General features: G+C 53.9%; 107 protein-coding genes, 2 tRNA genes and 1 pseudogene (2 of these 110 only partly in view). 65 read left to right on the top strand and 45 right to left on the bottom strand.

The window, feature by feature from the left end:
- The 5 genes from potE to rutR form a co-directional block, all read left to right on the top strand.
- A protein-coding gene (gene potE / locus G163CM_RS08545) for a putrescine-ornithine antiporter (RefSeq protein WP_231827709.1) crosses the window boundary here: on the top strand, positions 1–330 show its 3' portion. The gene continues 996 nt to the left of window position 1, outside the view; only the last 330 of its 1,326 coding nucleotides appear in the window; its start codon lies beyond the left edge, outside the window; the stop codon is at positions 328–330.
- A gap of 4 nt (positions 331–334) precedes the next feature.
- Entirely contained in the window at positions 335–2,479 is a 2,145-nt protein-coding gene (gene cadA / locus G163CM_RS08540) for a lysine decarboxylase (RefSeq protein WP_231827708.1), read from the top strand.
- 293 nt (positions 2,480–2,772) lie between these two features.
- The gene (locus G163CM_RS08535; protein WP_015964929.1) at positions 2,773–2,949 is read left to right on the top strand and encodes a con-10 family general stress protein; all 177 of its coding nucleotides are present in this window, start codon (positions 2,773–2,775) and stop codon (positions 2,947–2,949) included.
- Positions 2,950–3,107: 158 nt separating this feature from the next.
- Complete coding sequence (locus G163CM_RS08530; protein WP_231827707.1) at positions 3,108–4,031, top strand: DMT family transporter; 924 nt, start codon at positions 3,108–3,110, stop codon at positions 4,029–4,031.
- Between the two features lie 65 nt (positions 4,032–4,096).
- A complete protein-coding gene (gene rutR, locus G163CM_RS08525) occupies positions 4,097–4,735 on the top strand; it encodes an HTH-type transcriptional regulator RutR (RefSeq protein ID WP_015964927.1) in 639 nt (212 codons plus the stop codon).
- Here rutR and G163CM_RS08520 read toward each other — a convergent pair.
- Positions 4,732–5,133 (bottom strand): lysozyme inhibitor LprI family protein, encoded by a 402-nt coding sequence (locus G163CM_RS08520; protein WP_231827706.1) that lies wholly within the window; start codon positions 5,131–5,133, stop codon positions 4,732–4,734. The genes rutR and G163CM_RS08520 overlap by 4 nt on opposite strands.
- 209 nt (positions 5,134–5,342) lie before the next feature.
- Between G163CM_RS08520 and G163CM_RS08515 the strand changes: the two genes are divergently transcribed.
- Positions 5,343–6,683 (top strand): MATE family efflux transporter, encoded by a 1,341-nt coding sequence (locus tag G163CM_RS08515; RefSeq protein ID WP_231827705.1) that lies wholly within the window; start codon positions 5,343–5,345, stop codon positions 6,681–6,683.
- 151 nt (positions 6,684–6,834) lie between these two features.
- Positions 6,835–6,926: pseudogene (locus G163CM_RS08510) on the top strand (C40 family peptidase); the annotation flags it as partial.
- A gap of 89 nt (positions 6,927–7,015) precedes the next feature.
- Here the strand turns inward: G163CM_RS08510 and putA are convergent.
- On the bottom strand, positions 7,016–10,978 hold the full coding sequence (gene putA / locus G163CM_RS08505; protein WP_231827704.1) for a trifunctional transcriptional regulator/proline dehydrogenase/L-glutamate gamma-semialdehyde dehydrogenase: 3,963 nt from the start codon (positions 10,976–10,978) through the stop codon (positions 7,016–7,018).
- Positions 10,979–11,396: 418 nt separating this feature from the next.
- Between putA and putP the strand changes: the two genes are divergently transcribed.
- From putP to phoH, 5 genes are all read left to right on the top strand, one after another.
- Positions 11,397–12,905, top strand: coding sequence for a sodium/proline symporter PutP (gene putP / locus G163CM_RS08500; protein WP_231827703.1), 1,509 nt, complete (start codon positions 11,397–11,399; stop codon positions 12,903–12,905).
- Positions 12,906–13,162: 257 nt separating this feature from the next.
- A complete protein-coding gene (efeU, locus tag G163CM_RS08495) occupies positions 13,163–13,996 on the top strand; it encodes an iron uptake transporter permease EfeU (protein WP_231827702.1) in 834 nt (277 codons plus the stop codon).
- A gap of 35 nt (positions 13,997–14,031) precedes the next feature.
- The gene (gene efeO, locus G163CM_RS08490; RefSeq protein ID WP_231827701.1) at positions 14,032–15,147 is read left to right on the top strand and encodes an iron uptake system protein EfeO; all 1,116 of its coding nucleotides are present in this window, start codon (positions 14,032–14,034) and stop codon (positions 15,145–15,147) included.
- A gap of 5 nt (positions 15,148–15,152) precedes the next feature.
- Positions 15,153–16,412 (top strand): iron uptake transporter deferrochelatase/peroxidase subunit, encoded by a 1,260-nt coding sequence (gene efeB / locus G163CM_RS08485; RefSeq protein WP_231827700.1) that lies wholly within the window; start codon positions 15,153–15,155, stop codon positions 16,410–16,412.
- Positions 16,413–17,042: 630 nt separating this feature from the next.
- A complete protein-coding gene (gene phoH, locus G163CM_RS08480) occupies positions 17,043–17,831 on the top strand; it encodes a phosphate starvation-inducible protein PhoH (protein WP_231827699.1) in 789 nt (262 codons plus the stop codon).
- 69 nt (positions 17,832–17,900) lie between these two features.
- Here phoH and G163CM_RS08475 read toward each other — a convergent pair whose 3' ends face one another.
- The 4 genes from G163CM_RS08475 to G163CM_RS08460 form a co-directional block, all read right to left on the bottom strand.
- The gene (locus tag G163CM_RS08475; protein ID WP_231827698.1) at positions 17,901–18,560 is read right to left on the bottom strand and encodes a hypothetical protein; all 660 of its coding nucleotides are present in this window, start codon (positions 18,558–18,560) and stop codon (positions 17,901–17,903) included.
- A 378-nt stretch (positions 18,561–18,938) separates the two neighbouring features.
- Positions 18,939–19,026 (bottom strand) — tRNA-Ser (locus tag G163CM_RS08470).
- Between the two features lie 148 nt (positions 19,027–19,174).
- Complete coding sequence (locus G163CM_RS08465; protein ID WP_231827697.1) at positions 19,175–19,852, bottom strand: isochorismatase family protein; 678 nt, start codon at positions 19,850–19,852, stop codon at positions 19,175–19,177.
- A gap of 18 nt (positions 19,853–19,870) precedes the next feature.
- A complete protein-coding gene (locus G163CM_RS08460) occupies positions 19,871–20,731 on the bottom strand; it encodes a pirin family protein (RefSeq protein WP_231827696.1) in 861 nt (286 codons plus the stop codon).
- A gap of 114 nt (positions 20,732–20,845) precedes the next feature.
- Between G163CM_RS08460 and G163CM_RS08455 the strand changes: the two genes are divergently transcribed.
- Positions 20,846–21,748, top strand: a complete 903-nt coding sequence (locus G163CM_RS08455) for a LysR family transcriptional regulator (RefSeq protein ID WP_015964912.1) — start codon at positions 20,846–20,848, stop codon at positions 21,746–21,748.
- Between the two features lie 323 nt (positions 21,749–22,071).
- On the opposite strand, the gene G163CM_RS08450 is transcribed toward G163CM_RS08455, so the two are convergent.
- A tRNA-Ser gene (locus G163CM_RS08450) sits at positions 22,072–22,159 on the bottom strand.
- A 267-nt stretch (positions 22,160–22,426) separates the two neighbouring features.
- Between G163CM_RS08450 and ghrA the strand changes: the two genes are divergently transcribed.
- From ghrA to G163CM_RS08430, 4 genes are all read left to right on the top strand, one after another.
- Complete coding sequence (gene ghrA, locus G163CM_RS08445) at positions 22,427–23,365, top strand: glyoxylate/hydroxypyruvate reductase GhrA (protein WP_231827695.1); 939 nt, start codon at positions 22,427–22,429, stop codon at positions 23,363–23,365.
- Positions 23,366–23,458: 93 nt separating this feature from the next.
- Complete coding sequence (locus G163CM_RS08440) at positions 23,459–24,196, top strand: phosphatase (protein ID WP_015964910.1); 738 nt, start codon at positions 23,459–23,461, stop codon at positions 24,194–24,196.
- A 20-nt stretch (positions 24,197–24,216) separates the two neighbouring features.
- Positions 24,217–24,771, top strand: coding sequence for a TorD/DmsD family molecular chaperone (locus tag G163CM_RS08435; protein WP_231827694.1), 555 nt, complete (start codon positions 24,217–24,219; stop codon positions 24,769–24,771).
- 96 nt (positions 24,772–24,867) lie between these two features.
- Positions 24,868–25,347 (top strand): DUF1097 domain-containing protein, encoded by a 480-nt coding sequence (locus tag G163CM_RS08430; protein WP_041686477.1) that lies wholly within the window; start codon positions 24,868–24,870, stop codon positions 25,345–25,347.
- A gap of 36 nt (positions 25,348–25,383) precedes the next feature.
- Here the strand turns inward: G163CM_RS08430 and G163CM_RS08425 are convergent, their stop codons facing one another.
- The gene (locus G163CM_RS08425; protein WP_231827693.1) at positions 25,384–25,788 is read right to left on the bottom strand and encodes a curli assembly protein CsgF; all 405 of its coding nucleotides are present in this window, start codon (positions 25,786–25,788) and stop codon (positions 25,384–25,386) included.
- Positions 25,789–26,172: 384 nt separating this feature from the next.
- On the opposite strand from G163CM_RS08425, the gene G163CM_RS08420 reads away from it, so the two are divergent.
- Positions 26,173–26,670, top strand: a complete 498-nt coding sequence (locus tag G163CM_RS08420) for a hypothetical protein (protein ID WP_231827692.1) — start codon at positions 26,173–26,175, stop codon at positions 26,668–26,670.
- Between the two features lie 41 nt (positions 26,671–26,711).
- Positions 26,712–27,977, top strand: a complete 1,266-nt coding sequence (locus G163CM_RS08415) for a hypothetical protein (protein WP_015964905.1) — start codon at positions 26,712–26,714, stop codon at positions 27,975–27,977.
- 106 nt (positions 27,978–28,083) lie between these two features.
- On the opposite strand, the gene G163CM_RS08410 is transcribed toward G163CM_RS08415, so the two are convergent.
- From G163CM_RS08410 to csgD, 3 genes are all read right to left on the bottom strand, one after another.
- Positions 28,084–29,037, bottom strand: a complete 954-nt coding sequence (locus G163CM_RS08410) for a CsgG/HfaB family protein (protein ID WP_231827691.1) — start codon at positions 29,035–29,037, stop codon at positions 28,084–28,086.
- Between the two features lie 164 nt (positions 29,038–29,201).
- Positions 29,202–29,582 carry a CsgE family curli-type amyloid fiber assembly protein gene (locus tag G163CM_RS08405; protein WP_231827690.1) on the bottom strand — a complete coding sequence of 127 codons (381 nt, stop codon included), beginning with the start codon at positions 29,580–29,582 and terminating at the stop codon, positions 29,202–29,204.
- A 5-nt stretch (positions 29,583–29,587) separates the two neighbouring features.
- Positions 29,588–30,238, bottom strand: a complete 651-nt coding sequence (csgD, locus tag G163CM_RS08400; RefSeq protein ID WP_231827689.1) for a biofilm master transcriptional regulator CsgD — start codon at positions 30,236–30,238, stop codon at positions 29,588–29,590.
- 513 nt (positions 30,239–30,751) lie between these two features.
- Here csgD and csgC point away from each other — a divergent pair.
- From csgC to ymdB, 3 genes are all read left to right on the top strand, one after another.
- Positions 30,752–31,084, top strand: a complete 333-nt coding sequence (csgC, locus tag G163CM_RS08395) for a curli assembly chaperone CsgC (RefSeq protein WP_231827688.1) — start codon at positions 30,752–30,754, stop codon at positions 31,082–31,084.
- A 197-nt stretch (positions 31,085–31,281) separates the two neighbouring features.
- A complete protein-coding gene (locus G163CM_RS08390) occupies positions 31,282–31,656 on the top strand; it encodes a fimbrial protein (RefSeq protein ID WP_231827687.1) in 375 nt (124 codons plus the stop codon).
- A gap of 95 nt (positions 31,657–31,751) precedes the next feature.
- The gene (ymdB, locus tag G163CM_RS08385; protein WP_015964899.1) at positions 31,752–32,294 is read left to right on the top strand and encodes an O-acetyl-ADP-ribose deacetylase; all 543 of its coding nucleotides are present in this window, start codon (positions 31,752–31,754) and stop codon (positions 32,292–32,294) included.
- A gap of 45 nt (positions 32,295–32,339) precedes the next feature.
- On the opposite strand, the gene mdoC is transcribed toward ymdB, so the two are convergent.
- Complete coding sequence (mdoC, locus tag G163CM_RS08380) at positions 32,340–33,491, bottom strand: glucans biosynthesis protein MdoC (RefSeq protein WP_231827686.1); 1,152 nt, start codon at positions 33,489–33,491, stop codon at positions 32,340–32,342.
- A 252-nt stretch (positions 33,492–33,743) separates the two neighbouring features.
- On the opposite strand from mdoC, the gene mdoG reads away from it, so the two are divergent.
- From mdoG to G163CM_RS08365, 3 genes are all read left to right on the top strand, one after another.
- Complete coding sequence (gene mdoG / locus G163CM_RS08375) at positions 33,744–35,297, top strand: glucans biosynthesis protein MdoG (protein ID WP_231827685.1); 1,554 nt, start codon at positions 33,744–33,746, stop codon at positions 35,295–35,297.
- On the top strand, positions 35,290–37,818 hold the full coding sequence (mdoH, locus tag G163CM_RS08370) for a glucans biosynthesis glucosyltransferase MdoH (RefSeq protein ID WP_231827684.1): 2,529 nt from the start codon (positions 35,290–35,292) through the stop codon (positions 37,816–37,818). Before mdoG ends, mdoH begins: the two co-directional genes overlap by 8 nt.
- 65 nt (positions 37,819–37,883) lie before the next feature.
- The gene (locus G163CM_RS08365; RefSeq protein ID WP_015964895.1) at positions 37,884–38,111 is read left to right on the top strand and encodes a YceK/YidQ family lipoprotein; all 228 of its coding nucleotides are present in this window, start codon (positions 37,884–37,886) and stop codon (positions 38,109–38,111) included.
- Here G163CM_RS08365 and G163CM_RS08360 read toward each other — a convergent pair whose 3' ends face one another.
- From G163CM_RS08360 to G163CM_RS08350, 3 genes are all read right to left on the bottom strand, one after another.
- Positions 38,112–38,486: a MysB family protein gene (locus G163CM_RS08360; RefSeq protein ID WP_231827683.1), complete on the bottom strand. Its 375-nt coding sequence runs from the start codon at positions 38,484–38,486 to the stop codon at positions 38,112–38,114.
- 121 nt (positions 38,487–38,607) lie between these two features.
- Positions 38,608–39,834, bottom strand: coding sequence for a multidrug efflux MFS transporter MdtG (gene mdtG, locus G163CM_RS08355; protein ID WP_231827682.1), 1,227 nt, complete (start codon positions 39,832–39,834; stop codon positions 38,608–38,610).
- Between the two features lie 117 nt (positions 39,835–39,951).
- Positions 39,952–40,872, bottom strand: coding sequence for a Kdo(2)-lipid IV(A) acyltransferase (locus G163CM_RS08350; protein WP_231827681.1), 921 nt, complete (start codon positions 40,870–40,872; stop codon positions 39,952–39,954).
- Positions 40,873–41,094: 222 nt separating this feature from the next.
- Between G163CM_RS08350 and trhO the strand changes: the two genes are divergently transcribed.
- A complete protein-coding gene (trhO, locus tag G163CM_RS08345; RefSeq protein ID WP_015964891.1) occupies positions 41,095–42,144 on the top strand; it encodes an oxygen-dependent tRNA uridine(34) hydroxylase TrhO in 1,050 nt (349 codons plus the stop codon).
- On the opposite strand, the gene G163CM_RS08340 is transcribed toward trhO, so the two are convergent.
- From G163CM_RS08340 to mdtH, 7 genes are all read right to left on the bottom strand, one after another.
- Positions 42,145–42,258 carry a DUF2770 family protein gene (locus G163CM_RS08340; RefSeq protein WP_015964890.1) on the bottom strand — a complete coding sequence of 38 codons (114 nt, stop codon included), beginning with the start codon at positions 42,256–42,258 and terminating at the stop codon, positions 42,145–42,147.
- A 104-nt stretch (positions 42,259–42,362) separates the two neighbouring features.
- Positions 42,363–43,481 (bottom strand): N-methyl-L-tryptophan oxidase, encoded by a 1,119-nt coding sequence (gene solA / locus G163CM_RS08335; protein WP_231827680.1) that lies wholly within the window; start codon positions 43,479–43,481, stop codon positions 42,363–42,365.
- Between the two features lie 146 nt (positions 43,482–43,627).
- A complete protein-coding gene (gene bssS / locus G163CM_RS08330; RefSeq protein WP_015964888.1) occupies positions 43,628–43,882 on the bottom strand; it encodes a biofilm formation regulator BssS in 255 nt (84 codons plus the stop codon).
- A gap of 274 nt (positions 43,883–44,156) precedes the next feature.
- Positions 44,157–44,402, bottom strand: a complete 246-nt coding sequence (dinI, locus tag G163CM_RS08325; RefSeq protein WP_231827679.1) for a DNA damage-inducible protein I — start codon at positions 44,400–44,402, stop codon at positions 44,157–44,159.
- 71 nt (positions 44,403–44,473) lie between these two features.
- A complete protein-coding gene (pyrC, locus tag G163CM_RS08320; RefSeq protein ID WP_149464673.1) occupies positions 44,474–45,520 on the bottom strand; it encodes a dihydroorotase in 1,047 nt (348 codons plus the stop codon).
- Between the two features lie 146 nt (positions 45,521–45,666).
- Positions 45,667–46,227, bottom strand: a complete 561-nt coding sequence (locus G163CM_RS08315; protein WP_149464674.1) for a lipoprotein — start codon at positions 46,225–46,227, stop codon at positions 45,667–45,669.
- Positions 46,228–46,398: 171 nt separating this feature from the next.
- Complete coding sequence (gene mdtH, locus G163CM_RS08310) at positions 46,399–47,607, bottom strand: multidrug efflux MFS transporter MdtH (protein ID WP_231827678.1); 1,209 nt, start codon at positions 47,605–47,607, stop codon at positions 46,399–46,401.
- Positions 47,608–47,838: 231 nt separating this feature from the next.
- Here mdtH and rimJ point away from each other — a divergent pair, with 231 nt between their 5' ends.
- From rimJ to murJ, 4 genes are all read left to right on the top strand, one after another.
- A complete protein-coding gene (rimJ, locus tag G163CM_RS08305) occupies positions 47,839–48,423 on the top strand; it encodes a ribosomal protein S5-alanine N-acetyltransferase (protein ID WP_108475757.1) in 585 nt (194 codons plus the stop codon).
- 9 nt (positions 48,424–48,432) lie between these two features.
- Positions 48,433–49,080, top strand: coding sequence for a YceH family protein (locus tag G163CM_RS08300; RefSeq protein WP_231827677.1), 648 nt, complete (start codon positions 48,433–48,435; stop codon positions 49,078–49,080).
- 2 nt (positions 49,081–49,082) lie between these two features.
- On the top strand, positions 49,083–50,006 hold the full coding sequence (locus G163CM_RS08295; RefSeq protein WP_231827676.1) for a Gfo/Idh/MocA family protein: 924 nt from the start codon (positions 49,083–49,085) through the stop codon (positions 50,004–50,006).
- Positions 50,007–50,148: 142 nt separating this feature from the next.
- Positions 50,149–51,684 (top strand): murein biosynthesis integral membrane protein MurJ, encoded by a 1,536-nt coding sequence (gene murJ, locus G163CM_RS08290; protein WP_231827675.1) that lies wholly within the window; start codon positions 50,149–50,151, stop codon positions 51,682–51,684.
- A 48-nt stretch (positions 51,685–51,732) separates the two neighbouring features.
- Here the strand turns inward: murJ and flgN are convergent, their stop codons facing one another.
- The 3 genes from flgN to flgA form a co-directional block, all read right to left on the bottom strand.
- Entirely contained in the window at positions 51,733–52,158 is a 426-nt protein-coding gene (gene flgN, locus G163CM_RS08285) for a flagella biosynthesis chaperone FlgN (RefSeq protein WP_015964879.1), read from the bottom strand.
- 4 nt (positions 52,159–52,162) lie between these two features.
- A complete protein-coding gene (gene flgM / locus G163CM_RS08280) occupies positions 52,163–52,456 on the bottom strand; it encodes a flagellar biosynthesis anti-sigma factor FlgM (RefSeq protein WP_015964878.1) in 294 nt (97 codons plus the stop codon).
- 93 nt (positions 52,457–52,549) lie between these two features.
- On the bottom strand, positions 52,550–53,209 hold the full coding sequence (gene flgA / locus G163CM_RS08275; protein WP_231827674.1) for a flagellar basal body P-ring formation chaperone FlgA: 660 nt from the start codon (positions 53,207–53,209) through the stop codon (positions 52,550–52,552).
- Between the two features lie 157 nt (positions 53,210–53,366).
- On the opposite strand from flgA, the gene flgB reads away from it, so the two are divergent.
- The 11 genes from flgB to flgL all read left to right on the top strand — a co-directional run bounded on the left by flgB (position 53,367) and on the right by flgL (position 63,255).
- On the top strand, positions 53,367–53,783 hold the full coding sequence (gene flgB / locus G163CM_RS08270) for a flagellar basal body rod protein FlgB (protein WP_015964876.1): 417 nt from the start codon (positions 53,367–53,369) through the stop codon (positions 53,781–53,783).
- Between the two features lie 3 nt (positions 53,784–53,786).
- Positions 53,787–54,191, top strand: coding sequence for a flagellar basal body rod protein FlgC (gene flgC / locus G163CM_RS08265; protein ID WP_015964875.1), 405 nt, complete (start codon positions 53,787–53,789; stop codon positions 54,189–54,191).
- Positions 54,192–54,202: 11 nt separating this feature from the next.
- Complete coding sequence (gene flgD / locus G163CM_RS08260; RefSeq protein ID WP_015964874.1) at positions 54,203–54,892, top strand: flagellar hook assembly protein FlgD; 690 nt, start codon at positions 54,203–54,205, stop codon at positions 54,890–54,892.
- A 14-nt stretch (positions 54,893–54,906) separates the two neighbouring features.
- Positions 54,907–56,160 (top strand): flagellar hook protein FlgE, encoded by a 1,254-nt coding sequence (flgE, locus tag G163CM_RS08255; protein ID WP_231827673.1) that lies wholly within the window; start codon positions 54,907–54,909, stop codon positions 56,158–56,160.
- 18 nt (positions 56,161–56,178) lie between these two features.
- Entirely contained in the window at positions 56,179–56,934 is a 756-nt protein-coding gene (locus G163CM_RS08250) for a flagellar basal body rod protein FlgF (protein WP_015964872.1), read from the top strand.
- Positions 56,935–56,942: 8 nt separating this feature from the next.
- Entirely contained in the window at positions 56,943–57,725 is a 783-nt protein-coding gene (gene flgG, locus G163CM_RS08245; protein ID WP_015964871.1) for a flagellar basal-body rod protein FlgG, read from the top strand.
- A 110-nt stretch (positions 57,726–57,835) separates the two neighbouring features.
- Positions 57,836–58,534: a flagellar basal body L-ring protein FlgH gene (flgH, locus tag G163CM_RS08240; protein WP_108475785.1), complete on the top strand. Its 699-nt coding sequence runs from the start codon at positions 57,836–57,838 to the stop codon at positions 58,532–58,534.
- Between the two features lie 11 nt (positions 58,535–58,545).
- On the top strand, positions 58,546–59,643 hold the full coding sequence (locus G163CM_RS08235) for a flagellar basal body P-ring protein FlgI (protein ID WP_015964869.1): 1,098 nt from the start codon (positions 58,546–58,548) through the stop codon (positions 59,641–59,643).
- On the top strand, positions 59,643–60,590 hold the full coding sequence (gene flgJ, locus G163CM_RS08230; protein WP_231827672.1) for a flagellar assembly peptidoglycan hydrolase FlgJ: 948 nt from the start codon (positions 59,643–59,645) through the stop codon (positions 60,588–60,590). Before G163CM_RS08235 ends, flgJ begins: the two co-directional genes overlap by 1 nt.
- Before the next feature lie 73 nt (positions 60,591–60,663).
- Positions 60,664–62,304, top strand: a complete 1,641-nt coding sequence (gene flgK, locus G163CM_RS08225) for a flagellar hook-associated protein FlgK (RefSeq protein ID WP_231827671.1) — start codon at positions 60,664–60,666, stop codon at positions 62,302–62,304.
- A gap of 15 nt (positions 62,305–62,319) precedes the next feature.
- Positions 62,320–63,255 (top strand): flagellar hook-associated protein FlgL, encoded by a 936-nt coding sequence (gene flgL / locus G163CM_RS08220; RefSeq protein ID WP_231827670.1) that lies wholly within the window; start codon positions 62,320–62,322, stop codon positions 63,253–63,255.
- A 39-nt stretch (positions 63,256–63,294) separates the two neighbouring features.
- On the opposite strand, the gene G163CM_RS08215 is transcribed toward flgL, so the two are convergent.
- Positions 63,295–64,500, bottom strand: coding sequence for an MFS transporter (locus G163CM_RS08215; RefSeq protein ID WP_231827669.1), 1,206 nt, complete (start codon positions 64,498–64,500; stop codon positions 63,295–63,297).
- Positions 64,501–64,609: 109 nt separating this feature from the next.
- Here G163CM_RS08215 and G163CM_RS08210 point away from each other — a divergent pair, with 109 nt between their 5' ends.
- A complete protein-coding gene (locus G163CM_RS08210) occupies positions 64,610–65,539 on the top strand; it encodes a LysR family transcriptional regulator (RefSeq protein WP_231827668.1) in 930 nt (309 codons plus the stop codon).
- 42 nt (positions 65,540–65,581) lie between these two features.
- Here the strand turns inward: G163CM_RS08210 and rne are convergent, their stop codons facing one another.
- Positions 65,582–68,818 (bottom strand): ribonuclease E, encoded by a 3,237-nt coding sequence (rne, locus tag G163CM_RS08205; RefSeq protein WP_231827667.1) that lies wholly within the window; start codon positions 68,816–68,818, stop codon positions 65,582–65,584.
- 718 nt (positions 68,819–69,536) lie between these two features.
- On the opposite strand from rne, the gene rluC reads away from it, so the two are divergent.
- Entirely contained in the window at positions 69,537–70,496 is a 960-nt protein-coding gene (gene rluC, locus G163CM_RS08200) for a 23S rRNA pseudouridine(955/2504/2580) synthase RluC (RefSeq protein ID WP_231827666.1), read from the top strand.
- 45 nt (positions 70,497–70,541) lie between these two features.
- Here rluC and G163CM_RS08195 read toward each other — a convergent pair whose 3' ends face one another.
- A complete protein-coding gene (locus tag G163CM_RS08195) occupies positions 70,542–71,126 on the bottom strand; it encodes a Maf family protein (protein WP_231827665.1) in 585 nt (194 codons plus the stop codon).
- 142 nt (positions 71,127–71,268) lie between these two features.
- Between G163CM_RS08195 and yceD the strand changes: the two genes are divergently transcribed.
- The 14 genes from yceD to ptsG all read left to right on the top strand — a co-directional run bounded on the left by yceD (position 71,269) and on the right by ptsG (position 83,827).
- On the top strand, positions 71,269–71,790 hold the full coding sequence (gene yceD / locus G163CM_RS08190) for a 23S rRNA accumulation protein YceD (RefSeq protein ID WP_015964860.1): 522 nt from the start codon (positions 71,269–71,271) through the stop codon (positions 71,788–71,790).
- Between the two features lie 16 nt (positions 71,791–71,806).
- On the top strand, positions 71,807–71,980 hold the full coding sequence (gene rpmF, locus G163CM_RS08185) for a 50S ribosomal protein L32 (protein ID WP_002440227.1): 174 nt from the start codon (positions 71,807–71,809) through the stop codon (positions 71,978–71,980).
- 79 nt (positions 71,981–72,059) lie between these two features.
- The gene (gene plsX / locus G163CM_RS08180) at positions 72,060–73,118 is read left to right on the top strand and encodes a phosphate acyltransferase PlsX (RefSeq protein ID WP_071843520.1); all 1,059 of its coding nucleotides are present in this window, start codon (positions 72,060–72,062) and stop codon (positions 73,116–73,118) included.
- A 60-nt stretch (positions 73,119–73,178) separates the two neighbouring features.
- On the top strand, positions 73,179–74,132 hold the full coding sequence (locus tag G163CM_RS08175; RefSeq protein ID WP_015964858.1) for a beta-ketoacyl-ACP synthase III: 954 nt from the start codon (positions 73,179–73,181) through the stop codon (positions 74,130–74,132).
- Between the two features lie 16 nt (positions 74,133–74,148).
- Positions 74,149–75,078 carry an ACP S-malonyltransferase gene (fabD, locus tag G163CM_RS08170; protein ID WP_231827664.1) on the top strand — a complete coding sequence of 310 codons (930 nt, stop codon included), beginning with the start codon at positions 74,149–74,151 and terminating at the stop codon, positions 75,076–75,078.
- 11 nt (positions 75,079–75,089) lie between these two features.
- Positions 75,090–75,824, top strand: a complete 735-nt coding sequence (fabG, locus tag G163CM_RS08165) for a 3-oxoacyl-ACP reductase FabG (RefSeq protein ID WP_015964856.1) — start codon at positions 75,090–75,092, stop codon at positions 75,822–75,824.
- Between the two features lie 209 nt (positions 75,825–76,033).
- Complete coding sequence (gene acpP, locus G163CM_RS08160) at positions 76,034–76,270, top strand: acyl carrier protein (RefSeq protein WP_003857954.1); 237 nt, start codon at positions 76,034–76,036, stop codon at positions 76,268–76,270.
- A gap of 88 nt (positions 76,271–76,358) precedes the next feature.
- Positions 76,359–77,600 (top strand): beta-ketoacyl-ACP synthase II, encoded by a 1,242-nt coding sequence (gene fabF / locus G163CM_RS08155; protein ID WP_015964855.1) that lies wholly within the window; start codon positions 76,359–76,361, stop codon positions 77,598–77,600.
- Positions 77,601–77,741: 141 nt separating this feature from the next.
- On the top strand, positions 77,742–78,551 hold the full coding sequence (gene pabC / locus G163CM_RS08150; protein ID WP_231827663.1) for an aminodeoxychorismate lyase: 810 nt from the start codon (positions 77,742–77,744) through the stop codon (positions 78,549–78,551).
- A 1-nt stretch (position 78,552) separates the two neighbouring features.
- Positions 78,553–79,575 carry a cell division protein YceG gene (gene yceG, locus G163CM_RS08145; RefSeq protein ID WP_015964853.1) on the top strand — a complete coding sequence of 341 codons (1,023 nt, stop codon included), beginning with the start codon at positions 78,553–78,555 and terminating at the stop codon, positions 79,573–79,575.
- Complete coding sequence (gene tmk, locus G163CM_RS08140; protein WP_015964852.1) at positions 79,565–80,206, top strand: dTMP kinase; 642 nt, start codon at positions 79,565–79,567, stop codon at positions 80,204–80,206. Before yceG ends, tmk begins: the two co-directional genes overlap by 11 nt.
- Complete coding sequence (holB, locus tag G163CM_RS08135) at positions 80,203–81,207, top strand: DNA polymerase III subunit delta' (protein ID WP_231827662.1); 1,005 nt, start codon at positions 80,203–80,205, stop codon at positions 81,205–81,207. The genes tmk and holB overlap by 4 nt, the downstream gene beginning before the upstream one ends.
- Before the next feature lie 10 nt (positions 81,208–81,217).
- Positions 81,218–82,012 carry a metal-dependent hydrolase gene (locus tag G163CM_RS08130; protein WP_231827661.1) on the top strand — a complete coding sequence of 265 codons (795 nt, stop codon included), beginning with the start codon at positions 81,218–81,220 and terminating at the stop codon, positions 82,010–82,012.
- Positions 82,013–82,393: 381 nt separating this feature from the next.
- Positions 82,394–83,827, top strand: a complete 1,434-nt coding sequence (gene ptsG, locus G163CM_RS08125; protein ID WP_015964849.1) for a PTS glucose transporter subunit IIBC — start codon at positions 82,394–82,396, stop codon at positions 83,825–83,827.
- A 129-nt stretch (positions 83,828–83,956) separates the two neighbouring features.
- Here the strand turns inward: ptsG and mfd are convergent, their stop codons facing one another.
- Positions 83,957–87,403: a transcription-repair coupling factor gene (gene mfd, locus G163CM_RS08120; protein ID WP_231827660.1), complete on the bottom strand. Its 3,447-nt coding sequence runs from the start codon at positions 87,401–87,403 to the stop codon at positions 83,957–83,959.
- A 143-nt stretch (positions 87,404–87,546) separates the two neighbouring features.
- Positions 87,547–88,614, bottom strand: coding sequence for an acyltransferase family protein (locus tag G163CM_RS08115; protein ID WP_231827659.1), 1,068 nt, complete (start codon positions 88,612–88,614; stop codon positions 87,547–87,549).
- Between the two features lie 298 nt (positions 88,615–88,912).
- Here G163CM_RS08115 and lolC point away from each other — a divergent pair, with 298 nt between their 5' ends.
- The 5 genes from lolC to cobB are packed head-to-tail and all read left to right on the top strand — an operon-like array spanning position 88,913 to position 93,858.
- Positions 88,913–90,112 carry a lipoprotein-releasing ABC transporter permease subunit LolC gene (gene lolC / locus G163CM_RS08110; RefSeq protein WP_231827658.1) on the top strand — a complete coding sequence of 400 codons (1,200 nt, stop codon included), beginning with the start codon at positions 88,913–88,915 and terminating at the stop codon, positions 90,110–90,112.
- A complete protein-coding gene (lolD, locus tag G163CM_RS08105; RefSeq protein WP_231827657.1) occupies positions 90,105–90,806 on the top strand; it encodes a lipoprotein-releasing ABC transporter ATP-binding protein LolD in 702 nt (233 codons plus the stop codon). The genes lolC and lolD overlap by 8 nt, the downstream gene beginning before the upstream one ends.
- Entirely contained in the window at positions 90,806–92,050 is a 1,245-nt protein-coding gene (gene lolE, locus G163CM_RS08100) for a lipoprotein-releasing ABC transporter permease subunit LolE (protein ID WP_231827656.1), read from the top strand. The genes lolD and lolE overlap by 1 nt, the downstream gene beginning before the upstream one ends.
- Before the next feature lie 60 nt (positions 92,051–92,110).
- Complete coding sequence (nagK, locus tag G163CM_RS08095; RefSeq protein ID WP_231828347.1) at positions 92,111–93,022, top strand: N-acetylglucosamine kinase; 912 nt, start codon at positions 92,111–92,113, stop codon at positions 93,020–93,022.
- A 14-nt stretch (positions 93,023–93,036) separates the two neighbouring features.
- Complete coding sequence (cobB, locus tag G163CM_RS08090) at positions 93,037–93,858, top strand: Sir2 family NAD+-dependent deacetylase (RefSeq protein WP_015964841.1); 822 nt, start codon at positions 93,037–93,039, stop codon at positions 93,856–93,858.
- 38 nt (positions 93,859–93,896) lie between these two features.
- Here the strand turns inward: cobB and bglX are convergent, their stop codons facing one another.
- Both bglX and G163CM_RS08080 read right to left on the bottom strand, forming a co-directional pair.
- Positions 93,897–96,116 carry a beta-glucosidase BglX gene (gene bglX, locus G163CM_RS08085; RefSeq protein ID WP_231827655.1) on the bottom strand — a complete coding sequence of 740 codons (2,220 nt, stop codon included), beginning with the start codon at positions 96,114–96,116 and terminating at the stop codon, positions 93,897–93,899.
- Positions 96,116–97,384 carry a PTS sugar transporter subunit IIC gene (locus tag G163CM_RS08080; RefSeq protein ID WP_231827654.1) on the bottom strand — a complete coding sequence of 423 codons (1,269 nt, stop codon included), beginning with the start codon at positions 97,382–97,384 and terminating at the stop codon, positions 96,116–96,118. Before G163CM_RS08080 ends, bglX begins: the two co-directional genes overlap by 1 nt.
- A gap of 214 nt (positions 97,385–97,598) precedes the next feature.
- On the opposite strand from G163CM_RS08080, the gene G163CM_RS08075 reads away from it, so the two are divergent.
- Both G163CM_RS08075 and G163CM_RS08070 read left to right on the top strand, forming a co-directional pair.
- The gene (locus tag G163CM_RS08075; RefSeq protein ID WP_231827653.1) at positions 97,599–98,309 is read left to right on the top strand and encodes a GntR family transcriptional regulator; all 711 of its coding nucleotides are present in this window, start codon (positions 97,599–97,601) and stop codon (positions 98,307–98,309) included.
- A gap of 81 nt (positions 98,310–98,390) precedes the next feature.
- Positions 98,391–99,392: a DUF4034 domain-containing protein gene (locus tag G163CM_RS08070; protein ID WP_231827652.1), complete on the top strand. Its 1,002-nt coding sequence runs from the start codon at positions 98,391–98,393 to the stop codon at positions 99,390–99,392.
- A gap of 59 nt (positions 99,393–99,451) precedes the next feature.
- Here G163CM_RS08070 and potD read toward each other — a convergent pair whose 3' ends face one another.
- The 4 genes from potD to potA all read right to left on the bottom strand — a co-directional run bounded on the left by potD (position 99,452) and on the right by potA (position 103,331).
- Positions 99,452–100,498, bottom strand: coding sequence for a spermidine/putrescine ABC transporter substrate-binding protein PotD (gene potD / locus G163CM_RS08065; RefSeq protein ID WP_015964837.1), 1,047 nt, complete (start codon positions 100,496–100,498; stop codon positions 99,452–99,454).
- A gap of 67 nt (positions 100,499–100,565) precedes the next feature.
- A complete protein-coding gene (gene potC, locus G163CM_RS08060) occupies positions 100,566–101,357 on the bottom strand; it encodes a spermidine/putrescine ABC transporter permease PotC (RefSeq protein WP_231827651.1) in 792 nt (263 codons plus the stop codon).
- Entirely contained in the window at positions 101,354–102,211 is an 858-nt protein-coding gene (gene potB, locus G163CM_RS08055) for a spermidine/putrescine ABC transporter permease PotB (RefSeq protein WP_015964835.1), read from the bottom strand. The genes potC and potB overlap by 4 nt, the downstream gene beginning before the upstream one ends.
- Positions 102,195–103,331 carry a spermidine/putrescine ABC transporter ATP-binding protein PotA gene (gene potA, locus G163CM_RS08050; protein ID WP_015964834.1) on the bottom strand — a complete coding sequence of 379 codons (1,137 nt, stop codon included), beginning with the start codon at positions 103,329–103,331 and terminating at the stop codon, positions 102,195–102,197. The genes potB and potA overlap by 17 nt, the downstream gene beginning before the upstream one ends.
- Before the next feature lie 263 nt (positions 103,332–103,594).
- On the opposite strand from potA, the gene pepT reads away from it, so the two are divergent.
- A complete protein-coding gene (gene pepT / locus G163CM_RS08045; protein ID WP_231827650.1) occupies positions 103,595–104,821 on the top strand; it encodes a peptidase T in 1,227 nt (408 codons plus the stop codon).
- 109 nt (positions 104,822–104,930) lie between these two features.
- Here pepT and G163CM_RS08040 read toward each other — a convergent pair whose 3' ends face one another.
- The 9 genes from G163CM_RS08040 to rluE all read right to left on the bottom strand — a co-directional run.
- Entirely contained in the window at positions 104,931–106,052 is a 1,122-nt protein-coding gene (locus tag G163CM_RS08040; RefSeq protein WP_231827649.1) for a ribosomal protein uL16 3-hydroxylase, read from the bottom strand.
- Positions 106,053–106,127: 75 nt separating this feature from the next.
- Complete coding sequence (gene phoQ, locus G163CM_RS08035) at positions 106,128–107,591, bottom strand: two-component system sensor histidine kinase PhoQ (RefSeq protein ID WP_231827648.1); 1,464 nt, start codon at positions 107,589–107,591, stop codon at positions 106,128–106,130.
- Positions 107,588–108,262, bottom strand: a complete 675-nt coding sequence (phoP, locus tag G163CM_RS08030; RefSeq protein WP_015964830.1) for a two-component system response regulator PhoP — start codon at positions 108,260–108,262, stop codon at positions 107,588–107,590. The genes phoQ and phoP overlap by 4 nt, the downstream gene beginning before the upstream one ends.
- 102 nt (positions 108,263–108,364) lie before the next feature.
- Entirely contained in the window at positions 108,365–109,897 is a 1,533-nt protein-coding gene (locus G163CM_RS08025; RefSeq protein ID WP_231827647.1) for an EAL domain-containing protein, read from the bottom strand.
- A 140-nt stretch (positions 109,898–110,037) separates the two neighbouring features.
- On the bottom strand, positions 110,038–111,408 hold the full coding sequence (gene purB, locus G163CM_RS08020) for an adenylosuccinate lyase (RefSeq protein WP_231827646.1): 1,371 nt from the start codon (positions 111,406–111,408) through the stop codon (positions 110,038–110,040).
- A gap of 3 nt (positions 111,409–111,411) precedes the next feature.
- Positions 111,412–112,053, bottom strand: a complete 642-nt coding sequence (hflD, locus tag G163CM_RS08015; protein ID WP_231827645.1) for a high frequency lysogenization protein HflD — start codon at positions 112,051–112,053, stop codon at positions 111,412–111,414.
- An 81-nt stretch (positions 112,054–112,134) separates the two neighbouring features.
- A complete protein-coding gene (mnmA, locus tag G163CM_RS08010; protein WP_231827644.1) occupies positions 112,135–113,241 on the bottom strand; it encodes a tRNA 2-thiouridine(34) synthase MnmA in 1,107 nt (368 codons plus the stop codon).
- 53 nt (positions 113,242–113,294) lie between these two features.
- Positions 113,295–113,756, bottom strand: coding sequence for an NUDIX hydrolase (locus G163CM_RS08005; RefSeq protein ID WP_231827643.1), 462 nt, complete (start codon positions 113,754–113,756; stop codon positions 113,295–113,297).
- A 14-nt stretch (positions 113,757–113,770) separates the two neighbouring features.
- Positions 113,771–114,411, bottom strand: partial view of a 23S rRNA pseudouridine(2457) synthase RluE gene (gene rluE / locus G163CM_RS08000; RefSeq protein ID WP_015964824.1) — the 3' portion only. Its footprint extends 7 nt past the window's final position; the window shows 641 of its 648 coding nt (coding positions 8–648); its start codon lies off the right edge, out of view; it ends in the stop codon at positions 113,771–113,773.

The following is a 114,411-nucleotide window of genomic DNA, read 5'->3' as shown; positions in this document are numbered from 1 at the left end:
ACACTATTAGCATTAATGACGATTAGCCCCTCGTTGAACAAACAATTTAATAGCTTAGTGAATCTGGCGGTCGTCACAAATTTAGTGCCTTACGTCCTCTCAATGGCAGCACTGATTCCGATGCAAAAGTTGGCAGGTATTCGCGGTGGGCAGGTGAAAACGAATGCCACCATTGCACTGCTTGGCACCATTTATAGCTTTTACGCGCTCTATGCTTCTGGTGAAGAGGCAATGATGTTAGGTGCGTTAGTCACATTCTCTGGCTGGACATTCTGGGGAATGTTTATACAGAAAAAGGATGAAAGTTCAAAGACGGCTTATCAGGGATAAGAAAATGAAAATAATCGCAATTATGAACCACTTTGGCGTACTGGCTAAAGAAGCACCTATTGAAGAATTGCATAAAAAGTTATTGGCAGAAAACTATCGTATTATTTATCCAGAAGATGTTGATGACCTCATGGAGCTGGTTGACAATAATGCAAAAGTTTGTGGCGTTGTTTTTGACTGGGATACATGGTCTGTTCTCTTACCGAAAAATATTTCAGGGCTAAATGAGCAACTGCCGATGTATGCATTTTCGAGTCAGCGTACGCAGCTCGAAATCGATGTGGATGATCTAGGCCTTAATCTTCATTTCTTCGAGTATGCCTTTGATGCAGTTGATGAAATTGCGGCACGTATTCAGCGCGGAACTGACGCCTATTTTGACGCGATTCTCCCGCCTTTTACTAAAGCGCTCTTTCGCTATGTTGACGAAGGGAAATATACGTTTTGCACGCCAGGTCATATGGGCGGCACGGCTTTCCAGCAGAGCCCGGTAGGTAGCCTGTTTTACGACTTCTTTGGTGCAAATACCATGAAGTCAGATATCTCGGTCTCCGTCTCTGAACTCGGTTCACTGCTTGACCACTCAGGCCCACACCGCGAGGCAGAGAATTATATCGCCGATGCCTTTAACGCAGACCGCAGCTACATGGTGACAAACGGCACATCAACGGCCAATAAAATTGTGGGGATGTACGCCGCACCTGCGGGCAGCACAATTTTAGTCGACCGTAATTGCCACAAGTCGCTGACTCATTTGATGATTATGAGCGATGTCACACCAATCTATTTCCGTCCAACGCGAAATGCATGGGGGATCTTAGGTGGAATTCCTCGCAGTGAGTTTGCGCGAGAAACGATCGAAGCGCGTGTAAAACAGACCCCTGGCGCCAGCTGGCCGGTGCATGCAGTAATCACAAACTCCACCTATGACGGTCTGCTCTATAACACCGACTACATCAAACAGACGCTGGATGTAAAATCCATTCACTTTGATTCAGCCTGGGTGCCTTATACCAACTTTAGCCCAATCTACAAAGGTCTCTGCGGAATGAGCGGTACGCGCGTGCCGGGGAAAGTGATATATGAAACGCAGTCTACACATAAATTACTGGCCGCTTTTTCACAGGCATCAATGATTCACATTAAAGGGGAATTTGAAGAAGAGACCTTTAACGAAGCCTTTATGATGCATACGTCCACGTCGCCTCATTATGGCATCGTTGCGTCTATTGAAACGTCTGCGGCAATGATGAAAGGGAATACGGGTAAACGTCTGATGGAGAATTCTATCCTGCGGGCCGTTCGCTTCCGTAAAGAGATTAAAAAGATAAAAGCGTCCTCAGAGAGCTGGTTCTTCGACGTCTGGCAGCCAGAAGGGGAGTCATTAGCGCCTTGCTGCTGGAATCTTACGCCCGGTGCCGAGTGGCATGGATTTAAAAATATCGATGAAGGGCATATGTTCCTTGATCCCATTAAAGTCACTCTGCTAACGCCGGGAATGGATAAACAGGGCAAAATGGAGGAGCAGGGGATTCCGGCATCCATCGTGGCGAAGTATCTCGATCAACATGGCATTATTGTGGAGAAAACGGGCCCCTATAATCTCTTATTTCTCTTCAGTATCGGAATTAATAAAACTAAGGCTCTGAGTCTGCTGCGGGCGTTGAATGATTTCAAACGTGACTACGATCGTAACGCGTTCGTCAAAGAGATGCTGCCATCCGTCTATGAGCAGCAGCCCACTTTCTATGCGGGTATGCGAATTCAGGAACTTGCAAACGGCATTCATAAATTGATTCGTCAGCATAAGCTGCCGGAACTGATGTTCCGCGCTTTTGAAACCTTACCGACGATGGTGATGAACCCGCACGCGGCTTTCCAGAAAGAGCTTCACGGTGAAATTGAGGAGGTCTATGTCGACGAGATGATTGGCCGAGTCAGTGCGAACATGATCCTGCCATATCCTCCAGGTGTGCCATTAGTGATGCCAGGAGAGATGCTGACCGAGGAGAATCGTCCGACACTCGAGTTTATTCAGATGCTCTGCGAAATTGGTGCCTGGTATCCGGGCTTTGAAACAGATATCCACGGCGCTTATCGACAACCAGATGGGCGCTATACGGTTAAAGTGATCAAGAACGTGCAGTAAGCTCCTCTGACAACCTGCTCCTCATCTTCGGGGGGCAGGCAGTAGCATCATGACACACTTTCAGTTATGCATTTTTCTTCTGCGATAAGAGTAAATTATGACCCGTACTTATCGCACCGGTATTGTGCAGCCCAAAACCCATTACAAAATGTTACGTTCTTCCTCAAAAAGCCACGCAGTCCGCTAAGCTTAGTGTCACGCAGCACAAAAAATGGTCAGCGCCATTGCTGCGGGGGAATGACTCCCTGATTTCACGTAATGCAATATGATGTCTAATCAACTGGAGGTCAGAAATGGCAAATCATCGTGGTGGTTCAGGTAACTTTGCTGAAGACCGGGACAGAGCATCAGAAGCAGGTCGTAAGGGTGGCCAGCACAGCGGCGGTAATTTCAAAAATGACCCGCAGCGCGCCTCCGAAGCAGGTAAAAAGGGAGGGAAAAACAGCCATGGTAGCAACCGCAACAGCTAACCTCTTATAGGGCTGAGTTAATCCGTAGCGAGTGTTTCTACACTCTGTAACCCCTCCGCCGCCGATGGATTCGGCGGCTTTTTATTTTCACTTCACCGGGTTGAACTGTGACCTTGCTCACTTCACACTGTAAGGCTGTTTGATTTCCGGGCGGCATCATGTCTTTTTTCTCACGCTACGCATTTTCTGTTAAGCCTCAGGAAGCCATCCTGATCCTCATCACCATGTTCTGGGGCGGCACCTTTCTCGCTGTACAGTACGCCGTCACCCTTAGCGGGCCGTTTTTCTTCGTAGGCGTTCGCTTTGCGATGGCAGCGGTCGCCGTTGGGCTGCTTTGCGCACGCTCATTGCGTGGCCTGACCAAACTGGAACTAAAAGCGGGCGTAGTGATTGGCATCGCCATTGCGCTGGGCTACAGCCTGCAAACCTGGGGGTTGCAGTCGATTCCCAGCAGTAAATCCGCTTTTATTACCGCCATGTATGTCCCGCTGGTGCCGTTGTTGCAGTGGCTCTGTTTGGGAAGAATGCCGGGGCTGATGTCCTGCGTGGGCATCGTGCTGGCTTTTATCGGCCTGATTTTTCTTGCCGGGCCAAATGGCGATTTGCTGGCTCTCGGGCAGGGCGAGCTGATTACGCTTGCCAGCGCGGTGGCGATTGCCGCAGAAATTATTCTTATCAGCGCCTGGGCGGGGAAGGTTGATGTGCGGCGAGTGACCGTTGTGCAACTGGCGACGGCGTCGATTGTGGCGTTCGCCATGATGGCACCTGCCGGTGAAAGTGTGCCGCCTGTATCGTCTGGCTTGCTGATCGTGGCGCTGGGGTTGGGGATTTTCAGCGCCATTATTCAGGTGACCATGAACTGGGCGCAGCGCAGCGTGTCGCCGACGCGCGCGACGGTTATTTATACCGGCGAACCCGTATGGGCGGGGATTTTTGGCCGATTGGCGGGGGAGCGTTTGCCCGCGCTGGCGCTACTCGGTGCAGCCTTTATTGTGGTAGGTGTACTGGTCAGTGAACTGAAGTTTAAGCGTAAAAAAAAGTCACAACTGACTACGGAAGCATCACTTAATCACGAGCCGTAAGTATCACGCCTGTGTATGCCTCCCGCTTTTGCTATGCTGTGGAGGCTAATAACAGGAGAGGGCGTATGGCTCAGGACGCAACAAAGAAAAGCGGAAAACGCTCGCAGGCAGTCAGTGCAAAAAAACAGGCCATTCTCTCGGCTGCGCTCAATACTTTTTCCCAGTACGGCATTCATGGCACGCGCCTTGAGCAGGTAGCGGAGCTTGCCGGCGTGTCAAAAACCAATCTGCTTTACTACTATCCGTCGAAAGAGGCGCTTTATGTCGCCGTGATGCGGCAAATTCTGGCTATCTGGCTGGCACCGTTGAAAGCATTTCGCGAAGATCTCGCCCCGCTGGTGGCGATTAGAGAGTACATCAGGCTGAAACTGGAGGTCTCGCGCGACTATCCGCAGGCTTCGCGACTGTTCTGCCTTGAGATGCTGCAAGGTGCGCCGTTGCTGATGAACGAACTGACCGGCGATCTTAAAGCGCTGGTCGAGGCGAAATCCGCGATTATCGCCGCGTGGGTCAATGCGGGAAAACTCGCGCCGGTTGACCCGCATCACCTCATTTTTATGATTTGGGCGACAACCCAGCACTATGCGGATTTCGCCACCCAGGTGGAGGCGGTTACGGGCGCGACATTACAGGATGAAGCCTTCTTTCAGCGCACGGTCGACAATGTGCAGCAGATGATTATCGAAGGCATTCGCGTACGTTAATTAACATTCGCTGGCGGCAGCGGGCAGCTCAGGTCACCCTCTTCGCATTGTAAAAGGGAAGAGAGAAAGGCTTCGCGCTCGGCGGTTTTATCCGTCAGACACTGATTGCGCACCATTGGCTGAACGCTACCACCTTCGCTGCTTGAGCTGAGCAGTTCGCAATCGGCATCACGGGAAGCAATCCATGCAGTCTGCGCTTTTTTCAGCTGCTCACGCTGCGGTTCCTGCGCCCGTTTTTGTGCCGCCTGGTACGTCTCGTTTAATTTCTTATCTGCCGCCTGATACTGGGCCGCAGTACATTGATTCAGGTCGCCCTGGGTACTGGCGTTATTGCATTCATCCGCCAGCGCCAGGCCGCTTACCATCAGGGCGATCATCGCAAGCCAGGTACGTTTCATCTGTTCACTCCCTTAAAAAAGATGTCGTTGAATATAGTATGAATCGTGGTCCATGTGAAAGAGGCGTTAATGCTTTGCATCCACAATTGTCTCCTCCAACCAGCGTTCGCTTTTCTGATTTTTGACCCTGCCGTAGACCGCGCCAATAAAGATGGTTAATCATCATCTACTGCTATTTAAATAATGTTCAATAACAGGGATGGCGGACGATGTCTGGTGGGGAAAATACCTTTCGGCTGGGGCTTTATACATTGGCCTGGCCGATATTTATCGAGCAGTTACTGCGATTGCTGATGAACTACGTCAGCGTGTTTATGCTGGGGCATTACTCGGATGAAGCGGTTGCCGCCACCGGTGTCGCCAGTCAGATTTTGGCTATCTCGGTTATCTTTTATGGTTTTTTAACCGTCGGCGTGCAAATTGTCGTCGCGCAGCTTATCGGCGCGAAAAAATTTCACCGCGTGGAGTACGTTATCACCAACGGGCTGGTGGTGGCGTTTATCATCGGTGTGGTGATGAGTTTTATCTTCATCTTTTTGGGGGAAGGGTTCCTGCGTGCATTGGGGCTGAGTGAACGCCTGGTCAGCGTTGGTGCGCCCTTTATCCAAATCATTGGCGGCAGCTCGGTGATTATTGCGCTTTACTCCTCGATGTTGCCTATTTTACGTACCCACGGTTACGTGCGTCAGGCGATGGTCGTGCCCATCACCGTGAGCGTGGTTAACGTGATCCTCAACTATATGTTCCTCTACGGGCCGCTTCATTTTCTGGACATGGGCGTGACCGGGGTTGGCATTGCCAGCAGCTTTGCCAATATGGTTGGGATGGCGCTGAGCGTCTGGCTGCTGAATAAATACATTGGCTATCGTTTCCGCTGGCAGAAACTGAAACAGTGCTCGCGTAAGATGCTGGGTTCTATTCTGCAATACGGTCTGCCTTCCGCCGGAGAAAACTTGTCCTATGCGGGGTCGCAGTTGGTGGTGACCGCCATTATCGCGCTGTTGGGCACCGAAGCGCTGACCACCAAAATTTACGCCTCCAGCATTAGCCAGTTTGTGGCACTGTTTGCCATGTCGATAGGCCAGGCCTCGCAAATCATTATTGGCCGGGCGATTGGCGCACGCGAACTGGATACCGCGTATCGTCAGGGGATGCGCAGTTGGCGAATTGGCTTGCTGATTGCCTTGCTGGTGAGTGCGTTGTTAGCCACGTTTGCCAGGCCAATTATGGCGCTGTTTACGCCCAGCGAAACGATTATTGAAATGGCCCGGGTGCTGTTTATGTACTCTATTTTGCTGGAGCTGGGGCGTGCCACCAATATCATTGTGATCAGCTCGTTAAACTCGACAGGGGATGTGCGTTTCCCGTTTATCTGCGGGATTATTGTGATGTGGATTGTTAGCCTGCCGTTCTCGTATGTGCTCGGCATTTCTGCCGGCCTGGGGCTGGTGGGGGTATGGCTGGCGTACATTATTGATGAGGGCGTGAGGGCCGCGTTGATGTATCGACGCTGGCAGAGCCGAATCTGGACGACGAAATCGCTGTTTTAATCATCGGCGAACCGGGGTTAATAATGTATTAATAAGCCATTATTAACCCCGTTTTCTCCGCCGGGCCGGTAAAATCAGCGCCTGTTTTTTACCCGGTTTATGCTTGTTATGGCTACGCCAGCACAACCGTGAAAGGATAAAACAGCACCCTATCCACAGCCGCGAGAAAGCCGATCATATGGGGTGTATCTGGGCGATGGGCAATTTATCGACTCGCCACGTACCGGCGAAACTATTCGGATAAGGCATTCACGCCGCATCCGGCAGTTAGGCGCTGATGCCTGATTCGACGCTTTGCGTCTTATCAGGCATGCAAAGCTGTACCCTGTGGTTTAACCAATCGTCATCAGACTCGCATTCCCACCCGCAGCCGCAGTGTTCACACTCAGCGAACGTTCATGATACAGACGTTCCAGCAGCAGATTCGTTTCGCCGCGCGCGAAGCCCTGCACTGAAACAATCGCGCCGTCGCGGGCCGCAACCTGTTCACACAGTTTACGCAGCTGATCGGAATCACCGTGGTAAATCACCGCATCGAAGAACTGGCTCATGAGGACATCCGCTTTGGCGAAGCGAATACGCTCGCTCACCTCTTTCGGCAGCTTTTTCGCCAGTTCGCGCTGGAGCGGAGCGTCCGGCCACAGCACTTCGCTACCGACAGCCATGACGGCCGCCAGTTGGGTCAGCGCATCCTGTTCGTCATCGGCGACGCAGAGCACGCGTTCGCGCGGCATCAGCGTCCAGGTGTTGCGTTCACCGGTCGGGCCCGGCAGTACGCGCTGGGTTCCGGCCTGCGCCAGTTCGCCATACTGCTGGCACAGCGCGCTCAGCGAGGCATTACCGTTGCCCCAGTTCTTCAGTGTGGTAAGCGGTTTTTCCAGCAGCGCTTTCAGCTGTGCGTCTACCGGGTATTCCGCGTCCTGACGTGCAAGCGTTGTGCCCAACGCCGTTTCCGGGCGACTGGTCAGCAGGCGATAGAGATAGAGCGGGCCGCCCGCTTTCGGGCCGGTGCCGGATAATCCTTCACCGCCGAATGGCTGCACGCCCACCACTGCGCCAACCATGTTGCGGTTGACGTACAGGTTGCCGACTTTCGCGCTGCCCGTAACCTGAGCGATGGTTTCGTCGATACGCGTATGCACGCCCAGCGTCAAACCGTAGCCAGAGGCGTTAATTTGCTCAATCAGTTTGTCCAGATTATTGCGGTTGTAGCGCACTACGTGCAGAACCGGGCCGAACACTTCTTTCTTCAGTTCATCGAAGCTTTCCAGCTCGATAAGCGTCGGGGCAACAAAGGTACCGGACTGCCATTCGCGCGCGTCGTCGCTGTTTTCGCGCGCCGCCTGGAACACGGTGCGGCCTTTGGCGCGCATCGCCTGAATGTGGCGTTCGATATTAGTTTTGGCTTCGTCATCAATCACCGGACCGATGTCGGTGGTCAGACGGCCTGGGTTGCCCATCCGGCATTCAGCCATCGCACCGCGCAGCATAGTGAGGGTATGATCGGCAATATCGTCCTGCAGGCAGAGTACGCGCAGGGCGGAACAGCGCTGGCCTGCGCTATCAAAGGCAGAGGCCACGACATCCACCACAACCTGCTCGGTGAGCGCGGAAGAGTCGACGATCATCGCGTTCATCCCGCCCGTTTCGGCGATAAGCGGCGTCGGGCGACCTTGTGCATCAAGACGTGATGCAATGTTGCGTTGCAGCAGGGTAGCGACTTCCGTCGAGCCTGTGAACATCACGCCGCGTACGCGGTTGTCGGAGGTGAGCTGCGCGCCCACGGTTTCGCCTCGGCCCGGCAGCAGTTGCACCACGCCTGGCGGTACGCCTGCTTCCAGCAGAATGGCAATCCCCTGTGCGGCAATCAGCGGCGTTTGCTCGGCGGGTTTCGCCAGCACGCTGTTACCTGCGGCGAGGGCGGCGGCAATTTGCCCGGTAAAGATCGCCAGCGGGAAGTTCCACGGGCTGATACACACCACCGGGCCCAGCGGGCGGTGAGTTTCGTTGTCAAAATCATGACGTACCTGACCGGCGTAGTAGTGCAGGAAATCGACCGCTTCACGCACTTCGGCAATTGCGTTGCTGAAGGTTTTCCCGGCTTCGCGCACCAGAATGCCCATCAACTGCTGCATCTGGCCTTCCATCAGCACGGCGGCGCGTTCCAGAATGGCGGCACGTTCCTGCGGCGGCGTGGCAAACCAGATTGGCGCATTGTTCACCGCGCTGGTCAGCGCCTGTTCAACTTCGTTTTCGCTGGCTTCACGTACATAGCCAACGATATCTTTCGGCTCTGCCGGGTTAGGCAGCGGCGTCATTTCGCCTTCAGCAACCGGATGCTCCAGCATCGGCAGGGCACGCCATTTTTGCAGCGCGCTGTTGAGCAGCGAGGAAGAGAGCGAGGCCAGACGATGTTCGTTAGCGAGATCGAGACCTGCAGAGTTGGCGCGGTCTTTCCCGTACAGATCGCGCGGCAGGGCGATTTTCGGATGCGGCAGACCAGCAGCCCCTTCCTGAATGGCCATTTTTTCAACGGCTTCAACTGGATCGGCCACCAGTTCATCAAGCGGCAGGGTGGTATCCGCGATACGGTTTACGAAGGAGGTGTTGGCGCCGTTTTCCAGCAGACGGCGCACCAGATACGCCAGCAGCGTTTCATGGGTGCCGACCGGGGCGTAAATACGGCACGGACGGTTTAACTTACCCTCGGCGACTTTACCCACTACTTGCTCATACAGCGGTTCACCCATGCCGTGCAGGCACTGGAACTCATACTGACCCGGATAGTAGTTCTGCCCGGCCAGTTGATAAATGGCTGCCAGGGTGTGGGCGTTATGGGTGGCGAACTGCGGATAAATCAGGTTCGGCACGCCAAGCAGTTTCTTCGCGCAGGCGAGGTAAGAGACGTCGGTGTACACCTTGCGCGTATAGACCGGATACCCTTCCAGACCGTCCATTTGCGCGCGTTTGATTTCGCTGTCCCAGTACGCGCCTTTCACCAGACGAATCATCAGGCGGCGACGGCTGCGGGTCGCGAGGTCAATCAGATAATCAATGACGAACGGACAGCGTTTCTGGTACGCCTGAATAACAAAGCCAATGCCGTTCCAGCCCGCCAGTTCCGGCTCGAAGCACAGTTTTTCCAGCAGGTCGAGGGAGATCTCCAGACGGTCCGCTTCTTCGGCATCGATGTTAATGCCGATATCGTACTGGCGCGCCAGCAGCGTCAGCGATTTCAGACGCGGATAGAGTTCGTCCATCACGCGGTCGTACTGCGCACGGCTGTAGCGCGGATGCAGGGCAGAAAGCTTAATCGAGATGCCGGGGCCTTCATAAATGCCGCGCCCGTTAGAGGCTTTACCAATGGCATGAATCGCCTGTTGATACGAGACCATATAGGCCTGTGCATCGGCGGCGGTCAGGGCCGCTTCACCCAGCATATCGTAAGAGTAGCGGAAACCTTTCTCTTCCAGTTTACGCGCATTGGCCAGCGCTTCGGCGATGGTTTCCCCGGTGACAAACTGTTCACCCATCAGGCGCATCGCCATATCCACGCCTTTGCGGATCAGCGGTTCACCGCTTTTGCCGATAATGCGGTTGAGCGAGCGAGAGAGGCTGGCTTCATTGTGCGTAGAGACCAGTTTGCCGGTAAACAGCAGGCCCCAGGTCGCGGCGTTAACGAACAGCGACGGGCTACGGCCAATGTGCGACTGCCAGTTGCCGTTGCTGATTTTGTCGCGGATCAGCGCATCACGCGTCGCTTTATCCGGAATACGCAGCAGCGCTTCGGCCAGGCACATCAGTGCCACACCTTCCTGCGAGGAGAGTGAGAACTCCTGCAACAGGCTCTGCACCATGCCTGCACGTCCGCTGGCGGTTTTCTGGTTACGCAGTTTCTCTGCCAGTTTCCAGGCTAGTTGATGAGCCTGAGCGGCGATGTTCTCCGGTAAGCGTGCCTGCTCCAGCAGCATGGGCACCGCGTCGGTTTCGCTACGGCGGTATGCGGCAGTGATGGCAGCACGGCTCACGGACTGCGGCAGGATCTGCTCGGCGAATTCGAGGAAAGGCTGATGTGGCTCTTCCTGGGCGGTGACGATTTCATCGCTCTCATTGGCCGCCCCGGCGAGCAGTGCCGGTAATTCCGGCAGGACTTCATCGTTTTCCAGCTTTTCCAGGTAATTAAAGATTGCCTGCTTAATTAACCAGTGTGGGGTGCGATCAATTCGCGTGGCCGCACTTTTAATTCGCTCGCGCGTGGCTTCATCCAGCTTAACACCCATGGTGGTGGTGCCCATGCCATCTACTCCTGTTGTTTTGTCGTCATATTTTAGGCGTAGCAAGAATATCTACTATGTTGCAACTTTGTGCAACCGTGTTAAATGTGACATCAATTGCAACCTGAGAAATGAATTTATTGTTAAAAGAAAAACTGATGGTATGGAATGTAACCGATGTATCTGAAAGCTTGATTTTGAGGGCTAGTTAACAGTTCTAAATGGTGCAACCCTAAAAAGCGTGAGGGAGTGCAACCTATAGGAAAATGGTATTACGACAGGGATGCATTCGATGTGAATGCAGTGTTAAATCATTTGTGAAAAATCTTCGCTTCCGTCAGGATACGGTCGCCTGAATAACACAACAGGCCTTTACCTCGTTCCGGTAAGGGAATAACGACAAGTCGGATGTTGTCGACGAATAAATCTGGAGAGTTTAATGAATATAAGCACACCGATGCTGGTGACTTTTTTTGTCTATATCTTTGGCATGATATTAATTGGGTTTTTCGCCTGGCGATCGACGAAAAACTTTGATGATTATATCCTCGGGGGACGAAGTCTTGGGCCATTTGTGACGGCGCTTTCTGCGGGCGCGTCGGATATGAGCGGTTGGCTGCTGATGGGCCTGCCGGGGGCAATTTTTATCGCCGGTATCTCGGAAAGCTGGATTGCTATCGGCCTGACAGTGGGCGCGTGGATCAACTGGAAGCTGGTTGCCGGTCGTCTGCGTGTACACACCGAAGCCAACAACAATGCGCTGACGCTGCCGGATTACTTCACCGGGCGCTTCGAAGATAAGAGCCGCGTGCTGCGTATTATCTCTGCGCTGGTAATTCTGCTGTTCTTCACCATCTATTGTGCATCCGGCATTGTGGCCGGGGCGCGTCTGTTCGAAAGCACCTTTGGCATGAGTTATGAAACGGCGCTGTGGGCCGGTGCCGCCGCGACCATCATTTATACCTTTATCGGCGGCTTCCTTGCGGTGAGCTGGACCGACACCGTGCAGGCCAGCCTGATGATTTTCGCGCTGATCCTGACGCCGGTGATGGTTATCCTCGCCGTGGGCGGCCTGGATGATTCGATGGAAGTTATCAAGCAAAAGAGCATTGAGAATATCGATATGCTCAAAGGGCTGAACTTCGTCGCCATCATTTCTCTGATGGGCTGGGGGCTGGGTTACTTCGGTCAGCCGCACATCCTGGCACGCTTTATGGCGGCCGATTCCCACCACAGCATCGTGCATGCGCGTCGTATCAGTATGACCTGGATGATCCTGTGCCTGGCGGGTGCGGTTGCGGTCGGTTTCTTCGGCATCGCTTACTTCCAGAATAACCCGGCGGTTGCGGGCCCGGTAAGTCAGAACGCCGAACGCGTGTTTATTGAACTGGCGCAAATCCTGTTTAACCCGTGGATTGCCGGTATTCTGCTTTCGGCGATTCTTGCGGCGGTGATGTCGACCCTGAGCTGCCAGCTGCTGGTGTGCTCCAGCGCGATTACGGAAGACCTGTATAAAGCGTTTCTGCGTAAAAACGCCAGCCAGAAAGAGCTGGTGTGGGTAGGGCGTGTCATGGTGCTGGTGGTCGCACTGGTGGCGATTGCGATGGCGGCAAACCCGGAAAACCGAGTACTTGGTCTGGTGAGCTACGCCTGGGCAGGCTTTGGTGCGGCGTTTGGCCCGGTAGTGCTATTCTCGGTCATGTGGTCACGCATGACGCGTAATGGCGCGCTGGCGGGGATGATTATCGGTGCGGTCACCGTGATCGTCTGGAAACACTTCGAGCTGCTGGGCCTGTACGAAATCATTCCGGGCTTTATTTTCGGTAGCCTGGGGATTGTTATCTTCAGCCTGCTGGACAAAGCGCCGTCAGAGGCCATGCGTAAACGCTTTGAAGAAGCGGACGCACATTACCATTCCGCGCCGCCGTCGCGTTTACAGGCGGAGTAAACTTTACCGTTGATTGCCGGATGGCGACTAACGCCTTATCCGGCCTACAAATTCTCCTGTAGGCCGGATAAACGAAGTGCCATCCGGCGTTTCTTACACACAAACGTCTTTTTCTCCTCTCTTTGTCTCTTTTACATTTGCTTATCATTTCCGACATATTTCACTTGAATTTCGTCTTTGCGTAATGATAATCGCTATCACTCACATTTACTTTTCTTTGCATGTGTTGACTGCGATTCACATTTAAGGACGTTCGCATGTTTGTGCCTTTTCTGATTATGCTGCGCGAAGGATTAGAAGCCGCGCTGATTGTTAGCCTTATCGCCAGCTATTTAAAACGCACACAGCGTGGCGGCCTGATTGGCGTGATGTGGATTGGCGTATTCCTGGCTGCGGCGCTTTGCCTCGGGCTGGGCATCTTCATCAACGAAACCACCGGCGAATTCCCGCAAAAAGAACAGGAGCTGTTTGAAGGTATCGTGGCGGTCATCGCCGTGGTCATCCTGACCTGGATGGTGTTCTGGATGCGCAAAGTCTCACGCAACGTAAAACAGCAACTGGAGCAGGCGGTGGATAACGCGCTGGCGCGGGGCAATCATCACGGCTGGGCGCTGGTGATGATGGTCTTTTTCGCCGTGGCGCGTGAAGGGCTGGAGTCAGTGTTCTTTCTGCTGGCGGCGTTCCAGCAGGATCTCGGTATCTGGCCACCGCTGGGCGCGGTGCTGGGGCTGGCGACCGCCGTCGTGCTGGGCTTCTTGCTCTACTGGGGCGGCATTCGTCTGAACCTTGGCGCGTTCTTCAAATGGACCAGCCTGTTTATTTTGCTGGTCGCCGCAGGGCTTGCCGCCGGAGCGATTCGCGCCTTCCACGAAGCCGGGCTGTGGAACCACTTCCAGGATGTCGCGTTTGATTTCAGCGGCACGCTCACCACCCACTCACTGTTTGGCACGTTGATGGAAGGCATTTTTGGCTACCAGGAAGCACCAAGCGTCAGTGAAGTGGCGGTCTGGTTACTCTATTTACTGCCTGCGCTGGCACTCTTTTTCTGGCCTGCGCGTGCGCCAAACGCAGCATCACGTATCGCCCCGTAAGGCAAATGGCTTTTACTCATTGAAAGGGATGGACCATGAACACTATTTTTCGCCGTAGCGTGCTCGCCGCGCTGTGCTCTTTCGCATTCTCTGCGCAGGCTGCTGACATACCGAAGGTCAATGTCACGGTAAACGACAAACAGTGTGAGCCGATGACGCTCACCGTCAATGCCGGTAAAACACAGTTTATCATTCAGAACCATAGCCAGAAGGCGCTGGAGTGGGAGATCCTCAAGGGCGTGATGGTGGTGGAAGAGCGTGAAAATATCGCGCCGGGTTTTACGCAAAAGATGACCGCCAACCTGCAACCGGGTGAATATGAGATGACCTGCGGTCTGCTGACCAACCCGAAAGGCAAGCTGATTGTTAAAGGTGAAGCCACCAAGGATGCGGCGAAAGCAGATGCGGTTTTGAGCCTGGGCGAGGCGATTACCGCCTATAAAACCTATGTGACTGCGCAGACGGCAGAACTGGTAAAAGCCACTAAAGCCTTTACCGATGCGGTGAAAGCGGGGGATATCGAAAAAGCGAAATCCCTGTATGCACCTACGCGTCAGTACTACGAGCGTATTGAGCCTATCGCGGAGCTGTTCTCTGACCTCGACGGCAGTATTGACGCCCGTGAAGATGATTATGAGCAGAAAGCCGCTGACCCGAAATTCACCGGCTTCCACCGTCTTGAGAAGGCACTCTTTGGAGATAACAGCACCAAAGGAATGGAGAAATATGCCGATCAGCTCTACAGCGATGTGGTTGACCTGCAAAAACGCATCGAAGAATTGGCCTTCCCGCCGTCAAAAGTGGTCGGCGGTGCAGCCGGGCTGATTGAAGAAGTGGCGGCCAGCAAAATCAGTGGAGAGGAAGATCGCTACAGCCATACCGACCTGTGGGATTTCCAGGCCAACATCGATGGCGCGCAGAAGATAGTCGACCTGCTGCGTCCGCAACTGCAAAAAGAGAACAGTGCGCTGCTGGCGAAGGTGGATGCCAACTTTAAGAAAGTCGATGCGATCCTCGCCAAATATCGTACCAAAGACGGTTTTGAGACCTACGACAAACTGACCGATGCGGATCGCAACGCGTTGAAGGGGCCAATCACCACTCTGGCGGAAGATTTAGCGCAGCTGCGCGGGATCCTGGGTCTGGATTAAGCATCATGGCAGAGCAACATAAAACCGGCGTGGAAGTACCTTCACGCCGTCGCTGGCTGAAGGGCGTAGGCGCGCTGGCGCTGGCGGCGGGTTGCCCGGTGGCGCACGGTGCGAAAGCCGCTGCGCCAGCGCTGACCGGGCGCGATGAGAAACAGCCTTTTTACGGGGTGCATCAGGCGGGTGTGCTGACACCGCAGCAGGCATCGATGATGCTGGTGGCGTTTGATGTGCTGGCGTCCGATCGCGCTGACCTGCAACGGTTGATGCGTCTGCTGACCACGCGAATAGCCTTCCTTACCAGGGGAGGCCCGGCGCCGGAGACGCCAAATCCACGTTTGCCGCCGATGGATTCCGGGATTCTTGGGGCGTGGATCGCCCCGGATAACCTGACCATGACGGTATCGGTCGGGCAGTCGCTGTTTGATGAGCGTTTCGGGCTGACAGCGCATGCACCGAAAAAGCTGCAAAAAATGACGCGCTTTCCGAATGATTCATTAGATGCGGCGTTATGCCATGGTGATCTGCTGCTGCAAATTTGCGCCAACACGCAGGACACGGTGATCCACGCTTTGCGTGACATCATCAAGCACACGCCGGATCTGCTGAGCGTGCGCTGGAAGCGGGAAGGGTTTATCTCTGACCACGCCGCGCGCAGTAAAGGTAAAGAGACGCCGGTGAATCTGCTGGGGTTCAAAGATGGCACGGCGAACCCGGACAGCGGCGATAACGTGCTGATGGACAACGTGGTGTGGGTGACGAAAGATCAACAGGAACCCGCGTGGGCGGTGGGCGGCTCGTATCAGGCGGTGCGCATTATTCAGTTCCACGTCGAGTTCTGGGACCGTACGCCGCTCAAAGAACAGCAGACCATTTTTGGCCGTGACAAGCACAGCGGGGCGCCGCTCGGTATGCAGCATGAGCATGATGTACCCGATTATAGTCGCGACCCGGACGGTGAGGTGATTGCGCTGGACAGCCATATCAGATTGGCCAACCCGCGTACCGCTGAAACACAATCCAGCCTGATGATGCGCCGGGGGTACAGTTATTCCCTTGGCGTGACCCATTCGGGGCAGCTGGATATGGGGCTGTTATTTGTCTGCTATCAGCACGATCTGGAAAAAGGATTTCTTACGGTACAGAAACGGCTGAATGGGGAAGCGCTTGAGGAGTACGTTAAACCCATCGGCGGCGGTTACTTCTTCGTGCTGCCGGGTGTGCCGTCATCGGCATCCTATCTTGGGCAAACGCTGCTTGAAGCCTGAATCATGCCAAACTTGCCTGATGGCGCTGCGCTTATCAGGCCTACAAAATGCCTGCAAAAATTTGTAGGCCGGGCAAGGCGTTTACGCCGCATCCGGCATTAACAAGTGCACGTTGTCAATAATCTGAAAAACACCTACCTCTTTGGGTGGGTGTTTTTATCCACTCTTTTTTCTTATTTCTATCCCATTGATATAATTCTGTAATATAAATGTAAGAGACTGTCTGTGAACAGATGGGGTCTAATTTGTTACTTTTAGGTAAAATTTAAATTGCATTCTTAATTATTTTTGATGTATTTAATAAGTAGTAGCGGTAGTTCCCGGTTGTGATGCAGTTCACTATGGAGATCGCGAATGGTAGCGTCCTTTATCGGACAAGGTAAAAACAGTCACCGCACCACTGTGCGCGGAGGTTCAGCTTCCGGCAGCGATTTCGTCACCTCAAAAATCTCTCACTCTGAAAACAACACTCTCTTACCCGATGTGGAACGCGATGCGCGTAGTCGTGCTTTCACGTCAGTTCGACAGGCAAGCAATGGCTTACAAGGAAGCCAAACCTCAGACGTTCGTGCGCATAATCGTGCTGCCAACGGCACGTGTGATGTAAACCTACAACTCAAGGTGCTATCCATGGGAAGACAAAAAGCAGTGACTAAAGCTCGTCGTGAAGCGAAACGTGTGCTGAGACGGGATTCACGTAGTCATAAACAGCGTGAAGAAGAATCGGTCACCTCGCTTGTGCAGATGAGTGGCGTGGAATCTATCGGTATGGCGCGGGATAGCCGCGATAACTCGCCGATTAAGGCCCGCAATGACGCTCAGGCGCATTATTTGAATGCGATTGAAAGCAAACAGCTGATCTTCGCTACCGGTGAAGCAGGCTGCGGTAAAACCTGGATAAGTGCAGCAAAAGCGGCTGAAGCCCTCATTCATAAGGATGTGGAGAGGATAATCGTTACCCGCCCGGTATTGCAGGCTGATGAAGACCTCGGCTTCTTGCCTGGCGATATCTCTGAGAAGTTCGCGCCTTACTTCCGGCCCGTCTATGACGTGCTGGTGAAACGGTTAGGGGCGTCCTTTATGCAGTACTGCCTGCGACCGGAAATCGGCAAGGTGGAAATCGCGCCGTTCGCCTATATGCGCGGACGTACATTTGAAAATGCGGTGGTCATTCTCGACGAGGCCCAGAACGTCACCGCTGCGCAAATGAAGATGTTTTTGACGCGCCTCGGGGAAAACGTGACGGTTATCGTTAACGGTGATATCACCCAGTGTGACCTGCCGCGCGGCGTCTTGTCCGGGCTCAGCGACGCGCTGGAACGCTTTGAAGAAGATGAGATGGTAGGGGTAGTGCGTTTTACCAAAGAGGATTGCGTGCGTTCGGCGCTGTGCCAGCGAACGCTGAAAGCGTATTACTGATGAAGTGAGGTTTGTGGCAAAGCCCGGGTGACCGGGCTTTGGCATTTGTATGCATCTATAATTATGCAACTATAGTGTTGGATCGTGTTTACTATTTTTAGTCATGTTGCTAATAAGCCAGGATTTTTCGACACCCAGAGTAATACTGGCAATATAGCTATTGATCAAAGTTTTAGTTTGTATGTTAAATTCGTAAAATTCTTGAAATGGACAGATAATATTTGATTCCATAACCTTAATTACAGTTATATATTCAGGAACGAAGTTTAAATAGCGACCAGTCAACGTCTTGATCAGCACTTTTTTACCAATTACAGGATCTTTTTTATCGAGATTTATACCAATTTCAAGAGTGTCTTCTGCAGGGATGTGTAGAGCATACCATTGATATTTATGGTGATCTTCAATCAGTTTGTTGATTAAATCGGTAGGTGAAGAATACTTCATTAACTTAACGACTGATTTAAAATACTTTTCAATCAGGTACAGATTGATAAAACCAAAGCAGACAAATAAAACGATGTTAAGTGCCATTGCTGCAAGTATTGTAAGTATTAGCCACACGCCTCCTGGAGTAGGGAAGGAGAGAGATAGTAGGTATCCACATATTATTAAGGAGACGGTAAATGTCAGACTTTTCCATTTATACTTATCTTTGATAAATGTAATAACGAAATATAATAAAAACCCACCCCATATAAAATAAAAAAACAATAATGAATTTTCCATATGTATTTACCAAGGTTCCTTTTTGTCCTGGAAGCTTTTGCTGTGAATTAGTTTAAGTTTTTTGTGTTGAGGAAGCAAAGGATGAGTTCACAGATGATTGCGCCAGTTGTCGAACCCCGGTCCGGGCTTCTCACCCCGCCTGGCTGTGCAACAGGCGAAAAAAAAGCTCATACTTTCGTATGATCTCTTTCTCGAATATGGCGGTGAGGCGGGGATTGACTCGCTGCGCTCGCCCTGCGGGCAGCCCGTTCACTGCGTTCGCGGTCTGTCCAACTGGCTGCGCCAGTTGTCGAACCCCGGTCCGGGCTTCTCACCCCGCCTGGCTGTACAACATGCGAAAAAAAAGCTCATACTTTCGTATGAGCTCTTTCTCGAATATGGCGGTGAGGCGGGGATTCGAACCCCGGATACGTTGCCGTATACACACTTTCCAGGCGTGCTCCTTCAGCCACTCGGACACCTCACCATATTGTTTTGCTGCCGAACTGCTTGGGTGGCAACGGGGCGCTACTATAGGGAGTTGCCCTAAAACGGTCAAGCATAATTTCTTAATTATCTCTCGTTCGGTTAAGCATTGAACATATTCCCCGTCCGGATGCGAACGGGGAGGTAAATCAACGCTGTGAATCGAGCAATTCGTTGTTTTTCACGACGTCCTGCGCTTTACCATAGCTTTCAATCAATAACTGATAGGCAGGGAAGATGTGGGTATAAACGTCTGCCCACTCGGCTGCGTCCTGGCGATTCCATGTACCTTGCAATTCTGCCGCAACAGCGGCAGTGTCCATTGGTACGACACCAGCCTGAACTACCCGCGCCAGGGTAACTTCTTGTGCCATTTTACTGTAGGTGCCAGAGGCGTCGATCACCGCGAACACTTTATAACCCTCTGCGACAGCCGCAATGGCCGGGAAAGCCATGCATACACTGGTGATCGTCCCGGCGATAATTAATGTATTACGCCCCGTCGCTTTGACCGCCGCGACAAACTCCGGGTTATCCCAGGCGTTAATCTCCCCCCGACGCGCGACATACTGTGCATGCGGAGCGTTCTGGTGAATCTCCGGGATTAAAGGGCCGTTTGGCCCTTGTGGTACCGATGCTGTAGTGATAACCGGCAGTTTTGCCAGCGTTGCCATTTTTGCCAGCGCAGCCGCACGGGCGCGCAGTTCTGGCATAGGCATATCGGCTACGGTCTGGAACAGGCCGCTTTGATGATCAATTAGTAGCATCACGGCATCATTAACATCAATCACCGGGCGAGCACCGTTAAAATTAGCGGGAATAGACATGTTATTTACCTCGTGTTGTTAAATCTGGCCGAAGCGGCCTGAATTAAAATCGCGAATCGCTTCGGCGATTTGCGCCTTGTTATTCATCACAAATGGCCCGTATCCAATAATCGGTTCGTTCAGGGGTTCACCCGCCAGCAGGAGTACGCTGGAATCCGTTTGCGGCAGAAGGTTGAATGCTTCACCTTGCTGGCTGAATACCACCAACTGACCTTCGCGGGCTCGTTCTCCACCGTTTATGGCGACTTCTCCTTTCAGCACCACCAGTGCGGTGCTCCAGCCATTGGGCTGCGTAAATTCAACGTCGCGCCCTTGTTTCAACTGCATATCCCAGACATTCAGCGGCGAGAAAGTGTGCGCCGGACCGTTGACGTCCTGAAAACGGCCTGCGATGACGCGCAGGTTGCCACTTCCATCGGGTAAGGCGATGTGCGGAATATCCTCTGCACGGATGCTTTGGTAGCCTGGCGTCGCCATCTTGTCTTTTGCCGGCAGGTTGACCCATAGCTGAATCATCTTGAGTTCACCGCCGGATTGGCTAAAGGCTTGAGAATGGAACTCTTCGTGCAAAATTCCCGCGCCTGCCGTCATCCACTGGACATCACCCGGGCCAATCACGCCACCTTTACCTGTTGAATCGCGATGTTCCACTTCGCCGTCGTACACCAGCGTGACGGTTTCAAATCCACGGTGCGGATGTTCGCCGACACCGCGCTTCTCGCTTCCCGCCGGAAAAGTGAAGGGACCGGCATAGTCGAGGAGCAGGAAAGGGCTCAACTGCTCACCGTGGCTCTGGTACGAAAACAGTGAACGCACCGGGAAGCCATTGCCCACCCAATGCGGGGCGGGGGCGGTATACACGCCTGTAATCTTTTTCATCGTTATCTCCTGCATCTCTGTTTCTGATGTTATTAAGCTTACTTTCGCCGTTAATATCCCGGTAGATGGCAAAATGGCGCTACACTGTTCTGAAAATAGAACGATGAGGTGGGTATGCAGGATCTCAATGATTTCGCATGGTTTGTGCAGGTGGTGGATCACGGAGGATTTGCAGCGGCCGGTAGGGCGCTCAGTCAGCCGAAGTCGAAACTGAGTCGGCGTATTGCGCAACTGGAGGCGCGGCTTGGGGTGAGGTTAATCCATCGCACCACCCGGCACTTTACGGTGACAGACGTTGGGCAGACGTTCTATCAGCACTGCAAAGCGATGCTGGTAGAGGCGGAGGCGGCGCAGGACGCGGTGGCGACGTTACAATCAGAACCGCGCGGTACGGTGAGGATCGTATGCCCTGTTACATTACTGCATGTGCACGTGGGTCCGATGCTGGCGCGATTTATGGTGCGTTATCCGGGCGTCAATGTGCAGCTCGAGGCGACCAACAGACGTGTAGATGTGGTGGCGGAGGGGGTCGATGTCGCGATACGCGTACGTCCCCGGCCCTTTGAAGATAGCGATCTGGTGATGCGCGTGCTGGCGGATCGTGGCCATCGACTGGTGGCGAGCCCCGAGTTGGTTGCGCGTATGGGCAAGCCGCTGGCACCCGCTTCGTTGAGCAGTTGGCCTGGTTTAAGCCCTGGCGCGGGTAAACAGCATCGCTGGGAATTGAGTGGACCGGAGGGCGCGCGTGCTGAAGTCTGGTTTACACCGCGCATGATAACAAGCGACATGCTGGCGCTGCGTGAAGCCGCGATAGCGGGGGTAGGCATTGTGCAATTACCTCTATTGATGGTGAGGGAGCAGCTGGCGTCAGGGGAGCTTGTGTCAGTACTTGATGAGTGGCAACCGCGTCGCGAGGTGATCCATGCGGTGTTTGCATCCAGGCGTGGATTACTGCCTTCGGTGAGAGCATTGGTCGATTATCTGGCTGAGGAGTACCAGAAGATGGAAGAGGAATAAAAGGGGAATGGCTCGCTGCGTTCGCGGTCTGTCCAACTGGCTGCGCCAGTTGTCGAACCCCGGTCCGGGCTTCTCACCCCGCCTGGCTGTACAACATGCGAAAAAAAAAGCCCGTACTTTCGTATGAGCTCTTCTTAAAATATGGCGGTGAGGCGGGGATTGACTCGCTGCGCTCGCCCTGCGGGCAGCCCGTTCACTGCGTTCGCGGTCTGTCCAACTGGCTGCGCCAGTTGTCGAACCCCGGTCCGGGCTTCTCACCCCGCCTGGCTGTGCAACATGCGAAAAAAAAAGCCCGTACTTTCGTACGAGCTCTTTCTCGAATATGGCGGTGAGGCGGGGATTCGAACCCCGGATACGTTGCCGTATACACACTTTCCAGGCGTGCTCCTTCAGCCACTCGGACACCTCACCATATTGTTTGTTCCGTTGCTGCTGGAACGGGCGCTAATTTAGGGAAATCCGCTGCTTGCGTCAATAAACTTTTTTAAAAAAAGGATCGTTTAGACAAACTTCAAGCAACTTGCTTTTAAATCAGTCATAAATCGCCTTTTTTGCCACCACAATGCTTTTTACGGGACTGATAAGATAATTTTGCTATGCTGAGGATCCGCTAAAAAAATCAATCAATACCGCGCCGAAGAGATAAAAATACGATGGCGCTTTATGTCAGGAGTAGTTATGGAGATCATCTTTTACCATCCGACCTTTGATACCCCGTACTGGATTGCCCAACTGAGCAAGCAACTGCCGGGCGCGAACGTTCGCGAGTGGAAAAAGGGCGACAATGAGCATGCCGACTATGCGCTGGTCTGGCATCCACCGGTAGAAATGTTGCAGGGCCGCGATTTAAAAGCCGTGTTTGCGCTGGGGGCTGGCGTAGATTCCATTCTCAGTAAGTTAAAAGCGAACCCGGAAATGCTGCCGGAGTCGATTCCGCTGTTTCGCCTCGAAGACACCGGCATGGGCCTGCAAATGCAGGAATATGCCGTAAGTCAGGTGCTGCATTGGTTCCGCCGCTTTGATGATTATCAGGCACAGCAGCAGAAATCTGAGTGGCAGCCGCTGGCCGACTATCATCGCGAAGATTTCACTATTGGTATCATGGGCGCAGGTGTGCTGGGCGGTAAAGTGGCTGAAAGCCTGCTGGCGTGGGGCTTCCCGGTACGCTGCTGGAGCCGTAGCCGCAAAACGTTGCCCGGTGTGCAAAGTTTTGCCGGAACCGAAGAACTGGGCGATTTCCTGCGTGAAACGCGCGTTTTAATCAACCTGCTGCCGAATACGGCGGAAACCGTTGGCATTATTAATCTCGATCTGCTGAATCAGTTGCAGGATAACAGTTATCTGCTGAATCTGGCGCGCGGCGTGCACGTCGTGGAGGATGACCTGTTGCAGGCGCTCAACGACAATAAGCTGAAGGGCGCGATGCTCGATGTCTTTAGCCGTGAGCCGCTGCCGCAGGAAAGCCCGTTGTGGCAGCATCCGCGCGTGGTGATGACCCCGCACATCGCCGCGGTCACCCGCCCGCAGGAGGCCATTGCGTATATTGCCCGTACGATTACGGGGCTGGAGCGTGGCGACCACGTGAGTGGTCAGGTCGACCGTCAGCGTGGTTACTAATCGCCTCCACAAACCCGGCTTCTGCCGGGTTTTCGCTAATAAAAGGCCTGGTTTCCTGCTATTCTTGGCGCTAACACGATAGAGGAGAATGTGATGTATCCTGTTGACCTGCATATGCACACTGTTGCCAGCACGCATGCTTATAGCACGCTGCATGACTATATTGCCGAAGCGAAACGTAAAGGCATCAAACTCTTTGCTATCACCGATCACGGCCCGGATATGGCCGACGCACCGCACGCCTGGCACTTTATTAATATGCGTATCTGGCCGCGTATCGTTGATGGCGTGGGGATCCTGCGCGGTATCGAAGCAAACATCAAAAATACTCAGGGTGAAATCGACTGTACCGGGCCGATGCTGACCTCGCTTGATTTCATTATTGCGGGCTTCCACGAGCCGGTTTTCCCGCCGCAGGATCAAGCCACGCACACGCAAGCGATGATTGCCACGATGGCCAGCGGTAACGTGCATATGATTAGCCACCCGGGGAACCCGAAATTCCCGGTTGATATCCAGGCCGTAGCCGAGGCAGCAGCTAAATATCAGGTGGCGCTGGAGATCAATAACTCATCGTTCCTGACCTCGCGTGTGGGTAGCGAAGGTAACTGTCGTGCTATCGCCGCAGCGGTTCGCGATGCCGGCGGCTGGCTGGCACTGGGCTCAGACTCCCACACGGCATTTACCCTGGGCGAATTTAGCGAGTGCCGGAAGATCCTCGATGCCGTCAATTTCCCCGAAGATCGTATTCTTAATGTTACCCCACGTCGTTTCCTGAATTTCCTGGAGTCACGCGGCAAAGCTCCGGTTCCTGAATTTGCCGAATTTTAATGAATGAGATGGATTAATTAATGAACGAGTTTTCAATTCTCTGCCGGGCGCTGGGCTCGCTGTACTACCGTCAGCCGCAGGACCCGCTGCTGGTACCGCTGTTCACCCTGATCCGCGAAGGGAAGCTGGCGGCGAACTGGCCGCTTGAGCAGGATGAACTGCTGACCCGTCTGCAAAAGAGCTGTGATATTCAGCAAATTGCCGCAGATTACAACGCCCTGTTTGTGGGCGAAGAGTGCCGCGTTTCGCCATACCGTAGCGCGTGGGTTGACGGTGCGTCAGAAACCGACGTGCGCGCGTTTCTTACGTCGCGCGGCATGCCTCTTGGCGAAAACCCTGCCGACCATATTGGTACTTTATTGCTGGCTGCTTCCTGGCTGGAAGATAATGCCGCAGAGGATGAAAACGAGGCGCTTGAGACGCTGTTTGAAGAGTATCTCCTGCCATGGGTTGGCACTTTCCTTGGCAAAGTAGAAGCCCATGCCGCGACCACATTCTGGCGTACCCTGGCGCTCCTGACCCGCGAAGCGATTAGCGCCATGTGGGACGAGCTGCAGGAAGAGGAAGAAGAGTGATATAAATCACGTTTATGATGCAATGAATGTAATTGCATTGCGTAAAACGTGTTCACGATCTCACTAACTCGGCGGGCATCTGCTAAAATGCCCGCCATGAACATACTTCTCTCTATAGCAATCACCACAGGCATTCTCTCCGGCGTTTGGGGCTGGGTAGCGGTGTCGTTGGGATTATTAAGCTGGGCCGGTTTTCTCGGCTGTACCGCCTATTTTGCCTGCCCACAAGGTGGGCTGAAGGGCCTGCTTATCTCCGCATGCACCACGATGAGCGGCGTGCTGTGGGCGCAGGTGATTATTTACGGCAGCGCAATGGCGCCGCACCTGGAGATCGTCGGCTACCTGATGACGGGCGTGGTGGCGTTTCTGATGTGTATTCAGGCAAAACAGCTGCTGTTGTCGTTTGTTCCCGGTACCTTTATCGGAGCCTGCGCAACGTTTGCCGGGCAGGGCGACTGGCGCCTGGTCGTCCCTTCACTGGCCGTTGGGCTGGTTTTTGGTTTCGCGATGAAAAACAGTGGGCTATGGCTGGCGAATCGGCGAACTTCTGCCTCAACACAACGCGCAGCAGAATAATAAAAACCGGCGACCTTGTGGTCGCCGGTTTCGTTTTTAGTTGCTCATGCCGCTGATTTCAATTTGCGAGGTTTGATTGGTTTTCCTGTCGGTAATATTCATCACCAGCTGACCATCCGTGTTCGTCACGTTGACGATAAAATCTTCCGTCACCAGCTTACCGGGTTTCCCCTGACTGACGTTACCCATCAAACTCCCCAGTAACTGAGACTGGATTGATGACGTGAAGGCGCTGAGTGCAGAGGTTTGATCATACGAATCATCGGAGTTCGGCGCGGAGTAGCCGTTTTGCGCCTGTGCTTCAGAAAGCAGCGTGGAGCCATTTAATGGGTTACCACCAAAATTTGGGTTAACCGGGGTATAGACAAGCTGCCCCGCGATACAGACGTTCGCCAGCATAATGCCTGCCAGACCCAACAGCACTTTATGACGTTTTAACATGGTGTGCCCTCAATCAAATACTGCGATATTGTTTTTTGAGAACGCGTGGTATCACGACGCTTTTATCATAGTTCCCCATACAAAGATTTCCACGGTATCTAATGTAAACGCTCTGAATAAACAAAGCACAAAATAATATTAGTGAGGGAAATCAATCTGATTCTTTATTTGCGGCATAATACCTTGTCAGAAAAATAGTACTTTTTTCTGACGGTAACGGACAAATCCTGTTTTTGTATGAGTACGAAATATCCGCAGGGGAATAATCTTATTACCATATGTGAAATTTTGTATATGCCTGGCAACGTGCCGGGATGCAGTAATATATTCGTTTTTTTACAAGGGGGTAATCAATAGTTTAATTACATCGACCGGAGGTATTCTATGAGAGGCTATGTCCTCGCAGCATTACTGACATTCACTCCTATGGGTGTTTATGCACATTCTATTTCAAATGAACATCCTGATTTGTCCTCCCTGTCTGCTGAAGATTACGCGTTACCAGATAAATTGAACTTACCTCGCAATGCGACCAACGCATGGATCAAACAGAATGGTGATGGGCTCCGGGCTGATATCGATCAATATCATACAGGTAGAAATACTAACGCAATTATTCAACAACAAGGTGGAGGGCATACGGCTGATATTACACAACTTTATGGCAATAATGATCTTGCTATTATTAGTCAGGCGGGTTGGGGTAATGATGCTGAAATAATACAAAAAGGTTCTGGGAACGCAGCGGCTATTTCTCAGGACGGTTATTCAAATTATGCGAAAATTGTTCAGGTTGGAAATAACCTGGCAGGTATTAAGGTAAGTCAAACTGGAGTAGGTAAAACTATCACCGTAAAAGTCACCCATGGCTATACGCGGTAGTTTATTTAACCCGTTACGTTAACTACATAATAGGTACTACTATGAATCTCTGGAAATTGACAGCAATCGCATCATTAGTTATTTCTGGAAGTGCCTTCGCGCAATATACCGGACCTGCGGTAACCGACGGTGGTAATTCCGAACTCACCACAACCGCTGGGCTTGCGAACGATGCAGTCGCTGCTCACGGCAGCGAAGTACCCAGCTTTGGGCCGAATGCGGGTAACAACAGTGAACACGTCGCCATCTACCAGGGCGGCTCAAGCGGCAGTGGTCATGGTGGCCACGGCGGTCATGGCGGTTGGGATGATAAAGGCGGCTCGGGTTATGGCAGCGGCAATAATCTGGCCAACGTCGAGCAGGATGGGGCGAAAGGCTCTTCAACGCTGATTTATCAGGAAGGGGGGAATAACTCTCTGAGCACCCTGCAAACCGCAAAAGACAGCCTGTTGTATATTCGCCAAAGCGGGGGTAAAAACAACACCATCGGTACCGGGCTACTCGATTCGAAAGGCGGCTCTTCCGGTAATACCTTCACCCAAAGTGGTTCCGATAACCAAATGGTGATTAACCAGGATCAGAGTGATAACCACATCTACAGTCCAGGCCAATCGGGTACGCATAACAAAGCGGTGATTTACCAGAAAGGTAAAAATGACCTGACCGCGAACCTTTCCGGTAACTATAACGAAGCCTATATTAGCCAGAATGGGCAAGGCAACGGCGCAACCGTGAATCAGTCAGGTAGCTTCAACGACCTGACACTGAAACAGAAAGGCAACTACAACACCGCAGACCTGACGCAAACCGGCGGCGGCTTCTACGACGGTAAAAACGATCGTAAAGGCGGCAGTGGTCACAGTAGCGGAGGCAACGTGCTGGATGTGACTCAGCTTGGCTTCAAAAACGATGCTACGGTTAACCAGAATGGTAGCAGCAACACCATTACGCTTGAACAGAACAGCAGTAATGGTATCGCGACTATCGATCAAAGCGGCGGGACCAGTCGTAACACTGTCACTGCGACCACCAACGTCAATAATGGCCTGGTGGATGTCGATCAGACCAGCGGCACCAAAGACAGCGATGTTGTCATTAATCAGAGTGGCGGCAGCAGCTGGGATAAATCGTTCGATGATGATAAACACGGTGGCGGCTACGGCACCCTGGTGGCAGCCGCTAAAGTTCTGCAAACCAGCGCCAATGGCAGCAGTGTGAACATCAATCAAACCGTCGCAGGCATTTCAACCACGGCATATGTGAAACAGACCGGGTCTGGCAACACAGCAATTGTGAATCAACACTAAGTGATACTTTGCCTGATGAGCCGCCACGTTTGTGGCGGCTTTTCTGTGCGCGGAATAAAGGAACCAAAACCGGCTGCGCAGAGCAGACAGCCGGCAAGATACGCTATCAGGAGCTGCTTTCGCTCGCGGCTTTCGGCAGCGGTGCCTGCGGTGGGAGGAGATTTGGTTGCGCTGGCACGTTCGGGCGAACCGTTTGTGGTGGCGGCGATTGCGTGAGTTCATCGGGCATCAGCAAGCCTTCCACGGCCTCTTTGCGATAGCGCGTCAGGACTTCGGAGTTGATGTCTGCGGCATTACTCAGCGCCCACAGTTTCTTGTTGATTCCATCGTTAATCAGGTGGATGACGCCTTCTTCAATGGCCGACATCAGGCAGGTCATCACCGGCTCGTTGGTGGTAAAGCCCGCTTCGCCTTCTAACAGACGCTGGTAATCAATAAAGCGGAAGACGCCTGCCTGAATTTCATAAGAGAGAATCGTTTTGCTGGTATTTACCGAGGAGAGCACTTCGCCAGTATGGACATTCACAATACGCAGGTTAACGGCCACCTGATCTAATTGATACTGGGTGCTGCCGCCAATACCAAAATAGCGCGCGCCGAAGCCACCGGTTTTCACGTTACTGGCATAGCCAATAATCGACCCTTCAACAATTACGTTCGCTGAATAGAGCGAGGGAAGCGGGCTGGCGTTATTATCACCGACGGTACCATTTTGCTGGGCGGCACGAATAATTTTTCGTTCATTAAGCAGGTTATTCAACCCCTGACGCTCCAGAGGAACAAACCAGCGAGAGTCTTTCAGAGAGGAAACCAACATTGCCGTGGCGCTTTGTGGTACCGATGTTGAAAAGTTACTGGCCGGATAAGGCTGGAACTGGCCCGTCTCATCCTGGATATTATAGACAGCAACATATATTTTTCCGCGCGGCTGAGGGAGCGAAACCAGATCTTTATAGGTCGCATCACGCGGAAGTAATGTAGGTTTGGCGGCTTCTTGTGGTGGTGTTGTAATGCACCCAGACAAGAGTCCAGCTACAACTGCCAGAGTAACGATACGCATCTTGTTCTTGCCTCTCTGAATGGTGACATTTAAATACCCCTCTGTGAAATATTTACGCAAGAAGTCGTGAGCACAATTAATAATAATTAATTGCGCTACGACTATTTTCCGGGTTGTAAATTACAACAGCACAAAAGGACTATTTTTCTATAATATATTTCAAATTAGTATTCGTCGGAGGAAAGGTCTCCAGTTTGCAATAACGCTTGATTTATAATCCTTTTTTGTATTTCTTCCTGTACTGATGCGACGGCTTGCATAATCACCGCATCATAATTTCGCATGACAGGTGAAACTATTGTCTGGAAGACAATATCTTGATTATAGCGAATGGTCATAATACTGCCCCAGCGTGCGCTGGGGCGTTCAATAATAATCAGGTTAATTTTATTATCTGTCCAGTGCTCGCTAAAATCTCGGCAGAACTTTTGTCCCACCGAGGTAACAGCACGAGTGACAATCAACCCTGGTACTTCAAGTTCTGCCGCCGCGGCTGGCGCAAGATGTAAAAGCAGAACTGTCGCCAATACAGGAACGGTTTTCATCGTAGTCACCGTAGGTATTTGTTCGCCCAAAACACCGCCTGAGTTCGGTTCTTCACCGAGAGCTTTTTAAAGAGATTGTAGATATGCGTTTTGACTGTGTTCTCGCTGATGAACAGCAGATGAGCAATTTCGATGTTGGAGGCGCCTTGTCGAAGTTTGCTCAGGATCTGTTTTTCGCGATGTGTCAGGTCAACGGTTTCATTCCACTGCGGATGGGACAAATTTAGCTGCTGTGTAAGATAGTCATTAATCGACTTCGGAAAGAATTTCTCACCCCGGCATACGGTTCTGATACCTTCTATTAAATTTTCTTCGCCGGTTTCTGTATGGAATATACCGCTAATCATCGGCCATTCGACAATGTCACGGTGATGATAATGTGGCGGAATATTAAAAAGCAGTGTTTTAAACTTTTTCTGGCAGTTTTGCAGATCCTGGCACCACTGCCGCGAAGTCTGTTCTTCAAGGGACATCATGTCGAATAAAAGCAGATCGCCATCTTCAATCGTCGAACTGTCGATGACATCACAATGTTTAAGTGTCACTTCATTATAGAACCGCTTCTTAAGTGCCTGTAACAAAAGCGTTGATTGCAATGACGGTTTTGTTATCAGAAACAAAAATCTGGGCTCAGACGGATTCTTATTCGTTCTCATGGTTCACTCCAGAGAGATATATGCCATTTTTATATAGTTGAAATATAAGGTTAAACAGCAGCAACACGCACGCTCAGGCGACCGCAGGAAACGCGGCAATGCCAATGGACTACGAAATATGAATTAACCTAAAATTTAGGTAGGCAAAATTAATTAAACAAGTTTTTATAATGTAACAAAATGTAAATTTGAGTTATGTTTTTTTCTTAAAGATGTTTCGTATGATGAATGTCAAAAATTGAAAGCAGTATTAATATGTATCTTGATGATATCTAATGTTTTTAATAAAAATAATAAAAAAGCATTAGTTACATTACCCGCGTGAGTGAGATAGATTTCGATTAATTTTATTAACCTTTTTCATTGTATTATGAATAATATATTCGCGAGTTTTCGCCTTTGGCAATAATAGCTTAAGACAATTCTTATTGAACTCATGGTGATAGAGGATATGGGCCGCGTCGCCGTGACTCGTCCAGGTCGATAAAACAGTGCAGAGAGGTTAATCCTAAGATGACCGGTCTCATTCTTGCTGCAATGGTTATTGGAACGCTGAGCTTTGACGCGAAAAGAGAGGGCGATCAGGTCACCGTGATCCCCATGGTGACGCTGCCCCTAGAGTGCCAGTGTGAAGTCAGTATGGAAACCGAACGGCAGGGCGCATCGGGGTCGAGCCGAAGCCGACAAAAAAGTGTGCTGGTAATACAGGCGCGCAGACCCCAGGCGCTGGCAACGCTAATTTTGACACCTTCGCCGGGCGACAATGTGGTGGTGACGGTTCATGTGTCTGATGGCCGCAATATCGATCTCACAGAAACCTGGACCCTTGACCCACAAAAAACCTGAATGCCTCTCTGTCTAAAGTATCTTCCCCCACTGCCGATAGCTTCTCTGTTGGTAATCGCGGTTTGAATTGCCAATAGCGGGTCATTTAACTCTCTGAAAATAAATGACGTATTGAACAACACAACATTTAATTTCATTCGCTGATTGCTGATTCCTCCAAAACATCTCATGTGCTGCTAGCCTGAAAAGATGCACAGATGACCCATCGTAATCAACAATCAGGGATGAGGCTTTGTGAAGAGGCTTACATGAAAGCATTTTTCGGTAATGCGTTGTTGATACTCTGTTTAACTCCCGCCGTCAGTTTTGATGCGCTGGCGGGGTCCGAGCGATTAGGCCAGGGAGGCGTTATTCACTTTCGCGGGCAAATTGTTGAAGGGGGATGCTCGGTGGACCCCTCGATGCGCAATGTTAAAGTTTCTTGTTACCGCGACGGTAATCATCATCAAAATACGATTCCCGTCACGTCGCTTTCGCACGGAGAAACACAACATCTGAAGGATGCTACGCTGGATATGCAGTGGCTGAATAAACAGAAAACGCTTGCTGTGATAAGCGTGCAGTATCAATAATGGCAACCCCGCAGAGGGTTTCTATTATTTGTCAGTAAGCTCACCACCTCTATTATCGAAACGGATAACAGGTTTGTGGTCGGCAGGAGGTCAGCATGACAGCACGTATTCAGGTGTTGCAGGGAGATATCACCCAACTTGACGTGGATGTGATCGTCAATGCGGCAAACCCATCTCTGATGGGTGGTGGCGGCGTTGATGGTGCCATTCACCGTGCCGCAGGCCCGGCGTTAGAAGAAGCCTGTGCGGTCGTGCGTCAGCAACAAGGGACGTGCCCGCCGGGTCATGCTGTGATTACCCACGCGGGTAATCTGAAGGCGAAGGCGGTTATCCATACTGTCGGGCCGGTATGGAAAGGCGGCGATGCGCACGAAGCCTCGCTGCTGGAGCAGGCCTATCGTAACAGCTTGCAGCTGGCGCTGGATAACGGCTATCAGAGCGTTGCGTTTCCGGCGATTTCGACCGGTGTTTACGGCTACCCGAAACCCGCCGCCGCAGAAATCGCTTTCCATACGGTTGAGCGTTTTCTGACGTTTCACCGCACGCCGGAGAAAGTCTGGTTTGTCTGTTATGACGAAGAGAACGCCCGGCTGTATAAACGTTTATTAAGCCAGCAGGGCGACGACGTCGACGCATAAAAAAACGCCTGATACCGCAACGTATCAGGCGTTTTTGTTTGGGCGTTAGCCGCGTGAAGGCTGCGCTTTTTCAACCTTCTGCTGCGGTTTACCTGAGAACAGGAAACGCAGTAACGGAATACGCAGGTGGATCTCGTACAGCACCAGCGCACAGCCAATCACAAAGACCAGCCCGGTAATAAAGCCCACGATATTGGAGCTAATATTCGGCGTGATCCACGCGCCATAAAACAGCGTCAGCGGATGGTGCACCAGATAGATAAACAGCGAGGCGTTCACGAAGTAAGTGACGCGCGCAGACTGGAAATTCAGCAGGCGGTGGCCCAGCGAGAACACCACATTAACCATCCACAGACCCAGCACCATAGTGATCACCGACTCGGTTTCATACATCCACGCATCGCCGGAACCATATTGTTGATTCAGACGATAGGCGATGAAACCGGCAATGGCAGCCATCACGCACGGCCAGGAGGTGGTGGTAAACAGCGCTTTCACGCGTGGGTGAATAAATGCCAGCGCGCCCAGCACGAAGAAGGGGATATAGAACAGCGTCTGCATCACCACAAAGTTAAACAGGCCATCACTGAGAATTGGCGGGTAAACGATAAACAGCGTGCGTCGGATTGCGGCGTACATCACGCCCAACAGCAGGAACCAGACCGTCAGTTTTCCCATGGTCAGGTTATCTAAACACCCTGGCGTCTGACGGCGTTTAATGACCTTGAATGCCCAGATGCCAAGTGTGGTCAACACCACAAGAACCAATAAAAACCACAGATGCGACACCAGTTCCCATACCAGCGTATTATATTTGTCATAGAGCGACAGCGTGTGCCAGCTTTCCGTCTTGCCTTTGACGTGTTGCAGCATGAGAAACTGCGGCAGCGTCAGCAGCGGGATCGCGGTCAACATGGGGATCCCGACGCGCTCTACGCGCACTTTCCACCATTTCTTCAGCGGATAACGCAAAAATAGCATGTAGGAGAAGTAGCCGGAGATAACAAAAAACACCTGCATGCGGAAGGCATGAATAAAATCATTAAATAGCGTGAGCCACCATGAGGGTTCAACGCTGTTAACATGCCAGGTGTGGCTGGAGTAAATCAGAGAAATGTGAAAAGGGATACCCAGAAGCATCAGCCATGCGCGGATGGAATCAAGGAAATACTCGCGCTGTGCAGGTACATTATTCATAGAGTTAGCTAAATTCTCAGACTATTCGTCTTATCGCACGCGGCGATAACGTTTACATTCGACGCAACCCTACACCAAGTCCGGGTACCTGTCTCCAGGATAAGCACGCAAAGTGCAAAAAGCAGTTAACGGTTGCTTATTCCCTGAGCCGCTATGCTGAACAATATGGGGATTATGTTGTCGGATTGCTTGAGTTTCCAGTAAAATGGATCGGATCGATTTAAGCACACAAAGGGGGAAGTGCTTAGCTATATGAACAATAAACCACAGATGATGAAAATGCGCTGGATTGGCGCTGCCGTAATGTTGTCCCTGTGTACTTCATCTGCATGGGCGTTTAGCATTGATGACGTTGCAAAGCAGGCGAAATCACTGGCCGGGAAGAGCTATGAAGCGCCGAAGAGCAACCTGCCTTCCGTATTCCGCGAGATGAAATACGCGGACTACCAACAGATTCAGTTCAACCATGATAAGGCCTACTGGAGCAACGTTAAGACCCCATTTAAGCTCGAGTTCTACCACCAGGGTATGTACTTCGACACGCCGGTTACCATTAACGAAGTTACCGCTACGTCCGTACGCAAAATTAAATACAACCCGGACTACTTTAACTTCGGTGATGTACAACACGATAAAGACACCGTAAAAGACCTGGGCTTTGCCGGTTTTAAAGTGCTTTATCCTATTAACAGCAAAGGCAAAAACGACGAAATCGTCAGCATGCTGGGTGCCAGCTACTTCCGTGTCCTGGGCCAGGGGCAGGTGTATGGCTTATCCGCACGTGGTCTTGCTATCGACACCGCTTTACCGTCCGGTGAAGAATTCCCGCGTTTCCGTGAATACTGGATCGAGCGTCCGAAAGCCACCGACAAACGCCTGACCATCTACGCACTGCTGGATTCTCCGCGCGCCACCGGGGCTTACCGTTTTGCCATCATGCCGGGTCGCGACACGGTTGTGGATGTACAAACCAAAATCTATCTGCGTGACAAAGTCGGTAAACTGGGTGTCGCGCCGCTGACCAGTATGTTCCTGTTCGGGCCGAACCAGCCATCGCAGGTCACTAACTATCGCCCGGAACTGCATGACTCTAACGGTCTGTCTATTCACGCGGGCAACGGTGAGTGGATCTGGCGTCCGCTGAATAACCCGAAACATCTGGCCGTCAGCAGCTATGCGACTGAAAATCCACAGGGCTTTGGCCTGCTGCAACGTGGACGTCAGTTCTCCCGCTTTGAAGATCTCGACGATCGTTATGACCTGCGCCCAAGCGCCTGGATCACCCCGAAAGGTGACTGGGGCAAAGGCACCGTTGAACTGGTTGAAATTCCGACCAACGATGAAACCAACGATAACATCGTCGCTTACTGGACGCCGGACCAACTCCCGGAAGCCGGTAAAGAGATGAACTACAAATACAGCATCACCTTCAGCCGTGACGAAGACAAACTGCATGCGCCGGATAGCGCGTATGTCGTGCAGACGCGTCGTTCTACCGGTGATGTGAAACAGTCCAACCTGATTCGTCAACCCGACGGTACGCTGGCCTTCGTGGTTGATTTCACCGGCGCGGACATGAAAAAACTGCCGCAGGATACGCCTGTTACTTCACAAGCCAGCATTGGCGACAACGGTGAAATCGTTGAAAACAGCGTACGTTATAACCCGGTCACTAAAGGCTGGCGCTTGACGTTGCGCGTTAAAGTGAAAGATCCGAAGAAAACCACTGAAATGCGCGCGGCGTTGGTCAACGCTGACCAAACGCTGAGTGAAACCTGGAGCTATCAGCTGCCTGCCAATGAATAAGACAACGAAGTACATTGACGCGCTGTCGCTCACGGAGGCTGAAAAATCGGCGCTGCCCGATTCCAGCCTGCGTGCCGTGCACGAAGCGCTGGATACCGAGCATCAAACGTTTGAACGCGATGACGATACCCCACTCGCATCCGTGAAAGCGCGTCTTGAGCAAAACTGGCCAGACTCTCTGGCCGGTGACCAGCTCATCAAAGATGACGAAGGCCGCACCCAGCTTCAGGCAATGCCGAAAGCGAAGCGTTCTTCCATGTTCCCGGACCCATGGCGTACCAACCCAATTGGTCGCTTCTGGGATCGCCTGCGCGGTCGTGATGTTACCCCGCGCTATGTCTCTCGTCTGACGAAAGAAGAGCAGGAGCACGAGCAAAAATGGCGTACGACGGGTTCTATCCGCCGTTACATTTTGCTTATCCTGACGCTGGCGCAGACGGTGGTGGCGACCTGGTACATGAAAACCATCCTGCCGTATCAGGGCTGGGCATTTATTAACCCGATTGATATGGTTGGCCAGGACCTGTGGGTCTCCTTTATGCAGCTGCTGCCGTATCTGCTGCAAAGTGGCATCCTGGTGTTGTTTGCCGTGCTGTTCTGTTGGGTCTCTGCCGGTTTCTGGACCGCGCTGATGGGCTTCCTGCAACTGCTGATTGGCCGGGATAAATACAGTATTTCCGCGTCCACGGTGGGCGATGAAGCGCTGAACCCGGAACATCGCACCGCGCTTATCATGCCTATCTGTAACGAGGACGTCGATCGCGTCTTCGCGGGCCTGCGCGCGACCTGGGAATCCGTGAAAGCCACCGGTCAGCAGAAACACTTCGATGTGTACATTCTGAGCGACAGCTACAACCCGGATATCTGCGTTGCTGAACAGAAAGCGTGGATGGAGCTGATTGCCGAAGTGCAGGGCGAAGGGCAGATCTTCTACCGTCGTCGTCGTCGTCGTGTGAAGCGTAAAAGCGGTAACATCGATGACTTCTGCCGCCGCTGGGGTAGCGAATACAGCTACATGGTGGTGCTGGATGCCGACTCGGTGATGTCGGGTGAGTGCCTGACCAACCTCGTGCGCCTGATGGAAGCGAACCCGAACGCCGGGATCATCCAGTCTTCACCGCGCGCGTCCGGTATGGACACGCTGTATGCCCGTTGTCAGCAGTTCGCCACACGCGTCTATGGCCCGCTGTTTACCGCCGGTCTTCACTTCTGGCAGTTGGGGGAATCCCACTACTGGGGGCATAACGCTATCATCCGCGTGAAACCGTTTATCGAGCACTGTGCGTTAGCGCCGCTGCCGGGTGACGGTAACTTTGCCGGGTCGATTCTGTCGCACGACTTTGTGGAAGCCGCGCTGATGCGTCGTGCAGGGTGGGGCGTGTGGATTGCCTATGACCTGCCGGGCTCCTATGAAGAACTGCCGCCGAACCTGCTCGATGAGCTGAAGCGTGACCGTCGCTGGTGTCAGGGTAACCTGATGAACTTCCGCCTGTTCCTGGTGAAAGGGATGCACCCGGTTCACCGTGCGGTGTTCCTGACCGGCGTAATGTCTTACCTTTCTGCGCCGCTGTGGTTCCTGTTCCTGGCGTTGTCAACGGCGCTTCAGGTGGTGCACGCGCTCACCGAGCCGCAGTACTTCCTGCAACCCCGCCAGCTGTTCCCGGTGTGGCCGCAGTGGCGTCCTGAACTGGCGATTGCGCTGTTTGCGTCAACCATGGTGCTGCTGTTCCTGCCGAAACTGCTCAGTATTATTCTGGTGTGGTGTAAGGGGCCGAAAGAGTACGGCGGCTTTATCCGCGTGACGATTTCTCTGCTGCTGGAAGTGCTGTTCTCCGTGCTGCTGGCACCGGTGCGTATGCTGTTCCACACCGTGTTCGTGGTCAGCGCGTTCCTTGGCTGGGAAGTGGTCTGGAACTCGCCGCAGCGTGATGATGACTCTACCCCGTGGGGCGAAGCGTTTATGCGTCACGGCTCTCAGCTGCTGCTGGGGCTGGTGTGGGCGGTTGGTATGGCATGGCTGGATCTGCGTTTCCTGTTCTGGCTGGCGCCGATCGTCTTCTCGCTGATCCTTTCGCCGTTCGTCTCGGTGATTTCGAGCCGTTCAACGATCGGCCTGCGCACCAAGCGCTGGAAACTGTTCCTGATCCCGGAAGAGTACAACACGCCGAAAGTGCTGGCGGATACGGATGCTTACCTGCAACTGAATCGCAATCGCACGCTGGAAGATGGCTTTATGCACGCGGTGTTTAACCCGTCATATAACGCGCTGGCGACCGCCATGGCAACCGCACGTCACCGTGCCAGCCATGTACTGGAGATTGCGCGCGACCGCCACGTTGAGCAGGCGCTGAACGAAACGCCGGACAAACTTAACCGCGACCGTCGTTTAGTGTTGCTGAGTGACCCGGTTACCATGGCGCGTATGCACTATCGCGTATGGGCTGCGCCTGAGAAATACACATCCTGGGTGGATGAGTATTCGAAACTGGCGATTAACCCGCTGGCGATGAAAGCAAAATAAGCCGTAAAAATACGAAAATACCGGCGTTACAGCCGGTATTTTTTTGTCTGACGTTGAGGTGTTGCATGAAATTCGTACTGGTTATCGCCATGACGCTGTTACTGAGCGGATGCGGCAGCGTTATCAGCCGCACCATTCCCGGCCAGGGACACGGAAACCAATACTATCCAGGCGTGCAGTGGGACCTGCGTGATTCCGCGTGGCGTTGGCTGACGATAATTGACCTGCCATTTTCGCTGATCTTCGATACGCTCCTGTTGCCTATCGACGCCAGCCACGGCCCTTACGAATAATCAGCGCTCATCCCACTCATCTGCCGCAGCCTGGCCCTCCTCGGTATCCAGCGAGGGTTCGAGCTGAAATTCGCCCTCATCCCATTCATGCAGCGTATTCTCTTCCAGCCACTCCTGGCGTAGCTCAATTTCGTCATAATCGCCGTCAAAGACGCTCTGGGCCGCTTCCCCACTCAGCACCGGCAGGCACTCGCCTTCTTCGCTGTCGTCGGCAAAGAATTCTGCCTGCCACATGATGTCGCCATCCTGCAAAACGTACTTCTGGATATTCAACTGCTGAACATCCGCATCGCTCTCTTCAATGGAGGGGTTATCGGCGAGGAACTCTTCTCGCGCCGCGTCAATAGCTTCTTCAAGCGTGGCATACATAGTCATCTTATTCTCCCTGCGATTTGACGTGGACTCAGGAGTTGCCCGTTGAGACGGGCAACATTCCGGGTATATTCAGGGAAAGAATAGCTTAAGATTGGAACGGGCAAGAAAAAATGGCTGAAAATCACCTGACTGTCTTAGCCGGGGTGCGACGACGCAGGCTAAAGCCGGTATAGATCGCATTGCACAACACCACCGCGGCGGTAATGCAGAAGACCGCGCGAAAACCGTAGCTCGCCGACACCGCCGAGCCAATCAGTGGTCCGGTCACGTTGCCAATATCGCGAAACGACTGGTTATAGCTGAACACCCGCCCGGCAATCTGGTTGCTGGCGTTATACACCAGCAGCGTTTGCACCGCGGGCAGCAGGGCGCCATCGGCGGCGCCGAGCAGAAAACGCAGGATGCCAAGCTGCAACGGGTTTTGTACAAAAGACATGGGGATCAACAGCAGCACGGAGAGGATCAGCGCGGTGATAAGAATCTTTTCCGGGCCAATTCTGTCGCCCAGTTTGCCAAGCCTTGGCGCGCTCAGCAGCGCGGCGACGCCGGGTACGGAGGCAATCATCCCGCTGATAAACGCAATGTTGCTGACGTTGCCTGCGAGATCGCGCACGTAAAGCGTCAGGATCGGCGCAATAGAGCCGGTGGCGACCTGAATAATCAGGGTGGTGACAAACAGGCTGAGCACCAGTTTGGGGTTCTTCAGCGAGCTTATTACCTCACGGGCGTGAAGCATCTCTTTTTTATTTACCGGGGTGAACTGTTCGCGAATCAGCAGCAAGGTCAATACAAAGCACAGGAACAGCACCGTGGCGGTAATGAAAAAGACGGGTCGTAAACCGTAGCTATCCGCCAGCAAACCGCCTGCCAGCGGCCCGAGGAGCGCACCGCTGACGCCACCCGTTGAGAGTGTCCCCAACGCCCAGCCGCTTTTATTTCGTGGTACCTGGGTGGCAATCAGCGCATTGGCATTGGGCACAAAACCGCCCAGCACACCCAGCAGCGCGCGCAGCACTAAAAATTGCCAGATATTCTGCGCCAGACCCATCAGCAGCATGACGATAGCCATTCCCAGCGCCGAGCGCAGCAGCATGATTTTTCGGCCTTTTCGATCGGCCAGACCGCCCCAGAAGGGCGAAGCAATGGCGGAAAACAGGAACGTAATACTGAAGACAATCCCTGACCACAGATTAAGTTCACTGTGGCCGGTCACGCCAAGTTGCTCGACGTACAGAGGAAGAAAAGGCATCACCAGGCTGAATGCCGCGCCGGTCAGAAAGCAGCCAAGCCAGGCGATGGTTAGATTACGTTTCCAGTTTATGGGAGCATCAACATCAGAAGCAGGCATAAAATTCCAAAAGTGAGCAGGGGGAACAGATAATTCAATAAGCCTGCTAATTATGCGCTCGTGTGATTGTTACTGCAATGCCAGGCATCAGCGCAGCCGTGAAGGCTGCGCTAACGTTCAGTAGCGGGAAGGCATCCCTTTCGGGCGCGTCTTGAAGCGGCGGTGTAGCCACATATACTGCTCCGGGGCCATCATGATGCACTTCTCGACGATCTTGTTCATCCAGGCGGCCGTGGTTTCTGCATCATCCAGCGGCGGGGAGAGTTCCGGCTCAAGGATAATCAACTCGTAGCCTTTGCCGTCGGGTTTGCGGCGCGGCACAAAGGGCACAATACTGGCTTTCGACATGCGTGCCAGCATCCAGGTGCCTGACGTGGTAGCGGCTTGCTCAACGGCAAACAACGGCGCAAAGACGCTGGCGCGCGGGCCGTAGTCGTGGTCTGGTGCATACCAGACGATTTCGCCGTTTTTCAGTGCACGGATCATGCCTTTCAAATCTTTCCGGTCAATCATCGATTTATTGGAGCGCATCCGCCCCCAGGTTTGCAGTAAATCGATAACCGGGTTGTCATTCGGGCGATAGACGCCGATGCCCGGGTTGAAGAAACCGAACATTCGAGCACCCATTTCGAGCGTGAGAAAGTGAATACCGATCAGCAAAATACCGCGTTTCTGTTCCTGCATGGCGGAGATATGCTCCAGACCGCTGGCATCCGTCCAGCGATCGATACGGCGATCGGGCCAGAACCACGCCATCCCGGTTTCCATCAGGCCCATACCGACCGATTCGAAATTCTTCACCACATGTTGATGACGCTCGGCTTCACTCATTTGCGGGAAACATAATTCGAGATTGCGATAAGCAATTTGGGATCGCCGTTTCATAAAACGCAGCGCCACGCGACCAATGGCATTGCCGAGACGATAAATGATGGGGTAGGGTAACTGTACGATCAGCCACAGCAGGCCAATTCCCAGCCAGGTTAGCCAGTAACGTGGATGCAGCAACGCCGCGGTAAATTTGGGTAACTGGGTCATGTCTTTCCTGTTTTATCGAGCCACTTCCGCTATTGTCGCACTATTTTCCCGCCAGCCAAACCTGACCAGAGTACGAGTGTCGATAATTCGTGCAAATGTTTCATTCTGTGTTTTGATGGAGAAACAAATGTAGCGCAAAATGTGTGGATGTAAATTGTCGATGATTGCTATATCATCCGCCCGATCTATACATTTCATTCCCTTTTGCAGGATTAGAGCACCATGCCAGTGTTACATAACCGCATATCGAATGAGACATTGAAGGCGCAGATGCTCGCTGAAACCGAGCCGCGTACGACAATCTCATTCTATAAGTATTTCACCATCGTTAACCCGAAAGCGACCCGTGATGCCCTTTACCTCGCACTTTCCGAACTGAAAGTGTTTGGTCGCATCTATCTGGCCCATGAAGGGATCAACGCGCAGATTAGCGTTCCTGCAAGCAATGTCGATGCACTGCGTGAGCTTTTGTACGGTTTTGACCCTGCGCTGGACGGGCTGCGCTTTAACATCGCGCTGGATGACGACGGCAAATCGTTCTGGGTGCTACGCATGAAAGTCCGCGACCGCATTGTGGCGGACGGCATTGATGATCCCTCGTTTGATGCGAACGATGTCGGCGCTTACTTAAAAGCGGCGGAAGTGAACGCAATGCTGGACGACCCGGATGCGGTGTTCATCGATATGCGCAACCACTATGAGTATGAAGTCGGCCATTTCGAACGCGCCATGGAGATCCCGGCAGATACGTTCCGCGATCAGCTACCGAAAGCCGTCGAGATGATGCAGGAACATAAAGACAAGAAGATTGTGATGTACTGCACCGGGGGAATTCGCTGCGAAAAAGCGAGCGCCTGGATGAAACACAACGGGTTTAAGCAGGTGTGGCATATTGAGGGCGGCATTATTGAATATGCCCGCCGCGCGCGTGAGCAGGGACTACCGGTGCGCTTTATCGGCAAGAACTTTGTTTTTGACGAGCGGATGGGGGAGCGTATTTCCGATGAGGTGATTGCCCACTGTCACCAGTGCGGGACGGCTTGCGATAGTCACACCAATTGTCTGAACGACGGCTGCCATCTGCTCTTCATTCAGTGCCCGACCTGCGCAGAGAAATATGACGGCTGCTGTAGCGAAGCCTGCCAGGAAGAGCACAAACTGCCGGAAGAAGAGCAGCGTAAACGCCGCGCCGGACGTGAAAATGGCAACAAGATTTTCAATAAATCACGCGGGCGGCTGAATACTAAACTGGGTATTCCTGATCCTCAGTGATCAGGCGAAGAAAATCCAGATTAGATCGATCAGGGCCAGCAGCAGACAGAGCGCGACGTAAATCATAAAGTGTTCGCGCAGGTTGTTGACCAGGTAGTGATATAGACGCTGCATTGTTGTTCTCTTTAAAGGCACATCATCGTATGTGCCTGTGTTTTTGTCAGGTGCTTTCGTGTGTAGGCCTGATAAGCGCAGCGCCATCAGGCAAACCGCACCAATTAATCGTCAAAACGGGAAAGCGAGAAGGGCGCCAGGTTAAAGGTTTCTGGCTGTGACTGCGCGAATCGTGTGGCAATTTCACCCAGCACGGTCGCGAACTTGAACCCATGGCCGCTCAACCCGCCAATCAGCAAGGTATTTGGCTGACCGGGCAGCGTATCGATAATAAAATCTTCATCCGGCGTGTTGTCATAGGTACAGGCTGCGCCGTGCAAACAGCCGCCAATACCGGGCAGAATATTACGCAGGAAGCTGAACGCCTCAGAGCCATCGGTGGCGACGGTACCGAACGGTTTGCGTCCTTGCGGCGTATTGATAAGCTGACCGCCGTTATGCTTGCCGATTTTAAGTTCATTCTCAACTGCCGGGAAACCGTAGAACTGGTCGCCGTTAGGCAATTCACCCGTAAACGCCGGGAAGTTATTTTTGCGGCTGTAACGCCCGTCGGCCTGGAACCAGGCAAACACTTTCCGAACCGGTTGTATTGGCAATTGCGGGTAGAGTTGCTTAACCCAGGTACCGGCGCTGAGCAGCAGTTTTTTCCCTTCAAAGCGGCCTTCTGACGTTTCTATCGCGACTCCGTTAGCGTGATGTTCAATCCCGGTGACGGGGCAATTGAAGAGCTGCGCGCAACCCGCTTCCTTTGCCAGCGCGATCACTGTTTTTACCGCCAGCTCGCTTTTCAGCACGCCAGACGCTGGCTCAAAGATGGCCTGATAGTCTTCGGGCACCTGAATTTCAGGCCAGCGGGCCATCACGCCTGCGGCATCCAGTCGCTCTACATCAAGGCCGAATTTTTCCGCACTCTCCGCGACGGTGGCAAGAAAGGTTGAATCTGCCGGGCCAAGATTCACCACGCCGCTACGTTCAAACAGCGCTTCACCGCTGGTAGCGGCCAGCGCGTCCCACAATTGCTGCGCGCGCAGCACCAGAGGAACATATTTTTCGCCTTCACCATACGCGTGGCGAATCAGACGCGTGTCGCCGTGGTGGCTGCCTTCGGTATGCGGCGGCATGTGGGCATCGGTCATCAGGACATTTAGTCCCGCTTTACGGGCGTAGTATCCGGCTGCCGCCCCGACGGAGCCACTGCCGACAATGATTAAGTCATATTGCATAGCGCTTCCTGGAATTGTTTTTTGATAAGCCGCATCAGCATGCAGGATGGTGTGTATAGCAGGGTAATTAACAAGGAGGATGGATACAAGCCTGAAAATAAAGAAGGCACCCGAAGGTGCCTGTTTGATAATTATTCGTATCAGCACTAATGCCTGCGATACTCATTCGCCTGGTAATCGCCGGATTCAATTTTGGCGATGCCCGCCTCTAATATAGAAATAAATTGACGAGCGACATCGGTAGTCAACCAAAGCGTTTGACCTATTTCAGCTTCTTTCTTGCTCGATTCATTGGGGTCTTGGTAGTGCAGGCGCAGCATCAGCGCATCGTAGCTATCAACGGTGCTGATGTCCCATCCGACGAGGGGATGGGTCTGGATGACTTCATTATTCTTTTCCATCATAACCCCTTATATCTTTGTTAAAAGGCAACAACTCTCGAGGTTCAATGCAGGTTTTTTTCGAAGCTTTTTCAGTATACCAACAACTTACTTAATATTCGAGATTTTAAATAAAATGCAACACAAATTCCTAAAGTACGCGTTTTGTTGCGCAATAAATCACCATTATGGCTGGGATTTTATTAATGGAATCAGAATAAGGTCAAAAAGAAGCGGGGCGGCGAGAAATAAAAAAGCCGGGGCGACCCGGCAAAGAACACAATGAGGGAGCAAATTAATCGGTTATAAACCAGTCATCCGCGCTTTCCCAGGTCTCCTGGAGAATGTCGCTGATCCGGTCTTTGTCTTCTTTAATGCCACCGATAACCGAAAGGTTATTTGCCGATGCGTAGCGCACCGAAACGGTGCCGCCGCTATCCGGAAACTGATTGTTAATTCGTCGGGAGAGTTCACCCGCCAGAGCGTCAAGCGCGCCAGCGGGGAGGGTTGTGGTTTTAGCAATAGTCACTTCAATGCGCATGGTTGCCCCCTGTATGTGTACTGTATGTTTATACAGTTAAAGCGAAAAACTTACAACAGGGAGCGTGCGATTTATTTTTTTACCGTCCAGCGTACGGTTTCGCCGGCGAGGAAGGGGATCAGGGTATCGTCAGAAAGAGCAATGCTCTCAACCACCTGGCTCTCTTCACGTACCAGCTCAACGGTCGATTCATTCACCGGCAGGCCGTAAAAACGTGGGCCATTTAGCGAGGTGAAGGCTTCGAAGTGCTGTAGCGCGTTCATCTCTTCAAAGACGGTGGCATAGCTACCCAGCGCGGTGGGCGCATTAAAGCAGCCTGCACAGCCGCAGCTGGCTTCTTTGCGATGACGCGCATGCGGCGCGGAGTCAGTCCCGAGGAATGCGCGCTCGAAGCCGCTGGCAACCAGTTCGCGCAGCGCCTGCTGGTGGATATTACGTTTGAGGATCGGCAGGCAGTAAAGATGCGGGCGCACGCCGCCAACCAGCATGTGGTTGCGGTTGAACATCAGATGTTGCGGGGTGATGGTCGCCGCCAGCAGTTCATTACCCTCACGCACATAATCTGCGGCATCTTTGGTGGTGATGTGTTCAAACACCACTTTCAGCCCTGGCAGACGTTGGCGCAACGGCTCCATAACCGTCTCGATAAAGCGTGCTTCGCGGTCAAAAATATCGATGTCGGCGTGAGTGACTTCACCGTGAACCAGCAGCGGCATTCCGAGTTTTTCCATCCGCTCCAGCACCGGCATGATGGCATCAATACTGGTGACGCCGTGGCTGGAGTTGGTCGTTGCGTTTGCCGGATAAAGCTTAGCTGCCGTAAATACGCCTTCCTGAAAACCGCGCTCCACTTCATTCGGATCGAGAGAGTCGGTGAGGTAACAGGTCATCAGCGGAGTAAAATCGTGGCCAGCCGGAACGGCGTCCAGAATGCGCTGGCGGTAACTGATAGCCGCTTCCACGGTGGTGATAGGCGGTACCAGATTTGGCATGATGATCGCACGACCATAGAGCTCGCTGGTATAAGGCACGACGGTTTTCAGCATCTCACCATCACGCAGATGGATATGCCAGTCGTCTGGGCGGCGAATTTTCAGAACTTGCGGTAATGCGGTCATGGGTGTGCTCCGGCCTGGTGGGAAATCAGTCATTAGGGCTGTTTTTTGCCGGGCACTAAGGATAAACGTAAACGTTTTCCTTTGCACTCCTTTCTGCAAAAAAAGACGCCCGACGAAAATATCCGCCGGGCGTCTTTTTTACGATGTTAATCAGTAAACGGGATGATAATTTGTCCTGGTTTTACCTCAATGCCTTTCGCATATTTTTTAGCCAGCGCTTCGCCTTTGCTGGCATCTTCTTTCAGCACGTAAGCCGGTTGCTGATTAAAGTAATTGCGCAGTGACTGGTTCAGATAAGGCACCAAAGTTTGCACCACCGATTGCATTTTCTCCGGCGTCACTTTGGCATCGACGACTTCCATCTCTTGCAGGAAAATCGCACCTTTCTCTTTGTTGAAGACCGGTAACGCTTTCAGTTTCAGGTCAATGGTCGCTTTCTGACTGCCAAACAGCGAGTTTAAATCCAGTTTAGCGTCACCGGTGAGGGTGACTTTATTCGGCTCTTCACGGCCAATGGCGCTGGTGAGATTATTCAGCACGATGTGCGCGTCGGCCACGCCGGGCAGGCCAATATCTTTCGAGAAATTATTGTGCTTTTGCAGTGCCTGATTAATTTCCTGTTCACTCACTGTGTATTGCGTCAGTTGATTACAACCCGCCACCAGGCCGCCAACGATCAGTGCGGCAATGACAAAAAATTTCTTCATGAAGTTCCTCAATATGATGCTGTGCTGTAATCCTGTCCACAGGCAGCTTGCGCTTTCAGTCGTGATTATGACAGCGGAAAATACTGAAAGTGCCATCTCTTCTTTCTTAGGATGAGATTTTACTGATGGCCTGCGTGATTTGCAGGCCAGCAATGATGCGCAATAAAAGAGTTAATGACGGGGTTCAAGCATACCGGAGGCGGCGCGTTTTGGACTGAACTGCCACCATAAGGCGACAAACGTGATGATGCCGATAAGCCCCAGCATCGCCCACGGCAGTTCCGGCTGATTTAGCGCTTTCCCGCTGTCAAATAGCCAGCCGCCACCGGTGTAGCCGAGTGCGCCGCCAAAGGCCAGACCCAGACGGCTGAAGCCCATATAGCTGCCGCGTGCGCGGGCATTTGCCAGATGTGCGCTCAGCGTTTCACGCGCCGGCTCCGCAATAATCGAACCGATGTAGAACGTACAAATCAGCGTGAATAACTGCTGTAGCGAGGTTGCCAGACCAATCGGCAACATGGAAACCGTCATGATCAGCAGACCTGCCATCAGGCGCTGCTCAAGGCGAAAACGTTTTTCGCTCCATCGTGCGATAGGGTAGAGCAGGGTCAGTGAAAGCGCCGCTTCGATGGCGTACATCCATTTGACGGCAGAAGGTGAGCCCGCAATATCGTTCACCATGATTGGCAGCATCAGCATCACCTGTACCGCCAGCATGTAGTACCCGGTGAGGGTTAACACGTAGGTGACAAAACGCTTGTCACGCAGCACCTGCGCAAGCCCTTCGCGTACTGGCGTTCTCACGGTAGAAAGTTTCCACGCCGGAAGATAGCAGGCGTTAAAGATAGCGCACAGAATGAACAGTACCGCACCCGCGCTGCACACCAGACGGAAGTCATATTGCAGCAGCCAACTGCCCATCAGCGCGCCGATGACCGCTCCGGCGCTGTCCTGCATCATCAATAATGAGAAAAAACGGCCACGATGCGCCGGACGCACCAGCTTCACCACCAGTGCGGAACGCGGCGGATCGAACAGCGTACCGCCGAGCCCGGAAAGCAAACAAGAGAGCCACAGCACCCACGGCTCGTGCGCGACCGCCATAATGGCAAAACCGCACGCGCGCATCAGCATGCCGGTCACAATCATCGGTTTGGCGCCAAAGCGGTCCGCAATCGCGCCGCCAAAAATACCCAGACCTTGTTGAATGAGCTGGCGCAGACCGAGCGCAATCCCGACCATTAATGCCGCCCAGCCCATCTGATCGACAAAACGAATGGAGATCAGCGGAAAGACGACAAAAAAGCCCAGCACAACCAGCATGTTATCGACTAAGAGGAAATATTTACCCAGGCTCCTTGCCTGCGATACGCGGGACATTTCCCCTCCAGGGGAATAAAAAGAGATGAACATCTCCATTCTGCCGGGTCGCTTCACCTTTTCCCATATTGCCAGCGACAATATTTTTTTATCAAAATGCTGCTTTGATTGAGCTTGTTTATCGAAATCGCGATCGGGGTTTAAAAAAAGGTATGTTGCTGTTTTCACAGACCCCCTGAGGACAGGTATAGTGAGTTAACCCGGGTTATTATTCAGGTACAGGAGTAAGAGATGTTTGGCTATCGCAGTAACGTACCGAAAGTGCGTTTGACAACCGATCGTCTGGTTGTGCGTCTGGTCCATGACCGTGATGCATGGCGTCTTGCCGATTATTACGCAGAAAACAGGCAGTTTTTGAAACCCTGGGAGCCCATCCGTGACGATAGCCACTGTTATCCTTCCGGCTGGCAGGCTCGCTTGTCGATGATTAATGAATTTCACAAGCAGGGAAGCGCTTACTATTTTGCACTGCTCGACCCCGAGGAGAAAGAAATCATTGGCGTCGCCAATTTCTCTAACGTGGTGCGCGGCTCGTTCCACGCCTGCTATCTCGGCTACTCGATTGGGCAAAAATGGCAGGGGCAGGGGCTGATGTTTGAAGCCCTGACCAGCGCTATCCGCTATATGCAACGTACCCAACATATTCACCGCATAATGGCTAACTATATGCCGCACAATCAGCGCAGCGGCGATTTACTGGCGCGGCTGGGTTTTGAAAAAGAGGGTTATGCCAAAAACTATTTGCTGATTGACGGCGAATGGCGTGACCACGTATTGACCGCACTCACGACACAAGAATGGACAGCCGGTCGCTAAGGAGAAGAGATGAAATATGAGTTAAGCCCGCTTGAAGCGCGCGTGATTGGCTGCCTGCTGGAAAAACAGGTGACGACGCCTGAACAGTATCCGCTGTCGATTAACGGCGTAGTGACGGCCTGTAACCAGAAAACCAACCGCGAACCGGTAATGACGCTCAGCGATTCTGATGTACAGGATCTGCTGGATACGCTGGTTAAACGTCACTATCTGCGTACGGTCAGCGGTTTTGGTAACCGCGTGACCAAGTACGAACAACGTTTCTGTAATTCTGAATTTGGCGATTTGAAACTTTCCAGCGCCGAAGTGGCAATTATCACCACGCTGCTCCTGCGCGGCGCGCAAACGCCGGGCGAGTTGCGTGGCCGCGCCCAGCGCATGCATGAATTCAGCGATATGGCGGAAGTGGAAGCCACGCTTGAGCGATTGGCTACGCGCGATGATGGCCCGTTTGTAATGCGCCTGCCGCGCGAGCCGGGCAAACGCGAGAGCCGCTATATGCACCTTTTCAGCGGTGAAATGGAAGTGCTGGCCCAGGTCGCCGATGATGTCGCCCCGGCGGATGACGATCTCCGCGCGCGCGTCGATGCACTGGAAGGCGAAGTGGCAGAGCTGAAACAGCGTCTGGATTCCCTGCTGGCGCATCTCGGAGAATAACGATGGCGAAATTACGCGTAGGCGTGGTGGGGCTGGGCGGGATCGCGCAGAAGGCGTGGCTTCCGGTACTCAGCGCCGCCACCGACTGGACGCTACAGGCGGCGTGGTCACCAGGTAAAGAGAAAGCGCTGAAAGTGTGCGAAACTTACCGCATGCCGTATGCGGATTCGTTAGCCTCGCTGGCGGCGCAGTGCGATGCGGTGTTTGTCCACAGCGCAACGGCGTCTCACTATTCGGTGGTCAGCGAACTGCTGAACGCGGGCGTGCACGTCTGCGTCGATAAACCGCTGGCGGAGAAACTGAGCGATGCTGAGCGTCTGGTCGAGCTGGCCGCACGCAAGAAGTTAACGCTGATGGTGGGTTTTAATCGCCGTTTCGCACCGCTCTATCGTGAGCTGAAAAGCAATCTCGCCAATGCGGCGTCGCTGCGAATGGATAAACACCGTACCGACAGCGTCGGACCGCATGACCTGCACTTCACGCTGCTGGATGATTATCTCCATGTGGTCGACACCGCGCTGTGGTTGGTGGGCGGTAATGCGCCCTTAAGCAGCGGCACGCTACAAACCACAGACGACGGTGAGATGCTCTACGCTGAGCATCACTTCAGCCATCCAACGCTTAGCGTCACAACTAGCATGCATCGCCGCGCCGGTAGCCAGCGCGAATGGGTGCAGGCGGTGACGGACGGCGCGCTGTATGACATCACCGATATGCGTGAATGGCGAGAAGAGCGGGGCGCAGGCGTGCTCACCCGTCCCGTGCCCGGCTGGCAGACCACGCTTGAGCAGCGCGGATTCGTCGGCTGTGCACGCCACTTTATTGAATGTGTGCAAAATCAGACGGTTCCGGAAACTGCTGGCGACCAGGCGCTGATGGCGCAACGCATCGTCGAAGCGCTGTGGCGCGAGGCCGTTGATGAATAACCTGCTGTAACATCTGGCAGTAGCAATTCATCCCGAACCCGGTAGACTAACGCCTCTTCAGGCTCCTGCCTGTAAACCGCAGCCCGGCAATCGCGCCGGGCTGTTGCAGGCATTTTGCTTCCGGTTGTGGAATAACACGTTAATGAATCTATTAAAATCGCTGGCGGCTGTCAGCTCGATGACCATGTTTTCGCGCGTGCTGGGTTTTGCGCGTGATGCCATTGTGGCAAGGGTGTTTGGCGCAGGAATGGCGACCGATGCCTTCTTTGTGGCGTTCAAGCTGCCTAACCTGCTGCGTCGAATTTTTGCTGAAGGCGCATTTTCTCAGGCTTTTGTGCCGATTCTCGCGGAATACAAAAGCAAGCAGGGCGAAGACGCGACCCGCGTATTTGTCTCGTATGTTTCCGGTTTATTGACGCTGGCGTTAGCGCTGGTGACGGTCATTGGCATGCTGGCGGCGCCGTGGGTTATCACGATTACCGCACCGGGCTTTGCCGATACGGCGGATAAATTTAACCTCACCTCACAGCTGCTGCGCATTACCTTCCCCTATATTTTGCTGATTTCACTCGCCTCGCTGGCGGGGGCCATTCTTAACACCTGGAACCGCTTCTCGGTGCCTGCGTTTGCGCCGACGCTGCTTAACGTCAGCATGATTGGCTTTGCGCTGTTTGCAGCGCCGTATTTCAATCCACCGGTGCTGGCGCTGGCGTGGGCGGTGACCGTTGGCGGCGTGCTCCAGCTGGCTTATCAGCTGCCGCATCTGAAAAAAATTGGCATGCTGGTGCTGCCGCGCATCAATTTAAAAGATGCGGGCGCGATGCGCGTGGTGAAGCAAATGGGGCCGGCTATCTTGGGCGTCTCCGTCAGCCAGATTTCATTGATTATCAACACCATTTTCGCCTCTTTCCTGGTTTCCGGTTCCGTTTCGTGGATGTACTACGCTGACCGTCTGATGGAGTTCCCGTCCGGCGTGCTGGGCGTGGCGCTGGGGACGATTCTTCTGCCGTCGCTGTCGAAAAGCTTTGCCAGCGGTAATCATGATGAATATTGCCGTCTGATGGACTGGGGGCTGCGTCTGTGCTTCCTGCTGGCGCTGCCGAGCGCCGTGGCGCTGGGTATTCTGGCGAAACCGCTGACCGTTTCCCTGTTCCAGTACGGTAAATTCACTGCGTTTGATGCGGCGATGACGCAGCGTGCGCTGGTGGCCTATTCCGTCGGTCTGATGGGGCTTATCGTGGTGAAAGTCCTTGCGCCAGGATTCTACTCGCGTCAGGACATCAAAACGCCGGTGAAAATCGCGATTGTGACGCTGATTATGACCCAGCTGATGAACCTCGCGTTTATTGGCCCGCTGAAACACGCGGGTCTGTCGCTGTCGATTGGTCTGGCGGCCTGTCTGAACGCCAGCCTGCTCTACTGGCAGTTGCGTAAGCAGAAAATATTTACCCCACAGCCGGGCTGGAGCAAATTCCTCGTGCGTCTGATTGTTGCGGTGCTGGTAATGGCTGCGGCGCTGCTGGGGATGATGCACGTCATGCCAGAGTGGTCGCAGGGGACTATGCCGATGCGCCTGTTACGCCTGATGGCCGTGGTTGTCGTCGGGATTGTTGCCTACTTCGCCACGCTTGCGGTGTTGGGTTTCAAAGTAAAAGAGTTCGCACGCCGGACGGCGTAATAAGATGCGGCGGCGGGAGCGTGATATTTCCCGCCGTCCTGATTGCGGTTAGACGGTAAATTTCTTGCCGCTGCGCGGTTGTCCCGCCGTTTGCCCATCCTTGCCATACAATCCCGTCTCCTGATAAGGCTTCAGCACCTCCAGCGCCTGCTGGTTTCGGGCGATTTGGCCTTCCAGCAACCAGCCGTTGTGCTGATTGAGAAAACGCAGTTGCTGCGTTTTCTGCGTAATGTTCAGCCAGCGCGATGCCACATCGTCGTCATTGGCGCAACGCTGCGCTTCCTGCTCTACGCGACGCTGTTGTTCCAGATAATCAAGCGCCGCCAGCAGCGAGCTTTTATCTTCGGTTATGCGCTGCAGCAGACTTCCGTTTACGCTTCCGGCTGAAAGCTGCTGTTGCTCGGCATCCATTACCTCTTTAAGCGAGTTCAGGATAGCGGTCATTTGATCCAAAATATCGGGCAGACGACTCATGCGGTTAGTTACTCTGTAGATAATTCTGCGTTTCCTGAATCAACGCATCAGCAATTTTACCGGTATCCATTTTCAGCTCACCGTTGCGAATAGCGGTTTTCAACGCTTCCACGCGATCCATGTTGATATCACGCGTATCCGATTGCGTTAAGGTTGTTTGTGCGTCACTTAGTTTGACGCTGGTGCTGTTAATCTCAGCGTTTTTTTCCACACGCGCTTTCGGCGTCTGGGTCTCGTTTGGTTCGCGAGCCTGTACCGCGTTAACAGGATTCAGAGGCGATGTACGTTCAATGCTCATGTGCTTTCCTCATGGAGGCTTATGATGGCGCGGGGATTGCCATTTTCATTTGTTAATACTTTATCGGCAATCGCCGTACTTTCTTTATGAAGATTATAAGTTAATCAGAACATTCCCATCCGTATTCACTTCGCCGCTGACCACCTGGCCTGAGGACATTCTCACGCGTGCATTTTGCGCCACGGCGGCGTTATTCAGCGCCTGACCTTCACTGTTGACGCTAAAACCGTCGCCTTTCGCGATGACCTGGACGCGTTGCCCGGCTTTTACCCGCCAGGCGGCGCGAATCATGGTCAGCTGTAACGCTTGCCCGGCGGCAACATCGCGCAGGCTGACCGCGTCCTGCGCCTGATTGATGTCCAGCATCGTGCGTGGCGGCAACTGATCCAGACGACCACGTTTCAGGGCGACCGATTGCGCATTCAGCACGGAGCCACGCACAATCGGCCCGGCAGCGACCACATAATTGCCCGTGGCCTGAACCGTCACCTGCAAATAGTGTTTCTCATTACCGCAGCGCGCCACCACGTTCAGGTTCCCCCACAGCCGGGCATTGCCAGGCGTACTGAGCACCGGTTGCTCACAGGTGGGCAACATCGCGAGCGGGCTACGCAGTTGCACCACCACCTCATCACTTAACCCTTCCAGCCTTTGGCTGAAAAACGTCGACAGCTGGCTTTGCAGATCCTGCGCCAGGGTGAACGGGCTGGCGAGCAGTAAACACGCGGCCAGCGAGGTAGTGAGCTTCGGCATCGAACACTCCGTCAGAGAGGGTAGTGTGAGTATTTTACGCATCCACAGCCGACATCAACGGAATAAATAGCGACGCATATTGCGTTTATTCCGGCGATAACGCGCGCATAAGGCGAATTAAGCTGTCGGCTGGAATTTTGTCATCTGCGGAGGAGCCATGCTCGATAAACTCGACGCCGCGCTGCGTTTTCAACAGGAAGCCCTGAATCTGCGCGCTGAGCGCCAGGAGATTCTGGCCGCCAATATCGCCAACGCTGATACCCCGGGGTATCAGGCGCGCGATATCGATTTTGCCAGTGAACTGAAAAAAGTGATGGAGCGAGGACGGGCGGGCACCAACGGCGTGGCGCTGTCGCTCACATCCGTTCGTCACATACCCGCACAAAACCTCTCATCTGCTGCCACCGATTTGCTCTACCGCATTCCCGATCAGCCCGCGCTGGACGGGAACACCGTCGATATGGATCGCGAGCGCACGCAGTTCGCCGACAACAGTTTGCAGTACCAGACCGGGCTTACGGTACTGGGCGGGCAAATCAAGGGGATGATGAGCGTCCTCCAGCAGGGGAATTAATGCATGGCTTTACTGAATATTTTTGATGTGGCGGGCTCCGCACTCACCGCGCAGTCCAAGCGGCTGAACGTGGCTGCCAGTAACCTGGCAAACGCCGACAGCGTGACCGGCCCGGACGGCCAACCGTATCGCGCAAAGCAGGTGGTTTTCCAGGTGGATGCGCAGCCGGGTGCGGCAACGGGCGGGGTGAAAGTGGCCGATGTGATTGAAAGCCAGGAGCCCGACAAGCTGGTCTACCAGCCGGGTAACCCGCTGGCGGATGCGAAAGGCTATGTGCGCATGCCAAACGTTGATGTGGTCGGTGAGATGGTCAACACCCTGTCGGCTTCGCGCAGCTATCAGGCCAACGTCGAGGTGATGAACACCGTGAAAAGCATGATGCTCAAAACCCTCACGCTGGGTCAATAACGGAGAGAACAATGTCCATTGCAGTGAACGTCAATAGCACCAGCGCAACCAGCGCAACCAGTAACAGCGGGTCGCTGACCAGCAGCAGCGCGGATGATTTACAGAACAGTTTCCTGACGCTGCTGGTGGCGCAGCTGAAAAATCAGGATCCCACCAACCCGATGGATAACAGCCAGCTCACCAGCCAGCTGGCACAAATCAGCACCGTAAGCGGTATTGAGAAACTCAATACGTCGCTGGGCTCCATTTCCGGGCAAATCGACAGCAGCAAATCATTGCAGGCGTCATCGCTGATTGGTCACGGCGTGATGATCCCCGGTACTACCGTGCTGGCGGGCAAAAACAGCGATGGCGACGGCACGGACACCACGCCGTTTGGCGTTGAGCTTGAGCAGGCGGCCGACAAAGTGACCGCCACGATAACCGACAGTAACGGCAATGTCGTCAAAACGCTGGATATCGGCGCGCTGAGCGCAGGCGTGCACACCTTTACCTGGGACGGTACCGGCACGGACGGTGCGGCGGTAGCGGATGGCGCGTACAACGTCAGCATTACCGCCAGCAGCGGCACCACGCAACTGGTGGCGCAGCCGCTGAAATTTGCGCTGGTGCAGGGCGTGACGCTGAGCGGCAACGGCAACCAGTTAGATCTCGGCACTTACGGCACCACCACGCTCGACGAAGTTCGTCAGATTATTTAATTCAGGAGTGAATCATGGGCTTTTCCCAAGCAGTCAGCGGCATGAATGCCGCGTCCAGTAATCTCGATGTTATCGGCAACAACATTGCTAACTCCGCAACCTACGGCTTTAAATCAGGCACCGCCTCGTTTGCCGATATGTTTGCCGGTTCAAAAGTGGGGCTGGGGGTGAAAGTCGCCGGGATCACTCAGGACTTTACTGACGGGACGACGACCAGCACCGGACGCGCGCTGGACGTCGCCATCAGCCAGAACGGTTTTTTCCGCCTCACCGACAGTAACGGTTCCGTTTTCTATAGCCGTAACGGCCAGTTTTCCCTCGATGCAAACCGTACGCTGGTGAACTCTCAGGGCTTGCAGGTGACCGGTTATCCGGCGTCCGGTACGCCGCCGACTATTCAGCAGGGGGCGAATCCCACGGCAATTACCATCCCGAACTCGCTGATGTCGGCAAAAGAGACTACCACCGCGGCGATGCAGGTTAACCTCAACTCGACGGATGCCAAACCGAGCGTCGCCACGTTCGATCCGGCTAATGCCGACAGCTACAACAAGAAAGGTACGGTTACCGTCTACGACAGTCAGGGTAACGCCCATGACATGAATATCTATTACGTAAAAACCGATGACAATAAGTGGGATGTCTACACCCAGGACACCAGCGTCAGCGGCGCGGCAGCGAAGAAAGCGGCGCAGATGTCCTTCAGCAGCAATGGCACGCTGAGCGAGATCCGTAATTACGACGACACGGGGGCCCTCGCAACCGATGCCAACGCAAACCCTGAGATTCAGGTCGCTATTGATGCACTTAACGGCTCCGCCGCCGGTTCTTTCTCCCTGAGCTTCCTCAATTCCATGCAGCAGAATACCGGCGCCAACAACATCGTCGCTACCTCGCAGAACGGCTATGCGCCGGGCGACCTGGTGAGCTATCAGATCAACGAAGATGGCACCGTGGTCGGGAACTACTCCAACGAACAGAGCCAGCTGCTCGGTCAAATCGTACTGGCGAACTTCGCCAACAACGAAGGTCTGCAATCGGAAGGCGATAACGTCTGGTCTGCCACGCAATCCTCCGGCGTGGCGCTGCTGGGCACCGCGGGCAGCGGCAACTTCGGTAGCCTGACCAACGGCGCGCTGGAAGCCTCTAACGTCGATCTCAGCAAAGAGCTGGTCAACATGATTGTCGCCCAGCGCAACTATCAGTCCAACGCCCAGACCATTAAAACTCAGGATCAGATCCTGAACACGCTGGTTAACCTGCGTTAATCCCGATAAGGCAGCTTTATGGATCACGCAATATACACGGCGATGGGCGCAGCGAGCCAGACGATGGAGCAGCAGGCGGTGACCGCCAGCAACCTCGCCAACAGTTCGACGCCGGGCTTTCGCGCCCAGCTCAACGCCATGCGCGCGGTGCCGGTAGAGGGGCTGTCGGTGCCGACGCGTACGCTGGTAACGGCCTCCACGCCGGGCGCGGATATGACGCCAGGCCAGCTCGATTACACCTCACGTCCGCTGGACGTGGCGCTGCAACAGGATGGCTGGCTGGCAGTGCAAACCGCCGATGGCGGGGAAGGGTATACCCGCAACGGCAATATTCAGGTAGGGCCAACCGGGCAACTGACCATTCAGGGTAATCCGGTGATGGGCGATGGTGGCCCGCTCACCGTGCCGGAAGGCGCGGAAATCACCATCGCGGCGGACGGAACCATTTCAGCGCTCAACCCTGGTGACCCGCCGAATACGGTGGCGCAGGTGGGACGGCTGAAAATGGTGAAAGCAGATAACACGGAAATCGTGCGCGGCGATGATGGCGTATTTCGCCTGACCGCAGAAGCGCAAGCTACCCGTGGCCCAATGTTGCAGGCCGATCAGTCTATCCGTTTGCAGTCCGGCGTGCTGGAAGGCAGTAACGTCAAACCCGTGGCGGCGATGGCCGATATGATAGCCAGCGCCCGCCGATTCGAAATGCAGATGAAGGTTATCAGCAGCGTGGATGAAAACACGCAGAAAGCTAACCAGTTGCTGTCAATGAGCTAAGGAAAATCATGATCAGTTCATTATGGATCGCCAAAACCGGCCTCGACGCGCAGCAAACCAATATGGACGTTATCGCCAACAACCTGGCGAACGTCAGTACGAATGGTTTTAAGCGTCAGCGTGCGGTGTTTGAAGATCTTCTTTATCAAACGGTACGTCAGCCGGGAGCGCAATCTTCAGAGCAAACCACGCTGCCGTCCGGTTTGCAGATTGGTACCGGTGTGCGCCCGGTTGCCACCGAACGTCTGCACAGCCAGGGCAATTTGTCGCAAACCGATAACAGCAAAGACGTGGCGATTAAAGGCCAGGGCTTCTTTCAGGTACTGCTGCCGGATGGTACTTCCGCGTATACCCGCGATGGTTCGTTCCAGGTTGATCAGAATGGTCAACTGGTGACGGCAGGCGGTTTCCAGGTGCAGCCGGCGATCACCATTCCGGCGAATACGCTGAGTATCACCATTGGCCGCGATGGCATCGTCAGCGCGACCCAGCAGGGGCAGACCAACCCGGTGCAGGTGGGGCAGCTTAATCTGACCACCTTTATGAACGACAGCGGGCTGGAGAGCATTGGCGAAAACCTCTACGTCGAGACTCAGGCATCCGGTGCGCCGAATGATTCCACGCCGGGCTTGAACGGCGCGGGGCTGCTCTATCAGGGGTATGTCGAGACCTCTAACGTTAACGTGGCGGAAGAACTGGTCAATATGATTCAGGTACAGCGCGCCTACGAAATTAACAGTAAGGCGGTATCGACCACCGACCAGATGTTACAGAAACTGACGCAACTGTAAGGGTTGTGCCGGATTTGTCGGATGCGCTGCGCTTATCCGACCTACGAACGGATGAAATTTGTAGGCCGGATAAGCGCAGCGCATCCGGCGCAAACCAAAAGATGAAAACCATGCAAAAAACCGCAGCGTTTCGTTATCCGCTTTTAACGGCACTGGCGCTCTCTATGACCGGTTGCGCCTTCATCCCCAGCAAGCCGCTGGTGGAAGGCGCAACCTCGGCGCAGCCGATCCCCGGCCCGGTACCGGTAGCGAACGGCTCAATATTTCAGACGGCGCAGCCGATTAACTACGGCTACCAGCCGCTGTTTGAAGACCGTCGGCCGCGCAATATTGGCGATACGCTCACCATCGTATTGCAGGAAAACGTCAGCGCCAGCAAGAGTTCTTCTGCCAACGCCAGCCGCGACGGCAAAACCAACTTTGGCTTTGACGTCGTGCCGCGCTATCTGCAAGGGCTATTCGGCAACGCGCGTGCGGATGTTGACGCCTCCGGCGGTAACACCTTTAACGGTAAAGGCGGCGCCAATGCCAGCAACACCTTTAGCGGTACATTAACCGTCACGGTCGATCAGGTTCTGGCGAACGGCAACCTCCACGTGGTGGGGGAAAAACAGATTGCCATTAATCAGGGCACTGAATTTATCCGCTTCTCAGGTGTGGTTAACCCGCGCACCATCAGCGGCAGTAATACCGTGCCGTCCACTCAGGTGGCGGATGCGCGTATCGAATATGTGGGCAACGGCTATATCAACGAAGCGCAGAATATGGGCTGGTTGCAGCGTTTCTTCCTGAATTTATCGCCGATGTAATGAGGTGGAACATGTTTAAAACCCTGATTGGCTTGGCGCTGATTCTGGTAAGTACCCTGGCACAGGCCGATCGCATTCGCGATCTCACCAGCGTACAGGGCGTCAGGGAAAACTCCCTGATTGGCTATGGTCTGGTGGTTGGGCTGGACGGCACGGGTGACCAGACTACCCAGACACCGTTCACCACCCAGAGCCTGAACAACATGTTGTCGCAACTGGGGATCACCGTTCCGGCGGGCACCAACATGCAGCTGAAAAACGTGGCAGCGGTAATGGTCACCGCCCAGTTCCCGGCGTTTGCACGTCAGGGGCAAACTATCGATGTGGTGGTTTCGTCGATGGGTAACGCTAAAAGCCTGCGCGGCGGTACGCTGTTGATGACGCCGCTGAAGGGGGTTGATAGCCAGGTGTATGCCCTGGCGCAGGGGAATATTCTGGTGGGCGGCGCGGGCGCGTCGGCGGGCGGCAGCAGCGTGCAGGTTAACCAGCTTAACGGCGGGCGCATTACCGGCGGGGCCACCATTGAACGCGAACTGCCAACGCAGTTTGGTGCGGGGAATACCATTAACCTGCAGCTGAATCAGGACGATTTCACCATGGCGCAGCAGATTGCCGACACCATTAATCGTCGCAGTGGTTTTGGTAACGCCACCGCGCTGGATGCGCGTACGGTGCAGGTTCGCGCGCCGCAGGGCGGCAGCGGTCAGGTGCGTTTGCTGGCGGATATCCAGAATCTGGAAGTGGGCGGCGTACCGCAGGATGCGAAGGTGATTATTAACTCGCGTACCGGGTCGGTGGTGATGAACCGCGAAGTGACGCTGGATACCTGTGCGGTGGCGCAGGGCAACCTCTCCGTTACCGTGAATCGTCAGGCACAGGTTAGCCAGCCGGATACACCGTTTGGCGGCGGCCAGACGGTGGTGACACCGCAAACGCAGATCGATCTGCGCCAGAGCGGCGGCTCGCTGCAAAGCGTGCGGGAAAGTGCCAACCTCAACAATGTCGTGCGTGCGCTGAATGCGCTGGGCGCGACGCCGATGGAGCTGATGTCGATTCTGCAATCGATGCAAAGTGCCGGATGCCTGCGTGCGAAAGTGGAGATCGTCTGATGCTGGGCGACAGCAAATTAACCGCCAGCGCGGCGTGGGATGCGCAATCGCTTAACGAACTCAAGGCGAAAGCCGGACAGGATCCGCAGGCTAACCTGCGGCCTGTCGCCCGTCAGGTGGAGGGCATGTTCGTGCAGATGATGCTGAAGAGTATGCGCGAGGCGCTGCCGAAGGATGGGCTCTTTAGCAGCGACCAAACCCGGCTTTACACCAGCATGTACGATCAGCAAATTGCCCAGCAGATGACCGCCGGAAAAGGACTGGGGCTGGCGGAAGAGATGGTGAAGCAGATGCAAACGCAGAAGGAACCGTCCGCCACGGTGGGCCAGGTTCCGATGAAATTTGACCTGCCAACCGTCACCAGCTTCCAGAACGATGCGCTGACGCAGATGGTGCGCAAAGCGCTGCCGAAAACGCCCGGCGGCAGCGATGCGCCGCTCTCCGGCGACAGCAAAGATTTCCTTGCGAAACTGGCGCTTCCGGCGCAGGTGGCGAGTGAGCAGAGCGGTATTCCGCACCATCTGATTCTGGCGCAGGCCGCGCTGGAGTCGGGCTGGGGCCAGCGGCAAATTCGCCGTGAAAACGGCGAGCCAAGCTATAACCTTTTTGGCGTGAAAGCCTCTGGCAACTGGAAAGGGCCAGTGACGGAAATCACCACCACCGAATATGAAAACGGTGAAGCAAAGAAGGTGAAAGCGAAATTCCGCGTCTACGGTTCGTATCTGGAAGCGCTATCGGATTACGTCGGCTTACTGACACGCAACCCGCGCTATGCCGCGGTTACCAACGCATCGACCGCCGAGCAGGGGGCGCAGGCGTTACAGAATGCCGGATACGCCACTGACCCGCAGTATGCGCGCAAGCTAACCAATATGATTCAACAGCTTAAATCCTTAAGCGACAAAGTCAGCAGCGCGTACCGAAATGATATTGAAAATCTCTTCTGATACACCTCAAGTTTGCCAGGCGGCGACCGATAACGATTAAAGGCCACGCGTCTGAACGTATAAAAGGAAGAACATGTCCAGTTTAATCAATAGCGCCATGAGTGGATTGAGTGCGGCACAGTCGGCACTGAATACCACCAGTAATAATATTGCCAGCTACAACGTCTCGGGCTATACCCGCCAGACCACGGTGCTCGCTTCGGCGAACAGTACGTTAGGTGCGGGAGGCTGGGTCGGCAATGGCGTCTACGTTTCTGGCGTTCAGCGCGAATATAATGCATTCATCACCAACCAACTGCGAACGGCGCAGAGCCAGAGCAGCGGGCTGACCACGCGTTATGAGCAGATGTCGAAAATCGACGATATGCTTTCCGGCACCACAAACTCTCTCTCCACCACGCTTCAGGATTTCTTCTCCAGTATGCAAACGCTGGTGAGCAACGCTGAAGATCCCGCCGCGCGTCAGACCGTTTTGGGTAAAGCGGATGGTCTGGTCAATCAGTTTAAAGTCGCCGATCAGTATCTCCGCGACCAGGATAAGCAGGTGAATCTCTCTATCGCTACCACCGTTGATCAAATCAACAACTACGCGAACCAGATTGCCAGCCTGAACGATAAAATCTCGCGCCTGACCGGCGTGGGTGCAGGTGCTTCACCTAACGACCTACTCGATCAGCGCGATCAGTTAGTCAGCGAGTTAAACAAGCTGGTGGGCGTGGAAGTGAACGTGCAGGATAGCGGAACATTCAACGTCACCATGGCGAACGGTTATACGCTGGTGCAGGGCAGTAGTGCCCGCCAGCTGGCCGCCGTGCCGAGCAGCAGCGACCCAACGCGCACCACCGTGGCGTATGTTGATAACGTCGCGGGGAATATTGAAATCCCGGAAAAACTGCTTAACACCGGCTCGCTTGGCGGTTTGTTGACCTTCCGCTCGCAGGATCTCGACCAGACTCGCAATAGCCTTAACCAAATGGCGCTGGCCTTTGCGGATGCGTTTAACGTCCAGCATAAAGAGGGTGTCGATGCGAACGGAAAAGACGGGAAGGACTTCTTCACGATTGGCGACCCGTCCGTTGTGGCGAACAGCAAAAATAGCGGTAAGGCGTCGCTGGCGGCGGAAGTGACGGATGCCTCCAGCGTACAGGCCACGGATTATCGCGTGAGTTATAAAAACGGTGAATGGCAGGTGACGCGTCTTTCCGATAACACCACGGTGAAAGCGGAACAGAAGGATGGCGCATTAAACTTTGACGGGCTCTCCGTCACGGTGAGCGGTACGCCAGCAGAGAATGACAGCTTTACCGTGAAGCCGGTGAGCGATGCAATTGTGAATATGAGCGTGGCGATAAGTGATGAATCTGAGCTCGCACTGGGTATTGATGACGCGGAAAATGGCGAGAGCGATAACCGTAACGGCCAGGCGCTGCTGGATTTGCAAAACGCGAAGCTGGTGGGAAATTCGAAAACCTTTAACGACGCGTATGCGGCGCTGGTCAGCGATATCGGGAATAAAACCTCGACGCTTGAAACCAGCAGCACCACGCAAAGCAACGTCGTCACCCAGCTCAGCAAACAGCAGCAATCCATTTCCGGCGTGAACCTGGATGAAGAGTACGGCAACCTGCAACTCTTCCAGCAGTACTATCTGGCGAATGCCCAGGTGCTGCAAACGGCAAGCACCCTGTTTGATGCCCTGATTAATATTCGCTAAGGAGAGGAATAACGTATGCGTGTCAGCACCCTGATGATGTATCAGCAGAATATGCGCGGGATAACGAATTCCCAGTCTGAATGGCTGAAATACGGTGAACAAATGTCGACCGGCAAGCGGGTGAACCGCGCATCCGACGACCCGGTGGCGGCATCGCAGGCGGTGGTGCTGTCGCAAGCGCAGGCGCAAAACAGCCAGTTTGCCACCGCGCGCACGTTTGCCACTCAGCGCGTGTCGATGGAAGAAAATACGCTGGCGCAGGTGACCACGGCGATTCAATCGGCGCAAGAGAAAATCGTGTATGCGGGGAACGGCACATTAAGCGATGATGACCGGGCCTCACTGGCAACCGACCTGCAAGGGATCCGCGATCAGCTTCTCAATCTGGCGAACAGCCAGGACGGCAACGGTCGCTATATTTTTGCCGGTTATAAAACCGATACGGCACCGTTTACCGATGACGGTACGTATGTCGGCGGCTCGGAAAATGTCGCGCAGCAGGTCGATGCTTCACGCTCAATGGTGATTGGTCATACGGGCGACAAGATTTTTGATAGCCTGACCAGCAATGCTAAACCGGGAACGGATAGCAATCTTTTTGAGATGCTGGACAGCGCAATTGCCGCGCTGAATAAACCGGTGAGTGATGATGAAGATGCGCAGGCGCTGGCCAGCGCCGCTATCGACAAAACCAACCGAGGGCTAAGCAACTCGCTCAACAATGTACTGAGCGTACGTGCTGAACTGGGCACTCAGCTTAATGAACTGGATAAACTTGACGCGCTGGGCGATGACCGCGCGTTAAGCCAGACGCAGCAGATGAGCAATCTGGTGGATGTGGACTGGAATGAGACAATCTCTAACTACGTGATGCAGCAAACGGCGCTACAGGCATCGTATAAAGCGTTTAGCGATATGCAGGGGATGTCGCTGTTTCAGTTGAATAAATAAGATTATGGGCCGGATGCGTACATCATCCGGCCCTATGAATTAACATTCTGCCTGTAAAGTGGTGCGACGCAGCCGACGAGTTTCCACCCAACGAACCACCCACGCGCATCCCCCGGCAACCGTCGCCAGCCCGACAACGCCTTCCCAACCCGCCAGCGCATACAGCTGACTACCCAGAACTGACCCCAGCGCCATGCCAATAAATACCACCGTAAATAACAGTGCGTTCAGGCGACCGCGCGCCTGAGGTTCCAGGCTATAAACCAGGTTCTGGTGCGCAACCAGGCTTGATTGCAGGCCCAGGTCGAAGCCAATGGCGGAGAGGGCGATTAACGTCAGTTGGGCCATCGGTGGCAAAACAGGCAGAATAAACATCAGTGCAAAGGAAACCGTGACCAGTGCCGCACCTAACTGTGTGACTTTCTCGGCGCCTACTTTATCTGCCAGCCCACCGGCGAGGGGAGCGGCCAGGGCGCCAGCCGCACCGGCAATCCCGAAACCACCGGCGACGGCGCTGCCCATATGATGATGTTCCAGCAGCATGACCGCGAGCGTGGACCAGAACGCGCTGAAGGCAATGGAAAGCAAGCCCTGCGCCAGCGCTGCGCGGCGTAACGTCGGATAACGTTGCCACAGATGCACCAGTGAAACCATTAATGCCGGATAGCTCAGGCTGGAGTGCGCGGTAAAACGTGGCAGCACGCGCCACATCAGCACGCCAATCAGCGCGATACTCACTGCTGCGGCCTGATACACCACGCGCCAGCCAAAGAGTTCGCCAATCACACCGCTCACGGTACGCGACAGCAAAATTCCCAGTAATAACCCCGTCATCACGGTACCGACCATTTTTCCCTGCTTCCCGGCTGGGGCGAGGATGGCGGCGGCAGGCACGATATCCTGTGCCATCGTCGCCGCCATGCCGATCAGCAGGCTGACAACCAGCAGCGGATGGAAATGCTGCGTCATGCTGCACAGCAGCAAAAGGACGGCGAGCATTACGCTTTTTAACAGGATTAGCGTACGGCGATCGTAACGGTCGCCGAGCGGCAGCAGGAATAAAATTCCCAGTGCGTAGCCCGCCTGGGTGAGGGTAGGGATAAGCCCCATTCCTTCAACATTCAGATGCAAGGTGTCGCCCATCAGCGGCAGCAGCGGCTGGGCGTAGTAGATGGCGGCGACGCTAAACCCTGCGCCGAGCGCAAGGATAAAGATAAGCCAGCCCGGATTAACATGTGTTTTCATCAGATATTCCTCAGATTCGGTATGGCGCTATTTTTCCCTGAAGCGCGCTGGCGCGGTAGCCAGCGTGGTGGTAAAACAGTTATACGTTTGACGTATAGGCAAGTGGTCAATGAAGAAGCAGGAACGTATAGATAGAGTTGAGCTGATGCGGACCTTTATTCGCATTGTCGAATCGGGTTCGCTATCGGCTGCCGCCCGTCAGCTGGAGACTACGCAGGCCACCATCAGCCGTCGTTTACAGTCGCTGGAATCGCTGCTGGGGGCGAAATTGATTCTTCGCTCCACCCATGCGATGAAACTGACTGACGATGGTGAGCGCTGTTACCAGCATGCGCGTCAGGTCGTGGATGCCTGGCTGGCGCTGGAAGATGAATTACAGCTCACGGACGATCAGCCCGTCGGTACGCTACGGGTGCGCGCGCCGCATGCGTTCGGCCAGGAGCAGCTGCTGATGCCGCTGATTGATTTTCTGGCCGAACATCCGCAATTGTCGGTCGAGTGGATGCTCAACGATAAAAACGTCGACTTTATGAGTGACAATATTGATTGCGCGATCCGCGTTGGGGCGGAAGTCGACCCGGCCACCGTCTCCGTACTGCTGGCGGAGGTGCCGCGCTGTACGGTGGCCTCTCCTGAACTGTTAGCAAAATTCCCGACAATCACCCATCCGCAGATGATGTCCACATTGCCGTGGATTGCGATCAGTACCTTCTATCAGCATGATGTCACGCTACGTCGACAGGAGGAGAGCGTGACGTTTTCACTGGTGCCGCGTCTGAGTACCGACAGCCTCTACGTCGCTAAAAATGCTGCGCTGGCGGGGCTGGGGATCGCCATTGTATCAAGCTGGACGGTAGAGGAGGACCTGGCGCAGGGGCGGCTGGTTGAACTGTTACCTGACTGGCAGGCGGCAGCGCTACCTGTTCATCTGGTCTATCCGTGGGCCCGTTACTACCCGACGCGCTTGCGTAAATTTCTTGATTTGATGCGCGACGTGATGCCGAAAATTGCCGGGATGCAGCTACCGGGAAAAGCATAAAAAAACCGGCCACGGAGGCCGGTTTGATTTTTAGCGTGTCAGTTACTCAACAGGCTGTGGGCGTGTCGGCCCTGAAGAGGCCTGATGGGTTGCGCTATGGCCACCCGCAGCGCCTTTACCGTCGAAGCCGAACGCCGGGCGAACCCAGTCGCTGTGGCGCGGTGCTTCAGGCACATAAGCCGGAGCCGGTGCGCGAGTCATCGGTGCGCTGGCATGATGGGCCGCAGAAGGTGCAGTTTCGACAACAGGCTTAGCCACTACGTCTGGCTTGGCGACGGCAACCGGTGCTTCTTCGACCACTGGCGCTTCTACCGGCGCAGCGGTTTCAGCAACCACTTCTGCAACCGGTGCTTCCGGCTCAACTGCGGCAGGCTGCACTTCTTCAACCACTTCCTGTGCAACCACAACGTCTTCTTCGGCGATGATTTGCGGCTGTTCAGCCACCGGCGCTTCAATCACTTCCGGATGGCTGGTTTCAACCACCGGCTCAACGATTTCAGCAACTGGCTGCGGCTGGGCCACAGGTTCAACGGTTTCTACCGGGGCAACAGGTGCTTCGGCAACGATGGTTTCAGCAACCGTTTCAGCAACCACCGGTTCAGCGGCGGCGACTGGCGCAACAACCTGCTCAACGGTTTCCTGAACCACGACGTCCTGCTCGCGCTGTTCTTCAACAACCTGATCCTGCGGACGGGTTACCGGGTAACGGATCCACACTTTACCTGACGCCAGTTCCGGCGATGCGCACGCTACGGTCAGCGGCATCGGAGTCTGGGTCGGATAACGCTCGTCACGATAGCGACGACGACGCTGACCGCTCACGCGCAGATGACGCGGGGAACGGCGTGAACGACGCGGCATACCCGCGGCATCACGTGCTTCGCCGTTGTCATCGTGCTCGGCCTGAACCGGTGCGCTTTCAACGACAGCAGGCAGATCGACTTTCGCCAGCTCGGTACGCGGTGCGGCAGTTTCCTGCGGGATATCGTCTTCGAAGGTTTCGCGTGCCGCCGTTTCTTCCGCTGTTTCAATGCGGATTTTCTGCGTCAGCTGACGTTGCTTACGACGCGGCATGGTCTGAACGCGTTCATCCTGCGCATTGTCGTCGGCAACGATATCTTCACGAACCTGCGGTTTCGCTTCCTGCTGTGCCTGACGTTTTTCGTCGTTATTACGACGACGGTTACGTTCACGGCGCGGCTGCTGCTCATCGCGGGATTTCGCTTTATCGCCATCTTCAACGATGTTCTGCTGACGGTTGTCGCGCGTTTCCGTATTTTGCTGCGGTTTTTCGCGACGGTTGCGACGGTTGTCTTCACGACCTTCGCGGTTTTCACGCGGCTCGCGGGCTTCGCGTCCTTCGTTATCGCCACGGTTGTTGTCGCGACGGTCGTTGCGCTCGCCACGATCGCCTCGGTCGTTGCGGTCATTACGATCGCGACGGTTGTTTTGACGCGGCTTGCGGCGCTCCTGCTGGCGAGCAGGTTTCTCTTCTTTCTTCTCCGGCTGCGGCTCAACAACGGGCTCTTCGCTACCGCCAAACAGGTTTTTCAGTGCGCTGAAGAAGCGAGACAGCAGGCCCGGAGCGGCAGGGGCAGCGACAGTGGCCGTTTTGACAGCGGTCGGTGCGGAAACAGCCGGTTTTTCAGCCGTTGGCGCAGGTGGTACTTCCGGCATCACGAAGGTGGCGAGAGCAGGTTGCTCAGGCAGTTTGCGCTCAGCAGGCTCATCTTCAGACGGCAGCGCCATCTCTTCTTCGTGCAGTTTCGGCAGCAGATAGCTCAGGGTTGAGGTCTCTTCACCTTTACGCACGCGCAGGACATGATAGTGCGGCGTTTCCATCTGATCGTTCGGCACGATGATGCAGCGAACATCGCCACCCTGACGGGTTTCAATGGCGCTCACAGCGGCACGTTTTTCGTTCAACAGATAAGACGCAATCGGCACAGGGACGATGGCGTGAACCTCTTTGGTGTTCTCTTTCAGCGCTTCTTCTTCAATCAGACGCAGAATAGAGAGAGCCATGGATTCATTGTCACGCACGGTACCGGTACCGGAGCAGCGCGGGCAGACGTGATGGCTGGATTCACCCAGTGAAGGGCTCAGACGCTGACGCGACATTTCCAGCAGACCAAAGCGAGAGATGTGGCTGATTTGGATACGCGCACGGTCCTGACGCACCGCTTCACGCAGACGGTTTTCTACCGCGCGCTGGTGGCGTACCGGCGTCATATCAATGAAGTCGATAACAATCAGACCGCCCAGGTCGCGCAGGCGCAGCTGGCGGGCAATTTCATCGGCGGCTTCAAGGTTGGTATTGAACGCGGTTTCTTCGATATCGCCGCCGCGGGTGGCGCGCGCAGAGTTGATGTCGATAGCGGTCAGCGCTTCGGTGCTATCAATAACGATAGAACCACCGGACGGCAGACGAACTTCACGCTGGAATGCGGATTCGATCTGCGATTCAATTTGGTAATGACTGAACAGCGGGATTTCGCCGGTGTACAGTTTAATTTTGCTGCTGAAATCCGGACGGCCCAGCGCGGAGATATGCTGGCGAGCCAGCTCCAGCACTTTCGGGTTATCGATCAGGATTTCGCCGATGTCCTGGCGCAGGTAGTCGCGGAAGGCACGCACGATAACGTTGCTTTCCTGGTGAATCAGGAACGGCGCAGGGCGGCTTTCAGCGGCTTTTTTGATGGCTTCCCAGTGTTTCAGGCGGAAGCTTAAATCCCACTGCAATGCTTCGGCAGATTTGCCAACGCCTGCGGTGCGAACGATAAGCCCCATGCCATCCGGCAGCTCAAGGCTTGCCAGCGCTTCTTTCAGTTCGGTGCGATCGTCGCCTTCGATACGGCGAGAGATACCGCCCGCACGCGGGTTGTTCGGCATCAGCACCAGATAACTGCCCGCCAGGCTGATAAAGGTGGTCAGCGCAGCGCCTTTATTGCCGCGTTCTTCTTTATCAATCTGAACAATCACTTCCTGACCTTCACGCAGCACGTCTTTGATGTTCGGACGGCCATGTGCGCTGTAGTTAGCAGGGAAGTATTCGCGGGCAATTTCTTTGAGGGGGAGGAAACCGTGACGTTCAGCGCCGTAATCGACAAACGCTGCTTCAAGACTCGGTTCAATGCGGGTAATTTTGCCTTTGTAGATGTTCGCTTTTTTCTGTTCATGACCTGGGCTTTCGATATCCAGATCATACAGACGCTGCCCATCAACGAGGGCGACACGCAACTCTTCCTGCTGAGTTGCGTTGATTAACATTCTTTTCATCGTAACTTACTCATTATTCTTACATTGACGACTAAGCTGCGAGCAGAGTGATACCTTTCCGGGGTAAACCGATGGCCTCGTGACTGTTCACGTCGCCAACCTCACGGTTGTCGCTCGCTTAAGAGGCGCAGAGTGTCGGTAGCCTGTATTTCAAACGGAAACACAGCGCAATTATCAGGGGAACAGCCTGGGATAACTCTCCAGAGAAGATTCCATTTATACTCATCGTCATTCGCTCAACAGACGCGTGGCTTCGCCTGCTTACCCCAGTTGCTTTGACTTAGGTAAGCTTCCGTGGACGCCCGGCTTGCCGTCATTCTGTTGGGTGAAATCCAGTAAAGTATCTACCGGTAAGGACTGCAACCCGCAGCCCGCTAACTGTCTGAAAGATCAATACGTCTTACGCCATTGCTGCGTGGATGATCGGACAGACAAAACTGGTCATTCCGTTTAATTCCTTGCACTAACAAGATGAACACGGAAAACGTCTTCATTATTCCTTGCTAACCTTGTTATAGCAAGTTGACTTTCACCTTTTATCACCCGGTTAATCACAGTTTTTTCACTTGCTCGTTGAGATTGCTCTAATAACAATCAATGCGATCGGTGAAGAAGACCATGAGTCAGGGCAATGACAAATATCTACACGAACTATGAAGAGTATAAGCACAGAAAAATGAGTGGCGCTATCGAGCGGGGATATTTAGAATCGCCCACCATGAAAACTGAGACTCCGACCGTAAAAATGGTTGCCATTAGTGCTGACGAAGCCGGGCAACGAATTGATAACTTTTTGCGCACCCAACTGAAGGGCGTGCCAAAGAGTATGATTTACCGCATCCTGCGCAAGGGCGAAGTGCGGGTGAACAAAAAACGCATCAAACCCGAATACAAACTGGAAGCGGGCGATGAAGTGCGTATCCCGCCGGTGCGCGTCGCGGAACGCGAAGAAGACGCCGTGTCACCGCATCTGCAAAAAGTGGCCGCGCTGAGCGACGTTATCCTTTATGAAGATGAACACATTCTGGTGCTGAATAAGCCATCCGGTACGGCGGTGCACGGCGGCAGCGGTTTGAGCTTCGGCGTGATTGAAGGCCTGCGCGCGCTGCGCCCGGAAGCGCGCTTCCTGGAACTGGTGCACCGTCTTGACCGCGATACCTCCGGCGTGCTGCTGGTGGCAAAAAAACGTTCTGCGCTGCGTTCGCTGCATGAACAGCTGCGTGAAAAAGGGATGCAGAAAGATTATCTGGCGCTGGTGCGCGGTCAGTGGCAATCGCACGTGAAAGCGGTGCAGGCGCCATTGCTGAAAAATATTCTGCAAAGCGGCGAGCGTATTGTGCGCGTCAGCCAGGAAGGGAAACCGTCGGAAACGCGTTTTAAAGTGGAAGAGCGCTATGCGTTCGCCACGCTGGTGCGCTGTAGCCCGGTGACGGGGCGTACACACCAGATTCGTGTGCATACCCTTCATGCAGGTCATCCGATTGCCTTTGACGATCGCTACGGCGACCGCGAATTCGATCAGCAGCTCACCGAAGCGGGTACCGGGCTGAAACGTCTGTTCCTGCATGCGGCGGCGTTAAAATTCACTCATCCAGGCACGGGCGAAGTGATGCGCGTAGAGGCGCCAATGGATAACGCGCTGAAGCGTTGTTTGCAGGTGCTGCGGAATATCAAATAAAAGAAGGGCAGCGTCAGGCTGCCCTTCCTGTCTATGATGGTCGGCCTACATACTTAACGGATTAAACCCTTCCCGGCGCAGCATCTGACACAGCGCAATCAGCGGCAGCCCGACCAGCGTGTTCGGGTCGCGCCCTTCGAGGCGTTCAAACAGCGCGATACCTAATCCCTCGCTCTTAAAGCTGCCAGCGCAATTTAGCGGGCTCTCTTTCTGCACGTAATGGTTTATTTCTTGCTCAGTCAGGTGACGAAAATGGACGTCAAAAGGTTCGCATTCAGTTTGTAACTGGCCATTAACAGAATTATAAAGCGCCAGGCCTGTGTAAAAGGTCACAATATTGCCACTGGCTTTCTTTAATTGTTTACGCGCGTTTTCTTCCGTGTGCGGTTTGCCGGTTATTTCGCCATCCAGCACGCAAACCTGGTCAGAACCAATAATCAGGTGATGTGGAAAACGCTCAGCCAGGGCCTGCGCTTTCGCCTGCGCCAGACGTAGCACCAGATGGCGCGGCGTTTCGGCGGGCAGCGGCAGTTCATCGACTTCCGGCGAAGCACAGGTGAAAGGGATGCCAAGTTTCTCTAACAGCAAACGACGGTATGGCGAGGTTGAGGCTAAAATAAGTTCAGGCATATTTTTTTAGGTAAACTCTGGCGAATTAGATTGCGACATTTTAAACTACACGCCGCAATGTGTGCGAATTATTGGCAAAAGGCAACCTGAGGCTGCCTTTTTCTTTGACTCTATGACGTTACAAAGTTAATATGCGCGCCCTATGCAAAAGGTAAAATTACCCCTGACTCTCGACCCGGTTCGTACGGCTCAAAAACGCCTTGATTACCAGGGTATTTATACCCCCGATCAAGCGGAGCGCGTCGCCGCGTCCGTAGTCAGTGTAGACAGTGATGTAGAATGCGAGATGTCCTTCGCTATCGATAACCAACGCCTCGCGGTTCTGACCGGTGATGCGAAGGTAACGGTATCGCTGGAATGTCAGCGTTGCGGGAAACCGTTTACTCATCAGGTTTACACAAAGTATTGTTTCAGTCCGGTCAAAAATGATGATCAGATTGAAGCACTCCCGGAAGCGTATGAGCCGATTGAGGTTAACGACTTCGGTGAAATCGATCTGCTGGCGGTGGTTGAAGATGAAATCATCCTCGCCTTGCCAGTGGTTCCGGTGCATGATTCTGAACACTGTGAAGTGTCCGAGGCGGACATGGTCTTTGGTGAATTGCCTGAAGAGGCGCAGAAGCCAAACCCATTTGCCGTATTAGCCAGCTTAAAGCGTAAGTAATTGAGGAGTAAGGTCCATGGCCGTACAACAAAACAAACCAACCCGTTCCAAACGTGGCATGCGTCGTTCCCATGACGCGCTGACTGCAGTTACCAGCCTGTCTGTAGACAAGACTTCTGGTGAATCCCACCTGCGTCACCACATCACTGCCGACGGTTTCTACCGCGGTCGCAAGGTTATCGCTAAGTAATCACGCGAAAGCGTGGTGAAGCTTAGTGAGGCATTCCCCGTGTAAACGGGGATTCCCAAACCGAGCGGCGACGATAACCTTGACACATCTAACCCTGGCGTTAGATGTCATGGGGGGAGATTTTGGCCCTACCGTGACAGTGCCTGCAGCACTGCAGGCACTGAATTCCTATTCGCAACTCACACTTCTTCTGGTCGGTAACCCCGACGACATTACGCCATTACTCGCCAAAGCTGATTTTGAGACACGTTCTCGTCTGCAGATCATCCCTGCCCAGTCAGTTATTGCCAGTGATGCCCGGCCTTCGCACGCCATCCGCAACAGTCGCGGAACATCGATGCGTGTGGCGCTGGAGCTTGTGAAAGAAGGGCGAGCCGAGGCCTGTGTCAGCGCCGGGAATACCGGCGCGCTGATGGGGCTGGCAAAATTACTGCTCAAACCGCTACAGGGGATTGAGCGCCCGGCGCTGGTGACGGTATTACCGCATCAGCAGAAGGGGAAAACGGTGGTGCTCGATCTGGGCGCTAACGTTGATTGTGATAGCACAATGTTGGTTCAGTTTGCGGTGATGGGCTCGGTGCTCGCGGAAGAAGTGGTTGGCATTGAAAACCCTCGCGTGGCGCTGCTAAACATCGGTGAAGAAGAGACGAAAGGGCTGGACAGCATTCGCGATGCTTCACAGAGACTAAAAACATTGCCGTCTCTGAACTATATTGGCTACCTGGAAGCGAACGAATTGCTGACCGGGAAAACAGATGTTTTGGTTTGTGACGGGTTTACAGGTAACGTCACGCTAAAAACCATGGAAGGGGTTGTCAGAATGTTCCTTTCGCTGCTGAAATCGCAGGGCGAGGGGAAAAAAACGGCGTGGTGGCTGATTTTATTAAAACGTTGGTTACAAAAAAGTCTGACCCGGCGATTCAGTCACCTCAACCCCGACCAGTATAATGGTGCCTGTCTGTTAGGATTACGCGGCACGGTGATTAAGAGTCATGGTGCGGCGAATCAACGCGCATTTTGCGTGGCGATCGAACAGGCAGTGCAGGCGGTGCAGCGACAAGTCCCTCAGCGGATTGCCGCTCGCCTGGAATTGTTATACCCGGCTGGTTTTAAGCCGCAGGACGGCGACGCAAAGTAAGCGTGCGACGTGCTGATGTGCCAGGCTGATGGGTATATTACCGGATAAGATTGAGCGTACATGTATACGAAGATTATTGGTACCGGCAGTTATCTGCCCAAGCAAGTGCGTACGAACGCCGACCTGGAAAAAATGGTGGATACGACTGACGAGTGGATTGTCACGCGCACAGGTATCCGTGAACGCCGTATTGCAGGCCCGGATGAATCCGTTGCAACAATGGGCTTTGAAGCCGCTCAGCGCGCGCTGGAAATGGCGGGCGTGGATAAAAACGATATCGGCTTGATCGTTGTTGCTACCACCTCTGCAACGCACGCTTTCCCAAGCGCTGCCTGCCAAATTCAGAGCATGTTAGGCATCAAAGGCTGCCCGGCGTTTGACGTCGCTGCGGCCTGTGCGGGTTTCACCTACGCCCTGAGCGTAGCGGACCAGTATGTTAAATCCGGTGCGGTTAAAAATGCGCTGGTGATCGGCTCTGATGTGCTGGCGCGTACCTGCGATCCTACCGATCGCGGCACGATCATTATTTTCGGTGACGGCGCGGGTGCCGTGGTTCTTGGCCAGTCCGAAGAACAGGGAATCATCTCCACCCACCTGCACGCAGACGGAAGCTATGGCGACCTGCTGACGCTGCCTAACGCCGATCGCGTTAATCCAGAAAATTCCATTTATCTGACTATGGCCGGGAACGAAGTGTTCAAGGTTGCGGTCACTGAACTGGCACACATCGTCGAAGAGACGCTGGCGGCCAACAATCTTGACCGTGCTGAACTCGACTGGTTAGTGCCGCATCAGGCCAACCTGCGCATCATCAGCGCAACGGCGAGAAAACTCGGCATGCCAATGGACAACGTCGTGGTGACACTTGATCGTCACGGCAATACCTCCGCGGCCTCTGTGCCGTGCGCATTTGATGAAGCCGTGCGCGATGGTCGTATTAAGCGCGGGCAGCTGGTGCTGCTGGAAGCCTTTGGTGGCGGGTTCACCTGGGGCTCTGCACTGGTTCGTTTTTAAGTATAAGGATAAAAAAATGACGCAATTTGCTTTTGTGTTCCCTGGGCAGGGTTCTCAAACGGTTGGGATGTTGTCCGAATTAGCGGCAACCTACCCAATTATTGAAGAGACTTTCCGTGAAGCGTCTGACGCACTGGGTTATGATCTGTGGGCATTGACCCAACAGGGCCCGGCGGAAGAGCTGAACAAAACCTGGCAGACGCAGCCTGCGCTGCTGACCGCATCCGTTGCGCTGTACCGTTTGTGGCAGCAGCAGGGCGGTAAAGCGCCGGTTCTGATGGCAGGTCATAGCCTGGGTGAATATTCTGCGCTGGTTTGCGCTGGCGTCATTGATTTCGCTGATGCGGTTCGTCTGGTTGAACTGCGCGGCAAGTTTATGCAGGAAGCTGTTCCGGCAGGTACCGGCGGCATGTCCGCTATCATTGGCCTGGACGACGCGTCTATTGCCAAAGCCTGTGAAGAGTCTGCCGAAGGGCAGGTGGTTTCTCCGGTGAACTTTAACTCGCCGGGCCAGGTGGTTATCGCCGGTCATAAAGAAGCCGTTGAACGCGCAGGCGCTGCCTGTAAAGCCGCTGGCGCAAAACGTGCGCTGCCGCTGCCGGTTAGCGTACCGTCTCACTGCGCGCTGATGAAACCTGCAGCTGAAAAACTGGCCGTTGAGCTGGCAAAAATTACCTTCAACGCACCGCAGATCCCGGTAATCAATAACGTGGATGTGCAGTGTGAAACCGCGCCAGACGCGATTCGTGATGCCCTGATCCGCCAGCTGTATAGCCCGGTTCAGTGGACGAAGAGCGTGGAGCTGATGGCGGCGAAAGGTGTTGAGCACCTGTATGAAGTTGGCCCGGGCAAAGTGCTTACCGGTCTGACTAAACGTATTGTAGATACCCTGACAGCATCGGCGATTAACGAGCCGGAAGCCCTGTCAGCGGCACTTGCGCAATAAAAGAGGAACGCATGAGCTTTGAAGGAAAAATTGCCCTGGTAACAGGTGCAAGCCGCGGTATTGGCCGCGCAATCGCTGAAACTCTCGTCGCTCGCGGCGCGAAAGTTATCGGCACTGCGACAAGCGAAAGCGGCGCGCAGGCGATTAGCGACTACCTGGGTGCGAACGGTAAAGGTCTGATGTTGAATGTGACCGACCCGGCATCTATCGAATCTGTTCTGGAAAATATTCGCGCAGAATTTGGCGAAGTGGACATTCTGGTCAATAATGCCGGGATTACACGTGATAACCTGTTAATGCGCATGAAAGACGATGAGTGGAACGATATCATCGAAACCAATCTTTCATCAGTTTTCCGTCTGTCAAAAGCAGTAATGCGCGCTATGATGAAAAAGCGTCACGGCCGTATTATTACTATCGGTTCTGTGGTTGGTACCATGGGAAATGCTGGTCAGGCTAACTACGCTGCGGCGAAAGCAGGTCTGATCGGTTTCAGTAAGTCGCTGGCGCGTGAAATTGCGTCTCGCGGTATTACGGTGAACGTTGTTGCTCCGGGCTTTATTGAAACGGACATGACGCGTGCGCTGTCTGATGACCAGCGTGCGGGTATCCTGGCGCAGGTTCCTGCGGGTCGCCTCGGCGGCGCACAGGAAATCGCCAACGCGGTTGCATTCCTGGCATCCGACGAAGCAGCTTACATCACGGGTGAAACTTTGCATGTGAACGGCGGGATGTACATGGTCTGACCGCGATTTGCACAAAATGCTCAGGATGCGTGCAGTCTACGTAGTTCCGGGCATAATTAGTGCAAAATGATTTGCGTTATAGGGGGGTATGGCCTCAAAATAACGTAAAATCGTGGTAAGACCTGCCGGGATTTAGTTGCAAATTTTTCAACATTTTATACACTACGAAAACCATCGCGAAAGCGAGTTTTGATAGGAAATTTAAGAGTATGAGCACTATCGAAGAACGCGTTAAGAAAATTATCGGCGAACAGCTGGGCGTTAAGCAGGAAGAAGTTGTGAACTCCGCTTCCTTCGTTGAAGACCTGGGCGCAGATTCTCTTGACACCGTTGAGCTGGTAATGGCTCTGGAAGAAGAGTTTGATACTGAGATTCCGGACGAAGAAGCTGAGAAAATCACCACCGTTCAGGCTGCCATTGATTACATCAACGGCCACCAGGCGTAAGTGAACATCTCCAGGCGGTCATTCGACCGCCTGAGTTTTATCTTTTTATCCCAACGAATCTTATTTATTCCCTCCCTGGAGGACAACCGTGTCTAAGCGTCGTGTAGTTGTGACCGGACTGGGCATGTTGTCTCCTGTCGGCAATACCGTAGAGTCTACCTGGAAAGCTCTCCTTGCCGGTCAGAGTGGCATCAGCCTGATCGACCATTTCGATACTAGCGCCTATGCAACGAAATTTGCTGGCTTAGTAAAGGATTTTAACTGTGATGACATTATCTCGCGCAAAGAACAGCGCAAGATGGATGCCTTCATTCAATATGGAATTGTCGCTGGCGTACAGGCCATGCAGGATTCTGGCCTTGAAGTGACGGAAGAGAACGCAACCCGCATCGGTGCCGCTATTGGTTCCGGTATCGGTGGTCTCGGCTTGATCGAAGAAAACCACAGTTCGCTTGTCAAAGGCGGACCGCGTAAGATCAGCCCGTTCTTTGTTCCATCCACAATTGTTAATATGGTGGCCGGTCATCTGACCATCATGTTTGGTTTGCGTGGGCCAAGTATCTCTATCGCAACGGCTTGTACTTCAGGCGTACATAACATCGGCCACGCTGCACGTATCATCGCCTATGGCGATGCAGACGCGATGGTGGCTGGCGGCGCAGAAAAAGCCAGTACCCCGCTCGGTGTGGGGGGCTTTGGCGCAGCGCGTGCACTCTCTACGCATAACGAGAATCCGCAGGCGGCAAGCCGTCCGTGGGATAAAGATCGTGATGGCTTCGTGCTGGGCGACGGTGCAGGTATGGTGGTACTCGAAGAGTACGAGCATGCGAAAAAACGCGGCGCGAAAATCTACGCTGAAGTTGTCGGCTTTGGTATGAGCAGCGATGCTTACCATATGACGTCACCGCCGGAAGATGGCGCAGGTGCTGCGCTGGCGATGGTCAACGCACTGCGTGATGCAGCGCTTGAACCGGGCCAGATTGGCTACGTCAACGCACACGGCACATCTACGCCAGCGGGCGATAAAGCAGAAGCGCAGGCAGTGAAATCTGTCTTCGGCGACGCAGCTCGCAGCGTGATGGTGAGTTCCACGAAATCTATGACCGGTCACCTGCTGGGTGCGGCGGGTGCAGTAGAGTCTATCTACTCCATTCTTGCGCTGCGCGATCAGGCTGTACCGCCAACCATCAACCTGGATAACCCGGATGAAGGTTGCGATCTGGACTTCGTTCCTCACGAAGCCCGTCAGGTAAGCGGAATGGAATACACCCTGTGTAACTCCTTCGGCTTCGGCGGCACCAACGGTTCGTTGATCTTCAAAAAGATCTAACGCTGAAAGCGGGCTAGCCCGCTTTTAGAAAGACTGTTTAAGAAGGCCCGCTCTGCGGGTCTTTTTTTATCTTCAGTTTTCTCTGCTTGTCCTGTACTAATCATCCTGCGACACTATCCGCCCACCGAAAAGGAGCGCCTTATGTTCTTGATTAACGGCCTGGAACAGGACACCCTCGCGGCCAACGACAGGGCCACCCAGTTTGGCGATGGCTGTTTTACAACAGCCCGGATCGAGCAGGGGCGCGTATCTTTACTCTCTGCCCATCTCGCGCGCTTACAGCTTGCCTGCCAGCGTTTAAGCATCGTTTTCAATGACTGGGCTCTCTTGCAAGAGGAAATGTGCCAACTGGCGGCCCAACAAGAGCAGGGGGTGCTGAAAGTTATTATTAGCCGCGGCGCAGGTGGCCGGGGCTACAGCGGTGCGGCGTGTCTCTCCGCTACGCGTATTCTTGCTACGTCCGCATCACCTTCCCATTATGCACGCTGGCGCAGTGAAGGTATCACCCTGGCGCTCAGCCCGGTACGCCTCGGGCGCAATCCGTATCTCGCCGGGATGAAACACCTTAACAGACTGGAACAGGTGCTGATCCGCTCTCATCTTGAGCAGACGGACGCCGATGAGGCGCTGGTTCTTGACAGCGAAGGGTGGGTTACGGAATGCTGTGCGGCTAACTTGTTCTGGCGCAAGGGGCAGGACGTTTTCACACCGCGTCTCGATCAGGCGGGCGTGAATGGGGTCATGCGCCAGCATATTATTGCGCAGCTTGCTGCATCGCCTTATCAATTGATCGAGGTGGTCGCGCTGCCGGAAGCGTTAGCCGATGCAGACGAAGTGTTGATCTGCAATGCGTTGATACCATTAGCGCCTGTGCAACACTATGCCGGGCTCGATTGGCCGTCGCGCGAACTTTACCAATATTTAGCCCCACTTTGTGAGTTGTCTGATTAGCATGAAGAAATTGTTAGGCGTTATTTTGATACTGCTGGTAGTGATGGCTATCGCTGCGGGCATTGGCGCGTGGAAAGTTCGTCAACTGGCGAGCAGCACGCTGTTAATTAAAGAAGATACCATTTTCTCCCTCAAAGCAGGGACGGGCCGACTGGCGCTGGGCCAACAGCTTTACGGCGAAAAAATCATTAATCGTCCGCGCGTGTTCCAGTGGCTGCTGCGCCTGGAGCCCGAGCTCTCTCACTTTAAAGCCGGGACCTATCGCTTTACGCCATCCATGACCGTACGCGAAATGCTGCAATTGCTCGAGAGCGGCAAAGAAGCACAGTTCCCGCTGCGCTTCGTCGAAGGTATGCGGGTGAGTGATTATCTGCGTCAGCTGCGCGATGCGCCGTATGTGAAGCATACGCTGGCGGACGACAGTTACGAAACCGTCGCAAAGGTGCTTGAGCTTGAGCACCCGGACTGGGTGGAAGGCTGGCTGTGGCCGGATACCTGGATGTACACCGCCAATACCAGCGATGTGGCGATCCTCAAACGTGCGCACCAGAAAATGGTGACCGAGGTCGATAAGGTCTGGGAAGGGCGTATGGAGGGGTTGCCGTATAAAGACCAGAACGAGCTGGTGACGATGGCCTCGATTATCGAGAAAGAGACTGCTGTGGCTGAAGAGCGCGATCGCGTGGCTTCTGTCTTTATCAACCGCCTGCGTATTGGTATGCGCCTGCAAACTGACCCGACCGTGATTTACGGGATGGGGGAGCGTTATAATGGTAAATTGACGCGTAAAGATCTGGAGACACCGACGGCGTACAATACCTATGTGATTGCCGGTATGCCGCCAGGGCCGATCGCGGCACCTGGGGAAGCGTCGCTGAACGCTGCGGCGCATCCGGCCAAAACGCCGTATCTCTATTTTGTTGCTGACGGAAAAGGCGGCCACACCTTTAATACCAATCTGGTCAGCCATAACCGCTCAGTGCAGGACTATCTAAAAGCACTTAAGGAAAAAAATGCGCAGTAACTATATCGTCATCGAAGGTCTGGAAGGCGCAGGGAAAACCACCGCACGTGATGTGGTGGTTAAAACCTTGCAGGAACTGGGCATCACGGATCTGGTTTTTACCCGTGAGCCGGGCGGGACCGTCCTTGCTGAAAAACTGCGTAGCCTGGTGCTGGATATCAAATCTGTCGGCGATGAAGTGATCACCGATAAAGCCGAAGTCTTAATGTTTTACGCCGCGCGCGTACAGCTGGTTGAGACGGTCATTAAACCGGCGCTGGCGAAGGGAGAATGGGTGATTGGCGATCGTCATGACCTCTCGACTCAGGCGTATCAGGGCGGCGGGCGCGGTATCGATCAACACATGCTGGCGACGCTGCGCAATGCGGTACTGGGCGATTTCCGCCCGAACCTGACGCTCTATCTGGATGTTACGCCAGAAGTGGGCCTGAAACGCGCCCGTGCGCGCGGCGATCTCGACCGCATAGAACAGGAGTCACTGAACTTCTTCAACCGTACCCGGGCGCGTTATCTTGAGCTGGCGGCGGCAGATGACAGTATTCGCACTGTCGATGCGACGCAGCCGCTGGAGCAGGTCATGAGCGACATCCGCCAGACGGTTATCGACTGGGTTGCGGAGCAGCAGGCATGAAATGGTATCCGTGGCTGCGTCCCGCTTTTGAACAGCTGATTACCAGCTATCAGGCCGGTCGAGGCCATCATGCGCTGCTGGTTCAGGCGCGCGCAGGCATGGGCGATGAAGCGCTGGTCTATGCTCTGACGCGTTACCTGATGTGCCAGCAGCCCGATGGGCATAAAAGCTGCGGAAAATGCCATAGCTGCCAGTTAATGCAGGCCGGCACGCATCCAGACTATTACGCACTTGCGCCGGAAAAGGGCAAAAGCACGCTCGGTATTGATGCGGTGCGTGAGGTCAGCGAGAAGCTGTACGAGCACGCCCGGCTGGGCGGCGCGAAAGTGGTGTGGATTGCCGATGCGGCGATCCTCACAGAAGCGGCCGCCAATGCGCTGTTGAAAACGCTGGAAGAGCCACCGAAAAATACCTGGTTCTTCCTCGCCTGTGAAGAGCCCGCACGTCTGCTGGCAACCTTACGCAGTCGTTGTCGTCTTTTTCACCTCGCACCGCCGTCAGAACAGTACGGTTTAGCCTGGCTGGAACGTGAAGTGACAATGTCACAAAATGAACTGCTGGCGGCGCTACGCCTCAGCGGTAGCGCGCCTGCTGCGGCGCAAGTGCTGCTTCAGGCAGAGAGCTGGGCATCTCGCGCAAAACTGTGCCAGGGCCTCTCTGCTACCCTTAGCAGCGGTGACTGGCTGGCACTGCTGCCGCTGCTGAACCATGAAACGGTCGCTCAGCGTTTGCACTGGCTGGCTTCGCTGCTGCTGGACGCGCTTAAACAGCAGCAGGGCATCAACGTTATCGTGAATGTTGATTATGGCGCGTTGGTGCACCAGATTGCCCATGCAATAGCGGCCACGCGTCTTCAGGCTATCGTGGCGGATATCTGTACCTGCCGCGAACAGCTGCTGAACGTGACGGGCCTGAACCGTGAATTGATCCTCACCGAGCGCCTTCTGCGCTGGGAACATTACTTGCAACCTGGTGCGGTACTGCCGGTATCGCATCTCTAAGAGAGACATTATGTTTTTAGTCGACTCGCACTGCCATCTTGATGGCCTCGATTATGAAAACCTGCATAAAGATGTAGATGACGTGCTGGCCAAAGCCGCCGCACGCGATGTGAAATTTTGTCTGGCTGTCGCCACAACCTTACCGGGTTATCGCGGCATGCGCGATCTTGTCGGCCAGCGGCCAAACGTAGTTTTCTCCTGCGGCGTGCATCCCCTGAATCAGGATGAAGAGTACGATGTAGAAGAGCTGCGTCGTCTGGCGGCAGAAGAGGGCGTGGTCGCGATGGGTGAGACCGGGCTCGATTACTATTACACGCCGGAAACGAAACCCCGCCAGCAGATCTCTTTCCGCCAGCATATCCAGATTGGCCGCGAGCTGAACAAGCCGGTTATCGTTCATACGCGCGACGCACGTGTTGATACGCTGGCGATTCTCCGCGAAGAAAAAGTGACGGATTGCGGTGGCGTACTACACTGTTTCACAGAAGACAGAGAAACCGCAGGTAAGTTGCTGGATATGGGGTTCTATATCTCTTTCTCGGGGATTGTGACCTTCCGTAATGCCGAACAGCTGCGTGATGCCGCGCGTTATGTGCCGCTGGATCGTCTGCTGGTTGAGACGGACTCACCGTATCTGGCGCCGGTACCGCATCGCGGTAAAGAGAATCAGCCCGCGATGACGCGTGACGTTGCGGAGTATATGGCCGTTCTGAAGGGCGTATCTGTCGAAGAACTGGCGCAGCAGACGACACAAAATTTCGCCAGCCTCTTCCATATCGACCCCGCCCGCCTGCAACTTCCCTGATTTCTCAGCTTATTTTAAAGCTCGTAATTAATAGGCAAAGCGAGTAAAGTTCACCGCCATTAAAATGGCGGTGGATGGACTTTTGGTAACATTTGGCAATCATTTATGTAAAGTTTCATAAGTATTTCATCTGTCGCTCATTGAAACGTGATAGCCGTCAAACAAAGTTCAGGGTATTTATTTTACTCTGTGTAATAAATAAAGGGCACTTAGATGCCCGTTACACGGCGAGGTTACTCCCCCCTCGCTAATGCGTGAAAACGTAGAAAAAATACACAACATCATTCTTGTTGCGTCAGCAGGCACCGTAACTGCCGCTTACGCAGACGTAGCCCGAAAGGTGATGTGTAAAAGCACAAATACTCAGGAGCACTCTCAATTATGTTTAAGAATGCATTTGCTAACCTGCAAAAGGTCGGTAAATCACTGATGTTGCCAGTATCCGTACTGCCTATCGCAGGTATCCTGCTGGGCGTCGGTTCTGCAAACTTCAGCTGGCTGCCAGCCGTCGTTTCCCATGTAATGGCGGAAGCGGGCGGTTCCGTTTTTGCCAACATGCCACTCATCTTCGCTATCGGTGTTGCACTGGGCTTCACCAATAACGACGGTGTTTCCGCTCTGGCTTCCGTTGTGGCCTACGGCATCATGGTGAAAACCATGGCTGTGGTTGCGCCGCTGGTCCTGCATCTCCCGGCTGAAGAAATCGCCGCGAAGCACCTGGCGGATACCGGCGTTCTCGGCGGTATTATCGCCGGTGCGATCGCCGCGTACATGTTCAACCGCTTCTACCGTATCAAGCTGCCTGAGTATCTGGGCTTCTTTGCCGGTAAACGTTTCGTTCCGATCATTTCTGGTCTGACCGCAATCTTTATGGGCATCGTGCTCTCCTTCATTTGGCCGCCGATTGGTACGGCTATCCAGACCTTCTCTCAGTGGGCTGCTTACCAGAACCCGGTTGTGGCGTTTGGTATCTACGGCTTCATCGAGCGCTGCCTGGTACCGTTCGGTCTGCACCACATCTGGAACGTTCCTTTCCAGATGCAGATTGGTGAATTCACCAACGCAGCAGGCCAGGTGTTCCACGGTGATATCCCGCGTTACATGGCCGGTGACCCGACTGCGGGCAAACTGTCCGGTGGCTTCCTGTTCAAAATGTACGGCCTGCCGGCTGCAGCGATTGCTATCTGGCACTCTGCTAAACCGGAAAACCGTGCAAAAGTGGGCGGTATCATGATCTCCGCGGCGCTGACCTCGTTCCTGACCGGTATTACCGAGCCGATCGAGTTCTCCTTCATGTTCGTTGCGCCGATCCTGTACATCATCCACGCGATTCTGGCGGGTCTGGCATTCCCGATCTGTATCCTGCTGGGTATGCGTGACGGTACGTCGTTCTCTCACGGCCTGATCGACTTTATCGTTCTGTCTGGTAACAGCAGCAAACTGTGGCTGTTCCCGATTGTCGGTATCTGCTATGCGATCGTTTACTACACTATCTTCCGCGTGCTGATTAAAGCGCTGGACCTGAAAACTCCGGGCCGTGAAGATGCATCCGAAGACAGCAAAGCTGGCGCAACCAGCGAAATGGCACCGGCTCTGGTCGCTGCTTTCGGCGGTAAAGAAAACATCACTAACCTTGATGCCTGTATTACCCGTCTGCGCGTCAGCGTGGCGGACGTCGCGAAAGTTGACCAGCCTGGGCTGAAGAAACTGGGCGCGGCAGGTGTGGTTGTTGCAGGTTCCGGCGTTCAGGCAATTTTCGGTACTAAATCCGATAACCTGAAAACCGAAATGGATGAATACATCCGCAATAACTAAGCTCGGTTGAGCGAAGTTGGGGAGAAGAAAAGGGGAGCCGAATGGCTCCCCTTTTTGCTACCTGAGATTGCCTGATGCGCTGCGCTTATCAGGCCTGGCATTCACTGTTCTGTAGGCCTGACACTGGCGTTACGCGATGGCGTTCTCTTCTAACTGACGCATAAACTGTCGCACCCATTCCATGCGCGCTTTACGCTCGCTCAGGTCCTGGAAGAACTTCAGCCGCGTTGGGCCGTCCAGACGATAGTGCTGTGGCTGTTTTTGCAACAGACCAATCAGCCAGCTCGGATTGACGTGGTTTTTCTCCGCGAACTCAATCACGCCGCCTTTCTCATTGCCTTCCAGCTTCCGAATACCCAGTTTCTGCGCCTGTTGACGCAGACGCGCGATATCCAGCAGCGTGCGCGCCGCATCCGGCAACAGGCCAAAGCGGTCAATCAGTTCCACTTTGATTTCATCCAGCTCGCTTTCGCTTTTCGCACTGGCGATACGCTTGTAGAAGGAGAGACGCGTATTCACATCAGGAATGAAATCATCCGGCAGCAGAGACGGCATACGCAGCTCCACTTCCGTTTGCTGGCTGGTGAGATCTTCCAACGACGGCTCACGGCCTTCTTTCAGCGCATCAACGGCGTTTTCTAAAAGCTCCATATAGAGCGAGAAGCCAATGGTTTCCATTGAACCGCTCTGATCTTCGCCAAGCAGTTCCCCCGCGCCGCGAATTTCAAGGTCGTGGGTCGCCAGCGCGAATCCAGCACCGAGATCTTCCAGCGAAGCAATGGCTTCCAGACGTTTCTGCGCATCGGTGGTCATCGCCTTTGGATGCGGGGTCAGCAGCCAGGCATAGGCCTGGTGATGCGAACGCCCCACGCGGCCACGCAACTGGTGCAGCTGCGCCAGGCCGAAGTGATCCGCCCGCTCAATAATGATGGTATTGGCGGTCGGAATGTCGATACCGGTCTCGATGATGGTGGTACATACCAGCACATTAAACCGCTGGTGGTGAAAATCGTTCATCACGCGTTCCAGTTCACGTTCGCGCATCTGACCATGGCCTATCGCGATACGCGCTTCCGGCACCAGTTCGGCCAGTTTATCCGCTGTTTTCTGGATGTTTTCAACGTCATTGAACAGGTAGTAGACCTGACCGCCACGCAAAATTTCACGCAGAATGGCTTCACGAACCACCAGGTTATCGTATTCACGCACGAAGGTTTTCACCGCCAGTCGGCGCGCCGGTGGCGTGGCAATAATCGACAAATCGCGCATGCCGCTCATCGCCATATTCAGCGTACGCGGGATTGGCGTGGCGGTGAGCGTCAGGATATCCACGTCGGCGCGCATCGCTTTAATGCGTTCTTTGTGGCGCACGCCGAAGCGGTGCTCTTCATCGACAATTAACAGGCCTAAATCCTTCAGCTTCACATCGCTTTGTAACAGCTTGTGGGTGCCTATCAGAATGTCGATTTTACCTTCCGCCACCTGTTCCAGAATTTGTGCCTGCTCTTTGGCGCTACGGAAGCGGGAGAGCATTTCAATGCGCACCGGCCAGTTGGCAAAACGGTCGCGGAAGTTATCGTAGTGCTGTTGCGCCAGCAGGGTAGTCGGCACCAGCACGGCCACCTGTTTGTTGTTTTCGACGGCGAGGAATGCGGCGCGCATCGCCACTTCGGTTTTACCAAAGCCAACGTCGCCGCACACCAGTCGGTCCATCGCCAGCGGCTGGCACATATCGCTCAACACAGCATTAATGGCCTGCGCCTGATCTGGCGTGGTTTCAAACGGGAAGCTATCGCAGAAAAGCTGATACTGTTCACGATCGTGTTTAAAGGCAAAGCCTTCTTTCGCTGCACGCTGGGCATAAATATCAAGCAACTCGGCTGCGACATCGCGCACTTTCTCAGAGGCTTTCTGTCGGGCGCGTGCCCAGGCATCGCCGCCCAGTTTATGCAGCGGCGCATTTTCTTCCGCACCACCCGCGTAGCGGCTAATCAGATGCAACGAGGAGACCGGTACATACAGTTTGGCCTCGTTGGCGTAGGTCAGCATCAGGTATTCGCCTTTGATGCCACCGGCCTCCAGCGTGGTCATCCCGGCGTAGCGGCCAACCCCGTGTTCCAGATGCACCACCGGCTGGCCAATATGCAGCTCAGCCAGGTTGCGGATTAAGGTATCCGGATTGATGGTGCGTCGGGAGTCCTGCCGACGTCGCGCCACGCGCTCGCCCAGCAGGTCGCTTTCGCAAATCAGCGCCCGGTTATTCTGCGTGTCGATAAACCCGTGCTCCGCCGCGCCAATCATCAGATAGCGCCCGGTGTCCGTGGCTTCATCCAGCCGCAGAATACGTTTTGGCGACAGCTTAATACGCGCCAGAAGCTCGCCTAACGCTTCCCGACGGCCTTCACTCTCTACGGAGAAAATCACCGGGCCGGTGAAGGATTCCAGGAAGCGGCGCAGGTTATCCAGCGGCGCTTTGTTTTGCGCCTGAATCGCCAGCTCCGGCAGCGGCTGGAAGCCGAGGTTAGTATTGGCGGCTTTCTCCGGAAGATGCTCTGTTTTAAGCTGAATGCGCGGCCATTTTTTTAACTCGCTGTTAAGCTCGTCCGGGCGCAGCCACAGCAGTTCCGGCTCCAGTAACGGGCGCATCGGGTCGACGCCGCGATTCTCGAAGCGCGCCTGTGCATCCGCCTGGAAGCGCGTGGCGCTGGCGTCGAGGTCACCGGTATTGACCAGTAGCGTATTGGCCGGGAAGTAGCTGAACAGCGGCGGTAGCGGTTCGCTAAAGAACAGCGGCTGCCAGTACTCGATGCCCGCAGGCAGCGTACCTTTACTCACCTGTTGATAGATATGCTCAGCATCGCGCTTCACATCGAACTTATCGCGCCACTGGCTGCGGAACAGCTCGATGGCGGTTTTATCCGTCGGAAACTCGTGTGCAGGCAGAAGATTAATGGAGTCGACTTCTTCCAGCGTGCGTTGGCTGTCCGGGTCGAACACGCGCAGGCTGTCGATTTCATCATCGAAGAAATCGAGACGATAGGGCTGCTCGCTGCCCATCGGGAAGAGGTCGAGCAGCGCACCGCGCGTGGCGTACTCGCCGTGCTCCATTACCTGATCCACGTGGCGATAACCCGCGCTATCGAGCTGCGCACGTAGCGCATCGCGCGACAGACGCTGGCCTTTTTGCATCATCAATGCGTGGCCGTGCAGATAACTGTGCGGGCAAACGCGCTGCATCAGTGTGCTTACGGGCACTATCAGCACGCCGCGCTGCATCATTGGCAACTGATAAAGCGTTGAAAGACGTGACGAAATGATGTCCTGATGCGGCGAGAAACTGTCGTACGGCAGCGTTTCCCAGTCGGCGAGGTTCATTACCAGATTATCGGTAAACTGGCTGATTTCATCGTGCAGTCGCAGGGCATTTTGCATATCCGGCGCAATCAGGATAACCGGGCCGGCATGACGTTCGGAAATCTCCGCGACCAGCGTGGCGCAGGCCGCACCGGTCAGTTCCCCCAGTTGACGCTGATCGCCAGCTTTGGTGGGTAGGGCGTAACGGGCTAGTTCAGGCATAGCGGGGCACGTTCTCCAGAAACCGCAAAGTTACACGGTAAAAATATCAATTTATTACGCTTATTATCCGTGATGGCGGCGGGAGTGCAACTGCGGAAAATCGAGGAGAGGAAACGCCAGGCCCGGAAGCCTGGCGTGAGAGGTCAGGAGGTCGCCAGCGCGCGTTTGGCCGGTGGGCTAAACAGCAGGTCGTCCGTCAGGCGACGCGAAATCTGGCGCACTAAAAGACCAAACAGCGTGCACACGAAAAGGCTTAGTAGCGGATAGGTCAGCAGCAGCGCCAGTTCGCTGGTTGCCGTGAACGCATGTCCGCTTACCTGTTTGATGAGTACCAGGCTTGCGCCCTCGACCAGAATGCGGTGCGTGGTGTAGATGGCGATGGTGTTTGAACCGACAACGTTCAACCAGTTATTTTCGCGCGGTTGAATAACGTGACTGGCTCGCCAGAACAGCTTCATGATGACGAAAATCGACAGCAGCGCCATCAGCAGCGGAATACCTTTGAAGTAGAGCGCCACGGCGGCAAGCGCGAAAACCAGAAGCGGAACAAAGGCCTTGCGCGGCAGCGCTGTTGTCAGCCAGGTCATCACCGCCGTGCCGTACCATGCGCCCAGCGCATAATAGATAACGTTGCGCAGCACGCTGTTCATTCCCCACCACGGTAGCGGCAGGTAGTTGATTGCCACGCTGAGGACGGCTAACGCGACAAGTAGCGGTGCCTTCGCGCGCACAAACAATTTGCAGAACACGAAATAGACGACCAGCGCGTAGAGATACCACAGGCTGGTGCTGGCGGTGAGCATGCCGTACAAAAACTCGCCGGGGTTATCGGCGTAGGCTGCGTTGGCCGCATTGCCAAGGTCGCGCTCAGGTGCCAGCCAGCCGTTCAACTGGCGCAGTGCCAGCCACTGCAACAGCCCCCAAAGCGCCAGCACGTAGACAATATGCCAGATGCGTTTATCCACACAGCCTTTCCATGGCACTTCGGCGACATAGCGCTTAATGAGAAAGCCCGAAATAAAGAAAAAGACCGGCATGCGGAACGGGGCGAGATATAAATTAAAGTAGATCCAGCATTTCGAGAGCGTCTCTGACCAGGGATGCTGGAACGCATAGAGATGCGGATAGAAGGTTATCACCGAGTGATACACCACCACCAGGCAGATACATAGTCCTTTTATCTGGTTGATCCATAATGTTTTTTGTTGCATGTCGCCGAGCCTTCGTTGCCATAAAATAAAGCGTTATCCTGAAGGCCGTAAAAAGGGATGTAATGGGTAACAGTCTGTATTCAGACCATTTTCAGAAAAGGATCAGATGACAACCAGGTCTCGTTTTCCACGTTATTGCGCAATTCAATCGCCTGTTTTATCTGCGAATCTGAAATCATTTGCTTGATTTTTAGGAATATTTTAACCCGACAATGACGAAAACTTACTGTTTCACTCATTTACGCTCTTTGCTTTCGCTTATATACTCATGCCTCTGCTATCAGCAAAGACGGATTACATGTATCAACCTGTCGCACTATTCATTGGCCTGCGTTACATGCGTGGGCGCGCAGCGGACCGCTTCGGTCGCTTTGTTTCCTGGCTGTCGACAATCGGCATTACGCTTGGCGTAATGGCGCTGGTCACCGTACTTTCGGTGATGAACGGCTTTGAACGTCAGCTGCAAAACAACATTCTGGGGCTGATGCCTCAGGCCATCCTGACCGCTGAAAACGGTTCGCTCAATCCCCAAACGCTGCCTGAGAAAGACGTTAAGCTACAGGGCGTTACGCGGGTTGCACCGCTAACTACCGGCGATGTGGTGCTGCAAAGCGCGCGCAACGTCTCGGTTGGTGTGATGCTGGGGGTTGATCCCGCACAGAAGGATCCGTTGACACCGTATCTGGTCAACGTCAAACAGAGTGCGCTGGAAGCGGGCAAATATAACGTCATTCTCGGTGAACAGCTGGCGGAGCAACTGGGTGTAAACCGTGGCGATCAGCTGCGTGTGATGGTGCCGTCGGCGAGCCAGTTTACGCCGATGGGCCGCGTTCCAAGCCAGCGTCTGTTTAATGTCATCGGCACGTTCGCCGCAAGCAGCGAAGTCGATGGCTATCAAATGCTGGTCAACATTCAGGACGCCTCGCGCTTAATGCGCTATCCGGCTGGGAATATCACCGGCTGGCGTCTGTGGCTTGATAAACCGTTGCAGGTCGATACCCTCAGCCAGCAAACGCTGCCGGAAGGCACAAAATGGCAGGACTGGCGCGAGCGTAAAGGCGAGCTGTTCCAGGCCGTGCGCATGGAGAAAAACATGATGGGGCTGCTGCTGAGCCTGATCATCGCGGTGGCAGCCTTCAATATCATCACCTCGCTGGGGCTGATGGTGATGGAGAAGCAGGGCGAAGTCGCCATTCTGCAAACCCAGGGGCTGACGCCGCGGCAAATTCTGATGGTCTTTATGGTTCAGGGCGCCAGCGCGGGCGTGATTGGCGCGCTGCTTGGCGCCGTGCTGGGCGTGCTGCTCGCCAGCCAGCTTAACAATTTAATGCCGATAATCGGCGCATTTCTTGATGGTGCGGCGCTGCCGGTAGCTATCGACCCGGTGCAGGTTATCGTGATTGCGCTGGTGGCGATGGCACTGGCATTACTCTCTACGCTTTATCCTTCCTGGCGCGCTGCCGCCACTCAACCCGCTGAGGCTTTACGTTATGAATAAGATCCTGTTGCAATGCGACAACCTGTGCAAACGCTATCAGGAAGGCTCTGTGCAAACCGACGTGCTGCACAATGTGAGCTTTAACGTAGGCGAAGGCGAGATGATGGCGATTGTCGGCAGCTCCGGCTCCGGTAAAAGTACGCTGCTGCACCTGCTGGGCGGGCTGGATACCCCGACCTCCGGCGACGTTATTTTCAGCGGTCAGCCAATGAGCAAGCTCTCTTCGGCGGCAAAAGCTGAGCTGCGTAACCAGAAACTCGGCTTTATCTATCAGTTCCACCACCTGCTGCCCGATTTTACCGCGCTGGAAAACGTGGCAATGCCGCTGCTTATCGGCAAGAAGAAACCCGCGGAAATCAACGCGCGCGCATTAGAGATGCTGAACGCCGTTGGGCTTGGGCATCGTGCCCGCCATCGCCCGTCGGAACTCTCAGGCGGCGAACGCCAGCGCGTGGCAATTGCCCGTGCACTGGTCAACAACCCGCGTCTGGTGCTGGCAGATGAACCGACCGGCAACCTGGATGCCAAAAACGCTGACAGCATTTTTAAACTGCTGGGTGAACTGAACCAGTCGCAGGGTACCGCGTTCCTGGTGGTCACCCACGACCTGCAACTGGCGAAACGTATGGGCCGCCAGCTTGAGATGCGCGATGGCCATCTTACCGATCAGTTATCCCTGATGGGAGCAGATTGATGGCCCCGTCACTCTCCCTTCTGATTGGCCTGCGCTTTAGCCGCGGGCGTCGCCGCAGCGGTATGGTGTCGCTGATCTCCGTGATTTCTACCGTCGGTATCGCGCTGGGCGTCGCGGTATTGATCCTCGGTTTAAGCGCGATGAACGGCTTTGAGCGCGAGCTGAATAATCGCGTACTGGCCGTGGTGCCGCACGGGCAAATTGAAGCGGTAAACCAGCCGTGGACCAACTGGCGCACCATTCTGCCGCAGGTTGAAAAAGTGAACGGTATCGCGGCTGCGGCGCCTTACATCACCTTCACCGGGCTGGTCGAAAGCGGCAGCAATATGCGCGCGATTCAGGTGAAAGGTGTCGATCCTGCGCAGGAAAGCCGTTTAAGCGCGTTGCCGAAATTCGTGCAGGGCGAAAGCTGGAGCGACTTTAAGGCGGGCGGTCAGCAAATCATTATCGGCAAAGGTGTGGCGGATGCGCTGAAGGTGAAGCAGGGCGACTGGCTGACCATCATGATCCCGAACGCTAATGCGGAACACAAGCTGCTGCAACCTAAACGCATTCGTCTGCATGTTTCCGGCATTTTGCAGCTTAGTGGCCAGCTCGATCACAGCTTTGCCATGATTCCATTGCAGGATGCGCAGCAGTATCTGGAAATGGGTGACAGTGTCACGGGAATCGCGATTAAAGTACACGACGTCTTCAACGCCAATAAACTGGTCCGTTCGGCAGGCGAAGTGACCAACAGCTATGTCACCATCCAGAGCTGGATTGGCACCTATGGCTATATGTACCGCGATATCCAGATGATTCGCGCGATTATGTATCTGGCGATGGTATTAGTCATCGGCGTGGCCTGCTTCAATATTGTGTCGACGCTGGTGATGGCGGTGAAAGATAAAAGTAGCGATATTGCGGTACTGCGCACATTGGGCGCAAAAGACGGGCTGATCCGCGCAATTTTCGTGTGGTATGGTTTACTCGCTGGCCTGTTAGGCAGCCTTCTCGGTGTGGTGATTGGCGTGCTGTGTGCGCTGAATCTGACGCCGATTATTAAGTGGATTGAAGGTGTTACTCGCCATAAATTTTTGTCTGGCGATATCTATTTTATTGACTTCCTGCCGTCTGAACTTCACTGGCTGGATGTCTTTTATGTGCTGGTCACCGCACTGTTGCTGAGTTTGCTGGCGAGCTGGTATCCGGCTCGCCGCGCCAGCCGTATCGACCCGGCGAGGGTGCTGAGTGGCCAGTAATTTAACGTCCTGACGGTGCAGTTTTGCCGCTGTGCGCGTCAGTAAGAGGAATTTATGATGATGCATTATGGATTTGATATTGGCGGCAGCAAAATTGCACTCGGCGTGTTCGATACGACGCGGCAGCTCGTCTGGGAAACGCGTGTCGCGACGCCGAAAGAGAGTTATGACGCGTTTCTTGACGCCGTTTGCGGCCTGGTGGCGCAAGCCGATGCGCGCTTCAACTGTCAGGGAACGGTGGGAATTGGTATTCCGGGCATGCCGGAAACCGAAGACGGTACGCTGTATGCGGCCAACGTGCCTGCTGCCACGGGTAAACCGCTGCGCGCAGACTTAAGCCGCTTGCTGGAACGCGATGTGCGCCTCGATAACGACGCCAATTGCTTCGCTATCTCCGAGGCGTGGGATGATGAATTTACCCAGTATCCGCTGGTGATGGGGTTAATTCTCGGCACCGGCGTCGGCGGCGGCATTGTACAGAACGGCAAATCGATTACCGGCCATCGCTATATTACCGGAGAATTCGGTCACATCCGCTTGCCGGTGGATGCGTTAGAGGTGGTGGGCCGTGATTTTCCGTTAACGCGCTGCGGCTGCGGGCAACTGGGCTGCATCGAAAATTACCTTTCCGGGCGCGGATTTGCCTGGCTTTATACACATTTTTATCACCAGCAACGCACCTCTCCGGAGATTGTCGCATTGTGGGAGCAGGGCGACGTGCAGGCGCGCGAACACGTTGAGCGCTATCTGGACCTCCTGGCGGTGTGCCTGGGCAATATTTTAACTATCGTAGACCCGGATTTAGTGGTCCTCGGTGGCGGGTTATCAAACTTTTCAGCTATCACAGATGGGCTAGCGCAGCGCCTGCCGCGCCATTTACTCCCCGTCGCTGCCGTACCGCGCATAGAACGCGCACGGCACGGTGACGCGGGAGGAATGCGCGGCGCTGCCTTCCTTCATCTCACAAACTAATACATGGAGTAGATATGCAGTCGCGCCGCTTACATCGATTGAGCCGTTTTCGTCGGAATAAACGTCAGCTGCGCCAGCGTCTGCGCCAGCGGATTTTTTTCACTGACAGGGTGATACCAGAGCATATGGATAAACCAAGAGTTCTTGTGCTAACGGGCGCCGGTATCTCGGCTGAATCGGGTATTCGCACGTTTCGCGCGGCTGATGGACTGTGGGAAGAGCACCGGGTTGAAGATGTCGCGACGCCGGAAGGGTTCCAGCGCGATCCGGCGTTGGTTCAGGCATTTTACAATGCCCGCCGCAGACAGCTTCAGCAGCCGGAAATCCAGCCGAATGCGGCGCATATTGCGCTTGCCAGGCTGGAAGAGGCGCTGGGCGATAACTTTATGCTGGTGACGCAAAATATCGATAATCTGCATGAGCGCGCAGGCAGCAAAAACGTGCTGCATATGCACGGCGAACTGCTCAAAGTGCGCTGCACGCAGAGCGGACAAGTGCTGGACTGGACAGACGATGTGACGCCGGACGATAAATGTCACTGTTGTCAGTTCCCGGCGCCGTTGCGTCCGCATATCGTTTGGTTCGGTGAGATGCCATTTGAGATGGACCACATCTATCTGGCGCTCTCTATGGCCGATATTTTTATCGCCATCGGGACCTCCGGCCACGTCTACCCGGCGGCAGGTTTTGTGCATGAAGCCAAACTGCACGGCGCGAAAACCGTGGAGCTCAACCTTGAACCAAGCCAGGTGGGCAGCGAGTTTGAAGAGAAGTACTACGGGTTGGCGAGTGAAGTGGTGCCAGCCTTTGTCGATCAACTGCTGCAAAAAATGTAATCATGAGCACCCGGCGCGGTTTGCCGGGTGCCAGTTACTTACGCTGCGCGGTAGATAAATTCGCCTTTCAGCACCTCCACGCTGCTGGTGCCGACAAAAATGTTAAATCGGCCTGGCTCGAGGACCTTCTCGCCCTCGGCGTTAAAGAACGTCAACATCTCTTCATTCACGGTGAAAATAACCCGCCGCGTTTCATCCGCTTTTAACATCACCTGCTGAAACTCTTTGAGCATCATGACCGGTCGCGCGATGCTTGCCACGCAATCCTGTAAGTAAAGTTGCACGGTTTCAATGCCCGCGTGCGGCGTCAGATTTCGCACCGTGATGCCCACCGTCAGCGTTTCGCCTGCGCAGAATTGCGCTGCGAGAGTCAGTTCGCTGAGTTCAACACGATGCCATGAGAGCCCGAAGCCAAACGGGAAAAGCGGCGTGGTGGGGCAATCCAGGTATTTCGAAATAAACCGTGGGCTGTGGTCTGATTTATCCGCAGGTCTGCCGGTCGAGAGCGCATTGTAATAAATCGGCACCTGGCCGTTTGCGCGCGGAAAGCTCATTGAAAGACGCCCGCTCGGATTGCGCTTGCCGTACAGAACATCGGCTATCGCGTGCCCGCCTTCGCTGCCGGGAAACCACGCCTCGATTACGGCATCAACATGTTCCACCACATCACTCAATACCAGCGGGCGACCATTGAAAAGAATCAGCACCGTTTTCTTCGCCACCCGCGCGATCGACTGAATAAATTCAACCTGGTGTTGGGGAAGGTGGATATCGGTGCGGCTTGCGGCTTCCCCGCTCTGCATCATATGCTCACCCATCGCCAGCAGCACCACATCAGCCTCACGCGCGTACTGCAACGCGCGGGCCTGCTCGGTTTGCCGTTGTTCTTCGCTCATGCAGGATTGCGCATCAACCTGTGTGGTGGCGCCAAATTCACCGAGAAAATCGTAATTAAGCAGCAGATCGCAGCCTTGCGTGGTCAGCAGCTCATCCGGCGCGAGCACTTCATCCAGCGCTTGTTTCAGGGTGACGCTGTGTGACGTCTCGCCGTAGACCGCCCAAAGACCAATAATGTCCGGGTTATCGGCATAGGGGCCAATCAGGGCGACTTTTGTGCCCGGTTTCAGCGGAAGCAGGGCATTATCGTTTTTTAATAGCACCAGGCTGCGGGCCGCGGTCTCGCGCGCCAGCGCCAGATGATCCGGATGATAAAACCACGCCTGCTCTTTTTCTTCCGATGCGCCACGAAACGGATCGTCAAATAATCCCAGCGTTTCTTTTAGTTGCAGCACGCGCATCACGGCCTGATTCAGCGCCTCTTCTGGTATCTCGCCCTGGTTAACCAGCGCGGCCAGATGATTGACATAGCAGGGTGATTTCATGTCGATATCCAGCCCGGCGTTGAAGGCCAACTGGCTGGCATGGCGCTCATCTTCGGCGACGCCGTGCGGGATGAGTTCCTTCACCGCGGCATAATCAGCAATGGTGACCCCGTCAAAATGCCAGCGATCGCGCAGGACGGTTTGTAACAACCAGCGGTTAGCGGTGGCAGGAATGCCGTCGATGGTATTAAAGGCAGACATCACCAGCTTGCAACCCGCCTGTACGGCAGCGAGATAGGGCGGAAGATAGTCCTCGAAAAGCGACTGCCGCGACAGCTCAACGGTATTGTAATCGCGCCCGGCGACAGGCGCACCATACCCGGCGAAGTGCTTCACGCAGGCTGCCAGCCCCTCGCCGTGTTCCAGATTATGCTGAAAGCCGCGCACGCAGGCGCTGACTATCCGGCTGTTAAGCAGCGGATCTTCACCCGTCGACTCCATACAACGCCCCCAGCGGGCATCACGCACCAAGTCAGCCATGGGCGCAAAAGTCACATGGCTACCTGCGCTAACGGCTTCTTGCGCTGCGACCTGACAGCAACGCTCGATCAGCGCGGGCGACCAGCTACAGCCCATCGCCAGCGGGATGGGGAAAACCGTACGATAGCCGTACACGATATCCGCCATAAACAGCAGCGGAATTTTCAGGCGGCTGTTTTGCAGATGCTGTTCCTGAATATGACGCGTCTTTTTCGCGCCAGACACGTTCAATACTGAACCCGCGCACTGGACCTGCTGCTGGCTGATGCCGAGCTTCGCTTTTGGGCCCACGGTAAGCTGAGGTTCATCGACAAAAAACTCGCCGGAAAGCTGCACCAGTTGGCCGACTTTCTCCTCCAGCGTCATCTGCGCCAGCAGTGTGGTGATTCTGCTCATCAGTTGGCTTCCTCGGCTTCACGCTTAAGGGCCTCTTTTTCCGCCAGTTTAAACCATGGGAACCACAGAAGCGGGGAGAGAATCAGCTGTAAAAAGAGATGCAGCAGAACGATTGACGTCGCGCCGCCAATGGAGGCAAAGAAGCCCAGCGGCAGGCCGAAAATGGTTTGCGCGCCGACAATTTTGGCGACCAGGCCCATTTTAATCAGCGCCCAGGACAGGGTTATCGCAATCGCGTTATTGGTGATAAACGGCACCATCAGGTGATAGTTCATCACCAGCGGCGTACCGAAGATAACCGGTTCGGTAATGCCAAACAGGGCAGGCGTCAGCGCCAGGCGGCCGACCTGCTTAAACTGTTTGCTCCGCGACAGACACATCAGCAGCACCAGCCCCAGCGCCAGGCCGCCCCAGGTGACAATATTAAAGAATGCCAGACCCAGCACGTTAGGCAATTCCTGGCCGTTCTGCCATGCGGCCAAATTTTCGAGATCCATTGCCAGCCAGATGGGCGTCACCAGCGGCAACACGACGTTAGTGCCGTGAATGCCCAGAAACCAGAAGATCTGCATGATAAGCGTCACCAGCAGGAATGCCAGCAGGCTTCCACCCAGCCCTTTCAGCGGCTGCTGGATTAGCGTGTAGATGCACTGGTGAAAACTGCCCCACGGCGTTTCCATAAAGGCACGGTTGATAAGCAGCGCCACCAGGCCGACGGTCAGGAACGGTAACAGTCCCTGAAAGACGCGGCTAATCATGGGCGGAACGCCTTTCGGCATTTTTATCGTCCAGCCGCGCTGTACCACAAAGATGAACAGCCGCCCGACGCCGAGGCCTATCAGCATGGCTGAGAAAACGCCCTGTACGCCGAGCCAGGTCAGGGGGATAGAGGCGATATTTCCCTCGGCGTCCGCCAGCGGCGTGACAATCAAAAAGGTCATCACGGATGCAATGCCGCAGAGAGAACCATCGATATCGACGTCATAATGGCTTACCAGATGGCGCGCCATAAAGAAGGTGACGTAGAGTGCCAGAATACCCAGCGTGCAGGTGGCGACGCCGCTGAATACCGGGATCATCTTTGTCGCGACAAAGAATTGATGCACGCTATCGATGGGGAAGACGATAAGCAACACGCTGATCGAGCCGATAAGCGTAATGGCGATTGTCGAAACCATTGATACAGATATAGTTTGCAGCCAGGGGCTACGACCCAGAGCGGCAATAATGGGGTCTAGTTTCTGAAAAGCTTTCTCAAATTTATTCATGGTAAATATATTTAATGGGCCAAAGTTACCGATATTTTTGAGATTATTTAAGCGAGAAAGTGTTAAGCGCATCAATCTTTAATCATGGCAACCTGTTCTACTCTTACGTAAAAGATGGACATCTGCGGCGTATTTCAGTCTAAAAAATAGCAACTTATTGAAATGATTTAAATTAAGATGTCTGATAGTTGTTCCTTTATGGATTAAACAAAAGATGATTTATAAAAATATCGTCATTGCGATTCGGGAATTAATCACCAGCAATAATATTTCTGTCGGTGACCCGTTACCGCCTGAATATGAACTGGCGCAGCGCTGGAACGTATCGCGTAATACCATTCGAAAAGCGCTGGCGGAACTGGTTGCTGAAGGCATGATTGAGACGCGAAAAGGGGCGGGAAGCTTTGTGTGCTATAAGAAATTTATGCCGCAGGTCAATACCTCTATGGGCTTTAGCGAAATCGCGCGCCTACACGGTAAGCCCTCCACCAGCCGGGTATTGAAGTTTGAAGCGTTACCCGCCACGGAGGAGATCGCCGCAAAATTAAAAATTCAGCTAGGCGAATGGGTTTATCAGGTGAAACGAATACGCCTGATAGACAATATTCCCATGCAACTTGAACACACCTGGCTTTCGGTCACGCGATTTCCCCAGCTAACAATCAGCGATATGAATAAATCAAAGTTTGATTTTTTTGAACGTGTGTGTGGCATAACAATATCAGGATCGTTTGAAACCTTCTCGACCGAGCTGGCGAATCAGGAAGTGGCGCGGATATTACATATTAGCACTAAAGACCCGGTGATACGGATGGAGACGCAGGCGGTAGATATCCACCAAACAATTCTCGATTATTCTATTCTTTATAATAATAGTTATGAGTTTAATGTGCAGTATTTTTGGCCGAGGCAACTATCCCGCTAAAATTTTTCTGTCGCCGGATGATTTAATGCTTTAATTGTTTATAATGCAGCGGTATATCATTTTTTTTCAAGGCATAGACTGATGCAAAAAAATTTTTTTAAAATATTGCCGTTGGCTTTATTTGTTGTATCAATGAATTCTGCACGCGCTGCGGATGAAGAACAAGAACGATTGGAAATCCAGCAGCCAATTATTGATATGGTTTTTAAAGAGAAATGGTCAAAGCTTGATACGCTGTTTTCCAGTTATGTTAATGGTTTTCCTTCAACCAGTAATGGAACACACAAACTTATCTTAGCCTATCTCGCGGTTACTGATAATAATGTCAGTAAACCTGATGGCGGTGAATCTACAGCAGATGACTGGCTAAAAGCTAACCCAGACTCTACGGTCGCGATGATGCTCAAGGCGAGTAGCTATAGTTCTAAGGCTTTCTACCTGCGCGGAGAAGGGGCTGCTGAAACGGTTGATGAAGATGTATGGCCAAAATTCAAGGCATTGATTGAACAAGAAAAAAGTTATTTATTAAAACATAAAAATATCGCAGATAAAGATCCTATGTGGTATCAGTTAATGATATCGGTGGCACGAAATCTTAACGACCATGAATTATTAATGAGAACCCTGGAAGAGGGTAGCCAAAAATACCCTACCTACCAAAATATCTATCTCGATGCCATGGAAGGCAGCCTACCGAAATGGGGCGGCTCTCCCGAGCTCGTTGAAAAAATTGCACAACTTGCTGCCAGTAGAACATCTGCGCAATCAGGAAAATCGTATTATTCATATGTATGGTATAACGCATTATCATTTGAACCGGAAATGATGGGATTGCTGGATGCGGGGCAAATCATTTCGTGGGAGACGATGAAAACGGGGTGGCACGATCGTTATAAAACCTATCCTACACCGCAAATCGCAACAGAATATATGACCACAGCCTGTCTGGCTCAGGATGAAAAAGGATTTACTGAGGGATATTCATGGGTGAACAATCAGTATGGTGAGCTGGTTGAGCAAGTGTGGTTACGCAATATGAGTTATAACCGTTGCGCTGCTTTCTTTAGGTCGAAGCATAAATAATTGCGGATGAAAACGGATGATAGCGTCGGGGCTGACTTTTACCCCGACGCTGAAACGGATTACCGTCCCGCCTTCAACTTCTGATAATACTCTTCATAAATCGCGCTGGCCGCGCCAACGTCGTTCTGCCATTCGCCTTTGTTCACGATGTCGGCGTCAGGGTAGAGTGATTTATCGTTAGCGACATCCGGGCTCAGCAGCTTACGTGCCGCGAGGTTTGGCGTGGGGTAACCGATGGTTTCCGCCACCTGTTTTGCCACTTCCGGGCGCAGCAGGAAGTTGATGAGCTTAAGCGCACCTTCTTTGTTTTTAGCATTTGCCGGAATAGAGAGGCTATCCATCCAGAAGATGCCGCCTTCTTTCGGCCACACGACCTCCAGTGGGGTACCGTTCTGACGCGCGACCCATGCCGAGCCGTTCCACACCATACCCAGGTTCACTTCGCCTTCCATATACGGGTTGGCCGGGTTATCAGAGTTGAACGCGGCCACGTTCGGCATCAGTTTTTTCAGCTCGTTATAGGCGGCTTCAATCTCTTTCGGGTCAGTGGTATTGCCGGAATAACCCAGTTTACGCAACGCCATCTGGAACACTTCACGCGCATCGTCGGTTAACAGCAGGCTGTTTTTATACTCCGGCTTCCACAGATCGGCCCAGCTGGTGATACTTTTTGGGTCGATACTGTCGCTGTTCACGCCGATTGCCGTCGCACCCCAGATATACGGAATAGAGTAATCATTATTTGGGTCGAACGGTTTATTGAGCATTTCCGGGTCGAGGTTGCCGAAGTTGGTTAACTTCGTTTTATCGATCTTCTGGATCATGCCCTCTTTGCGCATTTTATCGACGTAATAGGTGGAAGGCACCACCAGGTCATAGGCGCCGTCTTTGTAAGTTTTGAGCTTGGCGTACATGGTTTCATTCGATTCATAGGTCGAATAGATAACCTTGATACCCGTCTCTTTGGTGAACTGTTCCAACAGCCCCGGCGGAACATACTCCGTCCAGTTGTAGAAATAGAGCGTTTTTGAGTCATCAGCGTGAGCGGCGCTCATTCCCAGTGCTAAAGCACCCGCTGCGAGCAGGTGGCGTGACCATTTTTTCATTTAACGTCCCCTGATTGAGCCCCGAAAGGCTGCTGTGTTGATTGGCCTGGATTCAGGCCAATTCCCGTTATGCCTGGCGCGCCAGACCTTTCGTTTTATCGCGTGCAATAAGCTGGCTGGCAATCACCAGCACCAGTGACAGCACCAGCAAAATCGTCGCCAGCGCATTCACCTCTGGTGATACGCCCACTTTCACCATCGAGTAGATCTTCAACGGTAAAATCTCATAGCCCGGACCGGTAACAAATGAGGACACGACCACATCATCCATCGAAAGCGTGAAGCTCAACAGCCAACCGGCGGCTACCGCAGGCATCGCCAGCGGCAGAATGATTTTACGCAAAATGGTGAGTTCACTGGCACCGAGATCTTTTGCCGCTTCCAGCATCCGCACATCAAACCCTTTCAGGCGCGAGTAGACGGTGACCACCACAAACGGCAGACAGAAGGTGATATGCGAGAACAGCAGCGACCAGAAGCCGAGCTGGATCCCCAGCAGCATAAACAGCACTAGCAGGGAGATAGCCATCACGATGTCCGGCGACATCATCACCACGAACAACATGCCGCTGACAAACGGTTTGCCGCGAAAACGGTAGCGGTAGAGCGCCACCGCCGTCAGCGAACCAATCAGCGTGGCGAAGGTCGCCGAGAAAATCGCCATCGTCAGCGAGTGCTGGGCGGCCTGCAACAGGCTGTCGTTGTTCATCAGCAGGCTGTACCAGTTGGTAGTAAAACCCTGCCAGTTGATCCCGAAGCGTGAGCTGTTAAAGGAGTTCACGATCAAAATAATAATCGGGATGTAGAGATAAGCGTAAATGGCGGTCATAAAACCGCCGCGCAGCAGTTTACCGATCATTCCAGCTCCACCTTTTTATTCAGCAGACGCGAGGCGCGCCAGTAAACCAGCAGCATCAGACCCATCACTACCGTCAAGGTAATGCTGGTGGCGGCACCGAACGGCCAGTCGCGAATGTTGAGGAACTGGCTCTTAATGACGTTACCAATGAGCAGGTTTTTCGCGCCACCCATCAGGTCAGAGACGTAGAACAGCCCCATCGCGGGCAGCATGACCAGCAGACAACCGGCGATAATGCCCGGCATTGTCAGCGGGATGATAATGCGGATGAACGTTTGCAGCTTATTGGCCCCCAGATCCTTCGCCGCTTCCAGCAAGGGTTTATCGAGTTTTTCGATGCTGGAGTAGAGCGGCATCACCATAAACGGCAGCAGGATATAGACCAGGCCGATGATGACTGCGCTCGGCGTGAACATGATGCGGATCGGCGTGTCGATAATGCCCAGCCACAGCAAAAACTCGTTCAGATAGCCTTTGGTGCTGAGGAATATCTTTAACCCGTAGATACGAATCAACGAGTTAGTCCAGAAAGGCACAATCAGCAGAAACAGCAGCAGCGGGCGCACCTTCTGCGGCAGCTTTGCCAGGAACCAGGCGAAAGGATAGCCCAGAATCAGGCAGGCCAGCGTGGCGATAAGTGCCATGTTCAGCGAGTGCAGCAGCACCTCGAAGTACAGCGGGTCGAGCAGGCGCGCGTAGTTATCCAGCGTAAAGACCATTTTGACGAAACTGGCGTCGTCGCGGGTCAAAAAGCTGGTACCGATGATCATCAGGTTGGGCAGAAAGACAAATAACACAAGCCAACCGACGATTGTGGCAATCACCACATTCTGGAACTTACTTGTGTTCTTCATCAGCCAGTACGACCTCCCAGCTCTCTACCCAGTTGATAGCCATTTTTTGATCGAGCGAATGGTCAAAGTCCGGGTCATCTTCATTAAAGAATTCGCTGACCAGCACCATCTTGCCATTTTCCAGTTCGACAACCGACTCCAGCGTCATGCCCTTATAGTTGCGCTCTCGCACGTAGCCAATCAGGCCTTCAATGTGATCGTTGTGGTTGATTTCATCCACGCGCAGATCTTCCGGGCGCAGCAGAACATTCAGCTTCTGACCGGGCGTGACCGGGAAATTGACGTCAATATTGCACTCGCGGCCTTCAACGTTGGCGCGTACCCGGCGTTCATCAAGGCGTTCAATGACGGTCGCGTCGAAAATATTGATCTCGCCAATAAAACTGGCGACAAACAGGTTTTTCGGCTCTTCGTAAATTTCACGCGGCGTGCCGTCCTGCTCAATACGCCCGTCGCGCATGACCACGATGCGGTCCGACATGGTGAGCGCTTCTTCCTGGTCGTGGGTGACAAAGACAAAGGTGATACCCAGCTTCCGCTGCAACGCTTTGAGTTCGTTCTGCATCTGCTTACGCAGCTTGTAGTCGAGCGCAGAGAGCGATTCGTCCAGTAACAGCAGGCTCGGTTTGTTGACCACCGCCCGGGCAATCGCCACGCGCTGCTGCTGGCCGCCGGAGAGTTGATGCGGCTTGCGCTCAGCGAACTCTTCCAGCTGCACCATACGCAGCGCGTCGGTTACGCGAGGGGTAATTTGATCGGCAGGGGTTTTCTGCATGCGCAGACCAAATGCCACGTTTTCGAAGACGGACATGTGCGGAAACAGCGCATAGCTTTGGAAAACGGTGTTAACGTGGCGATCTTCGGCCGGAACGTTAGTAATATCCTGATTTTCCAGATGAATCGTCCCAGAGTCTACATTTTCAAGACCCGCAATAAGACGAAGGACGGTTGTTTTACCGCAGCCAGAGGGCCCAAGCAGCGTGAGGAACTCGCCGTTATTGATGGTCAGGTTCAGATCGGAGATGACCGTTTTACCATCGAAGCCTTTGCGAATTCCCGCCAATTGCACCAGCGGTGAAAGCGAACGCGATTGTGTATTCAATTTTTTACTCTGTCCCATTCAGACGCACCGGATGGCTTACCGATGCGGGGTTTGTGGTTAACCACCTTTAGACGTATAGAGGCCTGACACATATTAAGGCCTGGCATTCTACGGCAATCGTGTGAAATCGCCAATCCTCTATGCATACAGATGAGCTATCTTTAAGCCTGTAAATGATTTAGCGAAAAAAAATGGGCTTTGCCGGGGTAAAAGTGACCTGACGCAATATTTGTGTTTTCCCGCTTATTGATAATGTTGTCACAAAAAGTGAGGGTGACTGCATGGATAAATTACTTGAGCGTTTTTTACAGTATGTTTCTCTGGACACGCAATCTAAGCCCGGCGTGCGTCAGGTGCCGAGTACAGAGGGGCAGTGGAAACTGTTGCATCTGCTCAAAGAACAGCTTGAAGCAATGGGGCTGGTGAATGTCACTCTGAGCGAAAAAGGCACCGTGATGGGCACGTTGCCTGCGAATATCGATGGCGATATTCCAGCAGTAGGTTTTATTTCACACGTCGATACCGCACCCGATTTCAGCGGTAAAAACGTCAATCCGCAAATCGTGGAAAACTATCGCGGCGGCGACATTGCGCTGGGTATCGGCGATGAAGTGCTTTCGCCGGTGATGTTCCCGGTGCTGCATCAGCTGCTGGGGCAGACGCTAATCACTACCGACGGCAAAACGCTGCTCGGCGCGGATGATAAAGCCGGTATCGCGGAAATCATGACCGCGCTGGCGGTACTGAAAGAGAAAAATATTCCCCACGGGGATATCCGCGTGGCGTTTACGCCAGACGAAGAAGTGGGCAAGGGCGCAAAACACTTTGATGTCGAAGCCTTTGATGCCCGCTGGGCGTACACCGTCGATGGCGGCGGCGTGGGTGAGCTGGAGTATGAAAACTTCAACGCCGCATCGGTGATTATCAAGATCGTCGGCAACAATGTGCATCCGGGCACCGCGAAAGGGGTGATGGTCAATGCGCTGTCGCTGGCCGCGCGCATTCATGCGGAAGTGCCCGCGGATGAGAGCCCGGAAAAAACAGACGGTTACGAAGGTTTCTATCATCTCAACACGATGAAAGGTTCCGTTGATCGCGCGGAAATGCACTACATCATTCGCGATTTTGACCGCAAGCAGTTTGAAGCGCGTAAACGCAAAATGATGGAGATCGCCAAGAAGGTCGGTAAAGGGCTGCATCCGGATTGCTACATTGAGCTGATCATTGAAGACAGCTATTACAATATGCGCGAGAAGGTGATGGAGCATCCGCACATCATTGATATCGCTCAGCAGGCGATGCGTGATTGCAATATCGAGCCGGATCTCAAACCGATTCGCGGCGGTACCGACGGCGCACAGCTCTCCTTTATGGGGCTGCCATGTCCGAACCTGTTCACCGGCGGCTACAACTATCACGGTAAACACGAGTTTGTGACGCTGGAAGGGATGGAAAAAGCGGTGCAGGTGATTGTGCGTATCGCGGAGCTGACGGCGAAGCGGGGATAATTCCGTTAAGGAGTGTAGGCCGGATAAGCGCAGCGCCATCCGGCACTTCACCTCAGGTCGGATGGCACTGCGCTTATCCGACCTATATTTTCATTGAGGGTTAACTAGCTCACCCTTCAAAAAACCAGTACCCGCTGTTCACCAGTGCGGCCAGCATCGCGAGGAATGACGGATCTTCCAGCGCATCGCCAAAGTGTTCGCTTTCCAGCACCATATTTCCTGCCAGCGCATTCAGTGCCGGGCGATGAGGTGAGTCGATTTTTTCGCCGTTAACGAAAACATCGTCGCCGATTTTCAGCACGCGTAACCCACCTAAACGCGCCAGTTTATCGCCCTGCTGGAGCGCGTCGTAAATTTCATCTGGTTGATACGGCGGCTCTGGCGGCGCGACGTCCAGCTCGTGGCGTGACTGGCTGATAAACTCGCCAAGCCATTGCTGGAACTGCTCTGGCTGATTCATTAACCCCTGCATCATTTCGCGCAGGCGGTCGACTTCCTGCGGCAGAATCTCCGCCGGATGCTCACGCGCAGGCACGTCCGGGTCGGTATAGCGCTGGCTACCCAGTTCGCGTTGCAGGATGTAATCGGCAAAACCGCTAAACAGTTCACGACCGCTTGGCGCGCGGAAACCCACCGAGTAATTGAGCGAGTTTTCCAGGGAATATCCTTCGTGCGGGAAACCTGGCGGGATGTACAGAATATCACCCGGCTCAAGTTCTTCATCAATGATGCCTTCGAACGGATCAACCTGTAGCAGGTCCGGATGTGGGCAGTGCTGTTTCATCGGCACTTTTTCGCCTACACGCCAGCGACGGCGGCCGGTACCCTGAATGATGAAGACATCGTACTGGTCAAGATGCGGGCCAACGCCGCCGCCGGGTACGGAGAAGGAGATCATTAAGTCGTCAATGCGCCAGTCGGGCAGGGCGCGGAAGGGACGCATCAGCGCCGCAGAGGGCTCGTGCCAGTGATCAACCGCCTGAACCAGCAATGACCAGTTGGTTTCATCGAGGTGATCGTAGCTTTCAAACGGCCCGTGGCTAACCTGCCATTTCCCGTCGAGATGACTCACCAGGCGGCTGTCGACTTCGTTTTCCATCGCAAGGCCAGCCAGCTCATCCGGCGAAATAGGGTCAACAAAGTTGGCAAACCCACGTTTAAGCACCACCGGGCGTTTCTGCCAGTAGCGTTCGATAAAGTCGGGCCAGTTGAGCGTTAAGTGATAATCCATATTGATATGTCCGCAGCAGGTGTTTTCTCGGATTATACACGTAATCCGGCAACCTGCCTGCTGCGCAAACCGGATTTAGCCGACGTGGTGCTCCAGGTTCTGGCGACCAAAAACCACGTCCATTTTTGCCCCGCCCAACAGGCTGTCGGCGGTGATGATTTGCCCGTCATACTGCTCGACAATATCGCGCGCGACGGACAACCCGACACCCTGGCCTGGCCGGAGTGTGTCGGCGCGTTGTCCGCGATCGAACACCAGATCCCGTTTACCCTGCGGAATTCCCGGACCATCATCTTCAACAATCACGTGCAGCTGGTTGTCGGCCTGATGTGCGGACACTTCCACAAACTCAAGGCAATACTTACAGGCGTTATCCAGCACGTTGCCCATCACTTCCATAAAGTCGTTTTTCTCACCGACAAAGCTAATCTCCGGCGAAATATCGAGGCTGATGCTCACGCCCTTACGCTGATACACCTTATTCAGCGCGGAAATCAAGCTGTCGAGCGTCGGCGCGACCGGGTGTAGCTCACGGCTGATCAGCGTGCTGTCGGTACGCATGCTGGCGCGATTGAGGTAATAGCCAATCTGTTGGGAGATACGGCTGATTTGCTCCAGCATGATGGGTTCGGCTTCGCTGACGCTGATTTTTTCACTGCGCAGCGAGCGTAGCGAACTTTGCAGCACCGCCAGCGGTGTTTTCAGGCTGTGCGTCAGGTCGGTGAGGGTAGTGCGGTATTTATCATAACGCTCGCGTTCGCTTTTCAGCAGGCGATTCAGGTTACGCACCAGCCCGGTCAGCTCGCGGGTGGTTTCCGGGTTTAACGCTTCGCGGTTATGCTCTTCAAGCTCGCGCACCTCGCGCGTCAACGCTGCCAGCGGCCGCAGGCTCCAGTGTGCCGCCACCCACAGCAGCGGAACGACCAGCAGCAGGTTGGCCGCCAGCACGTAAATAAACCAGCTCCACACCATATAAGAGCGTTTGAGCTCGATAGGAATGGTGTCGATCACCACGATCACCAGCGCGGGCATTAGCTTTGTCGCCGGGTAGCTGTTGACCGCAACCGAGTGCGTCATCTCGGAGTCATCATCCTCTTTGCGGATTTCACTCAGCTGTTCCTGCGCTTCCTGGTTATCGGTCAGTAAGGTGCTGGAGGAATTGATATCCGCTTCTATCTCATGGAAGCCGTTACCGCGCAGCCACTCCTTCTGAATACGGTTTTTTAGCCAGGGAACATCTTTCTGCTGCCAAAGCAGATTGCCTTTGGTGTCATAGATGATGGCCATCGTCGGGCTTTGACGAATGAGGTTATCGGGCATGTCGACGGTTAATTTGCCGTCTTCCCATTTGGAAAAGGTATAGAACAGATTGCTTTCACCGCGCAGCAGGCGGAAGGTGGTTTTGTCGAAGCTGACGCTGTAACCCACTAGGGCCACCATACCGTAAGCGAGAGAAAGTACCATCACCACGGCTGCGGTCGCCAGCAAGAAGCGAACCCGCAGCGAGAGGGGCAGCATATGCCGCAATAGCTTGTTCATCCGCGCAGTTCGAACAGATAGCCCTGGCCACGGACGGTGTTGATCACATCATGCGGATATTGCGCCTGAATTTTCTTGCGCAGACGCCCCATCAGCACGTCAATGGTGTGACTTTCGCGCAGCTCGGCGTCGGGATAAAGCTGGAGCATCAGGGAATCTTTGCTCACCACTTTGCCGTTATTGCGAATCAGCGTTTCAATAATAGTGTATTCAAACGCCGTCAGCTTGATCACTTCGTCGTTGATCGACAGTTCGCGACGCGAGAGATCCACCTGGAACGGCGGCAGGGAGATCACCTGTGAGGCATGGCCGCTGTTACGACGCATCAGCGCCTGCATACGCGCTGCCACCTCTTCAATATGGAACGGTTTAGTGACGTAGTCATCGGCCCCGGCGCTCAGTACTTCAACTTTGTCCTGCCAGCCTTCGCGGGCCGTCAGTACCAGAACCGGTAACGAAATATCGTGACTGCGCCAGCGGCGAATCAGAGAAAGGCCGTCTTCATCCGGCAACCCAAGGTCGACAATGGCAATATCCGGCAGATGCTCGCCCAGATAGTAATCCGCTTCCTTTGCGTCTTCCGCCGCATCAACCTGATGACCCAGCTCCTGAAGCTGAACCTTCAGATGGTGACGTAACAGGGCGTTATCCTCTACCACGAGTACGCGCATGTTTTTTCTCCATATCATTATTGAAGTTAATAGTTTAACCCTGACTGGTTATACTAAAACTAAACACCGGCCAGTAAAAGACGTTGTCCTGATTCGTTTTTTTTATGATTCAATATAGCGCTCAATTTTCTCTTTCGGCTTCGACAACAGTATTTTTACCAGATCGACAAACTTAACGGGTTTGTAGAAATAGTAACCTTGCAGCAGGCTGATATTGTTACGATTCAGGTAATCCAGCTGCGTTTGCGTTTCGACGCCTTCGGCAACAATCGTTAAGGAGAGTTTCCGCGCCAGGTCAAGTACGCAATCGAGCAATTTAGTTGAATCCTCATCTTCGTTGACGCGACCGACAAAACTCTGATCGATTTTAATGTAATCGATGTTCAGATCGTGCAGATAAGAGAGGCCGGAATAACCGGTGCCGAAATCGTCCAGCGCAATCGCAAAACCGTTGGCGTGCAGCGTGTTGAGGTTACTGATGAGCTGTTCATCCACGTGCAACGGTTCGCGCTCGGTCACTTCCAGCACCAGCGTCAATTTTTTATTCACAAAACCCGCCTGGTATTTCAGGCAATCCTCAACGAAAGAGGCCGCGTTGATGTGTGCGGCGCTGAAGTTAATACCGACGTGAAAGCCCTCCGGCAATTTGCTGCTGATGGCATTCATATGCGTCACCACCTGCCACATAAGCGACTGCGTCAGCGGAATGATTAATCCGGATTTCTCCGCCAGCGGGATAAAAGCCGCGGGGGAAATAAACCCCGCGTCAGGATGTTTCCAGCGAGCAAGGACTTCGATACCGCGTATCGAGTTATCTCGCCCATCCATCACCGGTTGGTAATAGGGGATTATTTCACCGTTTTTGATCGCGCGTCGTAGGGCATCCGCCGGGGTTATCGTTTTATTTAAATATTTATCGAGAGACCAGCCAGCAAGACAGGAAATCAGCAGAATGAAAATGAGGACACCCGCGCCCTGACGAAAAATACGTTTCAGACTGAAGAAGGCGGGAGACGCGTACTGGACAGAAAATGGATATATTTTGGCCTCAATGATGTCTTCGCGATTAATGTGACTCCCCACCTCGCGCACATCTCCATCCTGACCGAGCGACATCTGTCCGACAATCATGCGGAGCTGCTCATTTTTTCCGGTGCTGTTCAGCGCATCATGAATATGGGAATCGCTGATGGTAACCAAAATTATCCCATCCGATGAATCTGTGCGGTATACGAGCGCGGGATGCTGATGGACATTATCTTTAGCGCGAACCAGCGTTAACGGCGTATCAGGGAGCGAGGCCAGGTTAGTCAGCAGAAGACGGTTACCAGGCAGAGAGGTACACCATGCCTTACCCTCTTTCAGGATGAGAATCGTTCTGAGGTGTGGGCTGAGTACCGCCGTGATTCCTAACTGATACTGCCCCTCAACGGTGCAGCCCGATGCAGCAATAGCCCTACCTGTTTTACTGGCGGCCTTAGCCTCATCAAGGATCTGGTTTATATTTTTGACTGCGTGAGTGGCACCCGCAATGTTGTCAATTTTGGCGGAATACCAAAGTTGCACATTCAGAATGAAAATCCCGGCAATAAAAGTCAGCACTGCGGCAATCGGCGGAATGATAGCCCTGAGCATGTTGGGTTTCCTGATGAGCGGAGTTGTCGCTGACAGCGCGTAATACTAGGAGTATAGAAGATGTATGCGGAGTATTGATGGGGCTGGTAAGGGAATAAACAGGAGAATTTCCCTCCCCATTCAGGGGAGGGAATCAGCGATTATTTCAGGTCATCGACCATCTGAATCGCGCGGCCAATATAGTTCGCCGGCGTCATCGCTTTCAGACGCACTTTTTCCTCTTCCGGCAGGGCCAGGCCGTCGATAAACTGTTTCATCCCTTCCGCATCAACGCGTTTGCCGCGCGTCAGCTCTTTCAGTTTTTCGTACGGTTTTTCAATGCCATAACGACGCATCACCGTTTGAATCGGCTCAGCCAGTACTTCCCAGTTGTGATCCAGTTCATCCAGCAGACGGTCACGGTTCACTTCCAGTTTGCTCACACCTTTCAGGGTCGACTGATAAGCAATCAGCGCGTAGCCAATACCGACGCCCAGGTTACGCAGGACGGTGGAGTCCGTCAGGTCACGCTGCCAGCGGGACACCGGCAGTTTGCTCGCCAGGTGCTGAAGCACGGCGTTCGACAGGCCCAGGTTGCCTTCGGAGTTTTCGAAGTCGATAGGGTTAACTTTGTGCGGCATGGTGGATGAACCAATTTCACCAGCGATGGTTTTCTGCTTGAAGTGGTTCAGGGCGATGTAGCCCCACACATCACGGTCAAAGTCGATCAGGATAGTGTTAAAGCGCGCCATGCAATCAAACAGTTCGGCGATGTAGTCATGCGGTTCGATCTGGGTGGTGTACGGGTTCCACTGAATACCCAGAGAAGTCACAAACTCTTCGCTGAACTGATGCCAGTCGACTTCCGGATACGCGACGATGTGGGCGTTATAGTTGCCGACCGCGCCGTTGATTTTACCCAGAATTTCAACCTGGTTAAGCTGGCGATACTGACGCTCCATACGGTAAGCCACGTTGGCCATCTCTTTACCGATGGTGGACGGAGTCGCGGGCTGGCCGTGCGTACGCGACAGCAGCGGAATATCACGGTACTGCACCGCTAAATCTTTAATGCCGTCGATAAGCTTACGCCAGTAAGGCAGGATCACTTCATCACGCGCGGTTTTCAGCATCAGCGCATGAGACAGGTTGTTAATATCTTCAGAAGTACAGGCGAAGTGAATGAACTCAGAAACCGCATGCAGCTCCGGCACATCCGCTACTTTTTCTTTGAGGAAATACTCAACCGCTTTCACATCATGGTTAGTGGTGCGCTCAATGGTTTTGATGCGCGCGGCATCTTCTTCATTGAAGTCGGCAACGATTTTATCGAGGAAACCGTTTGCGTCTGCGGCAAAAGCAGGAACTTCCTTGATCGCTGCCTGCGCAGCCAGCTTTTGCAGCCAGCGCACTTCAACTTGCACACGGAATTTCAGCAAACCGAATTCGCTGAAAATGCCGCGCAGCGCGCTGACTTTATCGCCGTAGCGGCCGTCGACAGGGGAAACGGCGGTCAGTGAGGATAATTCCATAGATCATAACTCCGGGGTTAAATGAGCAAGAATTTGTTTTGCCTGAGTGGTCAGGCGATTACGGGAAAACATGAGCTGCAGGCGTCCACCGCCAACCTGGTGCCAGAGCACGGCAGAGCGGATACCCGCCAGCAACGAGGCGCGGACTTTTGCCTGCACCTGCGGGCTTTGCAGCACGGCAGGGGAGCCGGTAACCTGAATACGCGGACCAAGCGGGCTAATGACATCGACATAGATACCGGCCATCGCGCTCAGCAGCGTTTCAGACTGTAAATCAAAATGGTCAAGCTGGCGTTGCAAGCCAGCGATGCGGTTGCCGAGCGTATCCATCGCGCCTTTTGCGGAGGCCAGTTTACGTTCGAGCACCATTAAACTCAGAGTATAGCGGGTGAGCTCGGCGTTGAGCCCCTGACGGCTGCTGGCATTCAGAACGCCTAACAGCGTTTCCAGGCCGAGACGAAGATTCGCTTCACTGCCACCGAACACGCCCAGCGTTGAATCCGGGTTCAGGTCGATAACGCTGTTCAGCGACACATGCAGCGCGTCGCTATCGCAGTGGCCCTGATGGGCCAGTTGTTGCACCAGGCTGGCGGACTGGCAGATACCCGCCAGCGCCAGGGTGATGTCGTAATAATTCTTCGCCACGCTAACTCCTTGTTGATACCCCGCGCTTGAGCGCGGCCAGGGCGTCTGGTGCCCCGGCGTTGGGGAGACGACTGCTGTTTATTATGCCGGCAGCGGTATGCGCTGTTCGATCACGCCGCCGCCCAGGCAGACTTCACCGTTGTAGAATACGGCGGACTGCCCCGGCGTGACTGCGGCAACGGGCTCATCAAAACGCACTTCAATACGCTCTTCATCCAGCGCGGTGACGGTGCAGGGAATATCCGTCTGGCGGTAACGTGTTTTGACCGTACAGCGGAACGTACCCTGAACAGGCTCGCGATCGACCCAATGCAACTGCTGGGCAATTAAGCCAACGGACATCAGGCGCGGATGGTCATGGCCCTGCGCAACGACCAGAATATTGTTTTCGACATCTTTATCGACAACGTACCACGGATCTTCTGACCCTTCTTTGGTGCCGCCAATGCCGAGGCCTTTACGCTGACCCAGGGTGTGATACATCAGCCCCTGGTGCTCGCCAATCTCTTCACCGTCAACGGTGACGATTTTGCCCGGCTGGGCGGGCAGGTAGCGGCCTAAAAACTCACGGAATTTACGCTCGCCAATGAAGCAGATACCGGTGGAATCTTTTTTCTTCGCGGTGATGAGCTCCAGCTCTTCGGCGATTTTACGCACCTGCGGTTTTTCCAGCTCGCCAACCGGGAAGAGGCTTTGGGCAATCTGTTCGTGACCGAGGGTGTAAAGGAAGTAGCTCTGATCTTTATTGCCATCCAGCCCGCGCAGCAACTGGCTTTTGCCGTTGACATCTTTACGGCGCACATAGTGACCGGTGGCGATGTAATCAGCACCTAAATCTTCTGCGGCGAATTCGAGGAAGGCTTTGAATTTGATCTCTTTGTTGCACAGGATATCCGGGTTTGGCGTGCGGCCCGCTTTGTACTCTTCCAGGAAGAGTTCAAAAACGTTGTCCCAGTATTCGGCGGCAAAGTTAACGGTATGCAGCTCAATGCCGAGCTTATCGCAGACCGCTTGCGCATCGGCAAGATCGGCGGCGGCAGTACAATATTCCTCGCCGTCGTCTTCCTCCCAGTTCTTCATGAACAGGCCCTCAACCTTATAACCTTGTTGTTGCAACAGGTAGGCTGAGACGGAGGAATCAACACCGCCGGACATGCCGACGATCACTTTTTTCTGGCTTTCTGACATTGGAATACTCACGACATTGAACTTCAAGGCGGCATATTCTAGCACGCAGCCCCTTACTTGACACCCTCTGTAAACGGCCAGTTAAATGCACCGATTAGCGAGAGCGGATAACGCTCGCCGCTCTGGTAGGCGTGAATGCTTTCCGCGACCAGCTTTGAACGCAGATTCGCTGCGTTGAGAATTTCCTCAGCGCTGACCCACAGACAGCGATCGATATCGCTGTCGTGCGGTTCGGTCGGACAAATCTCGTCCAGCTCGATCAAAAACAGAAAACGCAGGAAGGGCGTTTTATCGGGTGCTATCCACTGGTGCATACGGATAAAGTGCTGCGGCGTCGCGCGAATGCCTGTTTCTTCCCACAGCTCGCGCTCGGCAGCCTGCACTAACGTTTCATCGGCTTCGAGGTGTCCGGCGGGTTGATTCCACAACGCTTTACCGTTGATGGTCTCTTCCACAACCAAAAATTTGTCTTCGGCATGCACAATGCATGCGACCGTCACATGAGGTTTAAACACGGTCTCTCCTTATATTAAGCGTCGCGCCACTCACCATTCGCCAGCCCATCCAGACGATAATCGCCCATCGCGTAGCGAATCAGACGCAAAGTAGGGTGGCCGACATGGGCCGTCATGCGGCGCACCTGACGGTTACGGCCTTCGTATAGCGTGACTTTCAGCCAGGTGGTGGGAATCGACTTACGCTCACGTATCGGCGGATTTCGCGGCCACAGCCATTCGGGTTCATTGACCACTTCTATACCGGCGGGCAGCGTTGGGCCATCGTTGAGCGTTACGCCCGTGCGCAGGGCGGCCAGCGACTCCTCGCTCGGTTCGCCTTCAACCTGCACGTAGTAAATTTTACCGGTGCGTTTGCCCGGTTGCGTCAACCGTGCCTGCAACACACCGTCGTTGGTAAGCACTAAAAGGCCTTCGCTATCGCGATCGAGACGTCCGGCGGCGTATACGCCCTGCACCGGAATAAAATCTTTCAACGTGCTGCGGCCCGCTTCGTCGGTAAATTGCGGCAAAACATCGTAGGGTTTATTGAACAAAACTACGCGTTTTGGCTGGTTATCTTTACGTTGTTTGGCAGCTTGTTTCGTGCTGAATCGCTTAACCGGGTGATTTCTAAAAGAAGTTTTCTGCATGGTATTTTCAGATGTTATGTATT

The organism is Pseudocitrobacter corydidari (genome assembly GCF_021172065.1).
GTDB lineage: Bacteria > Pseudomonadota > Gammaproteobacteria > Enterobacterales > Enterobacteriaceae > Pseudocitrobacter > Pseudocitrobacter corydidari.
The sequence above is the reverse complement of the archived record's forward strand: the minus strand, read 5'-3'. Positions and strand labels throughout refer to the sequence as shown.

What these genes read in the sequence shown, in the direction of transcription:
- lolE (WP_231827656.1), top strand. Translation starts at nt 90,806, where the DNA reads ATGGCCCCGTCACTCTCCCTTCTGATTGGCCTGCGCTTTAGCCGCGGG.
- purB (WP_231827646.1), bottom strand. Translation starts at nt 111,408, where the DNA reads ATGGAATTATCCTCACTGACCGCCGTTTCCCCTGTCGACGGCCGCTAC.
- nagK (WP_231828347.1), top strand. Translation starts at nt 92,111, where the DNA reads ATGCATTATGGATTTGATATTGGCGGCAGCAAAATTGCACTCGGCGTG.
- efeO (WP_231827701.1), top strand. Translation starts at nt 14,032, where the DNA reads ATGAACACTATTTTTCGCCGTAGCGTGCTCGCCGCGCTGTGCTCTTTC.
- G163CM_RS08425 (WP_231827693.1), bottom strand. Translation starts at nt 25,788, where the DNA reads ATGTTAAAACGTCATAAAGTGCTGTTGGGTCTGGCAGGCATTATGCTG.
- mdoG (WP_231827685.1), top strand. Translation starts at nt 33,744, where the DNA reads ATGAACAATAAACCACAGATGATGAAAATGCGCTGGATTGGCGCTGCC.
- tmk (WP_015964852.1), top strand. Translation starts at nt 79,565, where the DNA reads ATGCGCAGTAACTATATCGTCATCGAAGGTCTGGAAGGCGCAGGGAAA.
- G163CM_RS08465 (WP_231827697.1), bottom strand. Translation starts at nt 19,852, where the DNA reads ATGTCTATTCCCGCTAATTTTAACGGTGCTCGCCCGGTGATTGATGTT.
- G163CM_RS08300 (WP_231827677.1), top strand. Translation starts at nt 48,433, where the DNA reads ATGAAATATGAGTTAAGCCCGCTTGAAGCGCGCGTGATTGGCTGCCTG.
- G163CM_RS08340 (WP_015964890.1), bottom strand. Translation starts at nt 42,258, where the DNA reads ATGCAGCGTCTATATCACTACCTGGTCAACAACCTGCGCGAACACTTT.
- potC (WP_231827651.1), bottom strand. Translation starts at nt 101,357, where the DNA reads ATGATCGGTAAACTGCTGCGCGGCGGTTTTATGACCGCCATTTACGCT.
- efeB (WP_231827700.1), top strand. Translation starts at nt 15,153, where the DNA reads ATGGCAGAGCAACATAAAACCGGCGTGGAAGTACCTTCACGCCGTCGC.
- fabG (WP_015964856.1), top strand. Translation starts at nt 75,090, where the DNA reads ATGAGCTTTGAAGGAAAAATTGCCCTGGTAACAGGTGCAAGCCGCGGT.
- G163CM_RS08080 (WP_231827654.1), bottom strand. Translation starts at nt 97,384, where the DNA reads ATGAATAAATTTGAGAAAGCTTTTCAGAAACTAGACCCCATTATTGCC.
- G163CM_RS08115 (WP_231827659.1), bottom strand. Translation starts at nt 88,614, where the DNA reads ATGCAACAAAAAACATTATGGATCAACCAGATAAAAGGACTATGTATC.
- G163CM_RS08475 (WP_231827698.1), bottom strand. Translation starts at nt 18,560, where the DNA reads ATGGAAAATTCATTATTGTTTTTTTATTTTATATGGGGTGGGTTTTTA.
- mdtG (WP_231827682.1), bottom strand. Translation starts at nt 39,834, where the DNA reads ATGCCTGCTTCTGATGTTGATGCTCCCATAAACTGGAAACGTAATCTA.
- flgN (WP_015964879.1), bottom strand. Translation starts at nt 52,158, where the DNA reads ATGAGTCGTCTGCCCGATATTTTGGATCAAATGACCGCTATCCTGAAC.
- potB (WP_015964835.1), bottom strand. Translation starts at nt 102,211, where the DNA reads ATGAAGAACACAAGTAAGTTCCAGAATGTGGTGATTGCCACAATCGTC.
- putP (WP_231827703.1), top strand. Translation starts at nt 11,397, where the DNA reads ATGAATATAAGCACACCGATGCTGGTGACTTTTTTTGTCTATATCTTT.
- acpP (WP_003857954.1), top strand. Translation starts at nt 76,034, where the DNA reads ATGAGCACTATCGAAGAACGCGTTAAGAAAATTATCGGCGAACAGCTG.
- G163CM_RS08405 (WP_231827690.1), bottom strand. Translation starts at nt 29,582, where the DNA reads ATGAAAACCGTTCCTGTATTGGCGACAGTTCTGCTTTTACATCTTGCG.
- G163CM_RS08455 (WP_015964912.1), top strand. Translation starts at nt 20,846, where the DNA reads ATGCAGGATCTCAATGATTTCGCATGGTTTGTGCAGGTGGTGGATCAC.
- G163CM_RS08350 (WP_231827681.1), bottom strand. Translation starts at nt 40,872, where the DNA reads ATGACCCAGTTACCCAAATTTACCGCGGCGTTGCTGCATCCACGTTAC.
- G163CM_RS08430 (WP_041686477.1), top strand. Translation starts at nt 24,868, where the DNA reads ATGAACATACTTCTCTCTATAGCAATCACCACAGGCATTCTCTCCGGC.
- csgC (WP_231827688.1), top strand. Translation starts at nt 30,752, where the DNA reads ATGACCGGTCTCATTCTTGCTGCAATGGTTATTGGAACGCTGAGCTTT.
- potA (WP_015964834.1), bottom strand. Translation starts at nt 103,331, where the DNA reads ATGGGACAGAGTAAAAAATTGAATACACAATCGCGTTCGCTTTCACCG.
- G163CM_RS08175 (WP_015964858.1), top strand. Translation starts at nt 73,179, where the DNA reads ATGTATACGAAGATTATTGGTACCGGCAGTTATCTGCCCAAGCAAGTG.
- phoQ (WP_231827648.1), bottom strand. Translation starts at nt 107,591, where the DNA reads ATGAACAAGCTATTGCGGCATATGCTGCCCCTCTCGCTGCGGGTTCGC.
- ptsG (WP_015964849.1), top strand. Translation starts at nt 82,394, where the DNA reads ATGTTTAAGAATGCATTTGCTAACCTGCAAAAGGTCGGTAAATCACTG.
- flgM (WP_015964878.1), bottom strand. Translation starts at nt 52,456, where the DNA reads ATGAGCATTGAACGTACATCGCCTCTGAATCCTGTTAACGCGGTACAG.
- mdtH (WP_231827678.1), bottom strand. Translation starts at nt 47,607, where the DNA reads ATGTCCCGCGTATCGCAGGCAAGGAGCCTGGGTAAATATTTCCTCTTA.
- flgL (WP_231827670.1), top strand. Translation starts at nt 62,320, where the DNA reads ATGCGTGTCAGCACCCTGATGATGTATCAGCAGAATATGCGCGGGATA.
- flgC (WP_015964875.1), top strand. Translation starts at nt 53,787, where the DNA reads ATGGCTTTACTGAATATTTTTGATGTGGCGGGCTCCGCACTCACCGCG.
- murJ (WP_231827675.1), top strand. Translation starts at nt 50,149, where the DNA reads ATGAATCTATTAAAATCGCTGGCGGCTGTCAGCTCGATGACCATGTTT.
- rutR (WP_015964927.1), top strand. Translation starts at nt 4,097, where the DNA reads ATGGCTCAGGACGCAACAAAGAAAAGCGGAAAACGCTCGCAGGCAGTC.
- rimJ (WP_108475757.1), top strand. Translation starts at nt 47,839, where the DNA reads ATGTTTGGCTATCGCAGTAACGTACCGAAAGTGCGTTTGACAACCGAT.
- solA (WP_231827680.1), bottom strand. Translation starts at nt 43,481, where the DNA reads ATGCAATATGACTTAATCATTGTCGGCAGTGGCTCCGTCGGGGCGGCA.
- yceG (WP_015964853.1), top strand. Translation starts at nt 78,553, where the DNA reads ATGAAGAAATTGTTAGGCGTTATTTTGATACTGCTGGTAGTGATGGCT.
- rne (WP_231827667.1), bottom strand. Translation starts at nt 68,818, where the DNA reads ATGAAAAGAATGTTAATCAACGCAACTCAGCAGGAAGAGTTGCGTGTC.
- flgK (WP_231827671.1), top strand. Translation starts at nt 60,664, where the DNA reads ATGTCCAGTTTAATCAATAGCGCCATGAGTGGATTGAGTGCGGCACAG.
- bssS (WP_015964888.1), bottom strand. Translation starts at nt 43,882, where the DNA reads ATGGAAAAGAATAATGAAGTCATCCAGACCCATCCCCTCGTCGGATGG.
- phoH (WP_231827699.1), top strand. Translation starts at nt 17,043, where the DNA reads ATGGGAAGACAAAAAGCAGTGACTAAAGCTCGTCGTGAAGCGAAACGT.
- G163CM_RS08420 (WP_231827692.1), top strand. Translation starts at nt 26,173, where the DNA reads ATGAGAGGCTATGTCCTCGCAGCATTACTGACATTCACTCCTATGGGT.
- G163CM_RS08530 (WP_231827707.1), top strand. Translation starts at nt 3,108, where the DNA reads ATGTCTTTTTTCTCACGCTACGCATTTTCTGTTAAGCCTCAGGAAGCC.
- mfd (WP_231827660.1), bottom strand. Translation starts at nt 87,403, where the DNA reads ATGCCTGAACTAGCCCGTTACGCCCTACCCACCAAAGCTGGCGATCAG.
- csgD (WP_231827689.1), bottom strand. Translation starts at nt 30,238, where the DNA reads ATGAGAACGAATAAGAATCCGTCTGAGCCCAGATTTTTGTTTCTGATA.
- G163CM_RS08040 (WP_231827649.1), bottom strand. Translation starts at nt 106,052, where the DNA reads ATGGATTATCACTTAACGCTCAACTGGCCCGACTTTATCGAACGCTAC.
- mdoC (WP_231827686.1), bottom strand. Translation starts at nt 33,491, where the DNA reads ATGAATAATGTACCTGCACAGCGCGAGTATTTCCTTGATTCCATCCGC.
- G163CM_RS08535 (WP_015964929.1), top strand. Translation starts at nt 2,773, where the DNA reads ATGGCAAATCATCGTGGTGGTTCAGGTAACTTTGCTGAAGACCGGGAC.
- G163CM_RS08130 (WP_231827661.1), top strand. Translation starts at nt 81,218, where the DNA reads ATGTTTTTAGTCGACTCGCACTGCCATCTTGATGGCCTCGATTATGAA.
- pabC (WP_231827663.1), top strand. Translation starts at nt 77,742, where the DNA reads ATGTTCTTGATTAACGGCCTGGAACAGGACACCCTCGCGGCCAACGAC.
- G163CM_RS08215 (WP_231827669.1), bottom strand. Translation starts at nt 64,500, where the DNA reads ATGAAAACACATGTTAATCCGGGCTGGCTTATCTTTATCCTTGCGCTC.
- rpmF (WP_002440227.1), top strand. Translation starts at nt 71,807, where the DNA reads ATGGCCGTACAACAAAACAAACCAACCCGTTCCAAACGTGGCATGCGT.
- pepT (WP_231827650.1), top strand. Translation starts at nt 103,595, where the DNA reads ATGGATAAATTACTTGAGCGTTTTTTACAGTATGTTTCTCTGGACACG.
- G163CM_RS08365 (WP_015964895.1), top strand. Translation starts at nt 37,884, where the DNA reads ATGAAATTCGTACTGGTTATCGCCATGACGCTGTTACTGAGCGGATGC.
- flgB (WP_015964876.1), top strand. Translation starts at nt 53,367, where the DNA reads ATGCTCGATAAACTCGACGCCGCGCTGCGTTTTCAACAGGAAGCCCTG.
- potD (WP_015964837.1), bottom strand. Translation starts at nt 100,498, where the DNA reads ATGAAAAAATGGTCACGCCACCTGCTCGCAGCGGGTGCTTTAGCACTG.
- G163CM_RS08435 (WP_231827694.1), top strand. Translation starts at nt 24,217, where the DNA reads ATGAACGAGTTTTCAATTCTCTGCCGGGCGCTGGGCTCGCTGTACTAC.
- G163CM_RS08235 (WP_015964869.1), top strand. Translation starts at nt 58,546, where the DNA reads ATGTTTAAAACCCTGATTGGCTTGGCGCTGATTCTGGTAAGTACCCTG.
- G163CM_RS08440 (WP_015964910.1), top strand. Translation starts at nt 23,459, where the DNA reads ATGTATCCTGTTGACCTGCATATGCACACTGTTGCCAGCACGCATGCT.
- flgG (WP_015964871.1), top strand. Translation starts at nt 56,943, where the DNA reads ATGATCAGTTCATTATGGATCGCCAAAACCGGCCTCGACGCGCAGCAA.
- G163CM_RS08390 (WP_231827687.1), top strand. Translation starts at nt 31,282, where the DNA reads ATGACCCATCGTAATCAACAATCAGGGATGAGGCTTTGTGAAGAGGCT.
- G163CM_RS08070 (WP_231827652.1), top strand. Translation starts at nt 98,391, where the DNA reads ATGCAAAAAAATTTTTTTAAAATATTGCCGTTGGCTTTATTTGTTGTA.
- phoP (WP_015964830.1), bottom strand. Translation starts at nt 108,262, where the DNA reads ATGCGCGTACTCGTGGTAGAGGATAACGCCCTGTTACGTCACCATCTG.
- flgE (WP_231827673.1), top strand. Translation starts at nt 54,907, where the DNA reads ATGGGCTTTTCCCAAGCAGTCAGCGGCATGAATGCCGCGTCCAGTAAT.
- dinI (WP_231827679.1), bottom strand. Translation starts at nt 44,402, where the DNA reads ATGCGCATTGAAGTGACTATTGCTAAAACCACAACCCTCCCCGCTGGC.
- ymdB (WP_015964899.1), top strand. Translation starts at nt 31,752, where the DNA reads ATGACAGCACGTATTCAGGTGTTGCAGGGAGATATCACCCAACTTGAC.
- mdoH (WP_231827684.1), top strand. Translation starts at nt 35,290, where the DNA reads ATGAATAAGACAACGAAGTACATTGACGCGCTGTCGCTCACGGAGGCT.
- mnmA (WP_231827644.1), bottom strand. Translation starts at nt 113,241, where the DNA reads ATGTCAGAAAGCCAGAAAAAAGTGATCGTCGGCATGTCCGGCGGTGTT.
- putA (WP_231827704.1), bottom strand. Translation starts at nt 10,978, where the DNA reads ATGGGCACCACCACCATGGGTGTTAAGCTGGATGAAGCCACGCGCGAG.
- G163CM_RS08515 (WP_231827705.1), top strand. Translation starts at nt 5,343, where the DNA reads ATGTCTGGTGGGGAAAATACCTTTCGGCTGGGGCTTTATACATTGGCC.
- G163CM_RS08520 (WP_231827706.1), bottom strand. Translation starts at nt 5,133, where the DNA reads ATGAAACGTACCTGGCTTGCGATGATCGCCCTGATGGTAAGCGGCCTG.
- G163CM_RS08025 (WP_231827647.1), bottom strand. Translation starts at nt 109,897, where the DNA reads ATGCTCAGGGCTATCATTCCGCCGATTGCCGCAGTGCTGACTTTTATT.
- cobB (WP_015964841.1), top strand. Translation starts at nt 93,037, where the DNA reads ATGCAGTCGCGCCGCTTACATCGATTGAGCCGTTTTCGTCGGAATAAA.
- flgA (WP_231827674.1), bottom strand. Translation starts at nt 53,209, where the DNA reads ATGCCGAAGCTCACTACCTCGCTGGCCGCGTGTTTACTGCTCGCCAGC.
- rluC (WP_231827666.1), top strand. Translation starts at nt 69,537, where the DNA reads ATGAAAACTGAGACTCCGACCGTAAAAATGGTTGCCATTAGTGCTGAC.
- pyrC (WP_149464673.1), bottom strand. Translation starts at nt 45,520, where the DNA reads ATGACCGCATTACCGCAAGTTCTGAAAATTCGCCGCCCAGACGACTGG.
- lolD (WP_231827657.1), top strand. Translation starts at nt 90,105, where the DNA reads ATGAATAAGATCCTGTTGCAATGCGACAACCTGTGCAAACGCTATCAG.
- flgD (WP_015964874.1), top strand. Translation starts at nt 54,203, where the DNA reads ATGTCCATTGCAGTGAACGTCAATAGCACCAGCGCAACCAGCGCAACC.
- G163CM_RS08410 (WP_231827691.1), bottom strand. Translation starts at nt 29,037, where the DNA reads ATGCGTATCGTTACTCTGGCAGTTGTAGCTGGACTCTTGTCTGGGTGC.
- G163CM_RS08415 (WP_015964905.1), top strand. Translation starts at nt 26,712, where the DNA reads ATGAATCTCTGGAAATTGACAGCAATCGCATCATTAGTTATTTCTGGA.
- flgH (WP_108475785.1), top strand. Translation starts at nt 57,836, where the DNA reads ATGCAAAAAACCGCAGCGTTTCGTTATCCGCTTTTAACGGCACTGGCG.
- yceD (WP_015964860.1), top strand. Translation starts at nt 71,269, where the DNA reads ATGCAAAAGGTAAAATTACCCCTGACTCTCGACCCGGTTCGTACGGCT.
- bglX (WP_231827655.1), bottom strand. Translation starts at nt 96,116, where the DNA reads ATGAGCAGAATCACCACACTGCTGGCGCAGATGACGCTGGAGGAGAAA.
- ghrA (WP_231827695.1), top strand. Translation starts at nt 22,427, where the DNA reads ATGGAGATCATCTTTTACCATCCGACCTTTGATACCCCGTACTGGATT.
- lolC (WP_231827658.1), top strand. Translation starts at nt 88,913, where the DNA reads ATGTATCAACCTGTCGCACTATTCATTGGCCTGCGTTACATGCGTGGG.
- G163CM_RS08315 (WP_149464674.1), bottom strand. Translation starts at nt 46,227, where the DNA reads ATGAAGAAATTTTTTGTCATTGCCGCACTGATCGTTGGCGGCCTGGTG.
- efeU (WP_231827702.1), top strand. Translation starts at nt 13,163, where the DNA reads ATGTTTGTGCCTTTTCTGATTATGCTGCGCGAAGGATTAGAAGCCGCG.
- G163CM_RS08295 (WP_231827676.1), top strand. Translation starts at nt 49,083, where the DNA reads ATGGCGAAATTACGCGTAGGCGTGGTGGGGCTGGGCGGGATCGCGCAG.
- cadA (WP_231827708.1), top strand. Translation starts at nt 335, where the DNA reads ATGAAAATAATCGCAATTATGAACCACTTTGGCGTACTGGCTAAAGAA.
- G163CM_RS08210 (WP_231827668.1), top strand. Translation starts at nt 64,610, where the DNA reads ATGAAGAAGCAGGAACGTATAGATAGAGTTGAGCTGATGCGGACCTTT.
- G163CM_RS08075 (WP_231827653.1), top strand. Translation starts at nt 97,599, where the DNA reads ATGATTTATAAAAATATCGTCATTGCGATTCGGGAATTAATCACCAGC.
- flgJ (WP_231827672.1), top strand. Translation starts at nt 59,643, where the DNA reads ATGCTGGGCGACAGCAAATTAACCGCCAGCGCGGCGTGGGATGCGCAA.
- trhO (WP_015964891.1), top strand. Translation starts at nt 41,095, where the DNA reads ATGCCAGTGTTACATAACCGCATATCGAATGAGACATTGAAGGCGCAG.
- holB (WP_231827662.1), top strand. Translation starts at nt 80,203, where the DNA reads ATGAAATGGTATCCGTGGCTGCGTCCCGCTTTTGAACAGCTGATTACC.
- G163CM_RS08360 (WP_231827683.1), bottom strand. Translation starts at nt 38,486, where the DNA reads ATGACTATGTATGCCACGCTTGAAGAAGCTATTGACGCGGCGCGAGAA.
- G163CM_RS08460 (WP_231827696.1), bottom strand. Translation starts at nt 20,731, where the DNA reads ATGAAAAAGATTACAGGCGTGTATACCGCCCCCGCCCCGCATTGGGTG.
- fabD (WP_231827664.1), top strand. Translation starts at nt 74,149, where the DNA reads ATGACGCAATTTGCTTTTGTGTTCCCTGGGCAGGGTTCTCAAACGGTT.
- G163CM_RS08250 (WP_015964872.1), top strand. Translation starts at nt 56,179, where the DNA reads ATGGATCACGCAATATACACGGCGATGGGCGCAGCGAGCCAGACGATG.
- G163CM_RS08195 (WP_231827665.1), bottom strand. Translation starts at nt 71,126, where the DNA reads ATGCCTGAACTTATTTTAGCCTCAACCTCGCCATACCGTCGTTTGCTG.